General features: G+C 65.1%; 119 protein-coding genes, 1 tRNA gene and 1 pseudogene (1 of these 121 cut by a window edge). 78 read left to right on the forward strand and 43 right to left on the reverse strand.

Going from position 1 to position 110344, the window contains the following annotated elements; genetic code table 11:
* Positions 1 to 28: 28 nt before the first annotated feature.
* Positions 29 to 601, reverse strand: a complete 573-nt coding sequence (locus ACTUWL_RS23360) for a L,D-transpeptidase (RefSeq protein ID WP_021079788.1) — start codon at positions 599 to 601, stop codon at positions 29 to 31.
* 225 nt (positions 602 to 826) lie between these two features.
* On the opposite strand from ACTUWL_RS23360, the gene ACTUWL_RS23365 reads away from it, so the two are divergent.
* Together ACTUWL_RS23365 and ACTUWL_RS23370 are read left to right on the forward strand one after the other, a co-directional pair.
* Complete coding sequence (locus tag ACTUWL_RS23365) at positions 827 to 2374, forward strand: acetolactate synthase large subunit (RefSeq protein WP_021079789.1); 1548 nt, start codon at positions 827 to 829, stop codon at positions 2372 to 2374.
* 188 nt (positions 2375 to 2562) lie between these two features.
* Positions 2563 to 3111: a hypothetical protein gene (locus ACTUWL_RS23370; protein WP_021079790.1), complete on the forward strand. Its 549-nt coding sequence runs from the start codon at positions 2563 to 2565 to the stop codon at positions 3109 to 3111.
* A gap of 370 nt (positions 3112 to 3481) precedes the next feature.
* Here ACTUWL_RS23370 and ACTUWL_RS23375 read toward each other — a convergent pair whose 3' ends face one another.
* The gene (locus tag ACTUWL_RS23375; RefSeq protein ID WP_021079791.1) at positions 3482 to 3709 is read right to left on the reverse strand and encodes a hypothetical protein; all 228 of its coding nucleotides are present in this window, start codon (positions 3707 to 3709) and stop codon (positions 3482 to 3484) included.
* Positions 3710 to 3889: 180 nt separating this feature from the next.
* On the opposite strand from ACTUWL_RS23375, the gene ACTUWL_RS23380 reads away from it, so the two are divergent.
* A complete protein-coding gene (locus ACTUWL_RS23380) occupies positions 3890 to 4030 on the forward strand; it encodes a hypothetical protein (RefSeq protein WP_021079792.1) in 141 nt (46 codons plus the stop codon).
* A 68-nt stretch (positions 4031 to 4098) separates the two neighbouring features.
* Here the strand turns inward: ACTUWL_RS23380 and ACTUWL_RS23385 are convergent, their stop codons facing one another.
* From ACTUWL_RS23385 to ACTUWL_RS23415, 7 genes are all read right to left on the reverse strand, one after another.
* Positions 4099 to 4470 (reverse strand): DUF4118 domain-containing protein, encoded by a 372-nt coding sequence (locus ACTUWL_RS23385; RefSeq protein WP_021079793.1) that lies wholly within the window; start codon positions 4468 to 4470, stop codon positions 4099 to 4101.
* A gap of 255 nt (positions 4471 to 4725) precedes the next feature.
* Positions 4726 to 5025 (reverse strand): hypothetical protein, encoded by a 300-nt coding sequence (locus ACTUWL_RS23390; protein ID WP_448212128.1) that lies wholly within the window; start codon positions 5023 to 5025, stop codon positions 4726 to 4728.
* Entirely contained in the window at positions 5022 to 5204 is a 183-nt protein-coding gene (locus tag ACTUWL_RS23395; RefSeq protein WP_291730293.1) for a hypothetical protein, read from the reverse strand. The genes ACTUWL_RS23390 and ACTUWL_RS23395 overlap by 4 nt, the downstream gene beginning before the upstream one ends.
* Positions 5201 to 5485, reverse strand: coding sequence for a hypothetical protein (locus tag ACTUWL_RS23400; protein ID WP_291730291.1), 285 nt, complete (start codon positions 5483 to 5485; stop codon positions 5201 to 5203). The genes ACTUWL_RS23395 and ACTUWL_RS23400 overlap by 4 nt, the downstream gene beginning before the upstream one ends.
* Positions 5482 to 5667, reverse strand: coding sequence for a hypothetical protein (locus ACTUWL_RS23405; protein ID WP_291730289.1), 186 nt, complete (start codon positions 5665 to 5667; stop codon positions 5482 to 5484). The genes ACTUWL_RS23400 and ACTUWL_RS23405 overlap by 4 nt, the downstream gene beginning before the upstream one ends.
* Positions 5664 to 6632 carry a site-specific integrase gene (locus ACTUWL_RS23410; protein ID WP_448212130.1) on the reverse strand — a complete coding sequence of 323 codons (969 nt, stop codon included), beginning with the start codon at positions 6630 to 6632 and terminating at the stop codon, positions 5664 to 5666. The genes ACTUWL_RS23405 and ACTUWL_RS23410 overlap by 4 nt, the downstream gene beginning before the upstream one ends.
* Before the next feature lie 360 nt (positions 6633 to 6992).
* Positions 6993 to 7532, reverse strand: a complete 540-nt coding sequence (locus ACTUWL_RS23415; protein ID WP_448212132.1) for a hypothetical protein — start codon at positions 7530 to 7532, stop codon at positions 6993 to 6995.
* Between ACTUWL_RS23415 and ACTUWL_RS23420 the strand changes: the two genes are divergently transcribed.
* From ACTUWL_RS23420 to ACTUWL_RS23575, 32 genes are all read left to right on the forward strand, one after another.
* Entirely contained in the window at positions 7501 to 8046 is a 546-nt protein-coding gene (locus ACTUWL_RS23420; RefSeq protein WP_291730236.1) for a hypothetical protein, read from the forward strand. The two genes, ACTUWL_RS23415 and ACTUWL_RS23420, sit on opposite strands and share 32 nt — an antisense overlap.
* Positions 8046 to 10094 (forward strand): phage terminase large subunit family protein, encoded by a 2049-nt coding sequence (locus ACTUWL_RS23425; RefSeq protein WP_291730235.1) that lies wholly within the window; start codon positions 8046 to 8048, stop codon positions 10092 to 10094. Before ACTUWL_RS23420 ends, ACTUWL_RS23425 begins: the two co-directional genes overlap by 1 nt.
* Before the next feature lie 18 nt (positions 10095 to 10112).
* Entirely contained in the window at positions 10113 to 10745 is a 633-nt protein-coding gene (locus ACTUWL_RS23430) for a hypothetical protein (RefSeq protein WP_291730234.1), read from the forward strand.
* Between the two features lie 217 nt (positions 10746 to 10962).
* Positions 10963 to 11172, forward strand: coding sequence for a phage head-tail joining protein (locus ACTUWL_RS23435; RefSeq protein ID WP_291730232.1), 210 nt, complete (start codon positions 10963 to 10965; stop codon positions 11170 to 11172).
* A gap of 12 nt (positions 11173 to 11184) precedes the next feature.
* Positions 11185 to 12741: a phage portal protein gene (locus ACTUWL_RS23440; RefSeq protein ID WP_291730230.1), complete on the forward strand. Its 1557-nt coding sequence runs from the start codon at positions 11185 to 11187 to the stop codon at positions 12739 to 12741.
* A 16-nt stretch (positions 12742 to 12757) separates the two neighbouring features.
* Positions 12758 to 13351, forward strand: a complete 594-nt coding sequence (locus ACTUWL_RS23445) for an HK97 family phage prohead protease (RefSeq protein ID WP_448212136.1) — start codon at positions 12758 to 12760, stop codon at positions 13349 to 13351.
* A gap of 30 nt (positions 13352 to 13381) precedes the next feature.
* A complete protein-coding gene (locus ACTUWL_RS23450) occupies positions 13382 to 14884 on the forward strand; it encodes a prohead protease/major capsid protein fusion protein (RefSeq protein ID WP_291730227.1) in 1503 nt (500 codons plus the stop codon).
* Positions 14885 to 14973: 89 nt separating this feature from the next.
* Positions 14974 to 15312 (forward strand): DUF2190 family protein, encoded by a 339-nt coding sequence (locus ACTUWL_RS23455; protein ID WP_291730224.1) that lies wholly within the window; start codon positions 14974 to 14976, stop codon positions 15310 to 15312.
* 12 nt (positions 15313 to 15324) lie between these two features.
* Positions 15325 to 15741, forward strand: coding sequence for a hypothetical protein (locus ACTUWL_RS23460; RefSeq protein ID WP_291730223.1), 417 nt, complete (start codon positions 15325 to 15327; stop codon positions 15739 to 15741).
* A 1-nt stretch (position 15742) separates the two neighbouring features.
* On the forward strand, positions 15743 to 16492 hold the full coding sequence (locus tag ACTUWL_RS23465; protein ID WP_291730221.1) for a hypothetical protein: 750 nt from the start codon (positions 15743 to 15745) through the stop codon (positions 16490 to 16492).
* Positions 16493 to 16510: 18 nt separating this feature from the next.
* Positions 16511 to 16798, forward strand: coding sequence for a DUF2635 domain-containing protein (locus ACTUWL_RS23470; RefSeq protein ID WP_291730219.1), 288 nt, complete (start codon positions 16511 to 16513; stop codon positions 16796 to 16798).
* A gap of 73 nt (positions 16799 to 16871) precedes the next feature.
* Positions 16872 to 18377 (forward strand): phage tail sheath subtilisin-like domain-containing protein, encoded by a 1506-nt coding sequence (locus tag ACTUWL_RS23475; protein ID WP_291730217.1) that lies wholly within the window; start codon positions 16872 to 16874, stop codon positions 18375 to 18377.
* Positions 18378 to 18458: 81 nt separating this feature from the next.
* Positions 18459 to 18833 (forward strand): phage tail tube protein, encoded by a 375-nt coding sequence (locus ACTUWL_RS23480; RefSeq protein WP_291730215.1) that lies wholly within the window; start codon positions 18459 to 18461, stop codon positions 18831 to 18833.
* Between the two features lie 127 nt (positions 18834 to 18960).
* The gene (locus tag ACTUWL_RS23485) at positions 18961 to 19257 is read left to right on the forward strand and encodes a hypothetical protein (RefSeq protein WP_448212141.1); all 297 of its coding nucleotides are present in this window, start codon (positions 18961 to 18963) and stop codon (positions 19255 to 19257) included.
* A 109-nt stretch (positions 19258 to 19366) separates the two neighbouring features.
* Entirely contained in the window at positions 19367 to 21388 is a 2022-nt protein-coding gene (locus ACTUWL_RS23490) for a hypothetical protein (protein WP_291730212.1), read from the forward strand.
* 15 nt (positions 21389 to 21403) lie between these two features.
* Positions 21404 to 22633 carry a DNA circularization protein gene (locus ACTUWL_RS23495; RefSeq protein WP_291730211.1) on the forward strand — a complete coding sequence of 410 codons (1230 nt, stop codon included), beginning with the start codon at positions 21404 to 21406 and terminating at the stop codon, positions 22631 to 22633.
* A gap of 6 nt (positions 22634 to 22639) precedes the next feature.
* Positions 22640 to 23698 carry a phage baseplate assembly protein gene (locus ACTUWL_RS23500; protein ID WP_291730210.1) on the forward strand — a complete coding sequence of 353 codons (1059 nt, stop codon included), beginning with the start codon at positions 22640 to 22642 and terminating at the stop codon, positions 23696 to 23698.
* Positions 23699 to 23701: 3 nt separating this feature from the next.
* On the forward strand, positions 23702 to 24328 hold the full coding sequence (locus tag ACTUWL_RS23505) for a phage baseplate assembly protein domain-containing protein (protein WP_291730209.1): 627 nt from the start codon (positions 23702 to 23704) through the stop codon (positions 24326 to 24328).
* Positions 24329 to 24331: 3 nt separating this feature from the next.
* Positions 24332 to 24883, forward strand: a complete 552-nt coding sequence (locus ACTUWL_RS23510; protein ID WP_291730207.1) for a phage GP46 family protein — start codon at positions 24332 to 24334, stop codon at positions 24881 to 24883.
* Positions 24883 to 26010 (forward strand): baseplate J/gp47 family protein, encoded by a 1128-nt coding sequence (locus tag ACTUWL_RS23515; protein WP_291730206.1) that lies wholly within the window; start codon positions 24883 to 24885, stop codon positions 26008 to 26010. Before ACTUWL_RS23510 ends, ACTUWL_RS23515 begins: the two co-directional genes overlap by 1 nt.
* 73 nt (positions 26011 to 26083) lie before the next feature.
* Positions 26084 to 26752: a hypothetical protein gene (locus tag ACTUWL_RS23520; protein ID WP_291730205.1), complete on the forward strand. Its 669-nt coding sequence runs from the start codon at positions 26084 to 26086 to the stop codon at positions 26750 to 26752.
* Positions 26749 to 27768 carry a hypothetical protein gene (locus ACTUWL_RS23525; protein WP_291730203.1) on the forward strand — a complete coding sequence of 340 codons (1020 nt, stop codon included), beginning with the start codon at positions 26749 to 26751 and terminating at the stop codon, positions 27766 to 27768. Before ACTUWL_RS23520 ends, ACTUWL_RS23525 begins: the two co-directional genes overlap by 4 nt.
* 30 nt (positions 27769 to 27798) lie before the next feature.
* Complete coding sequence (locus ACTUWL_RS23530) at positions 27799 to 28317, forward strand: DUF4376 domain-containing protein (RefSeq protein WP_291730201.1); 519 nt, start codon at positions 27799 to 27801, stop codon at positions 28315 to 28317.
* Positions 28318 to 28337: 20 nt separating this feature from the next.
* Positions 28338 to 29747, forward strand: a complete 1410-nt coding sequence (locus ACTUWL_RS23535) for a hypothetical protein (protein ID WP_448212146.1) — start codon at positions 28338 to 28340, stop codon at positions 29745 to 29747.
* A 107-nt stretch (positions 29748 to 29854) separates the two neighbouring features.
* Positions 29855 to 31060 carry an N-acetylmuramidase domain-containing protein gene (locus ACTUWL_RS23540; protein ID WP_448212148.1) on the forward strand — a complete coding sequence of 402 codons (1206 nt, stop codon included), beginning with the start codon at positions 29855 to 29857 and terminating at the stop codon, positions 31058 to 31060.
* Positions 31061 to 31062: 2 nt separating this feature from the next.
* Complete coding sequence (locus ACTUWL_RS23545; RefSeq protein ID WP_448212150.1) at positions 31063 to 31509, forward strand: hypothetical protein; 447 nt, start codon at positions 31063 to 31065, stop codon at positions 31507 to 31509.
* Entirely contained in the window at positions 31433 to 31723 is a 291-nt protein-coding gene (locus ACTUWL_RS23550; RefSeq protein WP_291730193.1) for a hypothetical protein, read from the forward strand. The genes ACTUWL_RS23545 and ACTUWL_RS23550 overlap by 77 nt, the downstream gene beginning before the upstream one ends.
* An 83-nt stretch (positions 31724 to 31806) precedes the next feature.
* Complete coding sequence (locus tag ACTUWL_RS23555) at positions 31807 to 32148, forward strand: hypothetical protein (RefSeq protein ID WP_448212153.1); 342 nt, start codon at positions 31807 to 31809, stop codon at positions 32146 to 32148.
* Positions 32149 to 33384: a hypothetical protein gene (locus ACTUWL_RS23560; protein ID WP_448212155.1), complete on the forward strand. Its 1236-nt coding sequence runs from the start codon at positions 32149 to 32151 to the stop codon at positions 33382 to 33384.
* On the forward strand, positions 33384 to 33677 hold the full coding sequence (locus ACTUWL_RS23565) for a hypothetical protein (RefSeq protein WP_448212157.1): 294 nt from the start codon (positions 33384 to 33386) through the stop codon (positions 33675 to 33677). Before ACTUWL_RS23560 ends, ACTUWL_RS23565 begins: the two co-directional genes overlap by 1 nt.
* Before the next feature lie 24 nt (positions 33678 to 33701).
* The gene (locus tag ACTUWL_RS23570) at positions 33702 to 34262 is read left to right on the forward strand and encodes a dATP/dGTP diphosphohydrolase domain-containing protein (RefSeq protein WP_448212159.1); all 561 of its coding nucleotides are present in this window, start codon (positions 33702 to 33704) and stop codon (positions 34260 to 34262) included.
* A 2-nt stretch (positions 34263 to 34264) separates the two neighbouring features.
* Positions 34265 to 34483: a hypothetical protein gene (locus tag ACTUWL_RS23575; RefSeq protein ID WP_448212161.1), complete on the forward strand. Its 219-nt coding sequence runs from the start codon at positions 34265 to 34267 to the stop codon at positions 34481 to 34483.
* 106 nt (positions 34484 to 34589) lie between these two features.
* Here ACTUWL_RS23575 and ACTUWL_RS23580 read toward each other — a convergent pair whose 3' ends face one another.
* From ACTUWL_RS23580 to ACTUWL_RS23610, 7 genes are all read right to left on the reverse strand, one after another.
* On the reverse strand, positions 34590 to 34820 hold the full coding sequence (locus tag ACTUWL_RS23580; RefSeq protein ID WP_448212163.1) for a hypothetical protein: 231 nt from the start codon (positions 34818 to 34820) through the stop codon (positions 34590 to 34592).
* 14 nt (positions 34821 to 34834) lie between these two features.
* Complete coding sequence (locus tag ACTUWL_RS23585; protein WP_448212165.1) at positions 34835 to 35248, reverse strand: hypothetical protein; 414 nt, start codon at positions 35246 to 35248, stop codon at positions 34835 to 34837.
* A 21-nt stretch (positions 35249 to 35269) separates the two neighbouring features.
* The gene (locus ACTUWL_RS23590) at positions 35270 to 35944 is read right to left on the reverse strand and encodes a hypothetical protein (protein ID WP_448212167.1); all 675 of its coding nucleotides are present in this window, start codon (positions 35942 to 35944) and stop codon (positions 35270 to 35272) included.
* 110 nt (positions 35945 to 36054) lie between these two features.
* On the reverse strand, positions 36055 to 36462 hold the full coding sequence (locus tag ACTUWL_RS23595) for a hypothetical protein (protein ID WP_448212169.1): 408 nt from the start codon (positions 36460 to 36462) through the stop codon (positions 36055 to 36057).
* A gap of 260 nt (positions 36463 to 36722) precedes the next feature.
* A tRNA-Val gene (locus ACTUWL_RS23600) sits at positions 36723 to 36797 on the reverse strand.
* A gap of 113 nt (positions 36798 to 36910) precedes the next feature.
* The gene (locus ACTUWL_RS23605; protein ID WP_021079794.1) at positions 36911 to 38206 is read right to left on the reverse strand and encodes a hypothetical protein; all 1296 of its coding nucleotides are present in this window, start codon (positions 38204 to 38206) and stop codon (positions 36911 to 36913) included.
* 146 nt (positions 38207 to 38352) lie between these two features.
* Positions 38353 to 38958, reverse strand: a complete 606-nt coding sequence (locus tag ACTUWL_RS23610) for a DUF1134 domain-containing protein (protein WP_021079795.1) — start codon at positions 38956 to 38958, stop codon at positions 38353 to 38355.
* A 153-nt stretch (positions 38959 to 39111) separates the two neighbouring features.
* On the opposite strand from ACTUWL_RS23610, the gene ACTUWL_RS23615 reads away from it, so the two are divergent.
* The gene (locus tag ACTUWL_RS23615; protein WP_021079796.1) at positions 39112 to 39576 is read left to right on the forward strand and encodes a YHS domain-containing (seleno)protein; all 465 of its coding nucleotides are present in this window, start codon (positions 39112 to 39114) and stop codon (positions 39574 to 39576) included.
* Between the two features lie 63 nt (positions 39577 to 39639).
* On the opposite strand, the gene cysQ is transcribed toward ACTUWL_RS23615, so the two are convergent.
* Entirely contained in the window at positions 39640 to 40464 is an 825-nt protein-coding gene (gene cysQ, locus ACTUWL_RS23620) for a 3'(2'),5'-bisphosphate nucleotidase CysQ (RefSeq protein ID WP_021079797.1), read from the reverse strand.
* 151 nt (positions 40465 to 40615) lie between these two features.
* On the opposite strand from cysQ, the gene chpT reads away from it, so the two are divergent.
* From chpT to ACTUWL_RS23650, 6 genes are all read left to right on the forward strand, one after another.
* On the forward strand, positions 40616 to 41263 hold the full coding sequence (gene chpT, locus ACTUWL_RS23625) for a histidine phosphotransferase ChpT (RefSeq protein WP_021079798.1): 648 nt from the start codon (positions 40616 to 40618) through the stop codon (positions 41261 to 41263).
* A gap of 202 nt (positions 41264 to 41465) precedes the next feature.
* Positions 41466 to 44198, forward strand: a complete 2733-nt coding sequence (locus ACTUWL_RS23630) for a hybrid sensor histidine kinase/response regulator (RefSeq protein WP_203368940.1) — start codon at positions 41466 to 41468, stop codon at positions 44196 to 44198.
* 14 nt (positions 44199 to 44212) lie between these two features.
* On the forward strand, positions 44213 to 44677 hold the full coding sequence (locus ACTUWL_RS23635) for a chemotaxis protein CheW (RefSeq protein WP_021081913.1): 465 nt from the start codon (positions 44213 to 44215) through the stop codon (positions 44675 to 44677).
* 63 nt (positions 44678 to 44740) lie between these two features.
* Complete coding sequence (locus ACTUWL_RS23640; RefSeq protein WP_021081912.1) at positions 44741 to 45106, forward strand: response regulator; 366 nt, start codon at positions 44741 to 44743, stop codon at positions 45104 to 45106.
* Positions 45107 to 45182: 76 nt separating this feature from the next.
* Positions 45183 to 46349: a protein-glutamate methylesterase/protein-glutamine glutaminase gene (locus ACTUWL_RS23645; protein ID WP_035653321.1), complete on the forward strand. Its 1167-nt coding sequence runs from the start codon at positions 45183 to 45185 to the stop codon at positions 46347 to 46349.
* Complete coding sequence (locus tag ACTUWL_RS23650) at positions 46346 to 47218, forward strand: CheR family methyltransferase (protein ID WP_021081910.1); 873 nt, start codon at positions 46346 to 46348, stop codon at positions 47216 to 47218. Before ACTUWL_RS23645 ends, ACTUWL_RS23650 begins: the two co-directional genes overlap by 4 nt.
* A 181-nt stretch (positions 47219 to 47399) precedes the next feature.
* On the opposite strand, the gene ACTUWL_RS23655 is transcribed toward ACTUWL_RS23650, so the two are convergent.
* From ACTUWL_RS23655 to ACTUWL_RS23670, 4 genes are all read right to left on the reverse strand, one after another.
* Positions 47400 to 48557, reverse strand: coding sequence for a glutathionylspermidine synthase family protein (locus tag ACTUWL_RS23655; protein WP_021081909.1), 1158 nt, complete (start codon positions 48555 to 48557; stop codon positions 47400 to 47402).
* 31 nt (positions 48558 to 48588) lie between these two features.
* Positions 48589 to 48810: a hypothetical protein gene (locus ACTUWL_RS23660; protein WP_021081908.1), complete on the reverse strand. Its 222-nt coding sequence runs from the start codon at positions 48808 to 48810 to the stop codon at positions 48589 to 48591.
* Positions 48811 to 48918: 108 nt separating this feature from the next.
* Complete coding sequence (locus ACTUWL_RS23665; protein WP_021081907.1) at positions 48919 to 49338, reverse strand: hypothetical protein; 420 nt, start codon at positions 49336 to 49338, stop codon at positions 48919 to 48921.
* Between the two features lie 16 nt (positions 49339 to 49354).
* On the reverse strand, positions 49355 to 49759 hold the full coding sequence (locus tag ACTUWL_RS23670; RefSeq protein WP_021081906.1) for a DUF350 domain-containing protein: 405 nt from the start codon (positions 49757 to 49759) through the stop codon (positions 49355 to 49357).
* 221 nt (positions 49760 to 49980) lie between these two features.
* Between ACTUWL_RS23670 and ACTUWL_RS23675 the strand changes: the two genes are divergently transcribed.
* From ACTUWL_RS23675 to ACTUWL_RS23685, 3 genes are read left to right on the forward strand one after another with little or no spacing between them, the layout of a single operon-like run.
* Complete coding sequence (locus ACTUWL_RS23675) at positions 49981 to 50238, forward strand: hypothetical protein (protein ID WP_146160404.1); 258 nt, start codon at positions 49981 to 49983, stop codon at positions 50236 to 50238.
* 20 nt (positions 50239 to 50258) lie between these two features.
* Positions 50259 to 51446, forward strand: a complete 1188-nt coding sequence (locus tag ACTUWL_RS23680; protein WP_021081904.1) for a hypothetical protein — start codon at positions 50259 to 50261, stop codon at positions 51444 to 51446.
* A gap of 10 nt (positions 51447 to 51456) precedes the next feature.
* On the forward strand, positions 51457 to 53043 hold the full coding sequence (locus ACTUWL_RS23685; protein WP_021081903.1) for a S53 family peptidase: 1587 nt from the start codon (positions 51457 to 51459) through the stop codon (positions 53041 to 53043).
* Between the two features lie 62 nt (positions 53044 to 53105).
* Here the strand turns inward: ACTUWL_RS23685 and ctrA are convergent, their stop codons facing one another.
* Positions 53106 to 53807 carry a response regulator transcription factor CtrA gene (gene ctrA, locus ACTUWL_RS23690; RefSeq protein WP_016848562.1) on the reverse strand — a complete coding sequence of 234 codons (702 nt, stop codon included), beginning with the start codon at positions 53805 to 53807 and terminating at the stop codon, positions 53106 to 53108.
* A gap of 367 nt (positions 53808 to 54174) precedes the next feature.
* On the opposite strand from ctrA, the gene fliI reads away from it, so the two are divergent.
* The 4 genes from fliI (at position 54175) to ACTUWL_RS23710 (ending at position 57758) form a co-directional block, all read left to right on the forward strand.
* Complete coding sequence (gene fliI / locus ACTUWL_RS23695; protein ID WP_021081902.1) at positions 54175 to 55500, forward strand: flagellar protein export ATPase FliI; 1326 nt, start codon at positions 54175 to 54177, stop codon at positions 55498 to 55500.
* 108 nt (positions 55501 to 55608) lie between these two features.
* The gene (gene fliJ / locus ACTUWL_RS23700; protein WP_021081901.1) at positions 55609 to 56028 is read left to right on the forward strand and encodes a flagellar export protein FliJ; all 420 of its coding nucleotides are present in this window, start codon (positions 55609 to 55611) and stop codon (positions 56026 to 56028) included.
* 212 nt (positions 56029 to 56240) lie between these two features.
* On the forward strand, positions 56241 to 56786 hold the full coding sequence (locus ACTUWL_RS23705; protein ID WP_021081900.1) for a sigma-70 family RNA polymerase sigma factor: 546 nt from the start codon (positions 56241 to 56243) through the stop codon (positions 56784 to 56786).
* Between the two features lie 3 nt (positions 56787 to 56789).
* Positions 56790 to 57758 carry an anti-sigma factor gene (locus tag ACTUWL_RS23710; protein ID WP_021081899.1) on the forward strand — a complete coding sequence of 323 codons (969 nt, stop codon included), beginning with the start codon at positions 56790 to 56792 and terminating at the stop codon, positions 57756 to 57758.
* 191 nt (positions 57759 to 57949) lie between these two features.
* On the opposite strand, the gene ACTUWL_RS23715 is transcribed toward ACTUWL_RS23710, so the two are convergent.
* From ACTUWL_RS23715 to ACTUWL_RS23730, 4 genes are all read right to left on the reverse strand, one after another.
* A complete protein-coding gene (locus ACTUWL_RS23715; protein ID WP_021081898.1) occupies positions 57950 to 58150 on the reverse strand; it encodes a hypothetical protein in 201 nt (66 codons plus the stop codon).
* A 420-nt stretch (positions 58151 to 58570) separates the two neighbouring features.
* The gene (flhA, locus tag ACTUWL_RS23720) at positions 58571 to 60703 is read right to left on the reverse strand and encodes a flagellar biosynthesis protein FlhA (RefSeq protein WP_021081897.1); all 2133 of its coding nucleotides are present in this window, start codon (positions 60701 to 60703) and stop codon (positions 58571 to 58573) included.
* A 299-nt stretch (positions 60704 to 61002) separates the two neighbouring features.
* On the reverse strand, positions 61003 to 61299 hold the full coding sequence (locus ACTUWL_RS23725) for a hypothetical protein (RefSeq protein ID WP_021081896.1): 297 nt from the start codon (positions 61297 to 61299) through the stop codon (positions 61003 to 61005).
* A 66-nt stretch (positions 61300 to 61365) separates the two neighbouring features.
* A complete protein-coding gene (locus tag ACTUWL_RS23730; RefSeq protein WP_021081895.1) occupies positions 61366 to 61575 on the reverse strand; it encodes a hypothetical protein in 210 nt (69 codons plus the stop codon).
* 265 nt (positions 61576 to 61840) lie between these two features.
* On the opposite strand from ACTUWL_RS23730, the gene ACTUWL_RS23735 reads away from it, so the two are divergent.
* On the forward strand, positions 61841 to 62284 hold the full coding sequence (locus tag ACTUWL_RS23735; protein WP_021081894.1) for a hypothetical protein: 444 nt from the start codon (positions 61841 to 61843) through the stop codon (positions 62282 to 62284).
* Positions 62285 to 62393: 109 nt separating this feature from the next.
* Positions 62394 to 63629 carry an MFS transporter gene (locus ACTUWL_RS23740; RefSeq protein ID WP_106940538.1) on the forward strand — a complete coding sequence of 412 codons (1236 nt, stop codon included), beginning with the start codon at positions 62394 to 62396 and terminating at the stop codon, positions 63627 to 63629.
* A gap of 84 nt (positions 63630 to 63713) precedes the next feature.
* Here ACTUWL_RS23740 and ACTUWL_RS23745 read toward each other — a convergent pair whose 3' ends face one another.
* A complete protein-coding gene (locus ACTUWL_RS23745; RefSeq protein WP_021081892.1) occupies positions 63714 to 64205 on the reverse strand; it encodes a MarR family winged helix-turn-helix transcriptional regulator in 492 nt (163 codons plus the stop codon).
* Positions 64206 to 64511: 306 nt separating this feature from the next.
* On the opposite strand from ACTUWL_RS23745, the gene ACTUWL_RS23750 reads away from it, so the two are divergent.
* Both ACTUWL_RS23750 and ACTUWL_RS23755 read left to right on the forward strand, forming a co-directional pair.
* A complete protein-coding gene (locus ACTUWL_RS23750) occupies positions 64512 to 66071 on the forward strand; it encodes a porin (RefSeq protein WP_106940535.1) in 1560 nt (519 codons plus the stop codon).
* Positions 66072 to 66848: 777 nt separating this feature from the next.
* Complete coding sequence (locus ACTUWL_RS23755; RefSeq protein WP_021081868.1) at positions 66849 to 67991, forward strand: hypothetical protein; 1143 nt, start codon at positions 66849 to 66851, stop codon at positions 67989 to 67991.
* A gap of 26 nt (positions 67992 to 68017) precedes the next feature.
* Here the strand turns inward: ACTUWL_RS23755 and ACTUWL_RS23760 are convergent, their stop codons facing one another.
* The 3 genes from ACTUWL_RS23760 to ACTUWL_RS23770 form a co-directional block, all read right to left on the reverse strand.
* Positions 68018 to 68422, reverse strand: coding sequence for a DUF4864 domain-containing protein (locus ACTUWL_RS23760; protein ID WP_021081867.1), 405 nt, complete (start codon positions 68420 to 68422; stop codon positions 68018 to 68020).
* 272 nt (positions 68423 to 68694) lie between these two features.
* Positions 68695 to 70206: a lysozyme inhibitor LprI family protein gene (locus ACTUWL_RS23765; protein ID WP_106940534.1), complete on the reverse strand. Its 1512-nt coding sequence runs from the start codon at positions 70204 to 70206 to the stop codon at positions 68695 to 68697.
* Between the two features lie 67 nt (positions 70207 to 70273).
* Positions 70274 to 70822 (reverse strand): cupin domain-containing protein, encoded by a 549-nt coding sequence (locus ACTUWL_RS23770; protein WP_018273259.1) that lies wholly within the window; start codon positions 70820 to 70822, stop codon positions 70274 to 70276.
* Positions 70823 to 70981: 159 nt separating this feature from the next.
* On the opposite strand from ACTUWL_RS23770, the gene ACTUWL_RS23775 reads away from it, so the two are divergent.
* The 5 genes from ACTUWL_RS23775 (at position 70982) to ACTUWL_RS23795 (ending at position 75067) form a co-directional block, all read left to right on the forward strand.
* Entirely contained in the window at positions 70982 to 72310 is a 1329-nt protein-coding gene (locus ACTUWL_RS23775) for an aspartate aminotransferase family protein (RefSeq protein ID WP_021081864.1), read from the forward strand.
* A gap of 106 nt (positions 72311 to 72416) precedes the next feature.
* A complete protein-coding gene (locus ACTUWL_RS23780) occupies positions 72417 to 73682 on the forward strand; it encodes a D-amino acid dehydrogenase (protein WP_021081863.1) in 1266 nt (421 codons plus the stop codon).
* Between the two features lie 28 nt (positions 73683 to 73710).
* Positions 73711 to 74157: a GNAT family N-acetyltransferase gene (locus ACTUWL_RS23785; RefSeq protein WP_021081862.1), complete on the forward strand. Its 447-nt coding sequence runs from the start codon at positions 73711 to 73713 to the stop codon at positions 74155 to 74157.
* A 256-nt stretch (positions 74158 to 74413) separates the two neighbouring features.
* On the forward strand, positions 74414 to 74860 hold the full coding sequence (locus tag ACTUWL_RS23790; protein ID WP_035653303.1) for a hypothetical protein: 447 nt from the start codon (positions 74414 to 74416) through the stop codon (positions 74858 to 74860).
* A 21-nt stretch (positions 74861 to 74881) separates the two neighbouring features.
* Positions 74882 to 75067 carry a hypothetical protein gene (locus ACTUWL_RS23795; RefSeq protein WP_021081860.1) on the forward strand — a complete coding sequence of 62 codons (186 nt, stop codon included), beginning with the start codon at positions 74882 to 74884 and terminating at the stop codon, positions 75065 to 75067.
* A 39-nt stretch (positions 75068 to 75106) separates the two neighbouring features.
* On the opposite strand, the gene ACTUWL_RS23800 is transcribed toward ACTUWL_RS23795, so the two are convergent.
* Entirely contained in the window at positions 75107 to 75745 is a 639-nt protein-coding gene (locus ACTUWL_RS23800; RefSeq protein ID WP_021081859.1) for a TetR/AcrR family transcriptional regulator, read from the reverse strand.
* Between the two features lie 156 nt (positions 75746 to 75901).
* Here ACTUWL_RS23800 and ACTUWL_RS23805 point away from each other — a divergent pair, with 156 nt between their 5' ends.
* From ACTUWL_RS23805 to ACTUWL_RS23815, 3 genes are read left to right on the forward strand one after another with little or no spacing between them, the layout of a single operon-like run.
* Positions 75902 to 76399: a (2Fe-2S)-binding protein gene (locus ACTUWL_RS23805; RefSeq protein ID WP_021081858.1), complete on the forward strand. Its 498-nt coding sequence runs from the start codon at positions 75902 to 75904 to the stop codon at positions 76397 to 76399.
* Positions 76396 to 77442, forward strand: coding sequence for an FAD binding domain-containing protein (locus ACTUWL_RS23810; protein WP_021081857.1), 1047 nt, complete (start codon positions 76396 to 76398; stop codon positions 77440 to 77442). The genes ACTUWL_RS23805 and ACTUWL_RS23810 overlap by 4 nt, the downstream gene beginning before the upstream one ends.
* 3 nt (positions 77443 to 77445) lie before the next feature.
* Positions 77446 to 79716 carry a xanthine dehydrogenase family protein molybdopterin-binding subunit gene (locus tag ACTUWL_RS23815; protein ID WP_021081856.1) on the forward strand — a complete coding sequence of 757 codons (2271 nt, stop codon included), beginning with the start codon at positions 77446 to 77448 and terminating at the stop codon, positions 79714 to 79716.
* 277 nt (positions 79717 to 79993) lie between these two features.
* Here the strand turns inward: ACTUWL_RS23815 and ACTUWL_RS23820 are convergent, their stop codons facing one another.
* Entirely contained in the window at positions 79994 to 80695 is a 702-nt protein-coding gene (locus ACTUWL_RS23820) for a cupin domain-containing protein (RefSeq protein ID WP_035653300.1), read from the reverse strand.
* A gap of 176 nt (positions 80696 to 80871) precedes the next feature.
* Here ACTUWL_RS23820 and ACTUWL_RS23825 point away from each other — a divergent pair, with 176 nt between their 5' ends.
* The 4 genes from ACTUWL_RS23825 to ACTUWL_RS23840 all read left to right on the forward strand — a co-directional run bounded on the left by ACTUWL_RS23825 (position 80872) and on the right by ACTUWL_RS23840 (position 84804).
* The gene (locus ACTUWL_RS23825; RefSeq protein WP_021081854.1) at positions 80872 to 81639 is read left to right on the forward strand and encodes an ABC transporter substrate-binding protein; all 768 of its coding nucleotides are present in this window, start codon (positions 80872 to 80874) and stop codon (positions 81637 to 81639) included.
* A gap of 299 nt (positions 81640 to 81938) precedes the next feature.
* On the forward strand, positions 81939 to 82592 hold the full coding sequence (locus tag ACTUWL_RS23830; RefSeq protein ID WP_021081853.1) for an amino acid ABC transporter permease: 654 nt from the start codon (positions 81939 to 81941) through the stop codon (positions 82590 to 82592).
* Positions 82589 to 83320 carry an amino acid ABC transporter ATP-binding protein gene (locus ACTUWL_RS23835; RefSeq protein ID WP_021081852.1) on the forward strand — a complete coding sequence of 244 codons (732 nt, stop codon included), beginning with the start codon at positions 82589 to 82591 and terminating at the stop codon, positions 83318 to 83320. Before ACTUWL_RS23830 ends, ACTUWL_RS23835 begins: the two co-directional genes overlap by 4 nt.
* 191 nt (positions 83321 to 83511) lie before the next feature.
* Positions 83512 to 84804: an NAD(P)/FAD-dependent oxidoreductase gene (locus ACTUWL_RS23840; protein ID WP_021081851.1), complete on the forward strand. Its 1293-nt coding sequence runs from the start codon at positions 83512 to 83514 to the stop codon at positions 84802 to 84804.
* Positions 84805 to 84806: 2 nt separating this feature from the next.
* Here the strand turns inward: ACTUWL_RS23840 and ACTUWL_RS23845 are convergent, their stop codons facing one another.
* From ACTUWL_RS23845 to ACTUWL_RS23855, 3 genes are read right to left on the reverse strand one after another with little or no spacing between them, the layout of a single operon-like run.
* A complete protein-coding gene (locus ACTUWL_RS23845; RefSeq protein WP_307756436.1) occupies positions 84807 to 85763 on the reverse strand; it encodes an alpha/beta hydrolase family protein in 957 nt (318 codons plus the stop codon).
* A gap of 37 nt (positions 85764 to 85800) precedes the next feature.
* Entirely contained in the window at positions 85801 to 86208 is a 408-nt protein-coding gene (locus tag ACTUWL_RS23850; protein WP_021081849.1) for a PaaI family thioesterase, read from the reverse strand.
* Positions 86208 to 86522 carry an NIPSNAP family protein gene (locus ACTUWL_RS23855; RefSeq protein ID WP_021081848.1) on the reverse strand — a complete coding sequence of 105 codons (315 nt, stop codon included), beginning with the start codon at positions 86520 to 86522 and terminating at the stop codon, positions 86208 to 86210. Before ACTUWL_RS23855 ends, ACTUWL_RS23850 begins: the two co-directional genes overlap by 1 nt.
* 395 nt (positions 86523 to 86917) lie before the next feature.
* Here ACTUWL_RS23855 and ACTUWL_RS23860 point away from each other — a divergent pair.
* Positions 86918 to 87907 (forward strand): annotated as a pseudogene (locus ACTUWL_RS23860) (IS30 family transposase); the annotation flags it as partial.
* A 64-nt stretch (positions 87908 to 87971) separates the two neighbouring features.
* On the opposite strand, the gene ACTUWL_RS23865 reads toward ACTUWL_RS23860, so the two are convergent.
* Positions 87972 to 89561 carry a gamma-glutamyltransferase gene (locus ACTUWL_RS23865; protein WP_021078995.1) on the reverse strand — a complete coding sequence of 530 codons (1590 nt, stop codon included), beginning with the start codon at positions 89559 to 89561 and terminating at the stop codon, positions 87972 to 87974.
* Positions 89562 to 89665: 104 nt separating this feature from the next.
* Between ACTUWL_RS23865 and ACTUWL_RS23870 the strand changes: the two genes are divergently transcribed.
* The gene (locus ACTUWL_RS23870) at positions 89666 to 90439 is read left to right on the forward strand and encodes an enoyl-CoA hydratase-related protein (RefSeq protein WP_021078996.1); all 774 of its coding nucleotides are present in this window, start codon (positions 89666 to 89668) and stop codon (positions 90437 to 90439) included.
* A gap of 18 nt (positions 90440 to 90457) precedes the next feature.
* Here the strand turns inward: ACTUWL_RS23870 and ACTUWL_RS23875 are convergent, their stop codons facing one another.
* Positions 90458 to 91471: a zinc-dependent alcohol dehydrogenase family protein gene (locus tag ACTUWL_RS23875; RefSeq protein ID WP_021078997.1), complete on the reverse strand. Its 1014-nt coding sequence runs from the start codon at positions 91469 to 91471 to the stop codon at positions 90458 to 90460.
* A 215-nt stretch (positions 91472 to 91686) separates the two neighbouring features.
* Here ACTUWL_RS23875 and ACTUWL_RS23880 point away from each other — a divergent pair, with 215 nt between their 5' ends.
* Positions 91687 to 92556: a DUF2066 domain-containing protein gene (locus ACTUWL_RS23880; protein WP_021078998.1), complete on the forward strand. Its 870-nt coding sequence runs from the start codon at positions 91687 to 91689 to the stop codon at positions 92554 to 92556.
* Between the two features lie 112 nt (positions 92557 to 92668).
* Here the strand turns inward: ACTUWL_RS23880 and ACTUWL_RS23885 are convergent, their stop codons facing one another.
* The 3 genes from ACTUWL_RS23885 to ACTUWL_RS23895 all read right to left on the reverse strand — a co-directional run bounded on the left by ACTUWL_RS23885 (position 92669) and on the right by ACTUWL_RS23895 (position 95216).
* Positions 92669 to 93622 (reverse strand): helix-turn-helix domain-containing protein, encoded by a 954-nt coding sequence (locus tag ACTUWL_RS23885; protein WP_021078999.1) that lies wholly within the window; start codon positions 93620 to 93622, stop codon positions 92669 to 92671.
* A gap of 301 nt (positions 93623 to 93923) precedes the next feature.
* The gene (locus ACTUWL_RS23890; protein WP_021079000.1) at positions 93924 to 94205 is read right to left on the reverse strand and encodes a hypothetical protein; all 282 of its coding nucleotides are present in this window, start codon (positions 94203 to 94205) and stop codon (positions 93924 to 93926) included.
* Between the two features lie 114 nt (positions 94206 to 94319).
* Positions 94320 to 95216, reverse strand: coding sequence for a LysR family transcriptional regulator (locus ACTUWL_RS23895; protein WP_021079001.1), 897 nt, complete (start codon positions 95214 to 95216; stop codon positions 94320 to 94322).
* A 109-nt stretch (positions 95217 to 95325) separates the two neighbouring features.
* Here ACTUWL_RS23895 and ACTUWL_RS23900 point away from each other — a divergent pair, with 109 nt between their 5' ends.
* The 5 genes from ACTUWL_RS23900 (at position 95326) to ilvA (ending at position 102259) form a co-directional block, all read left to right on the forward strand.
* Positions 95326 to 96945 (forward strand): FAD-dependent monooxygenase, encoded by a 1620-nt coding sequence (locus ACTUWL_RS23900; RefSeq protein WP_021079002.1) that lies wholly within the window; start codon positions 95326 to 95328, stop codon positions 96943 to 96945.
* Positions 96946 to 96956: 11 nt separating this feature from the next.
* Positions 96957 to 97748 carry an alpha/beta fold hydrolase gene (locus ACTUWL_RS23905; protein WP_021079003.1) on the forward strand — a complete coding sequence of 264 codons (792 nt, stop codon included), beginning with the start codon at positions 96957 to 96959 and terminating at the stop codon, positions 97746 to 97748.
* Positions 97749 to 97769: 21 nt separating this feature from the next.
* The gene (locus tag ACTUWL_RS23910) at positions 97770 to 99173 is read left to right on the forward strand and encodes an MFS transporter (protein ID WP_021079004.1); all 1404 of its coding nucleotides are present in this window, start codon (positions 97770 to 97772) and stop codon (positions 99171 to 99173) included.
* A gap of 19 nt (positions 99174 to 99192) precedes the next feature.
* Positions 99193 to 100383, forward strand: coding sequence for a M24 family metallopeptidase (locus tag ACTUWL_RS23915; RefSeq protein ID WP_021079005.1), 1191 nt, complete (start codon positions 99193 to 99195; stop codon positions 100381 to 100383).
* Positions 100384 to 100717: 334 nt separating this feature from the next.
* The gene (ilvA, locus tag ACTUWL_RS23920; RefSeq protein WP_021079006.1) at positions 100718 to 102259 is read left to right on the forward strand and encodes a threonine ammonia-lyase, biosynthetic; all 1542 of its coding nucleotides are present in this window, start codon (positions 100718 to 100720) and stop codon (positions 102257 to 102259) included.
* Positions 102260 to 102295: 36 nt separating this feature from the next.
* Here the strand turns inward: ilvA and ACTUWL_RS23925 are convergent, their stop codons facing one another.
* Genes ACTUWL_RS23925 through ACTUWL_RS23935 form a run of 3 tightly spaced genes read right to left on the reverse strand, consistent with a single transcriptional unit; the run spans position 102296 to position 105479 of the window.
* The gene (locus tag ACTUWL_RS23925) at positions 102296 to 103324 is read right to left on the reverse strand and encodes a class II aldolase/adducin family protein (RefSeq protein WP_021079007.1); all 1029 of its coding nucleotides are present in this window, start codon (positions 103322 to 103324) and stop codon (positions 102296 to 102298) included.
* Positions 103325 to 103332: 8 nt separating this feature from the next.
* Positions 103333 to 104202, reverse strand: a complete 870-nt coding sequence (locus tag ACTUWL_RS23930) for a TIGR01459 family HAD-type hydrolase (RefSeq protein WP_021079008.1) — start codon at positions 104200 to 104202, stop codon at positions 103333 to 103335.
* Complete coding sequence (locus tag ACTUWL_RS23935) at positions 104199 to 105479, reverse strand: FGGY-family carbohydrate kinase (protein ID WP_021079009.1); 1281 nt, start codon at positions 105477 to 105479, stop codon at positions 104199 to 104201. Before ACTUWL_RS23935 ends, ACTUWL_RS23930 begins: the two co-directional genes overlap by 4 nt.
* Positions 105480 to 105613: 134 nt before the next feature.
* On the opposite strand from ACTUWL_RS23935, the gene ACTUWL_RS23940 reads away from it, so the two are divergent.
* The 5 genes from ACTUWL_RS23940 to ACTUWL_RS23960 form a co-directional block, all read left to right on the forward strand.
* Positions 105614 to 106630, forward strand: coding sequence for a sugar-binding transcriptional regulator (locus tag ACTUWL_RS23940; protein WP_021079010.1), 1017 nt, complete (start codon positions 105614 to 105616; stop codon positions 106628 to 106630).
* A gap of 28 nt (positions 106631 to 106658) precedes the next feature.
* On the forward strand, positions 106659 to 108098 hold the full coding sequence (locus tag ACTUWL_RS23945; RefSeq protein ID WP_021079011.1) for an extracellular solute-binding protein: 1440 nt from the start codon (positions 106659 to 106661) through the stop codon (positions 108096 to 108098).
* A 119-nt stretch (positions 108099 to 108217) separates the two neighbouring features.
* Positions 108218 to 109147: a carbohydrate ABC transporter permease gene (locus ACTUWL_RS23950; RefSeq protein ID WP_199196619.1), complete on the forward strand. Its 930-nt coding sequence runs from the start codon at positions 108218 to 108220 to the stop codon at positions 109145 to 109147.
* A gap of 14 nt (positions 109148 to 109161) precedes the next feature.
* On the forward strand, positions 109162 to 110019 hold the full coding sequence (locus tag ACTUWL_RS23955; RefSeq protein WP_021079013.1) for a carbohydrate ABC transporter permease: 858 nt from the start codon (positions 109162 to 109164) through the stop codon (positions 110017 to 110019).
* Between the two features lie 4 nt (positions 110020 to 110023).
* Positions 110024 to 110344 carry the 5' end (the start) of an ABC transporter ATP-binding protein gene (locus tag ACTUWL_RS23960; protein ID WP_021079014.1) on the forward strand. 777 nt of this gene lie beyond the right edge of the window, so 321 of the gene's 1098 nt are visible here — the first part of the coding sequence; its start codon is at positions 110024 to 110026; its stop codon lies off the right edge, out of view.

The following is a 110344-nucleotide window of genomic DNA, read 5'->3' on the forward strand; positions in this document are numbered from 1 at the left end:
ACGCCCGGTTCCGTTGAAATCGTCGCGATCAGTTCTTCACCACGACGGTGGCACCAACCGAGACGCGATCATAGAGGTCCTTGACGTCCTCATTGGTCATGCGGAAACAACCGGACGAGACCGCCTGGCCGATCGTCTCCGGCTCGTTGGAGCCGTGGATCCGGTACAGCGTCGAGCCGAGATACATCGCGCGAGCGCCGAGCGGGTTCTCGATGCCGCCGGCCATGTGACGCGGCAGATCGGGGCGGCGGCGCAGCATGTCCGAGGGCGGCGTCCAGGACGGCCATTCCTTCTTCGCGCTGATGCGGTGGACGCCGCTCCAGCGGAAGCCGTCGCGGCCGACGCCGATACCGTAGCGCAACGCCTGGCCGTTGCCCTGCACCAGATAGAGCCGGCGCTCGGCTGTGTTCACCACGATGGTGCCGGGGGCATAGTTGGTCGGGTAGTCGACGGTGGTGCGCGGGATCGGGCTTGCGCCGCCACCGCCAAAGAAACTCGGGGCTTCGGATTGGTAGCCCCGGGAGTCGAAGAACTGGGCTTGGGCCTGGCCGGCACCTGCCAGGATCGTGAGCGCGGCAAACATCAAGGCAAACGGGCGCATGGTCGTCGTCCTCGCGAACAATCAAATATATGCCCAGAGAGTCCACAATTGCCGGCGTTGCGCAAGCGACGAAGCGGTGACTTTAGGCACTTTCCGGCAACACGGTTTAAAAAAGCAACAGACCGCAGGCAATAGCTGCATTGTCCGGCCAAGCCTTTGACGAAGCGGATGAAGAATGGTTGATCTGGAGCGACCTCAAGAACATCTCGAAACGGGAGCGAGAGCATGAACGGTGCGGAAAGTCTGGTGCGGACATTGGTCGCGGGCGGCGTGGATGTCTGTTTTACCAACCCGGGCACCTCGGAGATGCATTTCGTGGCGGCGCTGGACAAGGTCCCGGGCATGCGCTGCGTGCTCGGCCTGTTCGAAGGCGTGGTGACGGGTGCTGCCGACGGCTATTTCCGCATGAAGGGAACACCGGCCTCGACCTTGCTGCATCTCGGGCCCGGCCTCGCCAACGGCCTTGCCAATCTGCACAACGCCAAGAAGGCGCATTCCGGCATCGTCAACATCGTCGGCCAGCACGCCACCTACCACATCGGCTACAACGCGCCGCTGACCTCCGATATCGAGGGCCTGGCGCGGCCGATGTCGTCCTGGGTGCGCACCTCGCCGGATGCCAAGTCGGTCGCCGCCGACGGTGCGGCTGCGATCGCCGCGGCAAAGAGCGCGCCGCCCCAGATCGCAACCCTGATCCTGCCGGCCGACACCGCCTGGAACGAGGCCGACGGCATCGCCGAGGTGCCGGTCGACACCCAGCGCCCGAGCTATTCGCCTCAGGCGGTCGACACCGCGGCGAAAATCCTGCACGGCGATGCCGCGCACACGCTGCTGCTGGTCACCGGCAGCGCGCTGACCGAGCACGGGCTGGCGCTCGCCGAGCGCATCGCCGGCAAGACCGGCTGCACGGTGATGGGCCAGACCTATCATCCGCGGATGGCGCGCGGCCGCGGCCGCTTCTCGATCAATCGCATTCCCTATGTGATCGAGCAGGCGCTGCCGATCCTGAAGAATTTTCGTCACATTGTCCTGGTCGAGGCCAACGATCCCGTCGCGTTCTTCGCCTATCCGAACAAGCCGAGTATGCTGAAGGCGGAAGGCTGCGAGGTGCATCGCATGACCGCCTGGGGCGAGAATTCGGTCGCAGCCCTCGAGGCGCTGGCCAATGCGCTGCATGCGACGGCGCAGGACGTCAAGCCGCAGCAGCATCCGGAACTGATCAAGCCGACCGGCGCCCTCAATCACGCATCGATCGCGCAGGCGATTGCGTGCGCGATCCCCGACAACGCCATCATGGTCGATGAATCCGTCACCACTGGCCGCGGCTTCTTTCCGCCGACGGCGGGCGCGGCGCCGCATGACTGGTTGCAGAACATGGGCGGCTCGATCGGCTTCTCGACGCCGGTGGCAACCGGTGCCGCGGTCGCCTGTCCGGACCGCAAGGTGATCTGCATGGTCGGCGACGGCAGCGCGATGTACACGATCCAGTCGCTGTGGACGCAGGCGCGCGAGGGGCTCAACGTCGTGACCATCGTGTTCGCCAACCGGATCTACCAGATCCTGCGCGGCGAGTTCGACGGCGTCGGCGCGGGCGAGCCGGGCAAGCGGGCGCAGGACATGCTGAAGATTGACCGGCCGACGCTCGATTTCGTCGCGCTGGCAAAGGGAATGGGCGTGCCGGCCGTGGCGGTCGCATCCGCGGATGAGTTCAACAAGGCGCTGGCGAATGCCGTTGCCGAACCGGGCCCGCGGCTGATCGAAGTGCAGATGTAGCGAGCATGATTTGAAATGGCCGCGGCGGCGGCCCCGAGCATGATCCCGACCGGAACGGCCGCGTTAGCGCAAAGTGCGACGCGGTTTTCCCTCGCGACAAACGCGAAGCGTTTGCGCGGAGATCATGCTCAAACAAGAAGCCAACGCGCGATGAAGCTCATCGCGCTTTTGTCCAGTCGGAGGCGCCCATGCAGACCGAGCTGAACAAGGTGATCGCCGCCGTGCAGGAGTTTTACGCGCAGGAGACGTTCCTGCTGGAGCGCGATCTCGGCGAGCGAACGCTTACTCACCGAATCGCGGTCTATGTCGAGCGGCAGTTCGCCGGCTGGCAGGTCGATTGCAACTACGATCGGCTCGGCGAGCGCACGCTGCGGCTGCCACGCGGCTCGGGTAGCTCGACCGATGACCATCTCGGCAAGTCGATCTATCCCGATATCGTCGTGCATCAGCGCGATATCCCGAACAATCTCCTGGCCATCGAGCTGCGCAAGGACAGCAATCACCAGCCGCTCGATCACGATCAGCGCAAGCTGGCCGCGCTGACCGATCCGAATGTCTGGTTTGCCTATGCGATGGGCGTGCTCGTGATCGTCGGACCGAACGGCGTGAGCTTTTCCGAAGTCTATGCCGGCGGCGCGATCGACCACGCCACGTCGCGCTGGTTTGCGGAGCGCGTGCAAGAGAGCGGGCTCGCGGGGCGCCACGACGATGGCCCTCAGCACCCAGCTGATCAATGAATCTTGTCACCGCATCGAGGTGATAGCCCGTTTGGATCATGCGTCGTCGCTGCACGCGCGGCACAACAAAAGGTGCGGGAGGTGGAGCAATTCCTGGAGCCGGTGGTCAATTTTCAGAACGATCCGATGGCGGTGCGGATTATCGGCTCTGCGCCTCTTTCGCTCCCTCTCCCGCACCTGAATTTCGTTGGTCCGGCGATCACCGGTCCAGCCGTTGCTGACATAGGATTCGAGGCCTCGCACGATCGGCGCAGTTGATCACGACGTGACGAGCCGAGGCAGCATCCGCACCGAGACAGCAAAAAGGCCGCCTTCGGGCGGCCTTTTCCGTTTCGTCTCTTCCGTGATCGCGGTGCGCGATTGTTTCTGATTATTGCTTGGTCGCATCGTCGCCGGTGGTGGCGGCGCCGCCGGACTTGGCCTTCGATTTCTTTGCCTTCTTGGCTTTCTTCTTCGGCGCCATCTTGGTCGCCTCGCCCTTGGCCGCTGTGTCGCCGCTTTGTGCTGCGGGGGCCGTGGTACCGCCTGCCTTGTCCTGCGCGAGTGCGGTGGACGAGACGAAGGCGAGGGCGGTGGCGGCGAGGATCAGTGTTCGCATCGGATGGTTCTCCCAAGTTGGTTTCCGGCGCCCCTCAACGGGACAGAATGTCGCAGGTTCCGCGTTGCCGATCAGCAGTCCGTGAGCTCAGCGTGAACGGCGCGGCCGCTGCGATCGAGGCGGAACCGGGAACCGCGAGCCGCGTTATGTCGCCGGGCAGGAGTTCCGAGGAGAGACGCCATGCGTTGGCGATCAGTGACGGAAACCACCAATACGGTGCTCGACACCGCCCCCGACGACACCTTCTACGCGGTGGGCTGGACCACCAGCGGACTGGCAACGCTGGCCACCATCGTCGCGGTCTGGATGTTCGGGATCTGAGGCGGTCGATCGGTGCAGGCGGCCGGCTTGCCGCCACAGTCGAGCAGGAGCGGTCCGCGCCGGGCGCGTTACTTGCGCAGGATGACCAGCGCTTCCCGATAGAGCTGCGAAAAGCTGACCAGGAGCCCGCTCGACAGCAGGAACATCGCGATGCTGTCGTAGTCGTCGGCCGTCGGCCAGGCGAATTCGAAATAGGGCGGCATGAACGCCCACCAGACGATCGGAACGGTGATGATCGTGGCGAAAGCGCCGGCCGGCGCGCCGCCCATCAGGCCGGCGACCAGGATCGCCGGCACGAAGCCAGCGAAATAGAGTTGCATGCCGAAGCTTGCGAACATCTCCTGGGTCGCGGTCGCCAGCACCACGACCAGCAGGGCGACGACGAAGGTCGACAGGGACCAAGGCCGCAGCTTCAGAATGTAGTCGTTGCCCTTGCGCATCGAGACTTCCCTGGCCCCCGCGAGTTCCGGGAAGGTAGCCGAGGAGGCCTGTAAACAAAACCCCGTAGGACTCCGTGGGAGGGGTGGTCGGCCGATCTTCCCCGGCGCGCTTGTTGCGCTGCGGTGGACCGGGTACGGGGACGGCATAACGCCCGGCCAAAGTCTGCGGTTGGGTGACAGGCGGGAAAGGAATGGTGGACGCACAAGGGATCGAACCTTGGACCTCTCCCGTGTGAAGGGCAAAAGTGAAGCGCGCTAAATATCTGACTTGTAAGTCTTATTTCCTTTGGCGAAATCGCACTTCACGGATTTTTCACTTTCCGACAATGGCGGGATCGCCGCCGCCGCGAATTGCGCCGGCGCGTCGTCTTTGCGCGGATCAACATAGTGCATCGGGCCGAGCGGCCCGAACGTGCGCCGCACCCATTCGTGGTACGGCATCGAAAGCACCGCGCGCATTTCCTCGACGAAAGCCGCGTGCAAGCGGTCGAGCGCCCGATATTCCTCGACCTGGCGCGCGGTGCGGATCACCGGGGGCACGTCGTCGCCGGTCATGGCTTTGCCCTCGGCATGCGCCCGGCCTCGATTGCGGCCTCTAGCGAGTTTTGTGAGTCGATCGCGTCGATTTCGTCGGCGCACTTGTGAAGTTTGGCCGCGACGCTACCGGGGATTTCGACCATGTTCGCGATCTCCCGCAAATCGCTGGCGATCTCGTCGAGGGTGCGCTCGTTCATGGCTCGGCCCTCTCGGCGATCATGGCGGCCTCGATCCGCTCCGCGAGGTCGAGGCATGCCTCGGGCGAGAGGTATGTCAGGTCGTGCGCGCGCTGCCATCCCGCGACGATCGCCCGCGCCTCGCCGAGCGTGGTGCCGTCGGCGGTTTCCTCTGGCATCGGCCTGATCACGGCGAGCACGCGCGCGCGCAAGTCGCGCGTCGAAAGCGACGCCGCGCACGCCGCCGGGTGCCTGAGATCGTCGCCGGAAAGGATCTCCGAAATTGGAGTCCGGTTCGTCATTTTCTTTCCCTCCTCTTGAGAATCACCGCGCGCAATTCGAGCGCGCCCAGGGCGACCAGTCCAGCGACCATGCCGGGCACGAATGGATCGACCTTGTCGGCATAGCCGAGGGCGAACGTGATCAACGTGCCGATCGCGACGGCGCCGGCGCTGACGGTGAGCTTTCCAAAATCCGAGATCATCGCGCCGCCGCCTCGCGCTCGGCCTCTGACGCGCCCGCGCTGGCCGTCCTGGGCGCCGCCGGCGGCGTGCCGCCGATCGTCGGCATAGCCGCGATCGAGGGCGCGCGGTGCTCGACGTTCACATGCGCATAGCGCAACACCATTGAGAGCGACGACCAGCCGCCGAGGTCTTTGAGCAAGTTGAGGTCGCGGTGCTGCTGATAGTGCCAGGTCGCCCAGGTGTGCCGGCAATCATGCGGTGAAAAATCGTCGATCTCGGCGCGCACGCATGCGGCCTTGAATCCTTTCTTGATCCGCGAGCCGGCCGACACGTCGCGATCGTCGTCGGGATCGAGCGGTGTGTAAGGATCGCCGAGCGCATACTCGCGCACGATCGGCTCGCCGCTGTTGCTGTTGCGCGGCATGAATCCGGTCGGCTTGATGAGGCGGCCTTGCTTGCGGAAAACGCAGCCGGTGCGATGCGGCAAGTTCGCCAGGATCGCGACCAGGGCGGGGTGCAACGGCACGCCGCGATCGGTGCCGTTCTTTGTGTCGAGAAATTGCACCTGGGCGCGCTTGAGGTCGACGAAACGCCAGTCGAGCCAAAGCGCCTCGCCGCACCTGGCGCCGGTGTAGAGCAGGAAGGCAACCAGGGGGTAGAGGTGCGGCGGCATCGCCGTCAACAGTCGGTCGGCCTCGACATGCGTGATCCAACGCACGCGGCCCTTTGGCATCTTGGGCCGCTCGAATTTCACCGGCGCGCAAAGCTTGCGCTTGGCGGCGGCGTTGATCATGGCGGTAAGCGGTGTGTAAACCTGGCGCACCAGTGTCGCCGGGCCGCAGTTCGGATAAAGCTTGCGGGCGCACGCGTCGGCCGCCGCCTGGTCGATCTTGGCGAGCGGCGTCGACTTGAAATGGTCGGTGATCGGTTTGGTGAAACGCGCCTCGCCGCCGTTTTCGAGGTAGACGAGCGCGGCGTCGATCAAGGTCGCGGTAGAGGCGGCGCCAAAAATACTACCTTGGAGGATTTCCCATTCTCTTTTCGCGCGGATGGTTTCCGCCGCTTCTGGGCTTGTAGTGCCGCAAGTCTCGTAAACTTTGACGCCTCGGAGCGTCCCTCTGAGGTAGAGGTTTGGACTTCCGGGGATACTAACGACTTTGATCGACATTCCATTTTCTCGGCTAGCGCGGCGATGTCCGCCTCGGTGAATAGTTTACGCTTGCCGATCTGTCGATAGAAAGGGTGCACCGCGACAAAATCCTCGAATGTCCGCCTTGACACGCGGAAAATCTCGGCGGTTTCGACGATAGTATAAAAGCGCGGCACACCCATTTCCGGCGGTCCTTTAGGCCTTGGCGGTTCCGGCCGGCGCCGAGGCGCCGCCGCCGATCAACTCGATTTCGCTGGTGATGTCGGCCTCGCGCCCGTCGAGCTTGACCCATTCCTTATCGGTCGAGCGAACGCCGATGCTCCGCCAGTAGTCGCGCTGGCGGCGCACCGCCCTGAGATCGTCGGCGAGCAACGCCAGGCGATCGGCGCGCGCCTGGCCGACGCGGTGCAAGGCCGTGATCGGAATCGAGATCGGCAGGCTCGGCAACTCGGCCTCAAGCTTGGCGGCCTCGCACAAAAGCCGCGTGATCTTGCGGTCGTCATTGTGGCGCGGCGCCAGGCCTGGCAGTTCGTTCGCGATGTGGCGGCGTCGGTGGTCAAAGAGGTTGTGAGGCCGATCGCCGATTTGACCGAGGAGGCGGCGAGCGAAGTTGTTCGCACCGTGCGCGATGTCGTCGACTGACACCGAGCCGACTCTCGATCTCGACGCCGGCCTATGGTTGCCGATCGCGGAAGTCGCCAGGATGAAAGGCAAGTCGCGCCAGGCGATCGCCAAGCGCGTCGCCAACCTGGTCGAGGCCGGCAAGCTGGAAACGCGCCCAGGTGAAGGCGGCACCAAACTCATTTGCCTCGCGCAGTTCGATCGCGCGGTCGGCGAGATCGGCGACGCTGCAAAGGAAGCGTCGGCCGAGCACGCCGCCGACGACGACGACGCCGAGGGCGGCGCGTCGCCGACATATCGCGATCACCAGGCGCGGGAAAAGCAATACGCCGCCGACCTCAAGTATCTTGAGCTTGAGGAAAGGCTCGGCAACCTGGTGCCGATCGGCGACCTGGCCGACGCGGCGAACAAATGCGCCGAGGCGTGCGTGCGGGCGATCGACCGCCTCACCAGCCATTCCGAGGCGATGGCGGCTGCAGTCGGCAAAGACGGCGCCGCCGGCGCCAGGGCGAAGTTTAAAGAGGTCGCGCGGGAATTGCGCAAGGCGATCGCCGCCGCGTTCGGCGAGCTAGCCGGATCGAGTGAACCGTTGCGGATCGCGACCGAGGAAAACGAATCGGATGCGTGATGCAATTCAAGCACACGGCGCTCGGCGTCATCGCTCGCGCTTGCAAGGCGCTGATCGAGCCGCCGGAAAAACTCACGCCGACACAGTGGGGAGCCTCTAACCTTATCGTGCCCGACGGGCCGCGATCCGGCGAGCTATGGGACCCGGATTTCACGCCGTACATTTGCGAACCGCTCGACAACATGGGGCCGGACTCGCCGGTCAACAAACAGTCGATCAAAAAGAGCGCGCAAACCGGGTTCACGGTTATGGCGATCGTTGGCGTCGGCCACTCGATCGACTGCGATCCGGCCGGCGGCATCATGCTTGTGCAGCCGACGCAAGACGCGCTCGACAAATTCATTCGCGACAAGTTCAACCCCGCGATCGAAAACACGAAGTCGCTCAAGCAAAAGGTCGCGCCGCAAGTCGCGCGATCGGGCGAAGGCTCGACGACTTACAATAAGCGCTATCCCGGCGGATCGCTGGCGATGGTGATCGCCAACTCGACCGCGAGTTTGCGCTCGATCACGAAAAAGCGCCGGATCAAAGACGAGGCGAGCGAGTACCCCGACGACCTCGACGGCCAGGGATCGCCGCACGCCATGATCGCGGCGCGCGGCATTTCCTTCCTCGCCGACGGCGACTGGAAGGAAACCAACATTTCAACGCCGACCGTCGTCGGCTCCTGCTACATCGACGCGCAGTTTAAGGCGGGCGATCAACGATATTGGCACGTCGACTGCCCAGGCTGTCGCGAGCCGTTCGTTTTCAAGTTCGGCGCGAATTTCAAGTTCAACGAGTCGTTTCCGTACCAGGCGCACTATGTGACGCCGTGTTGCGGCACGGTGATCGAGGGCCACGAAAAAAACGACCTGGTCCGCAAGGGAAGCAAGCACGCCGAGCCGCGTGCCGACGGTCGGCCGAATGGCTGGATTCCGACGGCGCCAGGCGCCGGCAAGGATCGGTCATATCACTTTGACGCGCTATCCTCGACGCTGGTGCCGTGGGATGAGATCGCGAAAGAGTGGATCGCGGCGCAAACGAATCCCTCGGCGCTCAAGGCGTTCTATAACCTCACGCTCGGCGAAGCGTATGAGGTGAAGGGCGACGCGCCCGATCATGTTCGCCTGATGGAGCGGCGCGAGGATTATCGCAAGGGGCACATCCCGCCGCGCGGCCTGATGCTGACGGCGGCGGCCGACGTGCAGATGCGCGGCATCTATGTCGAGGTCGTCGCCTGGGCGCCGAACCGCGAGTCGTGGGTTGTCTTTACCGATGTCTTGGAAGGCGACACGACCAACGCCAACGCCGGCGCATTCTTGAAGCTGGCCGAGCTTTACGACAAGCGCTGGCCGGATGCGTTCGGCGGCGCGCGCCAGGTCGACGCCTTCGCGGTCGACTCGGGGTTTCGCTCGCATATCGTCTATCAGTGGTGCCGCGATCGCATGCTCGCATTCGCGGTCGACGGTCGCGACGGTTGGAATAAGCCGCCGATCGGCACGCCGAGCCTGGTCGACATCGACCTCGACGGCAAAAAGATCGGCACCGGCAAAATCTGGCCGGTCGGCACCTGGTCGCTCAAAGGCCATTGGTATGAGGATTTGCGGCGCGAGGGCGCCGCCGCCGGGCATGAGGTCGATCCGCCTGGTTATTGCCATTTCGGCACCTGGCTCGACGAAATCTATTTCCGCCAGGTCACGGCGGAATACCTCGCCGAGAAAAACGTGCGCGGGCGCAAAACCAAAGCCTGGTTTCCGCGCGGCAAAGAGGAAAACCATTTCCTCGACTGTCGCGTTTACAACCTCGCCTTGGCCGAGCACCTGGGCGTTTCGTCGATGACCGAGGACGAATGGAAGATCCTCGCACGCGAGCGCGCGCCGACGATCACGCAAGGTGATTTCTTCGCTCCGAAGCCGCTGGCCGTGCAAGTCGCGCGTCCGGTCACGGCGGCGCCGGCGGTTGAGAACGAAGAACCTCAACCGCCGGCGGCACCGCCTCCGCGCCAGGAAGCGCAAGCCGAGTCGAATTGGCTCGGTCGCGACCTGGGCGGCTGGCTCAACCGCTAACAAAGGGAAATTTCGACCATGTCAAAGCCGATCGTCGTCATTATCGGCGGCAACAAAGGCGGCGTCGGCAAGACGACCGTCGCGCGCGCGTTTCTCGACTTTTTGATCGCGACCGGCGTCGATTTTCGCGCTTTCGACACCGAAAGCGCGGTCGAGGGCGGTGTGCTCAAGCGGTTTTTTCCGGACAAAACCGAGATCGTCGACCTCACCGACTCCGACGGCCAGATGCGTGTCTTCGATACGCTCGGCCAGGCGGTGACGGTGATCGACATTCGCGCCGGTTTGCTGTCGCCGACGCTCGATATGCTCGCGGCGATCGGTTTCCTCGATCCGGCGCGCTACTCGATCGCGGTGTTGCATGTCGTCGGCAACAATCAGGCCTCGATTGAGGAGATCAAGCCGGTTGCCGATCGCCTCGCCGGCATGCGTCACGTCGTCGTCGGCAATCGCGTCAACGCGACCAAGTTCGATTTCCCGCCTGGCGCGCTCGACGTGCCGATGCTGGTGCCGAAGGCCGCCGAGGCCGTCGACCAGGCCGCCGAGTCGTTCGGCGCTTTCCGCAAGGCGAACAAGTCGCCGGTGTTGAGCGGCATGGTTGGGCATTGGCTCGATCGCGTGCACGCGCAATTCGCCGGAATCAAGTTGCCGTAAAGGCGCTTGCGCAACGGGTGAGTTAAGCCGGCTTTCGTACCCGGTGGGGCGACTCCCAACTATCCCGTTAGCGCCGACCTGGGGCGACCAGGCGCAAGGCCGCTCGCTGTTTTCAGCCGGCCAAGTCGGCACCGCCTAAGAGGCGACGTTGCACGGCGACACAAGGCCGCTCGGTTTCATCCGAGCGGCCTTTTTCTTTTCGAGGAGGGCGATCGAGATGGCTTACACGCAAGACGACATCGACACGTTGCAAGCCGCGATCGCGACTGGCGCGCGCCGCGTCAAGTTCGGATCGGGACCCGACGCGCGCGAGGTCGAATATCGCTCGCTTGCCGATATGCAAGCGGTGCTCGCGCAAATGCTCGCCGTTGTGTCGCCGTCGGCGCGCAAGGTTTCAACGTCATTCGTCGCGCATTGCCGCGATTAAGGTCGACCGCAAATGAACATCCTCGATCGCGCGATCGCCTTTTTCGATCCGGCCGCCGGCGTGCGCCGTGCCTCGGCGCGCGTCACGCTCGACCAGGTGCGCCACTATGACGGCGCCAAGGTCGGCCGCCGCACCGCTGGCTGGCAAGCGACCAACGCCTCGGCAAACGTCACGATCAAGGGCGGCTTGCCGATGCTACGCGCCCGCTCGCGCGACATCACCCGAAACACATGGTGGGGCAATCGAATCCGCTCGGTGTTTGTGTCGCACTCGGTCGGCGCCGGCATCATGCCGAAGGTCAACACCGGCAACAAAAAACTCGACCGCAAGGCAAAAGCCGCCTGGAAAGCTTGGGGCAAGGTTTGCGACGGCGAGGGGCAACTCAACATCGACGGGTTGATCGCGCTCGCGACCGGATGCGTGATCGAGTCCGGCGAAGTGCTCGCGCACATGGTGCCGACCAAATTGAGCGCGCGGCCTGGCGTCGTGCCGCTCGAATTGCGGTTGCTTGAGCCGGATCACCTCGACGCCTCGCGCGATCGCGTGATGATGGTCACCCGGCCGCCGAATGCCGACATCAACGCCGAGGGCGTCGTCGTCGACCAGGGCGTCGAGTATTCGCTCGACGGCAAGCGCAAAGCATACTGGATTTATCCGGTGCACCCTGGCGCTCGCGGCCTGGTCATGCCCTCGGCATCCAAGCGCATTGACGCGCGCGACATGCTCCACGCCTACCGCAAGGATCGGATCGGCCAGGGTCGCGGCGTGCCGTGGGTCGCGCCGATCATGCTCAAAGGTCGCGACGTTGCCGATCTTGAGGAGGCCGTCGTCGTCAAGTCGCGGATCGAGGCGTGCCTCGCCGCATTCATCAAGACGAATGACACCTCGCGCACGCTTGCGCAGAAGGTGACCAACGAAAGGACACCGGACGGCGGCACCCGCCGGATCGAAACGCTTTCGCCTGGCATGATCCAGTATTTGGAGCAGGGCGAGGATTTGCAGACGGTTTCGCCGTCGTCGTCGATCCAGTTCGAGTCGGTCCTTATGTCGACCTGGCTCACGCTCGCCGCCGGCGCCGGCATCACTTACGACCAACTCACCGGCGACTTGCGGCGCGCGAATTTTTCGTCGCTGCGCGCCGGCAAGATCGAGTTTCGCCGCCTGGTCGAGCAATTCCAGTGGCACACGATCGTCGCCATGTTGCTCGATCCGCTGTGGACTCGCTGGTGCGAGGCCGCGATGGACGCCGGCATTCTGCCGCGTCGCGCCGGCGGCTATCCGGTTGAATGGATCATGCCGGCCAATGAGCCGATCGACCCGCTCAAAGACATGGAGGCCGACATTCTGGCCGTCCGATCGGGACGCATGACCTGGCCGCAATTCGTCGCCGCCTGGGGCATCGACCCCGACGTGCAACTCGACGAAATCGCCGAATGGTTTGCCGAGATCGACCGCCGAAAGATCGTTCTCGATACCGACCCGCGCCTCGCGCTCACGTCGACAAAGGGCGGCGCGAAAGACGAATCTAACACCGAGGTCAACAATGACACTTCCAAAAAGGGCAAATGATCCGCACGCGTTGCCGATGCAAACGCGTGCGGTGCCGGTCGGCTCGATCGACACCGAAAAGCGCACCGTTGAGGTGACGTTTACGACCGGCGCGACCGTGCGGCGCATGCGCTATTCGGGATGGGACACCGCCATTCCGTTCGATGAAACGCTTGAGGTGAGCGAGCGCGCGATCAACATGGATCGCCTCAATTCCGGCGCGCCGGCGTTGGACTCGCACTCCTCCTATTCGACATGGTCCCAGGTCGGCGCCGTCGAGCGCGCCTGGATCGAGGGCAAAGAGGGCCGCGCACTCATTCGCTTCCCGAGCAAGGGAGTCGACGAAAGCGCCGACCGCATGTTCGCCCTGGTCGCCGAGCGGATCATCACAAAGGTTTCGGTCGGTTACTCGATCGACGAGGTGCGCGTCGTCACGCCGGAAAAAGTCGGCGAGGTCGAGAAGCGCATTGTTACGCGCTGGACGCCTTACGAAATCTCTTTCGTGACCATTCCAGCCGACAACGGCGCGCAGACCCGCGCGACCGCTGATCAATACCCGGTCGTGATCGCGCGATCGGTCGACGGCTCGGCCGCCGCCGCACGCATGCGCATGCGGCAATCTTCAATCTGAATCGCCAAACGAAAGAAGGAAAGTTTTTCCATGACTCTTGAACAGTTGCGGGCGCACCTGGCCGCCCTGAAGCAGCGCGCGGCCGACAAGATCGCCGAAATGACCGACGGCCTGGCGCCCGAGGCCGTGCGCGCGATCGAGACCGATCACGCCGACCTGGTGCGCCAGGTCCGCGAGACCGAGGCCAAGATCGAGACCGCCGAGCGCGCCGCGCCGCCGGCTTCGCCGACCGCGATCGCCGTCGAGCGCGCCCGCGCCGCCGAGATCAACACGCTGGCGGTGCGCCATGCCATGCCGGCCGAGTTCGCCGCGCAGCATATCGCCGACGGCACCGCGATCGACCAGGTGCGCACTCTGGTGCTCGACGCCGTTGCCGAGCGTGCCGCCGGCAACGTCGCCAATCCGCGCGTGCAGATCATCAGCGATGAGGGCGACGTGATCCGCTCGGCGATCGAGAATGCGATCATGCACCGCGCTAATCCGGCCTCGGTCAAGCTGACCGATGAGGCGCGCGCCTGGCGCGGCATGTCGCTCATGGAAATGGGCCGCACGTTCGTCGAGGAAACCCAGGGCGTGAAGCTGCGCGGCCTCGGCCGCATGGAATTGGCCGGCGCGCTCCTCGGCCTGCCGAGCAACCTCCGCTCGGCCGGTGGTGCGATGACGACCTCGGATTTTCCGAACCTCCTCGCGAACGTGATTTCCAAGCGGCTGCGCTCGGCCTATGAGGTCGCGCCGCAGAATTGGAAAAAGCTGTCGCGCCAGAACAACGCGCCCGATTTCAAGGCGCGCGCGATCGTTCAGCTTTCCAACATGCCGAACCTCAAGCCGGTGAAGGAAGGCGGCGAGTTCACCCGCATGGCGCTGGCGGATAGCAAAGAGAGCTATTCGCTGTCGACGTTCGGCCGCGTGATCACGCTGTCGCGGCAGTCGCTGATCAATGACGACCTGTCGGCGTTCGATCGCATTCCGATGCTGTTCGGCCGCGCGGCTGCGGAAACCGAGGCCGCCCTGTTCTGGGCGATCATCACCTCGAATCCGAACATGGGCGACGGCGTCCAGTTGTTCCACGCCAATCACGGCAACCTGGCCGCCGCCGGCTCGGCGATCAACATCGCGTCGCTTTCCGCCGGCCGCAAGGCGATGCGAAAGCAGAAGGGCCTCGCCGCGAAGGCCTCCGACGCCGAACCGCTGAACCTGGCGCCGGCGTTTATCGTCGTGTCGCCCGACAAGGAAACCGAGGCGCAGCAGTTCCTCGCGACCACTCTCTATCCGCAGCAGAATGCCCAGGTGAACCCGTTCGCCGGCTCGATGTTGCAGATCACCGAGGCGCGCCTCACCGGCAACACCTGGTATCTGTTCGCCGACCCGGCGACCATTGACACGATCGAGTACGCCTATCTCGACGGCGAGGAAGGCCTCTACACCGAGAGCCGCCTCGGCTTCGATGTCGACGGCGTCGAGGTCAAGGGCCGGCTCGATTTCGCCGCGAAGGCGATCGACTGGCGCGGCATGTACCAGGACCCCGGCGCGTAAGGCGCGACGGGTTTCGTCGTTCTCCAGCGGCCGACGCAATCACGCGTCGGCCGTTTTCGTTTTCCTCTTAGTCTTGCAGGGCAAGCAACATGCGAAACTATTTGAATGAGGGTGCAAATCTCACCCTGGCGGCGACCGCCGCCGCGCTCACCGGCGGCCAGCCGCTCAAGGTCGGCTCGCTGTTCGGAATCGTTCTTTCCGATGCGGCGATCGGTGACGACTACGTGATCCGGCGCGAGGGCGTTTTCGAGGGCCAGCCGAAGGACACCGCCGCCGCCTGGGCGGCTGGCGACATTCTGTATTGGGATGATACCGCCAAGAAATTCACCAAGACCGCGACCAGCAATTTGCGCGTCGGCTATGCCGCCGTTGCCGCGTTGCAGGCCGACACCGTCGGCACCGTCGTTCTCGGCGTCGACACCGTCTAAGGCTCGATCGTCATGGCGTCGCCGTTCTCAAAAGCCTTTGCCGCTGCGGCGGCGACGCTCGACCAGCACGCGGCCGATCCTTTCGAGTATCGGCCGTGCAAGCTGGCGACGGATGTCAACGCGCCGACCGTCGCCGACCCGGATCGCGTCGTTAAGCGGATCGCCGGCACGTTCGGCGAATATGCCGCACGCGTCGGCGGCGGCCCGTTCAACCAGCCTGGCGTGCAACCCGAGCGACCTGGCGTCGCCAGTTCGCGGCCCTATCTCTCGATCCGCCTCGCGCAGTTGCCCTATCGGCCGCGCACCGGCGATCAAATCGCCGCGCTCGACGACAACGGCGCGCCGATCGCCGGCCAGCTATTCCGCGTCGCCGAAGTGCTGCCCTCGACGCCTGGTTACGCCAGGCTCGATCTCAACCGGATCAAATGACATGCTCGCGCGTGAGTTTTTGCGCCTTTGCGCGCTTGAAGCCTTGGCGCCGTCGGGCACGCCGGAATCCGGTCCCTGGCCGACCCTGGCCGGCAAGTATGTTTTCGACACGCGGCTCGATCCGATCGACGACCTGGCCGGGCCGTTGCCGGTGATCTCGGTCTATACCGAGAATGAGGAGCTAACCAAGATTAGCCAGGCCGGCCCGATCTTTCACAAGTCGCAAGTCGAGTTGTGTTTCGAGATCGCGGTGCTGGCGAAGCTTGCCGCCAGCGACTCCGACGACCTGGTCGTCGACTACGCCGACACCGACGCCGCGCTTGAGGCCGTGATCGGCTCAATCGACTGGCAGATTTACACCGCCTTGCACGGCGGCCCGACCGGCGACCTGTTTCGCAAGATCGCGAAAACGCCGGCGGTCCATTGGGAGTCGTCGACGAAGCGGTCGGGCGAGGAGGCCTATCGCCTCGCCAAGCGCACGATCACCGCCAAGGTGGATTTGCAGGAATTCGTCTACCAGGTGACGCCGACGCCGCCCTTGACCGGCCTCGGCCGCTTGCCGGTGCGACTGCAGCCGATCGCCGAGGCATTGAGCAATTCGACCTATCGCACCGCGCTGGTGCTCGGCATCGCCAAGGCCGCGCCGATCGGCCCGGATTTCGTGCCGCTGCAAACCGTCGGCGTGCAGGCGACTGCAGGCCAGGGCGGCGACAACCTGATCGCCGGCGAGGCGAACAACCTGAATCCGTAACACCTGGAAATCCGCAACATGGAAAACCGTTACCTCAAGCCGGCGCCTGGCGCGCTGGTGCGCGATCCTGTCACGTTGAAGCCGCTCGACGCCGAGGGCGAGTGGAAACCGATGCTGCCTTACTGGCATCGCCGCATTCGGCAACAGGATGTCACCGAGGCAACGCCGCCGGCCGCCCAGGCCGCGCCGGCGGCCCAGGAAGCGCCGGCCGCGTCGCCGTCGCCGATCTCCGCGCCCGAAGCGTCGGCCGACCAGGCGCCCGCGCCTGGCATCCTGGCGGCCTTGCAGCGCGACGCCGCCAGCTAACTCACCCGCACCCATTCCCGCAACACCCGCAACGCCGGCGGCGACCCGCTCGGCGAACAAGGAGTCATGACTTATGTCGGTCCCGTTCAACAATATTCCCGGCAACATCCTCACCCCGTTTTTCTTCGCCGAGATCAATTCTGGCGGCACGCCTTTCGAGGGCAACCCGCGCGTGCTGTTGCTCGGCCCGAAGCTGGCCGGCGGCACCGCGCCGGCGGCGGTGCCTTATGGCCCGATCCACTCGGCGGCCGAGGCCGACGCGCTGTTCGGCGTCGGTTCGGTGCTGTCGTTCATGTATCGGATCGCGCGCAATAATGCGCCGTTCCAGCCGATTTGGGCGCTGCCGCTCGCCGATCCTGCCGGCGCCGCTGCCGCCGGCTCCGTGACGTTCACCGCGCCTGGCGTGACCGGCGCCGGTATCTTCCACGTCCTGGGCCGCCGCGTCGTGTTCCAGATCAACTCGGCCGACACCGCCGCGACGATCTCGGCGAATTTCGTCGCCGCGCTCAACGGCATGGGCTTGCCGATCTCGGCCGCCGTCGACGGCACGACCGCCGCGAAATCGAATCTGACGTTCCGCCATGTCGGCGCGATCGGCAACGGCGTCGAGGTCGAGCTTGCGAAGGATGAGCCGAATGCGCTCGCCTCGGCCAATGCGACAATCGTCGGCCTCACCGGCGGCACCGGCGTTCCCGATGTCGCGGCGGCGCTGCCGAGCCTCGGCGACGACGAATTCGATTTCATCGCCGCGCCCTATGCCGACGCCAATTCGCTCAACGCTGTGCGCGATTTCATGAGCGACTCGGTTGGCCGCTGGTCGCCGACGCAACAGCTTTATGGTCACTACTTCACCGCCAATGTCGGCATTCTGTCCGCGCAGGTGACGCTTGGCACCAGCCGCAATGACCAGCACGTCTCGATCATGGCGGTGCCGGCCTCGCCGACTCCGGTGTGGGAGTGGGCGGCGGCGATCGCGGCGCTGGCCTCGGCGCACCTCGGCGACGCGCCGGAAGTCTCGCGCCCGCTGCAAACGCTGCAACTCAACGGCGTGTTGCCGCCGCGCGATCGCTCGACCTGGTGGGACATCGCCGACCGCCAGGCGCTCTATGCCGACGGCATGAGCGCATTCCGTGTCGGTACCGACGGCATTGTGCGGCTCGACCGCGTGACCACGACCTATCGGCAGACCGCCGCCGGCGTCACCGACCGCACGTTCCTGGACGTGGAAACCATGTTTCAGGCGATGTTTGTGAGCCGCTATTTCCGGACGGCGGTTTCCGACAAGCATTCGCGCCAGGCGCTCGCCGACGACAACCCGTTCAACCTGGGCGAAGTCGCGACGCCGTCCTCGGTGCGGGATACGTTCGTTCACGCCTATAACGACCTGGTCGCGCTCGGCGTCGCCGAGAAGGCCGACCTGTTCGCGAAATATGTCGTGGTCGAGCGCGATCCGAACAACGCGACGCGCCTCAACGTTTCCGCGCCGGTCGATGTCGTGAATCAACTGCGCATTGTCGCGACCAATATCACGATGTTCTTGCAGTATCAGACGCCGTCGGGCGCCTCGGCCGTCGTCTAATCGGCCTCACCGTCACCGCGCGCCAGGTCGTGAGCCTGGCGCGCTCAACCCGTTTCCATTTTCGCTAGAAGGTCAAAACCTATGGCTGACGATACCAATTTTGGCGGCATTATCTCGATCTCGATCGACGGTGTGCGCCTTCCGCCGACCGAGGCCGACATCACGATCGAGCCGACCAATATCGAGGTCGAGGCGAAGGCCAACCAAGACGGCTCGCCCTGCTATTCGAGCAAGCCGAAGCTTTACAAGATCGACGTGAAGTTTCGCGAAACGTCTAACATCGTGTGGCAGGAGGCTTTCCTTCGCTCCGCGATTGACGCGACGATCTCCGAGGAGACCAACGGGCGCACCCACATCATGACGAAGGGTCGTTTCACCGGAAAGCCGACCTCGAATCTGAGCGACGGCACGGTCGACGGCGTGACGATCGAGGGGCCGCGCTACCAGAAAATCTAACCGCCGGCGCCGGCGAGTGATCCGTCGCTCGCCGGCTTGAGGCATCCCAGGGAAAGCAGGGGAAATCAACGTGAGCAACACAATCGACGTGCCGCTTAAGAAGCCGTTTCCGGGCCACGACGGCCAGGTGACGAAGATCGTTCTTCGCGAGCCGACGGGAAGCGAATTCTTCATGCTCGGCGAGCCGCAAAGTTGGGTGCGCGCCGGCGGCGGCATGGCGCTTGTCGACGACGAAAAGGTGATCCGCGCCTATGTCGAGCGTTGCATTGTGCAGCCCGATCCGGTGCTCGCCTTTAGCCAGATGGGCGTGCTCGACGCCAAGGCTGTCAAAGAGGCGATGCTGAGTTTTTTTATCGACGCGGAGTCCTCGGCGCCCTCGCCGGCGACAAAGTCGAGCCAGTCGGAGACTTCGCAGACTACCTAGTTTTCGTCGAGCGCGTGATCGACGCGAAGGCGGTCGGCGATCTCCCGATTTCTGAATTGGCCTACTGGACATCGCGCGCGCTCGCGATGGCAAAACGACGGAAACGGAAATGAGCACGATTCTTGAAGCGTTGGCGGTCATTAAGGCCAAAGACGAAACCGGCAACGCGCTCGAATCTGTCACGCAAAAAGTAAACCGGATGTCGCGCGCCTGGTCGGCGCTGTCGCGCGATGTCGAAAAGCATATTTCCGCCGGCCAGCGCGCCGAAGCCCAGGCCTCGCGCCTGGCGCGCGCCGGCGAAAAAATTCACGCCGGCGTCAAGATGGCGAGCGCTGTCGGCGGCGCTTACGCCGGCTCGACCGCCGCGCGCGCGATCGCGACGCACCTGGCGAAGTCGGGTAGCGACCGCGCGCATGAGGAGGTGCGAATGCGCACCTCTGGCATGACCGAGCAAGAAATCAAAGAGGCCGAGGAGTTGGCGCGCGCGACCAGCGCGAAATATAAGTCGATTTCGACGACCGAGATCATGCACACCGCGCGCAACATTCGCGCCGTCGTCGGCACGTTTGAGGAAGCGACCAAGATCATTGACCCGTTGATGAAGTTGCGAGTCGTCGCCCAGGGCGCTCACCCGGACAAGGCCGAGGAGTTGGGCGAGGATTTCGACAAGCTGATCAAGGGTATGGAAATCAAGGGCGTCACCCAGGATCACGGCAAGTTCGAGCACTACATCGACGGCATGGCGAAGGCGCTCAACGTCTTTGGCGACACGCTGCGGCCGACCGACTACTATGAAATGTTCAAGTATGGACGCGCGGCGACCAACGCATTGAGCGACGACTTTATGCTCAAGACTGCGCCGACCCTGGCGCAAGAATTGGGCGGCTCCTCGGCCGGTAAGGCGCTGTCGAGCTTCCACACCCAATTCGTCGGCGGCAAGATGTCGAATAAAGCCGTCGAAATGCTCGACAAGTATGGAATGATCGACAAGTCGAAGGTCATCAAGACCAAGACCGGCAACGTTAAGGGCGTGCTGCCGGGCGGCGTCATTGGCGGCGAGTATTTGCGGCCAGGCCAAGAGGACCCTTATGCATGGGTCAACAAGGTTCTGTTGCCGCACCTCGCCGCGAAGGGCGTCACCGATCCGGCCGCGATTCAGGAAGCGATTGCCGCGATGGCATCGCAGACCACGACCGCGCAAATGATGGGAATTTTTGCCACTCAACAAAGGCGGATCGAGAAGGATTGGGACCTTAGCCACAAGGCGCACGGCATCACCGGCGCCGATGAAATCCAAAAGAGCGATCCGAAGGTCGCGCAACAGGCGATCCAAAAGCAACTCGACAACTATTTCGGCGACTCTGCAAAGCCGTTCATGCAAAGCGCGACGACGGGAATGAATTGGCTCGCGTCGGGCGCAAACTATATGTCGAACTATGCGCACGACAACCCCGAGCGCAACGCCGCCGGCCTTGGCTGGCTCGCGACGATCTCCTCGGCGATCTCTGCCGACCTGGCGTCGGGCGCTTACCAGAAATGGACCGGCGCCGGCGATTTTACGACGCAGTTTAAAACCGGCATGACGCGGTTGTCGCTGTTGCTAGCGCCGATCCTCGATATTGCGACGCGCAAGGATGTTTTGCCGGCGAATGCGACGGCGCACGGCGCGCGCTTGTCGCAAATGCTCGATCGCGACAAGCTTGATCGCTTGGCCGATCTCGACGCGGCCGACAAGGCCGCCGCGATCTATGGCGACAAGGATTTCGAGCGCGAGGCGATCGCCAGGAATCGACCCGAGCGCGATCGGATCGAGTCGGAGCTCGCCGACAAGGGATATGCGGCGCCCGGCACGCCTGGGCGCGGCATGATGGCGGGCAGTTACAACGTCGACGACTTGCAACGCGCGCTCGGTATCGGCGGCGCCGGAAATAACCAGCCGGTCAAGGCCGAGGTCGTCGGCGAGGCGACGCTCAAAACCGAAGTGTCGATTTCGCCGTCGCCCTCGTTCCTGGCGAGCGTTCGCCAGGAAGTGCAGAACGGAATTAACGCCTTCAAGAATTCGGGCGGCGGCGCGACCGGCACGACCGGATCGACCGGCCGAAGCATGCCGGAAGCGGGGCCGCCGCAGTAAAAAGGATCTCCGAAAATGTCCTCTGTTGCTGGCCGTGATTGGCTGTCGACGCTCTGGCCGGCATCCTTCAAGGGGGTGCCGTTTTTCTTTGAGCAAGACAAAGAGACCGGCGGGCGTGGGCTTGTGATCCACGAATTCCCGAATCGCGACGACCCTTTCGTCGAGGATTTGGGCGAGGCGCCGCGTTTCTTTTCCGGCTCGGCCTATGTGCACGGCGACAACGTCGACGCGCTTGCCAATGCGCTCAAAAGCGCGCTGGCATCGCGCGGCGCCGGCACGCTGGTCACGCCGTATTTCGGGCCGGTGACGGTGCATTGCCAGGAATTCGAGCGCTCTAACGAGCGCGAGAAACTTGGCTATATCGCTTTTGAGATCAAGCTTGTGCGCGCTGGCGCGCTCACAGCGTTGATCTCGGTACCGTTCCTGCAAAACGCCGGTTTCCTCGCGGCCGATAATGTCGCGGTGTTGCTCGGCTCGCTGTTCCCGCAGTCCGTCACGACATCAGGCCAGCCCGACTTTGTCGTCGCCGGCGTCACCGACACGCTCGCCGGCGCCGCCTCGGCGGTTGACGTGTTGCGGCAATCCTATCCGGTCGACCCGACGGCCTCGGCGCAAATCCGCGACCAGGTCGCGACGTTCATCGCCGACACGGTGCCGGCGATCGACGGCGAGGCCTCGGCGACGCTGGCCTCGGCCGCCGCGAGCCTGGTCGACCTGGTGCGCCAGGTCGCCGCCGCATTGCCGGCGGCCTCGGCGGTCCGCGCCTCGCTCGACCTAGCCGGTGCCTATAGCGCGACCGCGAGCGGCGTGCCGTATGTCTCGGACACGACCAGGCGCGCGGCCCAGAACGTCGACGCGACCGCGCGCCTGGTGCGGCTCGCGGCGCTCACCGCATACGCCGAGGCGACGATGAGGCGCACGTTTGCCGACCGGCCGGCAGGCATCACCGCGCGCGGCGAGGTCGCCGAGCGTTTCGAGGCCGAGCTTTACGACACGACCGGCGCCGCCCTGGCGCCGCTTTATGTCGCGATCGAGAATTTGCGCGGCGCCGTGATCGAATGGCTCACCGGAACGATCAACAATCTGGCGCCGGTGATCACGGTCGAGAGCGCGGTTATCAGGCCGTCGCTCGATCTCGCTTGGGTGCTCTATGCCGACCCGACGCGAGCCGTCGAGTTGGTCGCGCGCAACCAGGTGCGACACCCGTCATTCATGCCGCGCAAGATCGAGGCGCTGGCGAGGTAACCTGTCATGCAAGGCGAGTTCATCACCGTCGAGGCCGGCGGCGGTAGCTACACGGCATTTGAGCGCGTGATGGTGCGCGCGTCGTTTCAGGACGGCGCGCGTTCATTCGAGCTAAAGATCGCCGCCGAGAACGGCGGCACGGCGACGGCCTGGACGTTCAAGGCCGGCACGCCGATCAAGATCATGTCGAGTGGATCGCTACTGTGCGACGGGTTTGTCGACCGCTACCAGCCGAGGATTTCCGAGCACAAAGAGGCCTCGATCAATGTGTCGGGCCGCTCGCGCTCGCAAGACTACATCGACTCGGCGGCGGTGCACGATACCAACCAGTTCAAGGACAAGACGCCGGCCGAGATCGGCCAGGCGATCGACAAATTTGGCGTCGGCATTTCGACCGACCAGCAACTCGACAAGATCAAGGTTTATCGGATCACGCCCGGCGAAACCGCGTTTCGCTGCCTGGAAAAGCTTTGCCGCGAGCAAGGCGTTTTCCCGGTCGGCCAGGCCGACGGCTCGATCAAGATCACCAAGGCGGGCCAGCAACGGCACGCCGGCGTGATCAAAGAAGGCTGGAACATGAAGGCCGGCGACGCCGATCATAATTGGTCGGGCCGGCATAGCGACGTTGTCGTGCGCGGCCAGGCGCCCTACGGGCACGGTCCCGACGCACTTGAGATCGAGGGCCTGGCGCGCGACGCCGAGGTCGGCCGCTATCGGCCGGTGATCGTCATTCACGACGGCGATACCGACAAGACCCGCGCGAAGAAACGCGCCAAGTCGCGCCGCGATCGCGAGGCCGGCAATAGCCTAAAGGCCAATGTGACCGTCGTCGGACACCACGACGACGCCGGCACGGTTTGGACTCCTGGCTTCCTGGTCTTTGTCGATAGCGACTTTCTCAACGTCCACCAGGACATGGCGATTGAGACCGTCGAATTTTCGCAGGACCGAAAGGGCGGCACGGAGGCGATCCTGTCGCTGGTCGATCCGCGCGCGCTCGGCGGCAAGGGCGGCGGCGGCGGTGGCGCCGGCGATGGATGGGCGACCGACGCGGGCGAGGATTAGAGAATGTGGATTTGGTTTCCCGAGGGCAAAGAGGGCCTGATTGGATCGCTGCGGCGCGCGACGGTGACGAAAACCGACGACTCCGGAACGCAGCAAATCCTCAAGAAAATGACGGGCCTCAAGACCGAACAGTTTGAGGATGTCTATCGCCCGCAACCGCACGGCTTTTCATCGCATGCGCCGAGCGGCGCCGAGGGTCTTTATCTCGCGCTCGGCGGTCGCTCCGATCGCCTGGTCGCGCTCGGTTTCGAGCACAAGGATTATCGGCCGAAGAATACGCCGGAAGGCGGAACGATCATTTACGATCACACCGGCGACGCGATCCGCGTCGTCAAGGATAAGATCGACCTGGTGCACGCCGGCGAGATCAACCTCAAGATCGCCAAGGGCTACGACAAGGGCGACGCCGTCGATCAAACCGACGGCGCGGTGATCGCTGTCGTGATCAAAAAGGGCGATAGCCTCACGCTCACGTATGACGACACGTCGGTCAAGCTGCAGTCGGGCAAGGCGACCGTCACCTCGCCGCACGTCGTGGTGCAAAGCGATCATGTCGACCTCGGCGCCGAGGGCGGCCAGCCGGTCGCGCTGTGCGGCGGCGGATGCGCAACCAAAGTTTTCGCGGTGTAAGCAATGCCTGATGTCGTGATCCGCGTCGCCGAAGGATGCGACGGCGATAACAATGTGCTTTGGGATTCGGTGTGGAATCCCGTCGCCGGCTACGCCGATTGGGCGCTTGCCGGCAACGTGCCAGGCAACGCCGGCGGCCTCCGCGCCTCGGCGACGCTCGAAACATGCGTGACGCTGGCGCTGTTCACCGACAAGCGCGTCGACCCCGATCACCCGCTCGCCTTCCTGGCCGACGGCGAGGTGCGCGGTTATTTCGGCGACGGCGTCGACGTGCGCGACGATCTCGGCGAGGGGCCGCTCGGCTCGCACCTGTGGCTGTTGGAGCGCGCGCCGCTGACCATTCGCGGCCAGTCGGCCGCGCGTTGGGCCGAGCAATTCACGTATGAGGCGCTGGCGTGCCTCCTCGATCAAGGAATCGTCGTGCGGATCGAGGCCGAGGCGACCGCTAACGAAATCCAAAACCGGCTTGAGCTTGTCGTGCGCCTTTACGGGCGCGACGGCGCGAAAGTCTACGACCGCAAATTTGATGTTCTCTGGAATCAGGTAGCGCGCTGATGTTTGCAATCCCGTCACTTAAGGACCTGGTCGAGCGCGCGCGGCAGTCGTTCCGCGTCAATCTGCCTGGCTCCGACGCCTGGGCCTGGCCGAACAACGTCAACCCGACCGCCAAGGTGATCGGCGGCATGACGCATGAGATTTTTGGTTTCGCCGACTACATCCAGCGGCAGAAATTCGCGCTCACCGCCGATAGCGAAAACCTCGATTTGCACGGCGAGGAGCTTGGCCTTGCGCGCAAGCCGACGGCGCCGGCGCGCGGAAATGTCGTGGTGACGGCGCCGGCGGCGGCGATCGAGGTCGACACCGGCGCGTTGTTCGGTCGGGCCGACGGCGCGCAATATGTCGCGCTGGCCGGCGCGAGCATTCCTGGCGCCGGCACCGTCACCGTCGAATGCGTTTGCGTCACCGACGGCCAGTTGACGAATGCGATCGCTAACACGCCGCTCGAAATCATTTCCGGGGTCACCGGCGACGACCAGGCAACCGCCGCCGTCGATAGCCTCGGCCTCCTCGGCGGCGCCGATGTCGAGGACGACGAGTCGTTCCGCGCGCGCATTCTGTTCCGCAAGCGCAACCCGCCGCACGGCGGCGCGCCGGCCGACTATGTGCAATGGTGCGGCCAGATTGCCGGCGTGTCGTTTGACTCAGGTCGGCCGACCGTTTTCGTTGAGCGGCTTTGGCAGGGACCGGGCACGGTGCGCGTGTTCCCGCTGATGTTCGATCTTTACGCCGACGGCATTCCACAAGCCGCCGACCTGGTGCGCGTCGCCGACTTGCTGGCGACCGTGCAACCCGCCGGCGCAAAGGTGACGGTCGCGGCGCCGATCGCGGTGCCGGTCAATGTCACGATCGCGGGCCTCGTGCCGAACCGAACCGACGTGCAAGAGGCCGCACTCGCCGAATTGCGCGCGACGTTCCGGCGCCTCTCGCGCGTCGCCGGCGTCGACGCTCAACTCGGCGGAATGGATTATCTCGCCTATCCGACATCGTTCTCGCGATCCTGGTTGTGGCAGGCGGTTGCCAACGCGACCGGCGAGCAACGCCATGCGATCACCTCGCCGGCGGCCGACCAGGCGCTCAATCCCGGCGAAATGGCGACGCTCGGCGCCGTGTCATTCGTCTAACCACAAGGCCGCCATCATGAGTGAATGTGAAGTCGCGCGGCCGGCGCCGTTGCGCTGCCCGACGCTGGCCGAGGTGCTGGCGAGCGCGCTCAAGCTGTTGCCGAAAGGCCGCGCTTGGCAAACGCACGAAGGCGGCCCGGCGCCGCCGCTCGATCGCGGCTTTAACCCTGGCGCGTTCGATAATGATGCGTTCTCGACGCGTAGCAAGCCGGGCTCGACACTGTTCCGGTTTTGGAAGGCGGTCGCGGCGTGCTTCACGTTCGTCACGCAACGCCTTTGCGATTTGCGCCTCGAATTCTGGTGCGCGACGCACAAGGAAACCCATGACCTTTGGATGGCCGAATATGGCTTGCCTGACTTGTGCGATCCGTTCCCCGATCTCTGCACCAAGGTCGCAGCGATCGGCGGCACGCGCTGCGAATATTATGCGGCGATCGCGGCGCGCTCTGGCTGGTCGATCTCTTGCGTCGAGCAAATCGTAACGTGCGGCAGTCGCGCCGGTTTCTCGCGCGCCGGCCGCGCCAGGGCCGGCGGGACGCTCGGCCTGGCGACGCTTAAGATCATTGTCGACCTCAACCAAAGCCCGGCTTACGCGCCGACCGGCCGTTTCCTGGCCGCGCGCGCTGGCCGCATGCGCGCCGGCCGCCGGCAATCGTGCGGGCCTGATCTCTCGCCGCTGCAATGCATCCTCTCGCGGATCGTGCACGCGGAAATCCTGACAATCTACGAGGTGAGCGAATGAATATCGACCTTTTCGGCCCGGCATCCGCGCCGGGCGCCGTGACCGTGCGCCCGAGCGAAAGCCGTTCGTTTGGCGCGGCGGATACCTTCTTTAAGGATTGTTCGTCGCCCGATCTCGACGACGGCACCGAGTTTCAAGCGGCGACCTTCAACCAGTGGCTTGCCAACATGCGCGCGATCGTGCGCGCCAACGGCCAGACCGGCGCCGGCGCCGACGTTGTCACCTATGACAACGCCGACGATAACTTGTTGCTCAAGGCGATGCTGCAATTGATGCAGCGAAACCAGCCGAACTATGCGGCCGATACCGGCACCGCCGACGCGCTCGCCGTGGCGCCGTCGCCGGCGTTCGCCGAGTACAAAGCCGGCATGCGCTTGCTGGTGAAGAAATCGGCGGCCGACAACGCGACCACGGCGCCGGTGATCAACGTGAGCGGCCTCGGCAATATCCCGGTCGTCGATCGGCGCGGCAACGTGCTCGCGAAGGGCGATCTTCCCGCTAGCGCGATCCTCGATCTCGAATTTGACGGCACCTCGGCGCGCATGTTGGGCGTCGTGTCGGCCGACCTCGCGGCGCTGCGCTCGCTCACCAACGTCAAGCAATTCTCGACCTCGACGCGTGTTCACATGGCCGGCGCGGCGGGCAATGCATACACCGTCAACCCCTGGAATCCTGGCAACTACGTCAAGCAAAGCCCGACTAGCCTGCTGATGATTTGGGCGACGTTCCCGACGTTCACGGATAGCCCGACGGGATCGGCGCAAGGCACGCTGAATGTCGGCGGCACGCCGCTGGTGTTTATCCCGTCAAACAACAATTCCGCGTTGTCGTTCGGCCAGGGCGCAATCATTCAGACGCTGGCGGGCGTCGGCGCGGGATCGCTGGCGCTGTCTCTGACGTTCCAGCGCAACGACTCGACCGCTTGGACCGGCTCGTTTTGCTTCAATGGTAGCGACTCGGCGTCCTATCCGGCCGCGACGACCGCAACAATCATCATGGGCGAGCTTGGCGTTTAAAGCCGTCGCCGTCGAAAAGGAAAAGTCACAATGCAACTCAATAAGCTTGATCCGACGGGCAAGCCCTGGAATGAGGCCGTGTTGCACGCGCTCGGCGCTGGCAGCATTGCCTATCCGACCGACGCCGCCGGCGCCGTCTCCGCCGTCATTGTCTCGCCCGACATCGACTTGTCGGGGTATGCGGCGGCGATCGCGGCTGAGAGCAAGCGCGAGCTTGCGGCGTATGCCTCGGCCGTTCGGTACGACAAGGAAGTCGGCGGCATCACTTACAACGGCTCGCCGATCGCGACTGACGATCGGTCAAAGCAAATGATCCTCGGCGCCCGGATGGCCGCCCAGGCCGACGCGACGTTCACCACGAAATGGGCCGCGACCGACGGCACGATCGTCGCGCTCGACGCGCCGGGCCTGGTCGCGCTGTCGAATGCGGTGCTTGCGCATGTCCAAGCCTGTTTCTTGCGCTTCGCGTCGGTCAAGGCCGACATCGACGCCGGCAACATCACCACGACCGCGCAAGTCGACGCGGCGTTTGCCGCGATCACCGTCTAAGAGTTGAGGGGTTTGGCGCAATGCCGATTAAACATTCATTCCAGTCGGCGCGTGCCGACAATGACGACGCCGGCGATATTCAGCCGTCGCAATGGAATGCCGATCACGTCTTGACCGGATTGCTTGCGCTGATTGACCAGGTCGCGCCGACGCCGAATAGCTTTTTCACGCTCGACGCCGGCGGCAATCCGCAACTCAAGCCGCTCGCGGATTTCATCGCGTCGTTGCTCGCCTCGCCGGCCTTCACCGGCAACCCGACGGCGCCGACGCCGGCGGCCGGCGACAACGACACGAGTCTCGCGACCACGGCGTTTGTGCAGAACGCGATTGCGGCACTGGTCGCCTCGGCGCCCGGCACGCTCGACACGCTCAACGAATTGGCGACCGCGCTCGGCGACGATCCGAATTTCGCAACTACGATGACCAACGCGCTGGCGGCCAAGGCGCCGCTTGCGTCGCCTGGTTTCAGCGGCACGCCGACGGCGCCGACGCCGGGGGCGGCCGACAACAGCACCAAGCTGGCGACGACGGCGTTTATCGTCACCGCGCTTGCGGCCTATGCCAAGATCGCCTCGCCGACGTTCACCGGCACGCCGGCGGCGCCGACGCCGACGGCCGGCGACAATAGCACCAAACTCGCGACGACGGCGTTCGTGCAGACGGCTGTTTCTGCTATCTCGGGGGCGTTCGGACAATGCCGGCTTGCCAAGAGTGGCGCCAACATCCTGTTGTCGCCGTTCCGGGGCAATCTGCTCACGATCGCGGGCGTTGCGTGCACGGTGCCCGACGCCGGCGTTTCGCTGGCGCCGACCGGCCTCACCGCCGGCACGCTGTATTATATCTATGCGACGCAGTCGGGTGGCGCCGTCAATGCGTTGGAAGCCTCGACGACCGCTTACGTGGTCGACACGACGGCGGGCAATAAGGGCGTTGCGATCAAGACCGGCGATAACACGCGCACCCTGGTCGGCATGGTGCGGCCGATCGCTGGGCCGGCGTTCGCGGACACGCTCGCGCAGCGTTTCGTCCGTTCGTGGTTTAATCGCCTCAAGCCGAACATGGTCGCGTCGTTCTCGGCAAATCGCACGACGACATCGACGGCGTTCGTCGAGTTGAATACCGAAATCAGAACGGAATTTCTGGTTTGGGCCGACGAAACGATTTCGTATGGCTTTAGCGGTTTCGGATTCCATAGCGCCGCCAATGACTATCTCGTTGTCGGCATCACGTTTGACGGCGGCACCACTCCAAACGCCTACGCCGCCACGTTCGGCTCAAACGGCTCCGCGATTCCTTGCTCCACGATGCTGGCAAGCTTCACCGAGGGTTATCACTTCGCGTCAATGGTCGGTCGCGTCGTCACGGGCGGGACCGGGATCGTTCAATTTTCGCCGGCCGGTGCGGCGACGCTCGCCGGCGCGATCATTTAGCGCTGCAACTCTCACAAACTGAAAACGCGCTTGTCGCGGCGATGGCGCTTGCCTTCGCCGCGCCAAGCGATCGCGCGCGCCTGGTGCGCACATGAAGGGGTTAAAGGATGTTCTCGCAATCAATCGTTAACGCGATCGGCGAGGCCGCCGACAAGGCCGGCATCGAGCGGGCGGCGTTGCTCGCGCTGGTCGAGGTCGAAACGTCGGGCAAGCCTTTCGAGGAGGATGGCCGCACGCCGGCCTTGCTCTATGAGCGACATATCGCCTGGCGCATGGCGGCGGCTGTCTCGAAGGCGCTGCAGTCCGCCTTCGCGCTCGCCGGCCTTGCCATCCCGAAATGGTCGCGCTCGACGCAGTACAAAGACCAGGGCACCTCGGCGAAGCGCCTGGCGCTGATCGCCAAGGCGCGCGCCATCAATGAGGAGGTCGCCAACCGCTCGGCCTCCTGGGGCCTCGGCCAAACGATGGGCTTTCTTTACAAAGAGCTTGGTTTCGCCTCGGCGTGCGACATGGTCGAGCACATGACCGGCAACATTGCCGGCCAGGTCGACTGCCTGATCGGCGAGGTGACGCGCGCCAAGCTGATCGCGCCGCTCAATGCGCACAATTGGCCGGTCGTCGCGCGCGGCTACAACGGCGCCGGCTACGCCGCCAACCGTTACGACGTGCGGCTTGCCGACGCCTGGAAACGCTGGTCGCGCAAGCTGGCCGCCGGCACCGCCGCCGCGCCCGATATGCCGGTCGCCGAGGTGAAGGCGCTGCAAACCAAACTGCGCGCGCTCAACATCACCAGCGTCGGCAAGCCCGACGGCGTGTTCGGCGCCAAGACGGTTGGTGCGCTGTCGCAGTTTCAGGCACACGAAGGCTTGCCCGTTACCGGCCGATATGACGATGCGACGCGCGAGGCGCTGAAAAACGCCGAGCCGGCCGAGTCCATGCCGGAACGCAAGCGCACCAGCGCGGCCGATCTCAAGGCCGCCGGCTCGCGCACGATCGCGACCGCCGACAAGATCGGTTTGGTTGGCAAGGCGAAGATCCTCGCCGGCACCGTTTTCGGCACCGGCGCGGTCGCGGAAAAGGCCGGCTTGCTCGACCAGGCGCAAGACGCGGTCGACAAGGTCAACCAGGCTAAAGGCCTGTGGGACTCCGTGCACGACCTGGCCGGCTCGCTGTTCGCCTCGCCGACCGTGATCGCTTGCGCGATCGCGCTTGTCGTCGCCGGCGTCGCCGTTTGGCTCCTCGCCGAGCGGATCAAGGCGCACCGCGTCGAGGATCACCGCACCGGCCGCAACGCCGGCCCGATCGAGGCTTGATCATGTTTGCATCATTGCTCTGGTGGATCGCCGGCCTCGCCGGCGCCGGCGGCGCCGCGTGGATCGCGGCGCTGTTCGTTCCCTCGGTCGCCGTCACGCTCAAGGCCGCCGTCGATTTCGTGCGCTCGCCGGTCGGCACGGTCGCTGCGGCGATCGTTAGCGGCCTGGTGCTGTACGGCGCCGGCTATGTGTCGGGCGACATGGAAGGCACCGACAAGACGCGCGCCGCCTGGCGCGCGGCCAACGTTGAGGCCGATCTCGCCGCCAAGCGGCGCGACGCGCTGATCAAAGCCAAGGTCGCGGCCGACGCCGACGCTGCGAGCGCGCGACTCGAGTCCGACGACAAGATCACCGATCAAGGGGTTTCCGAAAATGAAAAGCCGAATCCTGGCCGGCCTGAGTGTCGCGCTACTGGCGACGACATTAGGCGGCTGCTTTCGATCCGCTGAGATCGCCGAGGGGCGGCCCGGCATCAAGGTCGACGTGCCGCGCGAGTGCGCGCGCCTGGCGCGCCAGGTGCCCGATCCTGGCGCGAAGGAAGGCGACGACGGTTTCGCGATCGCCGGGCGCTATCGCGGCGCCTGGCTCAAGGCAAACCGCCGGATCGGCGAGCTTGCCGCGTGCGAAGGCGGCCAGGCCAACTACTACGCAAAGGCCAGGTGATGGCGAGCAAACCGAAAGCCACGCGGCGCACCCGCCAGGCGCCTCGGCCGCCGCGCCAGGCCGCTCCGCCGTCGACCGTGCCCTTGCCGGCCGACATCGTGTCGTCGCTCACGATGTTGGTCGGCGAAATGCGCGGCCAGTTGGTCGCGCATATCGAGGCGGTGCACCAGGACCGCGCCGAGCGCGACAACGATCGCCGCGACTCCGCGCAGTACCGCAAAGAAATGCGCGAAACGCTCGCCGGCCTCAATGAGAAGATCGACTCTAGCGCGGATCACGGCACCAGGATCAAAGCGCTGGAAAAAACCGCGCTCGATTACAAGACGTTCCGCAATAAGGCCGCCGGCGTCGTGCTTGCGGTCGGCTTTTTTTGGACGTTTGCCGGCTCGGCGATCGTCGACAAGGTCAAAAAGGTTTTCTTCTAAATGTCTGTTGAGTTGACTGACGACCAGTTGCGCCGTGTCGCCGAGGCCAAGACCGCGCATGGCTCGGAGCGCGCCGCCGCGCGCGCCCTGGAAATGTCGCGCACGACTTACCGTTACCAAATCAAGCGGGCCGCCGAGCGCGGCTTGCTCGGTTTCAAGCCGGTGTTGCCGGGCTATGAGCTAAAGCGATCCTCGGCGCAATTCGACAAGGCCGGCAAGGTCGAAAAGGAATGGGTGACGCAGCACAAGGCGAGCGGCCCGGCGTTCAAAATGCCGGCCGGTCAAATCCTCAAGGGCGTGTCGGCATTCATCGACGGTGAGGGGCATATCCGTCACCAGTGGATCAAGACCAAAAACGACTCGGTGACGCCTGACCTGGTCGAAGCGCTCAAGACCGAATTCGCGGCGTATAAGGGCCGCGCGCGCCTGGTGCCGGTGCCGCGCCGGATCGAGCGCGACCTCTTGAACGTCTACCCGATCGCCGATCCGCATATCGGCATGCTCGCGTGGAGACCGCAAACCGGCGCCGACAACGATCTCAAGATCATGAGCGGTCGGCTGTTGGCGACGGCGACGCGACTGGTTTCCGAGGCTCCGCGTGCGCGGCAAGGCCTGATCGTCAACCTGGGCGACTGGTATCACGCCAACGATCAACGCAACGTCACGCCGCGATCGCAACATCAACTCGATGTCGATGGCCGTTGGTTCAAGGTGCTTCGCGCCGGCGTGCAATTGTTTATCCGGATCATCGACCTGGCGCTCGCCAAGCATGAGCGCGTCGAGGTCGTGAACATTCCCGGCAACCACGACCCCGAGGCGGCTTGCGCGCTCGCGCTGGCGCTGTCGTGCTTCTATGCCCGAAACAAGCGCGTCACGATCGCTTTTCCGGCCGACATTTATTATCGCCAGTTCGGCAACACGTTGCTCGGCGCGGCGCACGGCGACAAGTTGCCGCCGGCGCGCATGGCGATGGCGATGGCGACCGACCAGCGCAAGGCCTGGGGCGATACCGCCTATCACTGGTTCATGTACGGGCACATTCACAAGGACAAGGCCGACACGCATGGCGACGTGCGCGTCGAGTCGTTCTCGACTATCGCCGACAAGGATAACCATGCCTTTGCCGGCGGCTGGCGCAATGCCCAGGCGTTGCGGGTGATCACGCTGCACAAGCGCGAAGGTGAGAAAGACCGGCGCACGATCAACATTCCGCCGCCTGAGATGAGGGCCGCCTAATGCCGAAAGCGAAATCCTACGTTCCGCCGTATCCCTTTATCGAGGTGGTTTGGGATGACGCGGCAAGCAACTCCTCGACATGGGTCACCATTGCCGAGGTCACCGGGCCGGAACAGGTCATCACGCGCGGCTGGCTGGTGAAGGAAACCGACACGTTCCTTTCGATCGCCTCCTCGGTCTCAAACGTCGAGATCGAGGAGGACACGGTCGGCAACACCATGACGATTCCCAAGGGCATGATCGTGTCGCGGCGCGCGCTGCGGCTGTCGACGGCCAAGACGAAGGCGAAGTGAATGGCGAGACAAGATCACGACGACTTGCGCAACCTGGCGGCCGACGCGAATGATCGCGGCCGGCGCGATTTTGCGACTTACACCGATCGCGACGGCGCGACGACGACGCGGCCGGTGCGCCGGGGCGACGTGATCGCCGAAGGCGCTGCGGCTATTCGCGAGCTTAAAGAGCGTGCCGACGGCGTCGTGCCGGCACCGAGCCGCAAGCGATTGATCGACGCTGACTCCGCGACGCGCAAACGCTATCCGATGGCGTCCGGTCTCCTCGACTATTTCCCCGACGCGCTCGCCGAGGTCGCCGGCGTGTCCTGGGCCGGCAATGAGAAGCACAATCCCGGCGAGGCGATGCACCACGCGCGCGGCAAGTCGATGGATCACCCCGACTGCATCATGCGGCACCTCACCGAGCGCGGCGGTTTCGACGTGATCGAGATCGCCGGCGTGCCGCACCGCGTGCGCCATAGCGCCGCCCTGGCCTGGCGCGCGCTCGCGTTGTTGCAGGAGGAGATTGAGGCCGAATTCAATTTGCCGCTGCCTCGCGGCGCCAGGGCGGCCGACCAGGTCGTCGACGGGAAAGGGAAGTGAGAATGGCAATCGAGCGATATGTGCACCACGACCGCGAGGTCGCGGTCGACTCCGACCTCAAAGGGAAGCACCGGGCGCATTGCCTTTGCTACGTGTGCGACCGCTTCAAGCCTGGCGCGGCCGATCAATGCCCGATCGCGGCCCAGGTTTACGCCAATTGCGTCGCGCACGGCATCGTGACGCCGGTTTGGGAATGTCCCGATTTCGCGATCGCCGGCTAAAAAGAAAAAGGCGCCTCGGCGTGGTTGCCGGGGCGCCTGGTGAGCCTGGGGCGCCTGGCCGGTGTTCCGGGCCAGGCGATCGGATTGAACGCACCAGCGGGCCGCGCTAGCGGTTCTCGTTAGTCGGTTCCGCCGCCGCCTGGGCCTCCTCGGCCAAAAGCGCCCGCACCTTGGCCGGCGTGAGCAAGGCGAGGGCGATCTCGACCGCGCGCGGGATTTCGCTGTCGCCGGCCAGGAAGCGCCGCACGGTGCGCGGGTTGAGGTGGAACAGGCGGGCCGCGCCTGGTTGCGAGAGGCCGAGGCGCGCCAGGTGGATGCGCGCCTCCTCGGTCGTCATGCGGGCGGCTGGCATCAGGCCGCCGCCGCCTGGTCGCCGGCCTCGATCACGACCGCGTCGGCGCCGGCGACGCGCATGCCCAGGTTAACGGCGTCGCCGACCTGGTTGCGGAATTGCTCGGCCAGCGCGGGGTGCTTCATTTCCTCGGCCGTCCTGGCGTCCTCGGCGAACCGCTTGGCCGCGATTTCGAGCGCGAGGCTGATCATGTTCCGGTCGCTTTCCGAAATCGTGCCCGTCACCGCCGGCGCGGCCCTGCCGAGCGCGCGCGTGGCCGAGTCCGCGATCGAGCCGAGCCGTTCCAAGGTGCGATTGAGTTGCGCGACCGTCGGCCTGGCTTTGGGGCCGTCGCCGGCGTTGAGGCCGAGATCGTCGCGTGCGTTCTCGGCCAGTGTCAGGATGAATTCGAGGGCGTGCTGTTGGCGGAGCATGGGGTTTCCTTTCGAGGGGGGTTAGGCAGTTACGCGGGTGATTTCGTTGTCGGGTAGGAGTCGGTCCCATTGCTCGGCCATCGCCCTCGCAATGCCAGGGAAAAACCGGGATCGCTCATGGCCGGTTTTGCTCTGGTGGAAATAGTAGTTATAGCGCTGGCCGGCGCGCGGGCCGACCTTGCGAACGCAAAATTTCGGCGCGGGAAGCTTTACGATTGCGGTCGGTTCAAGCGGCGATAGTCCCTTGAGCCAAAGGCAAACCTTTTTTTGCATGGGGTCGCCGAATTGCCAGGGCGCGATGATTTGCGACGGCGGCTTGTAACCTGGAATCCGTTGCCTCGCGTGCCGGTGCATGATCGGATTCTCGATCGCAATGCGCTCGATCGGCGCGTGCCAGAAGGCGGAAAATAGCGCGGCGGCGTCGTCGAGTTCCTGCCACACTTGATCGAGGGTTTTGCCTTTTGGCGCGCGGGTGAGCCAGGCGATTCCGCTGTTGCAAAGCCTGGTGCACGGCGGGTGTGCGACTATGAGCAAATCCCAACCGTCGTCGAGGTAGTTCCTGGCGTCGCCGACCAGGTGCTTGTTAGAGCGATCCTCCGCCGGCAACAGGTCGCACGACCAGGCGTCATGACCGCGCGCCGCGAAAGCGCGGCGCACGGTTCCGGAGTATTCGCAGGCGACCAGGACTCGCGCCATCCGCTCGGCTCCCTAGTAGGCCAGGGAGAGCAGGAAGGCGCGCCCGACGATGAGGGCGAGGCCGGCCATGATCGCGAGCGATAGAAGCGCGTCGGTGCGGTTGGCGGGCATTAGCGGGCGCCTCGCTCGATCAAGTCGACGACCAGCAAAACGCTACGCTCCGACCAGTCGGTATTGTCTTTGAGGAGGTCGCGGCGCTGGCCGGCCGTCAGGCGGCCGAGGGCGCGCTCGGCGCTGGCGATCATGTCCTTTGCGACGGAAACCCGCGACAAGGCCAGGTCGGCCATGACATCGCGAGGCGTGTCGGCCGCCGCCTCGCTCGGCCGCGACTGGTCGGCCGACACGGCGCAACTCACGATCCGGAACACGGCTACGCCGCGCGCCTCGGTCTCTTTGAGCGCGGCGAGCCGCATGCCGATCGCGAAGCGCGCGCGATCCTTGGCGCGGGCCTCGGCCGTCTCGGCGTCTCTCGCGAAAAGCCGGATATGGAAATCGGCGCCGGTGGCGATGCGGCGCACCGTCACCTCGAATGCCTGGTTGCGGGTTGTCTGAATGGACATGCTCGTTTGCCTTGTGCTCGCCTGGGCATGATCGCCCTCGGCGACTCGTTAGTTAGGGCATTATGCCCTAGCTTACAAGACAAAACTAACCTGATCGGTTAGCGCGCTTCACCGATTTTTCACGCGTGAATGCGTGAAAAGGCGTGAAATCTCCCAAAATTTGCGAAGTTGGCGCCGGACCTGAAAAGCAAAAAGCCCTGCAAATGCAGGGCTTTGGATGGTGGACGCAGTAGGGATTGAACCTACGACCTCTCCCGTGTGAAGGGAACGCTCTCCCGCTGAGCTATGCGTCCGGGATGTGACGTGCCAAAGGCCGCTGGTCGGCGGCCGGTCGATGAAGGCGCTTCGTCAGAGCGTGCGATTTACGAAGTGCCGGGTAGGGGTGTCAAGCCAAACCCTGCGTAAATCAGGCTCCCTGCTGGCGGGCGCGGGAGGCGTGTGACTGCAGCGCCCGGATGCGTTCGGCGAGCGTGCCGCCGCCTTCGGGCATCCCGCTGCCCGGCGAGACGCCGTTTGCTGCACCGTTGGCGGGCTTGGCGGCGGCCTTGGCCGGCACGGTCGGCTCCGCCGCCAGCATGGCCTCGATCGCCGAATTGGGGCCCTCGAGCTGGATTGCCAGCTTGGCCACCTCGGCCGCGATGTCGTTGATGCGCTCGCGCAGCAGCGCGTTCTCCATCCGCTCGGTTGCCCAGGAGCTTTCGGCCTGCTGCTGGATCGCGTTGATGTCGCGCTGCAGCTTGCCGCGCTCGTCGCGGGCTGTGCGTAGCTGCTCCTCGAGCGCGGCCTTCTCCTGGCGCAGCTTCTCGAGCGCGGACGATTTGCCGCCGCCGGTTGCGGCGATCTCCTCGCGCAATTCCTGCAGGGTCCGCTCGGCGGCAGCATTGGCCTGCTTGAGCTGGCCGTTCTCGAATTCGCGCTCGGCGAGCAGCTTGCCCTGGGTCGCAAGCCGTGTCTCGAGGTCGCTGACGCGATTGCCGAGCATCTCGGCTTCCTTGACCTGGACGATCAGCTGGCGGTCGAGATCGGTGACCCGCTGGCTCAGATTCTCGACCCGGCCGCGCGCATCGGTGAGATCGCGCGTTGCGGTTTCCGACTGGCTGCGCTCTTGGGCGAGGCGGGCTTCGGTCGCCGCGAATTCCCTGGCGGCGTCGCCGACGCGGGTCTTCAGTTCCTCGACCTGGGTCCGCACCGCGACCAGTTCGACCTGGCGGCTGTCGGCGGTCATCGAGCGGTCGTTGAGCTCGGCGTTGATCCTGCCGAGCTCGCCCTGCTTGTCGGTCAGCGCCTGCTCGGCGGTGCGCAGCAGCTCGGTCTTGGCGGCGAACTCTTCCTCGGTGGCGCGAAGCTGCTCCTTCATTGCCTTCTCGCGCGCTTCCAGCGCGAAGATCGCGGCGTTCTTCTCGCCGAGCTCGATCTTCATGCGGTTGATCGCATCGGTCTTCTTGCCGAGCTCGGCGAGCTGGCTCGTGGTCTTGCTCTTGAGCTGGTCGACGCTCATCTCGAGCCGGCGGGCCGACATGGCGAATTCGGCGCGGAGCTGGTCCTTGTCGGCCTGGATCTCGGCCATCGACAGCGGGGTGGCCGCCTCCATCCGGCGCGTGGTCAGCCGCACCGCCCGGTTATGCACCAGCGGCACGATCATCAGGCCACACAGCATCGAGATCAGGAAACCGATCGCCGCGTACATGATCGGCTCGATCATGAAAGATCACTCCAGGAGAGGAAGAAAGAATTTGTTAATCACAATGCCACGGCGGGCCAGCCGAAGGCCAGCCCGTTGCCGCGTTAAGGTGAATCGCTAACGGCGCCGACGCGCCCCGGCGGATTCAACCGACCGGGGCTTGCGGCCTAGAACGGGTTCCAGGTCGCGCGCGGGGTGTATTTGAGATAGCCGACGCTGGCGCCGAGCCTGAGGCCGATGCCCGAGCGAATCGGGACCAGCACGATGTTGTTGGCGGTGAGTGCCGTCATGCCGAAGCCGCCGACGATATAGGCGGAGCCGTCGATGCCGACGAAGCGCTGATAGATCGCCTGCGTCGAGGGCAGATTGTAGACCAGCGTCATGGTCCGGGCGCCGTCGCCGCCCCAGTCGAAGCCGACCGAGGGACCCTGCCAGTAGACCCTGAGGTCGCCGGCGTTCTTGGTGTAGAGCGTGCCTTCGCCATAGCGCAGTCCGGCCACGAACGCGCCGGAGCCTTCCTCGCCGAGCACATAACCGTTGGGCAGACCCCATTGGCTGACCGCGCGCTCGATCACCGAGGCGAGTCCGCGCGAAACGTTGCCGAAGAACTTGTGTCCGGCGCCGACCAGTTCGTCGGGCCCGTAAGTATACGGGGTCGGTTGACGCTGCGGCGGCGGATATTGCGGTGGTGGGGGCTGCTGCGCGGACGCCCCTGCGCTCCAGCACATCAGCGCGGCAAACGCGACCGCGGCAAGGCGTGATGCGAAAGTCATTAAGAACCCCTGCTATCGAAATCCGGGCGTTGCCCTTTAACCTGATGCCAACAGGCACGGCTCTAGGTTGCGCCCGGTGTCCCCTCGACTCGGATGTTATCGGTATCAACTATGACGGCACAACGGCAGGAAAGATATGGATCGTGCCGGGGCATGGCGTTTTTCGGCCTGTTGGCGGGCATTTTGGCGGCCATCTGGCCCGCTTTGCCGGTTCGGGCCACCACGAGCGAGCGCGTGGTGACGAACCGCTACTCCGGCCTTGCGATCGAGGGATTCGATCCGGTCGCCTATTTCACCGACGCCGCCGCCACCCAGGGGCGGCCGGAATTCGAGGCCGCCGGAAGCGGCGTGGTCTGGCGTTTCCGTAACGAAGGCAACCGTGCCTCATTCGTGGCACATCCGGAAATCTATGGCCCACAGTTCGGCGGCTACGACCCGACCGATCTGGTGCGGGGCGTCACCTGCGCGGGCAATCCGCGATTCTGGGTCGTGATCGGGAACAGGCTCTATCTGTTCAATCGGGAACACAGCCGCGATGCCTTTGCCGCCGATCCCGCGCGCTTCCTGACGGAAGCCGCGGCGCGCTGGCCGGAGCTGGAAGAAGGTCTCGCACAGTAATCGGCTCTTTTGTTTGAGCATGATCTTTTCGGAAAACCGCTTCGCACTTTTCCGGATCATGCTTTAGGCCGCGGCTGGGTCGCCCCATGCGATGAATTCCGGCACCAGAAAGTTTTCGCGGCCGAGCCCGAAATGCAAGGGATGCCCGTGCGAATCGGTCACCTTGCCGCCGGCCGCAACGATCACCGCATGACCGGCCGCCACATCCCATTCGGACGTCGGCGAGAGGCGGGGATAGATATCCACCTCGCCTTCGGCGACGCGGCCGAACTTGACGGCTGATCCCAGCACGGCGCGGACCGCACCGCCACGTTCGTCGATGAAGGATTCGGTCCGTGCATCGCCGTGCGAGCGGCTGACCGCGACGGTCCAGGGCGCGCCACGCGGCGGGCAGGGACGGGTCTTGATCGGCACCGCCTGCGACACCGCGTGGCCTTGCAAAGTCAATCGCTCCGCGCCCTTGCCGACGATGCCGCGCCAGATCAGCCCGAGCGCCGGCGCACCGACGATGCCGAGCAGCGGCACGCCATGCGTGACCAGCGCCACATTGACGGTGAACTCGTTGCGGCCGGCGACGAACTCCTTGGTGCCGTCGAGCGGGTCGATCAGGAAGAAACTGTCCTTGTAGGGCGGCGTCGCCAGATGGACGCGCTCCTCCGACAGCAGCGACACATGCGGCGCCAGCCGCGTCAGCCCCTCGACGATGATGTGATCGGCGGCAAGATCGGCCTCGGTGACCGGCGAGCCGTCACTCTTGCCGGTCACATGCATGGCGGAACGGTTGACCGCGAGAATCGCCTCGCCGGCCCGGATCACCAGCTCGGTCAGTGATTCGAGTAGCGTTGCGGCCTTGTCGCAGTCGACGGTGGCCGATTGTGCCTTATTCATGGGCGGGTCTCATATCCTGTTCGCCTTCCCCTGAGATCATGATGTCAGTCCCGCCGCAAGCTGGCAGCATCCGTCTGCCCGGTGTATCAAGCCGACAGGCATGCGTGATTCGCACTCCTCGGTCGGCGTGCGGCTTTCCAGGAAACAATTGATGTCTGGCACTTCGTCTCCCGGTCCCGCTCCCGATGCACTCGAGCTCGCAGCACTGCTGTGCTCGAAAGTCTGTCACGATCTCATCAGTCCGGTCGGCGCGATCGTCAATGGGCTTGAGGTCCTCGACGACAATCCGAAGCCCGAAGATCGCGACTTCGCGCTCGATCTGATCCGCAAGAGCGCGAAGACCGCATCGGCCCGGCTGCAATTCTGCCGGCTTGCATTCGGCGCCGCCGGTTCCTCCGGCGCGCAGATCGATCTCGGCGACGCCCAGAACATGGCGAAGGGGCACATCGAGGACGGCAAGGTGACGCTGACCTGGAATTTGCCGCGGCTGCTGCTGCCCAAGAACCGCGTCAAGCTGCTGCTGAACATGCTGGTGGTCGCGCAGCAGACGATCCCGCGCGGCGGCACGCTCACCGTCGATCCGGTCGGCGAGGGTGACGCGACGCTCTTCCGGATCACATCCGCAGGGCTCAATGCCCGCGTGCCGCAGAACATCGTCGATATCCTCAACGGGACGTCGGCGAACACGGTCGATGCGCATGCGGTTCAGCCATATTACACGCGCCTGCTGGCGGAAGCCTGCGGGCTGAAGGTGACGCTCACGCTCGACGGCGACAAGGTCATTGTCGCCGCAGCCTGAAGGCAGCCGCGCGAAGATCATTAATCAAAGGTTACGATGGGCCGCGCGATTCAATCGCGCGGCCTTATCTCTTTGTTGATCCCGTTCTTTTCCATTTGCTCAACCAAACTTAAACGCTTTGCGGAGAAGCTGACCCAAGTTCCGTCAGGCGCGTCGATCTCGCGCGCCGCTGCGTTTTCGGCGTTTTTCGAAGGTTGGTTTCATGGACGATCTGTTGCGCGAGTTCCTGACGGAGAGCAGCGAGAGCCTGGATACGGTCGACAACCAGCTGGTGCAGTTCGAGCAGGATCCGAACAACGCGAAGATCCTGGACAACATTTTCCGCCTTGTGCACACGATCAAGGGGACCTGCGGCTTCCTCGGGCTGCCGCGGCTGGAAGCGCTGGCGCATGCCGGCGAGACCTTGATGGGCAAATTCCGCGACGGCATGCCGGTGAGAGCGGAAGCCGTGACGCTGATCCTGTCCTCGATCGACCGCATCAAGGAGATATTGGCCGGCCTCGAGGCGGCCGAGGCCGAGCCCGAAGGCAACGACCGCGATCTGATCGATCAGCTGGAAGCGATGGTCGAGCGCGGCATGGCGGCAATGGCCGCCGGTGATGCCGCTGCCGAAGAAGATGTGCCGGTCGTCGAAGCGCCGTCGGTACAGGCGGATATGGCCGAAGGCACGCTGGTGGTGCAGACGCTGGAGCGCCCCTTGCGTCCGGGCGAGGTCTCGCTCGACGAGCTCGAGCGTGCCTTCCGCGAGACCGAGATCGAAGTGGCTGCACCTGCGCCGGCGCCTGCCGCGAAGCTCGTTGCCGCAGCCCCCGCCGCCGAGCCGGCTGAAGCTGCGAAGAAGCCGGCCCGCAAGGCCGCCGCCGAAGACGTCCAGGAAGGCGACAAGATCGCCAACCAGTCGATCCGGGTCAATGTCGATACCCTCGAGCACCTGATGACCATGGTCTCCGAGCTGGTGCTGACCCGCAATCAGCTCTTGGAGATCTCGCGCCGCAACGAGGACACCGAGTTCAAGGTGCCGTTGCAGCGGCTCTCCAACGTCACCGCCGAGCTGCAGGAAGGCGTCATGAAGACGCGGATGCAGCCCATCGGCAATGCCTGGCAGAAGCTGCCGCGCATCGTCCGCGACCTCTCCGGCGAACTCGGCAAGCAGATCGAGCTCGAGATGCACGGCGCCGACACCGAGCTCGACCGCCAGGTGCTCGACCTGATCAAGGATCCGCTGACGCACATGGTGCGCAACTCCGCCGATCACGGGCTGGAGACCACCGCCGAACGCCTCGCCGCCGGCAAGCCGGAGCAGGGCACCATCCGCCTCAGTGCCTATCACGAAGGCGGCCACATCATCATCTGCATCGCCGACAATGGCCGCGGGCTCAACACCGAGCGGATCAAGGCCAAGGCACTCCAGAACGGTCTCGTCACCGAGGCTGAATTGGAGAAGATGACCGAGGCCCAGATCCACAAGTTCATCTTCGCGCCGGGCTTCTCGACCGCAGCGCAGGTGACCTCGGTGTCCGGCCGCGGCGTCGGCATGGACGTGGTGCGAACCAATATCGACCAGATCGGCGGCACCATCGACATCAAGAGCGTGGCCGGCGAGGGCGCCAGTGTCACCATCAAGATCCCGCTGACCTTGGCGATCGTCTCGGCGCTGATCGTGGAAGCCGGCGGCGACCGTTTTGCCATTCCGCAACTGTCCGTGGTCGAGCTGGTGCGGGCCCGCGCCAACTCCGAGCACCGCATCGAGCGGATCAAGGACACCGCGGTCTTGCGGCTGCGCAACAAGCTGCTGCCGCTGATTCATCTCAAGAAGCTGCTGAGGATCGACGACGGCGCCACCACCACCAGCGATGCCGAGAACGGCTTCATCGTGGTGACGCAGGTCGGCAGCCAGACCTTCGGCATCGTGGTCGACGGCGTGTTCCACACCGAGGAGATCGTGGTCAAGCCGATGTCCACAAAACTGCGGCACATCGACATGTTCTCCGGCAACACCATTTTGGGCGATGGCGCCGTGATCATGATCATCGACCCCAACGGCATCGCCAAGGCGCTCGGCGCCTCCGGCTCCTCGGCCCATGACATGGCCGACGAAAATGCCTCAGCCCATGCCGCGAGCGGCGAGCAGCTGACCTCGCTGTTGGTGTTCCGCGCCGGCTCCTCGCAGCCCAAGGCGGTGCCGCTCGGCCTCGTCACGCGGCTGGAGGAGATCGCAACCGACAAGATCGAGCTCTCGAACGGCCGCTACATGGTGCAGTACCGCGAGCAGCTGATGCCGCTGGTGCAGATGGCCGGCGTCGAGGTGCAGGCGCAGGGGTCGCAGCCGATCCTGGTGTTCGCCGACGACGGCCGCTCGATGGGGCTCGTGGTCGACGAGATCATCGACATCGTCGAGGAAAAGCTCAACATCGAGGTCGCGGGCAGCCAGGACGGCATTCTGGGCTCGGCCGTGATCAAGGGCCAGGCCACCGAGGTGATCGACGTCGGCCACTTCCTCCCGATGGCGTTCGCCGACTGGTTCTCGCGCAAGGAGATGCGTCCGTCGGCCAGCGCGCAGTCGGTGCTGCTGGTCGACGACAGCGCGTTCTTCCGCAACATGCTGGCGCCGGTGCTGAAAGCCGCCGGCTACAAGGTGCGGACCGCGGGCGGCGCGCAGGAGGGGCTCGCCGCGCTGCGCTCGGGGCAGGCCTTCGACGTCGTGCTGACCGACATCGAGATGCCCGAGATGAACGGCTTCGAGTTCGCCGAGAACATCCGGTCTGACCACAATCTGAACCAGCTGCCGATCATCGCGCTGTCGGCGATGGTGTCGCCGGCGGCGATCGAGCGCGGCCGGCAGGCCGGCTTCCACGACTATGTCGCCAAGTTCGACCGTCCCGGGCTGATCGCGGCGCTGAAAGAGCAGACCGCAGAGTTGCGGCGCGCCGCTTGAAGGAAACAGCATTGATGACCAAGACCGAGACCAGTGAAGGCGCGATGGCCGAGTACGTCACCGCTGTGATCGGCGGGCAGCTGTTCGGGCTGCCGATCTCGCGGGTGCAGGATGTGTTCATGCCGGAGCGGCTGACGCGGGTGCCGCTGGCCTCCAGCGAGATCGCCGGCGTGCTCAATTTGCGCGGCCGCATCGTCACCGTGGTCGACATGCGCGCCCGGCTCGGGCTGCCGAAGGCCGACGACGGCAAGCCGATGGCGGTCGGCGTCGACCAGCGCGGCGAATCCTATGGCCTCCTGATCGACCAGATCGGCGAGGTGCTGCGGCTGCCCGACGACAGCCGCGAGGACAACCCGGTCAATCTCGATCTCCGCATGGCCAAGCTCGCCGGCGGCGTCCACCGGCTCGACGGCCAGCTCATGGTCGTCCTCGATGTCGATCGCGTGCTTGAACTGGTGCCTGATGCCAAGGCGGCCTGAGACGGGCCGACAGAATTGAAGAACTGAAACGTCCCCCCGGGGATGAGGAAGGTGAGGTCGCAGATGAGAACCTGTCTTGTTGTCGATGACTCAAGCGTCATTCGCAAGGTCGCCCGCCGTATCCTGGAAGGGCTCGATTTCACGATCGTCGAGGCTGAGGACGGCGCGAAAGCGCTCGAGGCGTGCAAGCGCGCGATGCCCGAGGCCGTGCTGCTCGACTGGAACATGCCCGTGATGGACGGCTACGAGTTTCTCGGCAATCTCCGCCGCATGCCCGGCGGCGATCAGCCCAAGGTCGTGTTCTGCACCACCGAGAATGACGTCGCGCATATCGCCCGCGCGCTGCATGCCGGTGCCAACGAATACATCATGAAGCCGTTCGACCGGGACATCGTCACCGCGAAGTTCCAGGAAGTCGGGCTTATCTAGGTTCACTGTTCGATCCGGCGGCAGAAGCCTTCGGCTCAACGGTTGTTGTGCGTCGTGTTGCGTCGCTGGTGAAGTCATGAGTGTTGCGTTGACAAGTTCTGCGGTCCCGACATCGACCCGAACCGACAAGGTGCGGGTGATGGTGGTCGACGATTCCGTGGTGATCCGCGGGATGATCTCGCGCTGGATCGGTGCCGAGCCCGACATGGAGGTCGTGGCTTCGCTGCGCACCGGCCTCGATGCCGTCAACCAGCTCGATCGCATCAATCCCGACGTCGCGGTGCTCGACATCGAGATGCCCGACCTCGATGGCATCTCGGCGCTGCCGCAGCTGCTGGCGAAGAAGCGCGATCTCATCGTGATCATGGCCTCCACGCTGACCCGCCGCAATGCCGAGATCAGCCTGAAGGCGCTGTCGCTCGGTGCGTCCGACTACATTCCGAAGCCGGAGAGCACGCGCGAGGCCACCGCGGCCGAAACCTTCCGCCACGATCTGATCCAGAAGATCCGTCATCTCGGCGCCAAGGCGCGGCGCAGCACCGTGCACACGACGGTAAGTCCGCCGCTGGCGCCCGGTCACGACAAATCGCGTCCGGCGGCTCCGGCTGCAGCGCCCACGGCGTCGGCCCCAATCGCGCGCCGTTCGTTCGGCCTGCTGCAGCCGAAGGTGCTGCTGATCGGCTCCTCCACCGGCGGCCCGCAGGCGCTGATGTCGCTGGTCGCGGAGATCGGTGCGGTGATCGATCGCGTCCCGGTGCTGATCACCCAGCACATGCCGCCGACCTTCACCACGATTCTCGCCGAGCACCTGGCGCGCGCCAGCAAGCGGCCGGCGCATGAGGGGATCGACGGTGAGAGCATCAAGCCGGGCCGGATCTATCTGGCGCCCGGAGCGCGCCACATGCGCATCGTCCGCCACGGCATCGACGCCACCATCGCGCTCGACGACGGGCCGCCGGTCAACTTCTGCAAGCCCGCGGTGGACCCGATGTTCACCTCCGCCATTGATGTCTGGCAGGGCAGCATCATGTCGGTGATCCTGACCGGCATGGGCTCCGACGGCATGCGCGGCGGCAAGGACATCGTCGCCGCCGGCGGCAGCGTGATCGCCCAGGATGAAGCCACCAGCGTGGTGTGGGGCATGCCTGGTGCTGCGGTCAATGCCGGGATCTGCGCCGCGGTGTTGCCGCTCAATCAGATCGCGTCGAAGCTTGTTCGCGTGTTTGCCGGAGACCGTTCGTGACGCCGCTGGACTACGAGTATCTGCGTAAGCTTCTGAAGGAACGTTCTGGGCTCGATCTGTCGAGCGATAAGCAATATCTGGTCGAGAGCCGCCTGCTGCCGCTGGCGCGCAGGTCGAACCTTGCCGGCATTCCCGAGCTGGTCCAGAAGATGAAGGGCGGCGCCGAGGCGCTGACCTCGGAGGTGGTCGAAGCGATGACCACCAACGAGACCTTCTTCTTCCGCGACAAGATCCCGTTCGATCATCTGAAGGACGCAGTGCTGCCGGCGCTGGCACAGGCGCGCGCGGCGCGCCGCAGCCTGCGGATCTGGTGCGCGGCATCGTCGACCGGGCAGGAGCCGTATTCGATCGCGATGCTGCTGAAGGAGATGACCGCGCTGTTCGCGGGCTGGCGCATCGAGATCGTCGCGACCGACCTGTCGCAGGCGGTGCTGGAAAAGTCCAAGGCCGGCCTGTTCAGCCAGTTCGAGGTGCAGCGCGGCCTGCCGATCCAGCTGCTGCTGAAGTATTTCAAGCAGCAGGGCGAGCTCTGGCAGCTCAACGCCGATATCCGCGGCATGGTGCAGCATCGCCAGCTCAACCTGCTGCAGGACATCTCGCATCTCGGCACCTTCGACGTGATCTTCTGCCGCAACGTGCTGATCTATTTCGATCAGCAGACCAAGGCGGGCATCTTCGGCAAGATCTCTCGGATGCTCGAGCCTGACGGCGTGCTGGCGCTAGGCGCGGCGGAATCCGTGGTCGGCATCACCAATTTGTTCCGGCCGTATCCCGACCGCCGCGGGCTCTATCAGCCCAGCACCGCCCCGGTCGCGCGCGCCGGAGCCGCGTTGCATGTGCTGAAGGCGGTCGCGTCCGCTGCGCGGTGACTTGACTGGATCTCTCTAGACCGGGAAGCGCAACTCTGCGCGTTCCGTGACCCTGAGGAGCCGCGAAGCGGCGTCTCGAAGGGTCGACGGCCACCAGCCGGGCCGTGCATCCTTCGAGGCTCGCTCCGCTCGCACCTCAAGGATGACGGGAAAGGATCGCGCTTGCTTCAACTGCTTCCGGCTACAAAATCGCGTGCGGCAGGAAGCGCGAGGTGTTGCCGGTGATCGGATTTTCATCTTCGCGGATCGAGAGCCCGCAGGGCGTGTGGTCGACCAGCCAGCTTCCGAGCACCGGATACTGGCCGGAGAAATTAGGCAGCGGCGCCAGCGCCTGGCGGATGAAGCCTTCGGCGCCGTAGGGGCCTTGCTCGGCGACCAGCGTGACGCCGGCGCTGACCAGTTCGACATTGGCGCCCTCGCGCGAATAGATCGGCTTGCGCACGAAGGAGGTGCCTAGCTGCGCGGCCTGCGGGTCGTCGTCGAACCAGGCCGGCAGCAAGTTGGGATGGCCCGGAAACATCTCCCACAACAGTGGCAAGATGCCCTTGTTGGACAGGATCGCCTTCCAAGGCGGCTCGATCCATTGCGTCGGCGCCGAGCTGAGGTTCTTGCCGAATGCGTCGTGAAACATCCACTCCCATGGATAGAGCTTGAAGGCGAGTGCGATCAGGCTTTCGTCGAGGTCGACGAACTGGCCGTCATCGCGCAGCCCGATCTCCTCGATGTCGAGCAGCGTGGTCTTCAGCCCGGCCTGCGCCGCGGTGTCCTCGAGATAAGCAAGCGTGCCGGCGTCCTCGGCATTGCCGGTCAATCCGGTGAGATGCAGCGGATGGTTGGCGCCGATGGTCTTCCAGGCTTCGATCAACCGCTCGTGGATCGAGTTGAACTGGTCGGCGCGTTTCGGGATGATGTTGCGCGCGATCGCCTGCTCGAGCCAGGTCCACTGAAACACCGCCGCCTCGAAGATCGAGGTCGGCGTGTCGGCATTGTATTCGAGCAGCTTGGCCGGGCTGCTGCCGTCGAAGCTGAGGTCGAGCCGGCCGTAGAGGCTTGGATCCCTGCGGCGCCAGCTCGCCGCGATCAGGTCCCAGAACGCCTCCGGAATCTTGAGCCGGCGCAGATAGCGCTCATCCCTGACCGCGCGTCCGGCGAGCTCGAGGCACATCGCATCGATCTCGCCGGTCGGCGCCTCGATCGAACGCTCGATCTCGTCGAGCGTGAAAGCGTAGTAGGCGCGCTCGTCCCAGTAGCGTTCGCCTTCGATGGTATGGAAGGTGAAGCCGACGCTCTCGGCGGTGGCCTGCCAGTCGTCGCGCTCGGGACATGCGATGCGTTGCATGAAGGGGACCTGATCGCTACTCAGCCTCGTATCAGCCGCCACCATGCGACGGATGGCCGAAATGGGCGAGGCCGCGCGGCGCGCCGCCGAAGCCGCCGGAGGGCGACACCGACACTTGCTCCGGATCGCGCTTCGTTTTGTGTCCGGCATGGTGATGACGGCTGCGGGCGTGAGCCGGCGTCAGCCCGATCGAAGCTGCGCCGATCGCGACGCTCCCCATCAGTTTCAGCCAGACCCGGCGTGAGCGCTTCATCGACGCGATCCCTACCTTCCGCCCTGCCATTTGCGGAGCCGCGCCGAGTTTCCATCAGCTCTGATTGCCGGGCAAGCGAAAGCACGCGACGACACGCCAATGTGCTCATCAGCCGCCGCCGAAGCCGAATGCATGCGCGAACGAGCCGAAGCCGCCGCGGCTCACTGACGAGCTTGACGACGAGCTTGACGAGGATGAAGAGCCGCCCGACGACGAGCTTCCGCTGTAGAAGCTGCTGCGCGAGCCGCCACCGCTGCCACCGCCGCCCGATCCGGACGACGAGCTGCGCTGCGTGCAATCGGCGCCGGGTTGCGGGACGGCCGGCGTGGTGACGCCCGGCGGCGTCGGCGGGATCGGCTGGCAATTCTGCCGCGGCATCAGCGCGTAGGCGCCACTGCCGACCGCGAGCGTGCCCATCATCAGCAGCGCGACATGATTGGACCGCTTGGAGGGCGGATCGGGCCGCGGCGGTACCGCCGGCACCACCGGCCGCCGTTTGCCGAATTCCGGGTTTGGTTTGCGCGCCATGGTTCGGCTCAATGGCTCAGTAGATCATGCAGGCCGCGTTCAGCGCACCTGCGGCGAGCGAGGACAGCCCGAGCCAGATCGCCGCCGCCATTTCGCCGGAGGCGATCCGCGCCGACAGGTTCGGCACCGGGATCTTCACGATGTAATAGACGATGATCTGCACGATCAGCGCGATGATGCTCCAGATCAGACAGTCGATCACATTGGCGGAATGGGCGATAGCGCTGACCACCGGCAGCACGAAGCCGAGCAGGCTGAGGCCGAGCGCAATCGCTGCCGCCGGATCGTTGTCGCGGATCAGCTGGAATTCGTCATGCGGCGTGACGCGCGTGTAGACGAACAGATAGGCGACCACGGCGATCAGCGCCGTGCAGAAATAGACCAGGAACGCCGGCAGGCCGGCGAGGGATTGCAGGATCATGTGATGCGCCCGAATTGCCCCAGATGGTCATCCTATAGCTGATTGGTCGCAATTCGCGAAGTTTGGGTTCGAAGGGTCCCCCGGCTTGTGGGCATCGGCGTGCGCGGACCGGTGGAAAAATTGCTGCGCGGCGGTGTGAGCCGCTTCACAGCGGCCTGTGCGATGGTCGTTTATACGATATGCAACCAGAAGTGCATGTCGCGAAGGGTTCGGTGATCCCGATGACGACCAGCTTTGGCAACGACATCCTGCCGATGTTTCGACCGGGCGACATCGCCTGCATGACGCCGAAGGGGGTTCGGCTCAGCGACGCCGACTGGATCTGCGACCCGGCCGGCAATGGTGATTTTGCCGATCATGCCAATGCACGCCGCGTCTTCGCCGCGCTGTCGTCCGGCTTCATGCCGCCCGGTCACCGCTGGTTGCAGGACCCGCTCGATCTCTATGCGCGCTGGATGGGGGACGGATTCCAACCTTGAACCCGATTTGGAGAGCAAAGATGAGAAGGTCGATCGACGCGCTGCTCCTTTGTAGTCTGTTTGCGCTTCCCGCCGTTCCGGCCGCGGCGCAATCGCCGTCGAATCCGGCCATGACCGCGCCGGATCAGGTCGCCTGGCAGCTCTTCATCCAGGCCAATACCCGCGCCGGCGGCAGCAATTCGACCTTCGAGACCTGGGCGAGCGATACCGACCTGTTCCAGCCCAATCCGCAGTTTCCCGCGGCCGCGACGCCGCCGGCGTTGCGCCCGCCGATCCTGCCGCAGGTGGCGCAAGAAGGCGTGCAGCAGAGCGGCGGATTGCTGCCGGCGCTGCCGCCGGGCGCCGGGCAGGGGCAGATGGAGGAAGCGCGGCACAACAAGCCGACGTTCGACTTCATCGTGCAGAACAATCTCTACAAGCGGTCGGGCCTCAAGGCCGCGTTCGGCAAGACGCTGTCGTTTCCGGTCGACTCCGTCGAGGTGAAGGGCAATTGGGTGCCGGTCAGTGGCATTCCGCAATTCACCCACAACAAGGTGACGGTGGCGCAGGTGCCGCAGCTTTATCACGTCAACAGCGCGGACGGCGTGCAATACGCCCTGGTCTCGATGCATGTGATCAGCAAGCAGGTCCCGAACTGGACCTGGGCGACGTTCGAGCACCGGTTCAATCCGAGCCGCTGCGACATCATCGGCTGCCGCGACAATTTCGGTGCGCAGACCGCGTTCGTGCCGTCCAACCGCACCGCCGGCCAGGGTTATCCGGATTGCGCGAAGACGCCCGCATTGGCGGCGATGCTATCGAGCGCCGACATCGATCCCGTCTACAGCAATTACTGCCTGAAGGGATCCCAAACCGATTTTACCGACAATGTCGGGCTCGACATCAGGGTCGGCAATTCCGTCACCGAGGATGGCTTCGTCGCGACCTCGTCCTGCATCACCTGCCACGGCCGCGCGGTCTTCAAGGCCGACGGCACGCCGTCGTCGCAGGCCGGATTCCTCTCGTTCGGCCCGAACGGTCCGATCGGCCCGCTCGGGCCGTTGTTGCCGGAATGGTACTGGAAGTTCTCAAGCCAGCCGCCGATCTTCGAGGGCAAGCCAGGTCTCACGCGCTTCACGACCTCGGCGGATTTTGTCTGGTCGATCCCGTTCTGCGCCTACGACGATACGCAGAATCCGGTGCAGCCGACACCATGCGGCGGCAAGTGAGACCGCATTGATGGCGGGCACCTCCGAGCGCAGGATTCCGCTGCCCGGCAGCAACCGCGCCGTGCCCGAAGGCGCGACGCTGGTCGGCGATGTCGATCCCGACGAGCGGATCACCGTCGTGGTCTATGTCAAGCGGCGCACCCCCGACGAGTTTACGCCGGGAAGCGCCGGCGATCTGGCCCGGCTCGCCAGACCGGTCACGCGGCGCCAGCTCGCAACGCAGCGCCACCGCAGCCATGCCAGCGCCGCCGCGCGGATCACGCGTCTGGCGGCGGAGCGCGGATTCACCGTCGTTGCCACCGATCTCGTCGCGCGTACGGTGGCGCTTGAGGGCACGGCGAGGCAGATGGCCGAGACCTTCGGCGCGACGCTTCGCACCTATCGTGATGGCGAGCGCGTGTTTCGCGCGCGGGTCGGCGGGCTGACGGTGCCGGCCGAGATCGCGCCATGGACCCGCGCCATTCTCGGCTTCGATCAGCGGCCGCTCCGGACCACGAGGCCGCTGCTGCGGGCCCGCGGCAGCGCGGGGAGCGACAGCGGGCTGTGGCCGACCGACATTGCGGCCCGCTACGGCATTCCGCTCGATCGCGACGTGTCGTCGATCTGTGTCGGCATCGTAGCCCTCGGCGGCGGCTATCTCGAGAGCGACCTCGCCATGGCGCTGGCCGGCATGAACCGGCAGCCGCCGGTCGTGATCAATGTCCCGCCGACCGGCAATGACAACGGCCTCGGCACCAGCGATGTCGCCGATCAGGAAATCGCGCTCGACCTCCAGGTGCTCGCCGGGCTGCTGCCGAAGAGCAAGATCGTGGTCTACTTTGCCGAGAACTCTGCCGCCGGTCTCACGGATGCGATCCATCAGGCGGTGTTCGATGAAGCGCATGCGCCCCAGGTGATCTCGGTCAGCTGGGGCAGCGCGGAGAAATTCTGGACCGGGCCCGGGCGCGACGCGATGCAGGCGGTCCTCGCCGATGCCGTGCGGCTGCGCGTCAGTGTGCTGTTCGCCTCCGGCGACCAGCTCGCAACCAGCGGCCTGACCGACGGCAAGGTCCATGTCTGGTTTCCGGCCTCGAGCCCCTATGCGACGAGCTGCGGCGGCACGCAGCCCGGGCCTGCTGCGGGCAATGGGGCGGCCGCGGCGGAGGCGGTCTGGAACGCCGGCACCATCGGCACCGGCGGCGGCATCAGCGATGCGTTTCCCGTCCCCGACTATCAGTCGCATCTGACGCTGCCGCAATCGCAGAACGACGGCGCGATCCGGCGCGGCGTCCCTGATGTCGCCTGCGCGGCCGCGGCAAGCCCGGGCTACCGTATCATCGTCAACGGGCAACCGATGGCGATGAGCGGGACCAGCGCCGCGACGCCGCTATGGGCCGCCCTGGTCGCGATTGCGATCGCCGCGCGCGGCGAGCAGATCGGCTTGCTCAATGCGGCGCTCTACGGCAATCCCGGCGCCTTCCGCGTAGTCCAGCAGGGCAACAACCGCGTCGGCGGCAAAGGCTACGATGCCGGCCCCGGCTGGAGCGCCTGCACCGGGCTCGGCGTTCCCAGGGGCGCGGATGTGCTCGCCGCCCTTGCCGCGGTCCCGGTGGCGTAGCGTCCCAAAAACAAAAACCCCGCCATTTGCGGCGGGGTTGAGGAGGTTTGCTATAGAAAGCGTCAGGCGGGAATGCGTTCGTCGGCCTCATGCGGCTCGCGCAGTACGTAGCCGCGGCCCCACACGGTCTCGATGAAGTTGCGGCCCTCGGAGGCGTTCGCGAGCTTCTTGCGCAGCTTGCAGATGAAGACGTCGATGATCTTCAGCTCCGGCTCGTCCATGCCGCCGTAGAGATGGTTGAGGAACATTTCCTTGGTGAGCGTGGTGCCCTTGCGGAGCGAGAGCAGCTCCAGCATCTGGTATTCCTTGCCGGTCAGGTGCACGCGCTGACCGCCGACCTCGACGGTCTTGGTGTCGAGATTGACCACGAGATCGCCGGTCTGGATGACCGACTGGGCGTGACCCTTGGAGCGGCGGACGATCGCGTGGATGCGGGCGACCAGCTCGTCCTTGTGGAAGGGTTTGGTCATGTAGTCGTCGGCGCCGACGCCGAGACCCTTGACCTTGTCCTCGATGCCGGCGAGGCCGGAGAGGATCAGAATGGGAGTCTTGATCTTCGAAACCCGGAGCTGCTTGAGCACGTCGTAGCCGGACATGTCGGGCAGGTTGAGGTCGAGCAGGATGATGTCGTAGTCGTAAAGCTTGCCGAGATCGACGCCTTCTTCACCGAGATCCGTCGTATAGACGTTGAAACTCTCGGATTTGAGCATCAATTCGATCGACTGCGCGACGGCGCTATCATCTTCAATTAGCAAAACGCGCATGCCAGTCCCCTATAGTCGCCGCTCCGGGCGTCAGGTCGGCCGCACTTGCGGCACTCACAAAACGCCTTTGAACAACTGATTCGGATCCTGACGAGATATGGTTAACAAAAACTGATTCCTCGACGCAAGCTCTAACCGTGCAATTTTTGTCGAATCGCCCTAAGATATTGCGTAGAAGAAGCTTTTCCTAACCGCGCTCGTTCAGTTTCCACATTAAGAATCGGGCCTAACCGACTCTCGCGACTCGCCCTTCTTCTGATGGGCGAGCGACCTCAGTCACCAAAGACAGTGACGCAATGATTAATGATGCGGGTAAACACGAAGTTAAGCGGCCGGCGCAAAATTGCGGAAACTTAAGGTTTTCGCAATGAAGGCGCTCGCGGAGCAGATCGGCGACATCGACGGCGTCAATATTTATGGCCGTGTCGTCGGCGTCCGCGGACTGATGGTCGAGATCGCAGGCCCCATTCACGCGATGTCGGTCGGTGCCCGCATCGTGATCGATGTCGGCGCCGGCCGCTTCATCCCGGCCGAGGTGATCGGCTTCTCCGGCGAGAATGCGGTGGTGATGCCGTTCGGCGGGCTCGAGGGCGTCAGGCGCGGCTGCCGCGCTGTGATCGCCAACGCGGCAAGCCAGGTGCGGCCGTCGCCGGCCTGGCTCGGCCGCGTCGTCAACGCGATGGGCGAGCCGATCGACGGCAAGGGGCCCTTGGTGCAGGGCGCCTCGCCGATGTCCTACCGCAACTCGCCGCCGCCGGCGCATTCGCGCAAGCGGGTCGGGCCGCCGCTCGACCTCGGCGTCCGCGGCCTTAACACTTTCCTGACCTGCTGCCGCGGCCAGCGGCTCGGCATCTTCGCCGGCTCGGGCGTCGGCAAGTCGGTGCTGCTGTCGATGCTGGCGCGCAACGTCGATGCTGCGATCTCGGTGATCGGGCTGATCGGCGAACGCGGCCGCGAGGTGCAGGAATTCCTCCAGGAGGATCTCGGCGAGGAGGGATTGGCGCGCTCGGTCGTGGTGGTCGCCACCTCGGACGAGCCGGCGCTGATGCGGCGCCAGGCGGCGTACCTCACGCTCGCGATCGCGGAATATTTCCGCGACGAGGACCAGGACGTGCTGTGCCTGATGGACTCGGTGACGCGCTTTGCGATGGCGCAGCGCGAGATCGGGCTCTCGGCGGGCGAGCCGCCGACCGCCAAGGGCTACACGCCGACCGTGTTCACCGAACTGCCGAAGCTGCTGGAGCGGGCAGGGCCGGGCACTGGCGCCGGCACCATCACCGCGATATTTACCGTGCTGGTCGACGGCGACGATCACAATGAGCCGATCGCCGACGCGGTGCGCGGCATCCTCGACGGTCACATCGTGATGCAGCGGGCGATCGCCGAGCGCGGCCGCTATCCCGCCGTCAACATTCTGAAGTCGGTCTCGCGCACCATGCCGAAGTCGGCTGACCCCAATTTCCTGCCCTTCATCAACAAGGCGCGGCAGGTGATGGCGACCTATGCCGACATGGAGGAACTGATCCGGCTCGGCGCCTACCGGCCGGGTTCCAGCCCCGAGGTCGACGAGGCGATCCGGTTGCACGAGCCGCTGGAGAGCTTCCTGCGCCAGGCCAAGGACGAGGCGACCAGCCTCGGCGATGGCTACCGGCAACTGGCTCAAATCCTGTCGGGTTTGGAAACGGAACGCTAACTTTGTCAGGCCATCATCGCCGGCACACCATAGCTATGCCGGCGGGGCCCAGCGGGGAGCCGGCTCTGTCCCGCGTTCGGATTGGGGACTTCTGGGGAGTATGAGTCGATGAAGTCACGTGAAACGCTGATCCGCCTGAAGAAATTTCAGGTCGATGAAAAGCGCCGTCGGGTTACCCAGATCGAAGGCATGATCGCCGACTTCCAGCGCATGTCCGTCGAGCTCGAGCGCGAGATCCAGACCGAGCAGGAGCGCGCCGGGATCAACGATCCCTCGCACTTCGCCTACCCTACCTATGCCAAGGCCGCGATCCAGCGCCGCGAGAACCTGACCCGCTCGGCCGACGAATTGCGCGCCCAGCTCGACGACGCCAAGGCGCTGCTGTCGGAAGCCTTCGAGGAATTGAAGAAGGTCGAACTGCTCGACGAGCGCGACCAGGCGCGCGAACGCGCGGAGGAGAGCGCCCGCGAGCAAGCCGACATGGATTCGATCGGCCTGATGCGGGCCCGTCTGGGCGTCATCGCCTGACCCCTCGCTCCCTCCGCAGACCACATTGAGAGCCGGGGCCGACCGCCCGGGCTTTTTGTTGGGCGCTGTCCACAAGCCGGCCTCTGCTCGGCCACTTGTCAGCCACTTGGCGGATGGTGCTGTCCCAAAATATGCTACCACCGGTCCGGAGCGGATAATCGGCAGCGCGGTGGCAATGAGGCGATGGGGGATGCAGGCTTGGAGGGCGCTGAATGCTGACGCCGGCTGAGCTGGTCTGGCTGATCGCCGCCGTCGCCAAGGGGGATGAGGCCGCCTTCGAGCGGCTGTACGCCGCGACCCGCGCGAAACTCTTCGGCGTCGTGCTCCGTATCTTGCGGCGTCAGGATCTCGCCGAGGAGGTCATTCAGGAGGCTTACGTCAAGATCTGGAACAGTGCCGGGCAGTTCAACCCGGCCCTGTCTTCCCCGATCACGTGGATGACGTCGATCGCGCGTAATCGCGCCATCGATGTGGTGCGCAAGCGTGGCGAGTCCTCATTGGAGGACGAGCCGGCTGCTATGGAGGTTGCCGCCGACTCGCCCGATCCGCTGGCGCGGCGGGAGATGACGGAAGAGTTGAAGCGGTTGCTGGAGTGCGTCGGTCGTTTGGAGCCAGATCGTCAGAAGCTCGTGCTGCTCGCCTATTACAACGGCTGGAGCCGCGAGCAGCTCGCCGCAAAGTTCGAGACACCGGTGAACACGGTGAAGACCTGGCTGCGCCGCAGCCTGATGGATATCCGGGAGTGTCTTGGACTCTGATTGATGGCCTATAGCGAAGACCATATCGCGCTCGCCGCGGAATATGCGCTCGGTACCCTCGATGCCGATGAGCGCACGCAGGTTGAGACCATGATGGCCGTCGACAGCGGGTTCGGCGCGCTGGTGCAGGCCTGGGAGTTCAGGCTCGGGCCGCTCAACCAGATGGTCGGTCTGGTCGAGCCGCGCCCGGTGGTCTGGGAGAACATCAAGGCGGCGATCGGCCATGCCAGCGCGCCGCAGGCGCCGCTGGTGCTGCCCGAGACGCCGGCCGCCACGGTGGCGCCGCCGCCACCGACGCCGATCGCAGACGATGTCGAGTTCGGCTCGGCGTTCGATCCGGAGCCTTCGCAGCCGGAAGGGATACGGCAGCCGGCCGAGATCCGGCGGCCATCGGTGCGGCCACGCCTTGGCGACGACAGCAACGTGGTCGCGCTGACCGGCCGCATGAAGCGCTGGCGCGGCATCGCGTCCGCTGCGACGGCGATCGCGGCCGCGCTGCTGGTGACGCTCGGCCTGCAGATCTACCGGCCCGATGCCTTGCCGAATGCGATCCGGCCGAAGCCGCGCATCCAGACCGTGGAAGTGAAGACGCCGGCGCCGGCACTCACGCCGTCGGCGCAATATGTCGCGCTGTTGCAGGGACCGAATGGCGGGCCGGCCTTCATCATGACCATCGACGGCGCGACCAAGAATTTCACCGTGCGCAAGGTCGGTGCCGCGTCGGAGCCCGGCAAGAGCTTCGAGCTCTGGCTGATCTCCGACAAGCTGCCGCAGCCGCGCTCGCTCGGCGTGATCGGCGCCGATGATTTCACCGCCCGTCCGGTGCTGTCGGGCTACGATCCCGACGTGATCAATGGCGCCACCTACGCGGTGACCGTCGAACAGGCCGGCGGTTCGCCGAACGGCCAGCCGACCTCGGCGCCGATCTTCACCGGCAAGCTGATAGAGACCGTGCCGCCCGGGTCACGATAGCGGCCGCACCCTATCGTGAGAGACTGTCGGCAGTGACGTGGAGACAGCCACACCCGCCGCACAAAAAGAAAACGCCCGTGGGGAGCGGGCGTTTTCGATAGTCAACTTGGGGGTAGTTGGGGGTCTTAAATATCCACGCAGCGACTTTGGGGGGCTGTAAAGAGCTACGTGAATTCCGTGAAACTCTCCTGTTAGCGGACCAGCGAATTGCTTGTGCTGGTGATCGCGACCGGCTTGCCGGCCTTCATGACACGAGCGGTCTGAGTGTAACCCTCGTCCGACGAATTGTGCGCCGAGATGCCGAAGCCAGCGACCAGGATACCGGCGACCAAAGCGACCACCACAATCTTCAGGTGCGTCGTACGATCAGCGCTGTAGATCGAGTGGTTCATGGAAGTCTCCTGCCGCCTTCCTGCTCTCTGTCAATCTGTCGGTTCGGCTTGGTGCCCGGTTCAACGTCTCGTGCCTCGCTAACGTAGGATTTGCCGATTCCGTTCCCCAGATGGCATCACAAGAGCGTGATCATACGTGATCGGTCGCGATCAAAAATGACCCTTTGGTAATCTCAGATCGCATTAAACCTTCGTAATATCAGTGCCTTGAGCTGACGCTGGAATGCTGCATTCCAGATGGGGCCGTTTCGGCCGGTTCCACATAAATCAGTTGCCTGTGGCGGGAAAACACGGGCGAAAACGTAAGTGATTTGCGGCCACTACAGCATTTTTCCCGCGAACTGACGCCCCGCCCGGCGTGACGAAAACCGTCAAACTACAACCCAGAGCTTCGGTTCCGCCGCGGTCGGAGCCGAAGCGCTAGACGCTGCCGACCGTCTTCAGACGGGCCCGGGGATGGATCTCGGCCTGCGACAAAACGGTGGTCTGCGAACGGAACCGTTCCACCAGCGAGCGAACGAACGGCCGGATCGCGGCCGACGTCACCAGCACCGGCGCCTCGCCTTCGCGCGCCGCCTGCTCGAAGGCGTTGCGCACGGCGGTCATGAATTCCGAGAGCTTCGAGGGCTGCATCGCGAGGCTCCGGTCGTCGCCGGTGCCGACGATCGACTCGGCGAACGCCTGTTCCCAGCGCGCCGACAGTGCGATCAGCGGCAGGTAGCCGTTCGGCGAGGTGTTCTGGGCGCAGATCTGCCGGGCGAGCCGGGCGCGGACGTGCTCGACCATGGTCGCCGGATTGCGCGAGAACGCCAATGCGTCGGCGATGCCTTCGAGGATGGTCGAGAGATCGCGGATCGAAACGCGCTCGGCGAGCAGCAATTGCAGCACGCGCTGGATGCCCGACACCGTGACCTGGCTCGGCACGATGTCCTTGATCAGCTCGCCCTGCTCCTTCGGCAGGTCCTTCAACAGCTTCTGCACCTCGCCGTAGGACAGCAGGTCCGACATGTTGGTCTTGAGCAGTTCGGTCAGGTGGGTCGACAGCACCGTGGCGGCGTCGACCACGGTGTAGCCTTTCAGCGCGGCCTCTTCCTTCAGGCCGGCATCGACCCAGGTCGCCGGCAGGCCGAAGGTCGGCTCGATGGTGTGGATGCCGGGCAGCTGCACCTGGTTGCCGGCGGGATCCATGACCATGAACTGGGCCGGCCAGATCTTGCCGGTGCCGGCGTCGACTTCCTTGATCTTGATGGCGTAGCTGTTGGCCTCGAGCTGGACGTTGTCGAGGATGCGCACCGCCGGCATCACGAAACCCATCTCGATCGCGAGCGAGCGGCGCAGCGCCTTGATCTGCTCGGTGAGGCGGTCGGTGCCGTCAGGCCCGTTGACCAGCGGCAGCAGCGCGTAGCCGAGCTCGATCTTGAGGTCGTCGATCTTCAGCGCGGCGGCGATCGGCTCTTCCGCGGCGGCAGCGGCGGCGGCCGCGGCTGCGGCGGGAGCGGCGGCTGCCGCGGTTTCGGCCGCCTTCGCCGCCCGCTTCTGCTTGCGCGCGTTCCAGGCGAGCATCGCGGCGCCGGAGCCCAGCGCCAGGAAGGGCAGGGTCGGAATGCCCGGCAGCAGCCCGAGCACCAGCATGACGCCGGCCGACATGCCGAGCGCCTGCGGATAGCCGGAGAGCTGGCGCATCAGCGCCTTGTCGGCGGCGCCGGTGATGCCGGCCTTGGAGACCAGCAGGCCGGCCGCGGTCGAGACGATCAACGCCGGCACCTGGGTGACGAGGCCGTCGCCGACTGTCAGCACGGTGTAGGTGCGGGCGGCTTCGCTGAAGGAGAGGCCCTGCTGGGCGACGCCGATGATGATACCGCCGACGATGTTGATGCCGACGATCAGGAGGCCGGCGATGGCATCACCGCGGACGAATTTCGAGGCACCGTCCATCGCGCCGAAGAAGCCGCTCTCGTCTTCCAGTGCCTTGCGGCGTTCCTTGGCGGCCTTCTCGTCGATCAGACCGGCGGACAGGTCGGCGTCGATCGCCATCTGCTTGCCGGGCATCGAGTCCAACTGGAAGCGTGCCGCGACCTCGGCGATACGGCCCGAACCCTTGGTGATGACCACGAAGTTCACGATCACCAGGATCGCGAACACGATGATGCCGATCACGAAGTTGCCGCCCATCACGAAGTTGCCGAAGGCCTCGATGACGTGGCCGGCGGCTGCCGTGCCCTCGTGGCCGTGGCTCAGGATCAGCCGGGTCGAGGCCATGTTCAGCGACAGCCGCAGCATGGTCGAGATCAGCAGGATGGTCGGGAACGACGAGAATTCCAGCGGCGCCTGGATGAACAGCGAGGTCATCAGGATCAGGATCGAGACCGTGATCGAGACCGCCAGGAAGAGGTCGAGCACGATCGAGGGCAGCGGCAGGATCAGCACCACCAGGATGGTGAGGACGCCGACCGCCAGCGCGATATCGCCGCGCTTGAGGATATCCCCGATCTCGCCGAGGCTCGGCAATCCGCTCTTGCCCGCCGTGCCCTGACCCGCCGTGATGTCGACCATGGTTGCCGCTCTCCCCCGCGACTGGCGGCCGCGGCCGCCAAGCGTCTGCGCGACGGCCGCAGGGCCGCCGTTCCGAAAGTGAGGCACCGCGCTGGCGTTCACGGGGATCTCCGCCCGTTAGACGCGTTCGACGACACTCGACTTCACTCGGCAATTCTTGCCGGGTGTATGGTTAGCAAAGGGTTAATAAGTGCCGTCGGAGGGCTGCGCCTGACGTCGCAGGCTTTTGGGCAGGCGATTCCGGGGCCGGAAAGGGCGGGGCGGACCGTCTGGCCGTTCCGGGGACGGGGTCGTTGCCCCTATCTCAGCACACCGAGCACGGCGCCCGATGCGGCGATGAGGCCGAGCGTGATGACGCTGGCGCGCCACAGCGATTGCTGCCGGGCGGCGCGCCGGGCGTGGAACGCCAGCCAGTCGTGGACAAAGCCGGCAGGGATGTCGAACACCACCGCCGTCTCGCCGCGGTAATGCGTCTCATGCTCGCAATACATCGTCCGGACCGTCGGCACGCCCGGCCGCTCGAGCTCGCAATGCCACTCCGAGGCATGCTCGCCGTTCGTCCAACGATTCTCGAAAGGGATCACGTGTGATTCCATGACGAGCCTCCTGGCCCACCCTTGAACCTCACGTGGCAAATCTAGCGCAATATCCGGGCAGGCGCTTTAGTTGGCGGACGGCATCCAGTTGCGCCAATGCGTCGGCTGGATGTCGAGATGCCTGCTGCTGAGATGCTCGACCCACTCGGCACCGTCCCGGTGGCACGGGAACATCAGCGCATGGACCATGCCGTCATAGTCGAGGATGCAAACCTCGAGTTCCCGGTCCGGCGGTGCTGACGCAACGGGTAACCATTCTGCTGACGATGAATGCATGATGGGCCTCCGACAGTGTGCGCTTCGATCCTCATACCTGCGAGCTGCGCGCCATCCGGCGGGATGATAGGTCCGGACGGCGAGCCGTCAGTGTGAACCGGCTCGCATTGTATCAGTTTTCTTCGTCAACATGGATCACGGTGCGATCGCCAATATTCCCGGTCGATCGGGTGCGGCTGTGATCCCTGCGGTGCACGAAGCGGATTTGAACTTTCGCGGCCTGGCCCTCGACGAAACGCGAGACACCAATCACCCCCGAGGATCCATGTCGAACCGGACGGGTCGAACCTTGATGGCGGCGCTTGCTGCCGCAATTGCGCTGCTGTCGGCGCCGGCCTTCGCCGCGACGCTGCCGGACGACCGGACCTGGTTGATCCGCATGGTCGCCTGCAAGGGCAACGGCGTGTTGATGGAGGTCTTTTTGCCGCAATCGGTGGTGTTGGCGCCGCATGGCGGCATGGCCGCGGGCGCGACGGCGGACGGCTACTACACGCTCGACCTGACCGAGCTCAACAAGGGCAAGGTCCTCGAGCCGGTGCATGTGACGATGAGCGCGGACAAGAAATTCGTGACCGTGGATCAGTACACGCGCGGCCTGCCGCCGACCCGCATTCCCCTCGGCGGCGGCACCGTCGATTTCGATCACCGGTTCGGGCTCGACGCCAAGTGCGGTCCGTTCCAGGCGCAGGACCCGAACTACGGCAAATGAGGCGCTTCACGCGCCGGTGAAGTTCGGCGCGTCCCCTTGCTGCTGCATGCCTAATCTCTCGGCAATGCGGCTTGACCTTGAGGCAATTGCCGACGAAGTTCCGCGGGCCGTGGTAATTTCTTCTGAATATTCCCCCGAAGCCGCAACGTTCATTCCCGACTCGCGCCGGGCATGGCTGCGTCTTGCCGTTGCCGTGGTGATCGGCTCGCTCGGCAGCGTCGGCATGTGGTCGGTCGTGGTGGCGCTGCCGGTGGTGCAGACCGACTTCGGTGCGACCCGCGGAACCGCCTCGCTCGCCTTCACGATGGTGATGCTCGGTTTCGGTCTCGGCCAGGTCGTGACCGGCAAGATCAGCGACCGCTACGGCATCGTTGCGGCGATCGGCGCCGGGATCGGCATCCTCGGCCTCGGCTATGTCGGCGCCGGCTACGCGCCGTCGGTCTGGGCCTTCATCCTGCTCCATTTCGCGATCGGCCTGTCGTCGGCCGCGACCTTCGGCCCCCTGATGGCGGAGGCCTCACACTGGTTCGAGCGCTACCGCGGTCTCGGGGTCGCGATTGCCGCCAGCGGCAATTATGTCGGCGGCACGGTGTGGCCGCCGCTGGTCAATTTCGGCATCCAGAGCCTCGGCTGGCGCGCCACCCATATCGCGATCGGGGTCTTCACCGCGGTCGCGATGGCGCTGGCGCTCGTGGTGCTGCGGCTGTTGATGGGCGCGGCGACCCGGCGCAGCCATGTCAATGCTGCGCCGCCGCGCGTCGATCTCAGGCTTTCCACCAACGCGCTGACCGCGATCCTGTCGCTGGCGTCGATTTCCTGCTGCGTCGCGATGTCGATGCCGCAGGTCCACATCGTCGCCTATTGCGGCGATCTCGGCTACGGCGTGGCGCGCGGCGCCGAGATGCTGTCGCTGATGCTTGGCTTCGGCATAATCAGCCGGATCGGCTCGGGCTTTCTCGCCGACAGGATCGGCGGCATCCGCACGCTCCTGATCGGCTCGATCGCGCAGGGCTCCGCGCTGCTGTTCTATCTGTTCTTCGACAGCCTGACCTCGCTCTACGTCATCTCCGCGATGTTCGGCCTGTTCCAGGGCGGCATCGTGCCGAGCTACGCCATCATCGTGCGCGAAGCGATGCCGGCATCGGAAGCGGCAACGCGGATCGGCATCGTGATCTTCGCCTCGGTGTTCGGGATGTCGTTTGGCGGCTGGATCTCGGGCGTGATCTTCGACGCCACCGGTTCCTATGCTGCGGCCTTCACCAATGGCCTCGCCTGGAACCTGCTCAATGTCAGCATTATCCTGCTGCTCCTGATGCGCTCGCGGCAGCGGCTGGCACTGGCATGATCCGGAAAAGCGCGAAGCGGTTTTCCGACGAGATCATGCCAAACAAGAATCTGATCGGGACTGCGGCTGATATCAGCGATCTTCCTAGAGATCGACCGAGATTCTGGCGATCGCTTTTTCCAGGCGGGTCTTGATGGAATCCATCTTGCCGGTCAGTTGCTGCAGCTCGCGCAGATCGAGCTCGGCATAGACGAACTCGTTCAACTCCCGGCGCTGCGCGGACAGGTTCGCCATCTGCTTCTTGGCGTGCTCGGTCAGCGACAGGTTCACGACCCGGGCATCCTCGGTCGAGCTCTTGCGGCGCAGCAGGTTCTTCTTTTCGAGCAGCTTCGACTGCGTGACCACGAAGGACTGGTCGACCCGCAGCGCCCTTGAGACCGCGCCGACGGGCAGGCCGACATTGCGGTCCTCGGCATTCGCCAGCACCGTCATGATCATCCATTGCGGGCCGGTGATACCGATCATCTTGGCCCAGATGCTGCGCAATTCGTCGAGGCGGATGCTGGTCGACACGATTTCCCAAGCCAGTCGCTCAGTCGCCTCCTGCAGTTTGTCGGTCGCTTTGCGCTCGGTCATGCCCTACCTTAACAAAAATTCATCTTCGAGCAATTTTTTGAAGCAGGCGCCGGACGAAAATGTTCGTGCGGCCGTTGCCTGAATGACACATGGCTGCGCAAACATAGAATGACTAACTAATATAAGTTGAATATGTGACCTCTCAATTGCATTGTTCCGCATCGTAGATGGGGGGCATCCACCATCTCACGCCTGCAGTGGCCGAGTTGACCACGCGCATCTTGAAAATGGCTGCGCCGCAGCGGTTTTCGGGAGGGGAACGTTTGTCGCTTTGCCGGCAGAGCAAGGCATCACTTGGAGGATAGCATGAAGATAGTTAAGGGCCTTTTGTTGGGCTCGGCGGCAGTTCTCGCCGCGAGCAGCGGAGCCATGGCGGCCGACCTTCCGGTCAAGGCCAAGGCAGTCGAGTACGTCAAGGTCTGCTCGCTCTATGGTCCGGGCTTCTACTTTATTCCGGGCACCGACACCTGCATCAAGCTGGGCGGCTATTTGCGCGTCGACGTTCTGGCGAACACCAACTCGGATCACACCGGCAACTACGCCGGCGCCGGCGGTGCGCAGAACCGCTTCACCAACGGCTACACCTGGCGTTCGCGTGAAGACCTGAACGTCGACACCCGCACCGCGACCGAATACGGCGTGGTTCGCACCTTCTTCGATGCGACCTTCAGCTGGACCTCGGACAGCTATGGCGCGGGCGCCGCGGCAGGCTCGACGGTCTACTCGCCGATCGGAACGTCTGCTGCTCCGAACAACGCCAGCTCGGGCGGTGTCGCCGCCGGCACGGTCGGCGTCTATTACGCCTTCATCCAGTTCGCCGGCTTCACCATGGGTAAGGCGGTCTCGCAGTTCTCGGCGCCGTGGGCCAACTATCCGGGCAACAATTTCGACGGCCTCGTCGGCGGCGGTGGCACGATCACCGGCGTCAACCAGTTCACCTACACCGCGCAGTTCGGCAACGGCGTGTCGCTGGCCTTGTCGGCCCAGGATCAGTCGGCCTACTATCAGGCCGGCGTGCAGAATCTCGGTGTGCAGGGTACCGGCGCTCTCGGTCCCTACGGCGCGAGCGACTATGCCGGCACGATTGCTCCGGATCTGGTCGCGTCGCTCCGCGTCGACCAAGCCTGGGGCCTGTTCCAGGCGTCGTTCGCGGCGCATAACAATCACGCGGCCTACTACGGCGGCACTGAAGTCACCGGTCATCCCGACGACAAGTGGGGCTGGGCGGGTCAGTTGGCCCTGTCGATCAAGAACATCCCGACCGGACCTGGCGATACCATCAACGTGCAGGGCGTCTATACCAACGGCGCAACGCGCTACAACATCCAGGATCTCTCGGGTGCCGGTGCGTTCACCTCGTTCGGCAACACCAGCGTTCCCGGTGCCTATCAGAGCATCGGCTTCGGCATTGCGCCGGACAGCGTGTTCGTCTCCGGCGGATCGCAGCAGCTGATCACGACGTACGGCGTGCGCGGCGCGTATGTCCACAACTGGAATCCCTATTGGAACACCAGCGTCTACGGTGCGTGGGCCCAGGTCAACTATAATGGCACCGCCAAGAGCTACATCTGCGGCCCCGGCGGGACCGGCGTGGGCGGATCGTTCGGTGTCCTGATCGGCGCCACCTCGAACCTGACCTCGTGCAACCCCGACTACAGCGTTGCCCAGATCGGTACGCAGACCCAGTGGACTCCGGTGAAGAACCTGACATTCTCGGCCGACTTCACCTACACCCATCTGGATCAGAACTACGCGGGCACGATCAGCTACCCGGGTAGTGCGGCGATCGGCAAGCCGGCCGCCGTCTACTCGCTCAGCAACCAGGATACCTACATGCTGCTGCTCCGCGCGCAGCGCAACTGGTAAGGCCCGGTTGATCGGGACTTGATTACGACCCAAAGCCTCGACGGGAAACTGTCGAGGCTTTGATTTTGAACGAAGAGCACATTGTATGATTTACTAACATTAGTCTATCATGTACAAACTTGGTGTCGGTTGCTCTGCCGACCATGATGAGGAGATATCAGACTTCTTCATGAACTAGCCTCCAAAACCTCCGGCAATGCCCTGCCGGAGGTTCTTCATTTGAAGACGGTAGGCTCGCGCCGACTCGCGTGCGCGATGCAGCCGAACATCAATGACGGCTGGCTGGATTGCATGAACGACGCTGCGTTCTCGATCTCGTCGCGATGCACTACCCGGTTAGGGACAGAGCCACAGCGCACCCGATTAGCGGTGCGGGGATATGCCTCGTGTTTGCTGGGTGTGCGCGCAGTCACGACTGAGTGAGTGACGGCGTATCGGTTCTCGCGATCCTGTGAGCAGACTTGCGCCGGCGGCAGGTTCGCAAGCGGAACATTACCGAGCGTTTGCTCGGCGACGATTGCTGCAGCAACGTTCGGTCCGCAGGCATAAGCGCAACGCATTCCTGCGCCGCCATATCAACATTTGCCGCTGCCGAATTACTTCAATTATATGAAGCGAATTTGGAATATTCCTTGGGAGAGCTGGGTGATTGGCGTTTGCGATTTCGGCGCCAGCGTCGCGCGGCTACCGAAGCGGCGGTTCGTCGACAACAACAAGCGGGCTCGTACCGATAACGCATACCGGCAGCGCAGCCGGGTGCGAACGAGTTGACGAAACATGCATGACCACTGTGGGACGCGCGGAGCCTCGTCAAGCAGCGTCGAATTCGATGACAAAGGTTGGCCTGCCTGGCCGGATCGAGAGGATCTGTCGGCCGAGTTCGTCAAGCTGCTGGCCGCCGCGCAGGAAGGCGGTTCGACGGTCTCCGAATGCTGGTTGACCTTGAGCAAGATCAACCTCGCGTCGGAGAGCTCGTGGTCCGAGCAGTGGATCAAGACCGCGGAACTGAACGAGGCGCGCGCCGAGCATTCGTTGCTGAACAACAATCTGGTCACCGCCCGTCGCAATTGGCTGCGGGCCACGAGCTACTTTCACGCCGCCGCAAGGCCTCCCGGATACGCCAACGAGTTGCTGACACGTGCCGTCGACGGCATGCGGCGATGTGCAACCAGCTTTTTGAAGACCCGGGTTCCGGCCGGCCAGGTGCTCTCGATTCCGTGGACCGAAGACCTGTCGCTTCAGGCCTATTACCTGCCGTCGGCGTTTCGCGACGATGGGCCCGTCATCGTCTGCATCGGCGAGCCGGGTTCCTACAAGGAAGAGTTGATCACCAAATACGCCGGTCATGCGAACGAGCGCGGCTTCTCGCTGCTCGCCATGGACCTGCTCGGAACGCAGGCGGCGCTGTCGCCGGAACGGCTCGACGGCCACAAGTTCGAAGCCGCCATGAGTCGTGTCCTGGACTTTCTTTCGGAGAAGCCCGGTGTCGACAGCACGCGGATCGCCATCGTGGCTGATGCGTGCAATTCCTCCCTGGTGGCCCGCGCGGCAGCAAGTGATGCCCGGTTTGCCGCCGCCGTTTGCGATGCCGGAATATGGGACTCGCACGAAAGAAGCTTCTTCTATCGGCAAGCAGGCGACAATGCGCAGACCGGATGGCTCGAGGAGGCCAATGCGATCTCGCGCAGCATCGAATGTCCGCTGCTCGTCACCGCGGGCGAAGCCGGCTGGCTGCTTCCAGGTGCGTTGACTGAATTCGGCAATCAATTGGGCAACAGTCATCGCGACGCCAGCCTGATCCTGTTCCGTCGTGCCGAAACCGCTGCCATGCAAGGACATATCGATAATCCCACTCTGGCCAATGAAGTCATCTTCGACTGGCTCGAAGACCGGCTTCGGCTGAGAAAGGGCTTGTCCTGAAGCTACAGCGGCGAGGGCCGATGCGCTCATACCGCCTGACCCGCCTTCAGCAATGAGCAGCCGGTGATCTTCAAGCTGCCGTCGGCCTGCCGCTCCAGCGTGTAAAGCGCCTCCCACGCCTCGCCATCGGCGTCGACGATATGAACGCGCTGGGCAATCCGGTCGCCCGCGCTCTGCGCTTCGCCGAACTCGAAGCTTCGGTGGCGATAGACCGGCGCGTATTGGCGCTGCACCATCGACATGAAGATCTCGGCCTGCGGAAAGATCTGCCGGATCGCAGGCGCGGCATAGGAATAGGCGCCAGCTGCGTCGTCGCGGCCGAACGCCTGCTCCTGGGCGCGGATCACGTCCTGCGCTGCCCTGACATCGTCGGCCGCGGCCGGCGAGGTGAGGGTGAACAGGATGGCGGCAATGAGGGCGATCGCGCGCATTGGTCTGCTCCCTGATCAATGACTGAGCATACGCAAAAGACGCCGCCGCGGTTTCATGCCCAGACGTTTTCGATCAAAATTGATCTGCCGCAAGGCCCCTTCCAGCCGGCGCATTAGCGTTCGGTCGTCAAGCTTGGAGGAACGCCATGACCTTGGATACCATTCTCGTCGTCATCGCCGTGACCATGATGTTCGCGACGGTCGCTTTCGTGATCGCCTACGGCGACAGGCAAACGCGCAACCTGTGACGGCGCAGCCGGACGGTCGCGCCGCTATCGAATCGAGCCCTTGAAATTGTCGATGTCGCGTGAAGGGCGGGCAGGAAACAGCCGTGCGGTCGAGGAGTTGTCGAGCCGGCGCCTGCATTTTGCTTCATCGCTGTCCTGGTCGGTGCGCTTTTTGGCAAAGACGTCGTCCTGCCGGTTGACGATCAGCATCGCATGGTCGCGCTCGAGTGTGTCCGGATTCTTGCGCCGCTCGTCGGAGCGGAACGCGCCGCCGGTGATCTTGCCCGTCATCTCGTAGTCGCAGCCGGCTTTCCAGTCGCCCTGGTCCCATTTCCATCCCTTGGCCGTCACGGCGCCGTTGCCGTCGGCGGTGACCTTGATGACGGCGTTGTAGGCGAGCCAGACCCCGGCAAGCCCGCTGCGCTTGTCGTCGAAGCCTTCGAGAAGCGCCAGGCGCTCGCGCTGCAGGCCGTCGACGTGATCGCGCGCATCGACGGTGAAATGCACCTGCGAGCTCTGCTTGTTCCAGGCCGGATGCAGGAATTCCGGATATTGCTCGGTCTGGCTCTTCACCCAGTTGCGCTGATCGTCGATCAGCGCGCGCCGCGTCGCTTCGTCGAGCCGCGGCTGCAACGCCTTCCATGCTCGGTTCAACCGCTGGTCGTTGCCGGCGAGATCAGGATCGGCGCAGATTTCTTCGTCGGTCGCGGTCTCGGGTTTGGTGCAGTCGAAGGTCGGTGTGACGAAGGTGGTGTCCGCCTTGTCGGATGCCGCATCCTTGCCGGCGGCAAAATAGCTGCCCGTGACCTGCCACATCGACGAGCAGTCGTTGAACCCGTCCCAGCCCTCGTCATCGATGGTCCCGACGATCCGCAAGGTCTCGCCCTGGCGGCGGAGCTTTAACGACGGCGGCTTGGCGGGAGCGGCGGCTGCGTCGGTCTTCGCCTTATTGGACGATGTATCCGCTTCGGTCACTACGGGACCGGCGAGCCAGCCGCCGCCTGCGGGTTTCAGATCGGCGGTCAGCTGGCAGGTGCGCCGGCGGTCGCCGCCATAGTCGCCGCGCAGATCGGCGGCGAGGCGATAGGCGCCGCTATCGGCCGGCGTCAGCGTGATGCTGCCGAAGGCGTTGACCCAGGTGCCGGCGATGCCGGGCCGGCCGGATGCGATTGCCTCGAGCGCGGCCGCGCGGCGGCGCAAGGTCTCGGCAAAAGCCTGCTTCAACTCGTCCGCGTCGGCATCGGTGAGCACCCCGGCGGCGTCGATGATCATCTCGTTGAACCAGGCCTGGTCGCGCTTCAGCAGCGGCTTGACGTTGGCCGGCATTTTGCCGAGCGCCGCGTCGAACGCCTTGTCGATCTGCGCCACCAGCCTGTCGGTGCCGGCCTTCTTGCAGGCGGCAGTCTTGATCGTGGCGTCGCCATTGTCGCCGCACAGCGTGATCGTGGTCGGCGCGCTGCTCGATGCGCGTAGGAAATCGTCCATCGCAACGGACGGAGCGGACGCAAGGACCGAGATGGCCGCGACGGCGGCGGCAAGCCGTGGGGAGCAAGGCATCGACGTCACCCGCAACGCCGCGACACGCGGCCCTTGCGGCTTGGGTCGCGCACCGCCTGCGCCGGGTTCAAAACGTCGGCGGGGTGCAGGCCGAAATCACCTCGCACGGCTTGGCGCCGATGCAGCGGAAGCGGTGCGGGCGGCGGCTTTCGAAGTAATAGGCGTCGCCGGCGTTGAGCACCCGCCGCTCGTCGTCGACCGTGACCTCGAGCCGGCCCGAGACCACGATGCCGCCTTCCTCGCCCTCATGCACCAGCGGCACCCGGCCGGTGTCGCTGCCGGGCTCGTAGCGCTCCTTCAGGATCTGCAACGCGCGTCCGAACAGGCTGTCGCCGATCTGCAGGTAGGAGATCGGCTTCTTGCCGATCTCGGTCAGCTCGTCGGCGCGGTAGAACGCCTTGCGCGGCCGCTCCGGCTCGATCGCGAAGAATTCCGCAAGTCCCATCGGAATGCCGTCAAGGATGCGTTTGAGCGCGCCGACCGACGGGTTCATCTGGTTGGATTCGATCAGCGAAATCGTCGAATTGGTCACGCCGGAGCGCTTGGCGAGTTCGCGCTGCGACAGCTTGTGCCGCGCGCGAATGAATCGAAGCCGACCGCCGATGTCGACGCTCATGACAGTCCCCTTGGTAAATCCCTGTTGCAGGTGTTGCGGATCGAACAAATCTTCGCAGACCGCCTCAACAAGATCAATGGCTTGCGCTGCGACAGAAAAGGACTTGTTGAGTGCCGTGAAGAGTGGTCCGACTACGCTAACCAACAATGGAGCGCCGCCGTGACCGTTCATCAGATTCCGAACACCATCAAGACCGATTCGTTCTGGATGCCCTTCACGGCCAACCGGCAGTTCAAGAAGGCGCCGCGGCTGTTCTCCTCCGCCAAGGGTATGTACTACACCTCGGTCGACGGCCGGCAGGTGATCGACGGCTCCGCCGGCCTGTGGTGCGTCAACGCCGGCCATGGCCGCCCGCAGATCGCGGCCGCGGTCGAGCGTCAGCTGTCGACGCTGGACTTCGCGCCGTCCTTCAACATGGGCCACCCGCTGGCGTTCGATTTCGCCGAGCGTCTCGCCGAGATCGCCCCGAAGGGGCTGGACCGGATCTTCTTCACCAATTCGGGCTCTGAGTCGGTCGATACCGCGCTGAAGATCGCGCTGGCCTATCACCGCGCCGCCGGTCAGCCGACCCGCACCCGCCTGATCGGCCGCGAGCGCGGCTATCACGGCGTCGGCTTCGGCGGCATGTCGGTCGGCGGCATGGTCGCCAACCGCCGCCAGTTCGCGACCCATCTGCCTGGTGTCGATCACATCCGTCATACCCATGATCTCGCCCGCAACGCCTTCGCCAAGGACCAGCCGGACCACGGCGCCGAGCTCGCCGACGACGTCGAGCGGATGGTCGCGCTGCATGGTGCCGACACCATCGCCGCCGTGATCGTCGAGCCCGTGCCGGGCTCGACCGCGGTACTGCCGGCGCCGAAGGGCTATCTGCAGCGGCTGCGCGAGCTCTGCACCAAGCACGGCATCCTGTTGATCTTCGACGAGGTCATCACCGGCTTCGGCCGTCTCGGCACCCCGTTCGCCGCCAACTTCTACGGCGTGACGCCGGACATGATGACCACCGCCAAGGGCATCACCAACGGCACCGTGCCGTGCGGCGCGGTGTTCGCCAGCCGCCAGGTCCATGACGGGCTGATGGTCGGCCCCGACAACGCCATGGAGCTGTTCCACGGCTACACCTATTCGGCGCATCCGGTGGCCTGCGCGGCGGGTCTTGCCACGCTCGACATCTACAAGGACGAGGGCCTGCTGACCCGCGGCGCCGCGATCGCCGACTACTGGCGCGATGCGCTGCATTCGCTGAAGGGCCTGCCGCATGTCGTCGACATCCGCAACCAGGGCCTGATGGGCGCGGTCGAGCTCTCGCCGCGTGACGGCGTCGTCGGCGCGCGCGGTTACGACGTGATGGTCGATTGCTTCAACACCGGCCTCTACTTCCGCATGAGCGGCGACTCGCTCGCGCTGTCGCCGCCCTTGATCGTCGAGAAGTCGCATATCGACGACATCGTCTCGATCCTGGGCGACTCGATCAAGCGCGTGGCCTGATAATTGCTAGCTAGATTCTAGCTGGCTCTACAAATTGCTGTCGCCGTTGCGAAGCAGAGTGGTTTCGCAGCGGCGATTGCGTTTTCGCTGCAGGATGTGAGGAAAAGTGAAGGTCCTGGTTCTCGGCAGTGGCGTGATCGGCGTCACCTCGGCCTATTATCTCGCGCGCGCCGGCCATGAGGTGACGGTGATCGACCGTCAGCCGAAGCCCGCGCTCGAAACCTCCTTTGCCAATGCCGGCGAAGTGTCGCCCGGATACTCGTCGCCATGGGCCGGCCCGGGCGTGCCGGTGAAGGCGGTGAAGTGGCTGCTGATGAAGCACGGCCCGCTGGTGATCCGCCCCAAGCTCGATCCGGTGATGTGGCTGTGGCTGCTCAAGATGCTGCGCAACTGCACCACGGCGCGCTACGCGGCGAACAAGGCCCGGATGATCCCGATCGCGGAGTACAGCCGCGACTGCCTGCAGGCGCTGCGCAACGAAATCGGCATCAAATACGACGAGCGCGCGCAAGGCACCTTGCAGCTGTTTCGCGAGCAGGCCCAGCTCGATCACACCGGCGGCGACATCGACGTGCTGAAGCAGTATGGCGTGCCGTTCGAGGTGCTCGATCGCGAGGGCTGCATCAAAGCCGAGCCGGCGCTGGCCGGCGTCAAGCAGAAATTCGCCGGCGGGCTGCGGCTGCCGCATGACGAGACCGGCGACTGCCACATGTTCACGCAGGCCCTGGCGCTGGAAGCCGAGAAGATCGGCGTGCGCTTCAACTTCAATGTCGGCATCGACGGGTTGAATGCGGACGCAACCCGCATCACCGTCGTTGCGACCAGCGCCGGGATGATGACCGCGGACGCCTACGTCCTCGCGCTCGGCAGCTATTCGCCGCATCTGGTGCGGCCGCTCGGCATCTCGCTGCCGGTCTATCCGGTGAAGGGTTATTCGATCACGGTGCCGATCAAGGACGCGTCCGGCGCGCCGGAATCGACCGTGATGGACGAGAGCTACAAGGTCGCGATCACTCGGCTCGGCGACCGCATCCGGGTCGGCGGCACCGCCGAGATCTCGGGCTATTCGACCAAGCTCTACGACGCGCGGCGCGCGACGCTGGACCATTCGCTGACCGATCTGTTTCCGCGCGGCGGCGCCCTTTCCAAGGCCACGTTCTGGTGCGGCCTGCGCCCGATGACGCCGGACGGCCCGCCGGTGATCGGCGCGACGCGCTATTCGAACCTGCACCTCAACACCGGCCACGGCACGCTCGGCTGGACCATGGCCTGCGGCTCCGGCCGGGTGCTGGCCGACATGCTCTCCGGCAAGACGCCCGAGATCGACACCAAGGAGCTGTCGATCAATCGCTACGATCACAGGTTCGGCTGAGGGCCGCTTCATCGCAGGAGGCGCGTGCATGCAGACGCAAGAGACCGTTGCCGGATACGAGATATCGACCGATGCACGCCGCCTGAACCTGGACGTGATTCACGCCTTCCTGGCGCAAGAAAGCTACTGGTCGCAGGGTGTCCCGAGATCGGTCGTGGAGCGGGCGATCGCCAATTCGCTGTGCTTCGGTGTGTATCACGGCGACGTACAAGTCGGCTTTGCGCGTGTCGTCACCGACAGGTCGACCTTCGCCCTGCTTGCCGATGTCTTCGTTCTCAAAGGACATCGCGGCAAGGGGCTATCCAAATGGCTGGTGCGCTGCGTCGTCGAGCACGAGGATCTGCAAGGCCTGAGGCGCTTCCTGCTCGCGACCTCGGATGCGCATGGGCTGTATCGCCAATTCGGATTCGACGCGCTCGGCAATCCATCGCGCTTCATGGAAGTCTTTCGCCCGGATATCTATCGCTCGCGTTGACGGGCTCTCCGGTTGTCTTCATTTGTGCGATCGGGACCGTCTGTGCAGTTTCGCACAACTGGCGTGACTGTGTTTCCTGATCGCCACGGGCACGATGACCCGTCCAGGCGAGCCTATGCCGCGCCTATGCGGCATGTCGCTCAGCGCTCTCGAATTCATATCCCGTCCTGAAGATATTGACCCCGAACGCTCCCGCATCGTGCAGGCCGGCCGACACGCGGCCGGTTGCGCGCGAGGGCGAACGCGAACAGGTGACATGATGTCTTCGATTGAATTGGCCGCCGGCGACCGGATTCTCGAGCCGATGATCGCGCTGGCAGGCTGCTCGACGCAGCAGCGCATCGTCGTGGCCGGCACGAGGAGCATCGAACTGATGCTCGAATTGCAGCGGCGCGGCTTCCTGCGAACCGCTTCGACTGCCAATTGCGGCCGTGCGGCCGCGCAATATGACGCCGCGCTGGTCGATTGGCGGCGGCGCACGCTTCACGCGCTCGAGCCGACGCTTGACTGGCTGACGAATTTCCTCACTGCACGCGCAGTGCTGGTGGTGTGGCTCGACGCGCAGAAGCCGGCGGCCAACCAGAGCCTGCGGACCGCGCTGGAGCGGCGCGGCTTTGTCGTCGAGCAAGGCATCGTGCACCAATGCGGTTGCGCGCTGTCGGCACGCAGGTCGCAGGCTGATCCGCTGCGCCTCGCGGCCTGATGCGAACGGGAGGAAATCCGGATGTCCAAGGTACGACGCACGGTCATTCGCGAGTGGATGACCCTCACGCGCGAGAAGCGGCAGTCCAGCGCGCAGGCATCGGCCTTCGCGACATCCGCGCTGCAGCGGCATCGCCTGCCGCGCAGCCGACGAACGCCACATGCGGTCATCATGACCTGGCTCTCGCCACGCACCGGCCGCCCTTGAAGCGCGCCTCGTTGGCTCATGCGGGCCATTTGGGACCGGTTAACGCGATGGCCTTCGAGTGGTCTTCTTCGCAGGCCTTGTCGTCAGCACCGGGTTCGCCGGCAGCACGCGCAAGCCGTCCACGAACACGTCCAGCAGCCTGAGCGCGGTGGTCTGCCAGCCCGGCTGGTCGTGCATGTAGCACATGCCGATCAGCGCGCGCAGCACGTCCTCGGCGCTGATGTCGTCGCGGATCGCGCCGGCCGCGACCGCGCGCGATAGGAGTGTGCCGATCGCCTTGGTCAGGCGATCGAACGAGTAGGCCTGCAGTTCGCTCGAGCCGGCCGCGACCAGCGCCAGCGCGGCCACCATGCCCTTCTTGGTCGCGACGAATTGGACATTGGCGCGCAGCCAGCGCCGCAACGCCTCGACGGGTTCGGGGGCGTTCTGCAGCTGTTCGGCCAGGTCGCCGAGCTGTTCGACCTCGCGGCGATAGACCGCCTCATACAGTGCTTCGCGGGTCGGGAAGTGGCGATACAGCGTGCCGATGCCGACGCCGGCCTGCCGCGCCACCGCCTCCAGGCTCGCTTCGCTGCCGCCGGCGGAGAACACGGCCTTGGCCGCTTCCAGCACGCGCTCGCGGTTGCGCACCGCATCGGCGCGCGGCTTGCGGACAATTTCTGGTGATGAGCCGGCCATTGCTTTTTCTTTTCACCCTCCCTTGTAAACGGAGGATGCCTCCGTATATGGCGACCAGCACCGGGCCTGACAAGGCGCGCCGACCCCCTGGATCGGCGGCCACGGGTCTGCGTTGCCTCGATTCAACCCGACCATACACGGATCGGAGCGCCTTGCATGAATCTCCCACTCAGTCTCACCATTAACGGGGTCCGCCGAGACATTGTCCTCGACGATCCCCGCGTCACGCTGCTCGACCTGCTGCGCGAGCGGCTCGACCTCACCGGAACCAAGAAGGGATGCGACCGCGGCCAGTGCGGCGCATGCACCATTTTGGTCGACGGCCGCCGCATCAATTCCTGCCTCGCGCTCGCCGTCAGCCATGACGGCGCCGAGATCACAACCATCGAAGGCGTCGGGCGCGGCGGCGAGCTGCACCCGGTGCAGGCCGCCTTCATCGCCCATGACGGCTTCCAGTGCGGCTTCTGCACGCCGGGCCAGATCATGAGCGGCATCGGCCTGATCCAGGAGGGCCAGGCCGGCGATGATCCGGAGCGCGTGCGCGAATGCATGAGCGGCAATCTGTGCCGATGCGGCGCCTATGCCGGGATCACCGAGGCCGTGCTCGAGGCACAATCCAACATGACCGCCACCAAGCAGAGGCGCTCCGCATGATGAATTTCGATTATGTCAGGCCGGCCAATGTCGCGGATGCGATCGCGGCAGCTTCCGAAAAGGGCGCGAGCTATCTGGCGTCCGGCACCAATCTGCTCGACCTGATGAAGGGCGGCGTCAGCCGGCCGAGCGTTCTCGTCGACGTCACGCGGCTGCCGGGGCTCGATCGTATCGAACGTCTCGCCGACGGTTCGCTCCGCATCGGCGCGCTGGTGCGCAATGCCGATCTCGCGCATGACGCTGACTTCGCGCGCAACTATCCCGCGGTCGCCGAGGCGCTGCTGTCGGGCGCATCGGCCCAGCTGCGCAACGCCGCGACCGTCGGCGGCAACCTGATGCAGCGGACCCGCTGTGCCTATTTCTACGACGCCGGCAGCGCCTGCAACCGGCGCTGGCCGGGCGCCGGCTGCGACGCGCTCAAAGGTGAGAACCGCCTGCACGCGGTGCTCGGCTGGAGCGAGGGTTGCATCGCGACCCATCCGTCGGACTTCTGCGTGCCGCTGGTCGCGCTCGATGCCGTCGTCGAGATCGAGGGCAAGGACGGCCGCCGTGAACTGCCGCTCGATGCGCTGCATCGTTTGCCCGGCGAGACGCCGGAGCGGGAGACCGCGCTGGAGCGCGGCGATCTGATCGTCGCGCTGCGGCTGCCTGGCGAGGCGAAAGACTTCGCCGGCCATGCCCGCTACATCAAGGTCCGCGAGCGCACGTCCTATGCGTTCGCGGTGGTCTCGTCCGTCGCTGCCTTGCGCATCGAGGACGGGAAAATCCGCGAAGCCCGGCTTGCGCTCGGCGGCGTCGCCGCAAAGCCGTGGCGGGCGCGCGAGGCCGAGCAGGTGCTGGCCGGTGCCACGCCCGATGCGGCCCGCTATCGCGAGGCGGCGCGGGCCGCACTCGCCGGTGCAAAGCCGTCCGGCGACAACGCCTTCAAGATCGAGCTTGCGCAGCGCATCATCGTGCGCGCGCTCACCCTTGCTGCCAGAGGCACGCCGGATCGTATTCCGGCGCTGCCGGGCTCTCCCTTCTCGTCCGTTGCAGGAGCGTGACGCATGACGCTTGAGATCAGTCTGACCCGCGACCCCGCCCATATCCGCCATGGCTCGAACATCGGCCAGCCGATGACCCGCACCGACGGCGTGCTCAAAGTCACCGGCAAGGCCCGCTATGCCGCCGACAATCATCCGCCCGGCATGCTCTATGCCGTGATCGCGAGCAGCTGCATCGCGCGCGGCCGCGTCAAATCGCTCGACGTCGCCGCTGCCAAGCGCCATCCCGGCGTGCTCGACGTGATGACGCCGGCGCACAAGCCGGAGCTTGCGGAAGACCCCGACGCCAAGGGCAATCCGTTCGCCTTCCGGATGGAGCTGTTGCAGAGCGACGAGGTGCGCTACGCCAATCAGGCGATCGCGGTCGTGATCGCCGAGACGCTGGAAGCAGCGACCGAAGGCGCCGCGCTGTTGTCGCCGCGTTACCAGGTCGAGATCGCGCGCGTCGGCCTCGACGCCACTGAGGCCTATGCGCCGCCGGTGGTCGGCATCGGCAATCCGGCCGAAGTCCGCCACGGCGATATCGATGCCGGAATGGCTGCCGCCTCGAAGCTGACCGACTCCACCTACGAGACCCCGGCGCAGTATCACAACGCGATGGAGCCGCACGCGATCGTCGCGGTGTGGGATGGCGACCGGCTGTTCATCGATACGCCGAGCCAGGGCATGGGGTTCGCGCAGATGCGCATCGCCGGGCTGTTCGGCATTTCGCCGGCGAATATCCATATCAACAGCCCGTTCCTGGGCGGCGGCTTCGGCTCCAAGGGGCTGATCTCCGGCCCGCAGGTGCTCGGCATCATGGCCGCGAAGCTGATTGGGCGTCCGGTCAAGCTGGTGCTGCGACGCAGTCAGATGTATGGCCCGGTCGGCCACCGTCCGCCGACCCGCCAGCGCATCCGGATCGGCACCGACGATGCCGGCGCGCTGACCGCGATCAACCATGAAGCGCGCGTCACGACGTCGAGCTTCGACGACTTCTACGAGCCCGCGGCCGACGCCTCGCACACGCTCTATGCCAGCCCGGCGATCCGCACCGCGCATGAGGCGGTCCGCGTCGACACCGGCACGCCGCTGTTCATGCGCGCGCCGGGCGAGGCCACCGGATCGATCGTGCTGGAAAGCGCGATCGACGAGGCGGCGTTCGCCTGCGGCATCGATCCGCTGGAGTTCCGGCTGAAGAACTATGCCGAGGTCGAGCCGACCACCGGCAAGCCGTTCTCCTCCAAGGCGCTGCGCCAGTGCTACGCCAGGGCGGCCGAGCGTTTCGGCTGGGCGGGACGTCCGCTGCAGCCGCGCCAGATGCGCGACGAGAACGGCTTCCTGGTCGGCTGGGGAGTCGGCACCGCGACGTTCCCGGCCATCATGTTCCAAGGCAATGCGCGCGCGGTGATCCGTGCCGACGGCAAGGGCGTGATGGAGACCGGTGCGCACGACATGGGGCAGGGCGCCTGGACCGCGCTGGCGCAGATCTCGGCCGACTCGCTCGGTCTCGATTTCGACCAGCTGACGTTCCGCTCCGGCAGCTCCGATCTGCCGGACGCCGGCATTGCCGGTGGTTCGGGGCATACCGCAACTGTCGGCGCAGCGATCCATAACGCAGGTGCTGCGGTGATCGCAAAACTCGCCGAGCTTGCGACCTCGGATGAGCGCTCGCCGCTGTTCGGCGCCGGCAATGCCGGCGTGGTGGCGCGCGGTGGACGCCTGCATCGCCGCGACGACGACGCACGCAGCGAAAGCTATGCCGAGATCCTGGCGCGCGCCGGCGTCGCCGAGGTTGAGGGCAGCGGCACTGGTGCGGCCGACGCAACGGCGCAATCGCAATATGCGATGCACGCGCATGGCGCCGTGTTCGCCGAGGTCAAGGTCGATCCGGAGCTCGGCCAGATCCGCGCCACGCGGATGGTTGGCGCCTTCGCCGCAGGCCGCATCATCAATCCGCTGATGGTGCGGAGCCAGCTCTACGGCGGCATGATCTGGGGCCTCTCATTCGCGCTGCACGAGGAGGCCGTGATGGACCATCGTTCGGGGCGCATCCTGAATGCGAACCTCGCCGAGTATCATGTGCCTGTTAATGCCGACGTGCCGCCGATGGAGGTCATCACGGTCGACGAGCACGATCCGCACGTCAATCCGCTCGGCATCAAGGGTGTCGGCGAGATCGGCATCACCGGTAGCGCCGGCGCCGTCGCCAACGCGGTCTTCCACGCCACCGGCATCCGGGTGCGCAATTTCCCGATCAAGATCGAGGACGTGGTGATGGGGCTGAGCGGCTAACGCTCTTCGTCATTGCGAGCGCAGCGAAGCAATCCATTCCTACGCGCATGCGGAGCCATGGATTGCGTCGTCGCTTCGCTCCTCGCAATTACGAATCGCGAACCCGCCATCGTCGTCGTCCCGGCGAAGGCCGGGACCATAACCACCAACGTGAGTTGTTGCGCGAAGCTGGGGCCGCAGCCTTCTTCAACAACACAGCCCTGTGGTAATGGGTCCCGGCCTTCGCCGGGACGACGCAGGATTGCCTTCGCCGGGACGACGGTGAGGGAGCGCAGGCTTACCCAGCCGCCGTCACGCAATTCACCCACAGCACCACGGCCTTCGCATCAGTGGCGGGATTGGAAAACCGGTGCGGGCGGCGGCTGGCAAAGCGAAAACTGTCACCCTGCTTCAGCGTCCAGGTCTCGGTGTCGACAGTCAGCGTCATCTCGCCTGATAGCACGAGGCCGGCCTCTTCACCGTCATGGGTGTAGAACTCGTCGCCGGTGTTGCCGCCGGGATCGAGATGCACCAGGAACAGGTTGAGCCGGCTCTCGCTGCCGGCAGGGCTCAGCAGCTGCTTTGAGATTCCGGTGCGCCACAGTTTCAGCTCGGCGCGCTGTACCTCGCGGGTCACGACGCCGCCGGTGCTGCCATCCTTCGGTGTTGCGCCGAACAGTGCAGCGATGCCGACGCCGAGCACGTCGGCCAGCGTCGCCAGCACGCGCAGCGAGGGCGACGACAGGCCGCGCTCGATCTGGCTGATGAAGCCGATCGACAGCTCGGTGCGCGCGGCCACCGTCTCCAGCGACATCGCCTTGACCCGGCGCAGGTCGCGGATCCGGCGTCCGACCGCGAGATCCATCGCGGGCTCGGCCGGCTTCTTTTCGAGTTTCTTTTCGAGTTTCTTCCCAGCTTTCTTGGCTGGCTTTCCGGCGGCGCGGCGTGCCGTTGCAGGCCTCATTGCCGCGCCTTTGCGCATTCTCTTGCCGCCGCTCACGTCAGTCCGCTTCCTTCATGTGCATGAAAACCGCTTGCATTGGCGGCGGTTTCGTGACCACAATTTCATATTGGTGAAAATAGGCCGGAACGGCGTCGCCCGCAACCAAAAGCGCTGACACAGCGGGCGCAGCGGCACCGGGGCCGGTTTTGGCGTCAGTCTCGGGAGGTGGTGCGATGTCCTTTCAGCGTTTCGTCCAGGCCGCGGTCGCGGCACTTGCCCTTGCCGTGAGCGCGCCGTCAGGGGCGCAGCAGGTGCTCAAGGTCGGCTCGACGCCGACCGGCATCCCCTTCACCTTCCTCGACACCAAGACCAATTCGATCCAGGGCATCATGGTCGATCTTGCCACCGAGATCGGCAAGGACGCCGGCTTTACCGTGCAGATCGAGCCGATGCAGTTCTCGGCACTGATCCCCTCGCTGACCGCAAACAAGATCGACATCATCGCCGCCGCGATGTTCGCCACCGCGGCGCGCAAGGAGGTGATCGACTTCTCCGAGCCGGTCTACACCTATGGTGAAGGCTTGGTGGTGCCGAAATCCGACACCAAGGCCTACGCCTCGCAGGAGGATCTGAAGGGCACGGTGGTCGGCGCCCAGGTCGGCACCGCGTTCGTCGATGCGTTGAAGAAGACCGGGCTGTTCAGCGAGGTCAAGGTCTACGACACCATTCCCGATATCCTGCGCGACGTGAATGCCGGCCGCCTCAAGGCCGGCTTCGCCGACTATCCGATCCTCGCCTACAATCTGCAGCAGGGCAATTTCGCCGACGTCCGCCTGGTCGACGGCTACAAGCCCGTCACCGTGGGCACCGTCGCGATCGGCGTCCGCAAGAGCGACACCGAACTGCTCGGCAAGATCAACGCCTCGCTGGCGAAGTTGAAGGCGAACGGCACGATCGCGAAGATCCTGGAGAAATGGGGCCAGAAGGCCAGCGGGTCGTGAGGGCCAGTGCTTCGACGGGATTTCAGGTGACCCGTCATCCTGAGGAGCGGCGTCTTCGCCGAGTCTCGAAGGATGCACGGCCCGGCCGGTGGGCCCCACGGCGTCGTCCTGGCGTAAGCCAGGACCCATAACCACCGAGTTCGATGCAGAGTGCGATCGTGGCCCCAGCGTCGCACAGCAGCAAGCGGTTGGGGTAATGGGTCCTGGCTTTCGCCAGGACGACGCTGAATACATTCACACTCTCTCAGGGTGACGGTAAAAGCACTCGAGCATGTGACGGGATTGGATACGGCTAGCCGATGCAAAAATTCTTCCACGACGCCGTCGAGTTCGTGCCGATCCTGTTGCAGGGTGTCTGGCTGACCATCGTCGTCACAATCGGCTCGCTCGCGCTGTCGACCGTGCTCGGGCTGGTGTGGGCATTGATGCGGGTGTCCGGCATCCGCATCCTCGTTTGGCTCAGCGCCGCGCTCATCAATCTGATCCGCGGCATCCCGATCATCGTGTTGCTGTTCTACATCTATTTCGTGATGCCCGATTTCGGCATCGCGCTGTCGGCGTTGCAGGCCGCGATCATCGGGCTCGGCATCGCCTATTCGGCCTATCAGGCGGAAAATTTCCGCGCCGGCATCGAGGCGATCGACAAGGGGCAGATCGAGGCGGCGCAGACCATCGGCATGGGCTGGTGGCTCACCATGCGCCGCGTGGTGCTGCCGCAGGCGGTCAGGATCATCCTGCCGCCCTACGGTAACGTCATGATCATGATGCTGAAGGATTCATCGCAGGCCTCCACCATCACGGTCGCCGAGCTGGCGCTGCAGGGCAAGCTGATCGCGTCCTCGACCTTCAAGAACACCAGCGTGTTCACGCTGGTGGCGCTGATGTACCTCACCATGAGCATTCCGCTCATCCTGCTGGTTCGGCACTTCGAGAACAAGGCGAACCGCAAATGATCGAGCTCCGCGACGTCCACAAGAGCTTCGGCAAGGTCGAGGTGCTGAAGGGCATCACCGCCTCGGTCGCCAAGAGCGAGGTGGTCTGCATCATCGGCCCCTCAGGCTCCGGCAAGTCGACCATCCTGCGCTGCATCAACGGGCTCGAGAGCTACGATCGCGGCGAGATCAGCGTCGAGGGCGCGCGTGTCGACAGCAATGACCGCTCGATCGTCGCGATCCGCACCCAGGTCTCGATGGTGTTCCAGCGCTTCAATCTGTTTCCGCATCGCACCGCGCTCGAGAACGTCATCGAGGGCCCGCTCTATGTGAAGAAAGAGCCGCGCGAGCAGGCGATCGCCCGCGGCCGCGCGCTGCTCGCCCAGGTCGGCCTCGCCGACAAGGCCGAGGTGCATCCGCCAAAGCTCTCCGGCGGCCAGCAGCAGCGCGTCGCGATCGCCCGCGCGCTGGCGATGCAGCCGAAGGCGATCCTGTTCGACGAGCCGACCTCGGCGCTCGATCCGGAGTTGGTCGGCGACGTCCTGTCGGTGATGCGCAAGCTCGCCGATGACGGCATGACCATGGTGGTCGTCACCCACGAGATGGGCTTTGCCCGCGACGTCGCCGACCGCGTGCTGTTCATCGACGGCGGCGTCATCGTCGAGCAGGGCGCCGCCAAATCCGTCCTCAACCAACCGCAGCACCCGCGCACCCAGGATTTCCTGCGCCGCGTGCTGCATCCGCTGTGATCGCTGATGGTTGACTTGAATAGAGACGTTGCCATGCCAACGGTCCACCTCTCCCCTTGTGGGAGAGGTCGGATCGCATCGTTAGATGCGATCCGGGTGAGGGGTGACGCTCTCTCGTGGGACCTGAACCCCTCACCCGGCGCTTCGCGCCGACCTCTCCCGATGGGAGAGGTGAAGCACGAGCTCCAATCATGACCACATCGGCTCGTCTGCCGCTGCCACCAAGCCTTTATGCCGACACCGCCGTCGAGGCGACGCCAACGCCGCCGCTGACGTCGGACAAGACCGTGCCGGTTGCGATCATCGGCGGCGGCTTCACCGGCCTGTCGACCGCGCTGTACCTCGCCGAGCAGGGCGTGCTCGCGACCGTGTTGGAGGCGCAGGAGCCGGGCTGGGGCGCGTCCGGCAACAATGGCGGGCAGACCAATCCCGGTTTGAAGCACGACCCCGATCAGATCGAGCAGGATTTCGGCGCCGATCTCGGCCGCCGCATGGTCGAATTCTCCTACGGCACCACCAACTTCACCCATGATCTGATCCGCCGCTACCAGATCCCCTGCGAGGCGCGGCAGAATGGTACGCTGCGCGCGGCCTACAACGAGGCCAGTGCCGCAGCGATTGAGACAACGGCCAAACAGTGCATCCAGCGCGGCATGCCGGTGAAGCTGCTCAACGCCGCCGAACTGCGCGCGATGACCGGCAGCGACCGTTACCTCTGCGCGTTGCTCGATGCGCGCGGCGGTGACCTGCATCCGCTGAGCTACGCCCGCGGCCTGGCGCGCGCCGCGATCGGGACCGGCGTTGCCGTCCATGGCGAGACGCCGGCGCTGCGGCTCCGCCGTGACGGCAGCCGCTGGCGGATCGAAACTCCGCGCGCCATCGTGCATGCCGACAAGGTGCTGCTCGCGACCAACGGCTTTACCGACGATCTCTGGCCCGCTCTTCGCCGCACCATCGTGCCGGTGTTCTCGTCGATCGCGGCGACCGCGCCGCTGCCCGACGAGGTCGCGCGTTCAATCATGCCGACGCGTCCGGTGCTCTACGAGAGCGGCCATATCACCGTCTACTACCGCATCGACCAGCACAACCGCCTGTTGATGGGCGGCCGTGGCCCGATGCGCTGGATCAGCAAGCCGACCGACGTCGCCTATCTGATCCGCTACGCCGAGCGGCTGTGGCCGCAGCTCAAGGGCACGAGCTGGACCCATGGCTGGAACAGCCGTCTTGCCATCACCGCCGACCACTACCCGCATGTCCATGAGCCCGCGGAGAATTTGCTGATCTCGCTCGGCTGCAACGGCCGCGGTGTCGCGCTCTCGACCGCGATGGGCGCGCAGCTCGCCCGCCGCCTGATCGGCGGTGCCAAGGCCGAGATCGACATGCCCGTGACCGGCATCAAGCCGATGCCGATGCACGCGTTCTGGCGGGTCGGCGTCACCGCCGCGGTGCTGACCGGGCGGGTGCGGGACAAGCTCGGGGTGTAACGCTATCGCGTCCCGGTCTCGGCAAGGTGCGTCCTGAAGAACGCGATGGCCGCGGCGTGAAAGCGCCGATGGAAGGCGACGCGATCGAAGCCCGGCGCGTCGGTACAAATGGCAGCCATCTTCGCTGTCTCCTCCGCCGTGCAAGTCGCGAGGAAAGAGAAGTGCTTCGCATCTTTCACCAGGTGAAAGTCCGGTTTGGACGGAAGCCGCTCGTTGATGGCGGCAGCACAGCATCCGGAGAGACCGTCGCCGTTCTGCGCGGGGTCCGAGCTCCACAATTGAACCGGAATCGCCACGGCTTTCAGATCCTCGGGCGCAAAGAACAGCACGGGAAAGGGATCGACGATGATGGCAGCCTTGATCCGCGGATCATGGATGATCGGTCCGCGCGGCTTCTCTCCGCTTTCGAGTTCCTTGCAGGCCCGCAAGCTCGACGTCTGGCAGTTCGGCAGGTCCTTGCGGAGATCGGGCTCACCACCAATCGCCGCGAGGGCAGTATAGCCGCCCCACGAGAAACCGTAGAGACCGATGCGTCCGGCGTCGATGCGAGCAGCATCAGGCCATCCTTGAAGTGCGTAGTCAATTGCGCGCTTGATGTCGGCGGGCCGTTCGACCGTCACGGCAAGACTGTCGGTGCCGCTGGTATCGCGTTCGGTGTCGGTCGGATGATTGAATGTCAGAACCATGAAGCCGGCATCCGCCAGCGCAGCGGCAGTGTCGTGATGACCGCCGAGCCATCCGCGTCGTCCATGCGAGATCACGATCAGCGGCAGCTTGTTTCCAATGATCGGGCAGTCGTTCACGCCGAAGAACGTTCGGCCGCCACGGGCATCGATCTCGTGCGGAGCTTCCGCGCAGGGATGCCAGATCACCCCTCGGATCGCGGGCCCGTCACTGCTCGCGGGCACGTTGAAAGCCCGCAGTCCAGCCGCCTGTGCAGCCGAGAGGCTGAGCGACACCAGAGCGGAGAACAGCAAGGGAGACCAACGCATAGGGCTATCGCTTGTCGAGAATTCGCAACTCGGCGGTGGCGGTGGCGACCGTCACGTTCTCCGCATCGATCAGGTCGGCCTCAACGATCATATCGCGCCCGGTCTGCGAGACGACCTTCGCCTTGGCCGTGATCGGACCCGCGCGCGCCGGTTTGAGAAGTCGCGTGGCGAGGGTTTTGGTGACCACCGTCTGTGTTGCGGGAAGTGCTGCAAGTGCGCCGAGGCCCGTGGCCGAATCCAGCATTGCGGCGAGGAAGCCGCCCTGGATCGTGCCGTGCCGGTTGGTGAACACGGGCTTCGCTTCGAAGCGGATCGAGGTGACCACGCCGTCGAAGCCCAGCCACTCGCGTCCGAGAAGTTGCGCGCCGGGCGGCAGGTCTGCACTTGCTTTGTCCGGGCCGGTCACTGTCATCAAGCCGCTTTCGGAAACAACGGCCGGAAGAACGACCGATCGTAGCGTGTGAAGCACCCCGTCTGCTTTGCGAAAGCGATCGCTTTCTGCACGTCCGGATCCGCGGCGGAATCCTTCCGATACTGCTCATAGGCCGCGAGGCTCGGAAAGCTGAACATCGCCAGCGCGACGTCGCTCGCGCCTTCGGACGGCAGGAAGTAGCCGTGATGGACACCGCCGAACCGCGGCAGCAGCTCAAGCCACATCGCAGCATAGGTTTCGAAGTCGGCGAGCTTGCCCAGCCTGATCTCATAACGCAGGTAGCAGGTAATCATTCTGCGGTGCTCCGAATGGTTGTTGAACAGGCGTCCGGACTATATCTCAGCGATCGAGTCGCGCCATATGTCGCAAGAACGCGAAGCTGCGTCTCCACCCACACGTCATCGCCCGGCTCGATGACCGGGCGATCCAGTACGCCGCGGCCCATCGATCCAACAACGCCTGTCTCTGGAATACTGGATCACCCGTTTTCGCGGGTGATGACACTGAACAAGCCTCGCAGGCGCGCCACATATTCGCAGTCGTCCCGGCGAAGGCCGGGACCCATAACCACCGATGCCTATTGTTGCGCGATGTTGCAACGACGAGTTCCGCCGACAACATCTGCCGCGGAGTATGGGTCCCCTGAGTTCACAAACGAAGTGCAACACTTCCAACTGGAGGTGTTGCCATGGGGCGGACTTACAAGCAGCTCTCCCTGGAGGAGCGATGCGAGATTGCCAGGCTTTCGGCCGGTGGCAGCTCGATCCGGCAAATCGCGGCAGCTTTGGATCGCCCGCCATCAACGATCTCTCGGGAGCTGAACCGTAATTCTGGCGTTCAGGTCGGCTACAAGCCCAGCTATGCCCAGCAACAGATGCGAGCGCGGCGCTGGACGGGCTCTCGCCTCGAACGGGAGCCCGGCCTGCGCCGTGCGGTGTTGGAACGTCTTGGCCGGGGCTGGTCGCCCGAGCAGGTCGCCGGCCGGCTGGCTCGCGAGCACGGCCGCAAGGTGATCTCCTATGAGAGCATCTACCGCTTCATTTATGCCCAGCTCACCCGCACCTCGGACTTCAGCTGGCGGCGCTACCTGCCGCGCGGCAAGAGCAAGCGCGGTCGCCGCGGCAAGCGGGGCGGCAGTCCCGCAAGCTTCATCGAAGGCCGTGTTTCGCTGGATCTGCGCCCCGTCGAGGTCGCCGATCGCAAGACCCCGGGCCATTGGGAGGCCGACCTCATGATGTTCTCCAAATACGGTCAGCAGATCCTGGCCGTGCATGAGCGCACCTCCCGCCTGTTGCTCGGCGTCCCCCTCGCAAGCAAGCTCGCCTCCGGCGTCGCTCACCATCTCGTACGCCTGTTCGAGGTCCTGCCACAGCCGATCCGCCAGACCGTCACCTTCGACAACGGCACCGAGTTCGCATCTCACCTTGCCTTGCAAAGCCTCTTGATCAAGACGTACTTCTGCGATCCCCACGCCCCCTGGCAAAAAGGGGGCATCGAGAACGCCATCGGCCGCATGCGCCGCTTCATCCCGCGCAACACCGACCTCGAAAAGCTGCCAACCCGCCGCCTGCGCAAGTCCATCGCCGCCTACAACAACACCCCGCGCAAATGCCTTGACTTCAGGACCCCGGCAGAGGTCTTTGCTGCTCAAGTGTTGCACTTCGAGTGTGAATCCACCTCCCGGCTTTCGCCGGGACGACGGCTTTCCCGAGATGCTTGTTGTTGTGCGTGCCGCGTTCTTCTCACGCTTCCGCGATGGCATCGCTCCACGGATGGAACGGCTCGGTGGCGCCGCTGTTCGTCGTGCCGTCGCGCAGCACGATGCTGGGGCAGGCGAACTTCTTCGGCTGGGTCTGGATCCGCGCCTCCTCATAGTCGAAGCGGCCGCGCAGCGCCTCGCGCACGGCTTGCGGCAGGCGGACATCGCCGATCACGATGGCGCCTTCGCTGGCGTCGATGCGTGGCGCGTGGATCGCGGTGTCGAGATTCATTCCGAAGTCCATTACGAAGGAGACGAGCTGCGACACCGCGGGCAGGATGCGGCGGCCGCCGGACGCGCCGGCGGCGAAGCGGCGGCCGTCGGCCGCTTCCGCCACCACGGGCGTGTAGTTGGTCAGGCAGCGCTTGCCCGGCGCGAGCGAGTTCGGATTGCCCTGCACCGGATCGAACCACATGATGCCGTTGTTCATGGTCAGCCCGGTGTTCGGCGTCACGAATTTGGAGCCGAAGGTCGAGAGCAGCGTCTGCGTCACTGCGGCCATGTTGCCGTCGCGGTCGACTGCGGAGAAATGCGTGGTGCAGGATGGCGCCACCGCCTCGGCACCGAGCGCGCGGCGGCCATCGACGTCGCCCATGTCCTTCAACCGCTCGCGATAGGCGGCTTGCAGCGCTTCGGCATAGGCTGCATAGGCCACAGCATCCGGGCCGCCTTGCGCCGGTGCTAACGCCTTCTGCAACAGACCGAGCGTGCGTGCCATCGTGGGGCCCGCGGTCAGTTCCGGCGTCGCGTAGACCGTGCCGCCGCGATAGGGAATCCTGAGCGGCTCGCGCAGATGGGCGCGGAAGGCGGCGAGATCGCGCACCGACAGCGCGCCGCCGGCGGCCTGGATATCGTCGGCGATGCTGCGCGCCAGATCGCCCTCATAGAAATCGCGCGGGCCCGCCGCGGCGAGCTGCGCCATCGTCGCCTTCAGCGCGTCCTGCGGCATCCGGACCACCGAGCGGATGCCCCACTGCGCATTCGGCGGCAGGCCATCCAGCAGATAAGCCGCCGCGCTGGCGGGATAGCGCCGCAGATCGGCGGCGGAGCTTGCGATCATGTCGGTGGTCCACCAATCGACCAACAGGCCTTCGCCGGCGAGCTTGACGCTCGGCGCCAGCAGGTCCTTCCACGGCATCCTGGCGTGGCGGCGATGTGCCTCCTCCATGCCGGCGACGACGCCGGGCACGGCGATCGAGCCGGGGCCATGCAGGTTGCGATCGTCCTTCACGCGAGCCCAGGGGAACAGGTCGGAGGCCGCACCGCCGGTCAGCGGATAATCCTCCAGGCGCAGGCCGTCGGGTGCGCGCATGCCGTAGTCGATCACCTCGACGCGGTTCTCCTTGGCGCGATACAGCACCATCGCGCCGCCGCCGCCGGCGCCGCTCATCCACGGCTCCAGCACGCCAAGGGTAAAGGTGGTTGCAATCACGGCGTCGACGCAATCGCCGCCCGCCGCCAGGACCTCGGCGCCGACTTCGGCCGCCCGGCGCGACTGCGCCGCGACGATGCCGCCCTTGGTGCTGACGGCCGGCTTACGGATCACTTGCGAGTTGGAGAACTGATCGGACATGGCGTTGCTTTCGCTGTTCTTGTTGCGGGCGGGGCACGTTGGCGTAGCATGTCAGGCATGGCACTGTCAGTGCAACAACAAGAACCAGTTTCAGGGAGCGGAAAATGAGCAGCGTGAAGCGCGAACGGGACGGCAAGGTCGGCATCCTCACGCTGAATGATCCAGCCAGCCTGAACGCGATGACACCGGAACTGCTCGGCGATCTCGCGCGTGCGATCGGCGAGATGGGGGTCGAGCGGGGTATTCGCGCCCTGATCCTGACCGGGGAGGGGCGCGGCTTCTGCTCCGGGCAGAATCTCAAGGCGTTCAACTCGCTCGGCGACAACATCTATACCGGCGTGATGAAGCATTATTGGCCGGCGATGCAGGCCTTGCGCGAATGCCAGATGCCGGTGGTGGTCGCGGTCAACGGCGTCGCGGCCGGCGGCGGCTTCAGCCTTGCGATGTCCGGCGACATCATCCTGGCCGCGCGCTCGGCGAGCTTCATCCAAGTGTTTAGCCGAATCGGCCTGGTGCCCGATCTCGGCTCGACCTGGCTCTTGCCGCGCCTGATCGGGCGGCAGCGCGCGCTCGACCTGATGCTGCTGAACGAGCCGCTGTCGGCGGAGCGGGCCAAGGAGTGGGGATTGGTGCGCGAGGTCGTCGATGACGCAAAGTTGCTCGACGAGGCAAAAGTGCTCGCCGGCCGCCTCGCCGATGGCCCGACGCGGGCGCTGGTCGCGACACGGCAGCTCCTCGAGGAGAGCGAGCACGCGAGCTACGCCGAGCAGTTCCGCCGCGAGATCGAGCTGCAGTCAATCATCCGCGAAAGCGCCGACGCGCAGGAAGGCCGCAAGGCCTTCGTCGAGAAGCGCAAGGCCCAGTTCACGGGACGCTAGGCCTTGGCGCTCCAGGTGCTACCCGATAGCGATCGCGATCTTGCCGAAATGGGCACCGCTCGCCATGTGGGCGAACGCGTCCTTGACCTCGTCGAATGCGAACACCTTGTCGATAACAGGCTTGACGCCGTGCATGCTGATGCCGTCGCAGAGCGCCTGCAGATCCTCGATCGAGCCGACAGTGACGCCCTGCAGGCGCTGCTGCTGCATCACCATCAGCGGCAGCCGCGAGTCGGACGAGGCGGGACCTGCGAGCACGCCGATGAAGGCGATGGTGCCGCCGATCCTGGTGGCGCGGATCGACTCGTTCAGCGTGCCGACGCCGCCGACCTCGACCACCAGATCGACGCCGCGCCCGGTCAGCTCGCGCACCTTCTTGCCCCAGTCGGGCGTGGTCTTGTAGTTCAGCGTGACATCGGCACCGAGCTGTTTCAGCCGCGCGATCTTGGCGTCGCTGGAAGAGGTGGCGATGACGCGGGCGCCGCACATTTTGGCGAATTGCAACGCGAACAGCGAGACGCCGCCGGTGCCCTGGGTCAGCACCGTCTGTCCCGGCTTGATGTCGCCGAGCTTGACCACCGCGCTCCACGCCGTGAGGCCGGCGCATGGCAATGCCGCAGCCTCGATGTCGCTGAGATAGCCCGGCGTGCGCACCAGCGCCTGCGCCGGGAAGACCCGGTATTCGGTCAGCACGCCGTCGACGCTGCCGCCGAGCGCCGCACGCATCCGCGCCTCGCTCGGCTCGCCGCCGAGCCAGCTTTCGAAGAAGCTGCCGATCACGCGATCGCCGGCCGCGAAATGTTTGACGCCGGCGCCGACCGCCTCGACCACACCGGCGCCGTCGGAGGCCGGGACCAGCGGAAATTTCTGCCGCGAGCCGTAGCCGCCCTTGACCGTGAGCAGGTCGCGATAGTTCAGCGTCGCCGCCTTCAGCCGCACCAGCACTTCGCCGGTGCCTGCCTGCGGAACCGGCTTGTCGACCAGCGCAAGCGCGTCGACGCCGCCGGGGCCTTGCAACTCGTAGCATTTCACGGGACGCCTCCTGCTAGGTGTTCTCGTCGATATTCTCGTTTTGGGCCGCGCACCCGGCACCGCCGCGTATCCAGCGAGCATATGTCAGGCTTGCCGCGCATGGCCAGTGCGCGAGGTGCGGCCGATGGAATGGCGCCTATGCTGGAACAATTTGGTGCCGGCGGCACATGCCGCCAACCCATGCCGAACGATGAAATGATCTGGCGGAGGTGACCGTGGCTGCCGTGCTTGCGACGAGACGCGATCCAATCGTCACCTTCGCGCGCAGCGTGGTCCGCATGCTGCTTGCCGCTGCATTGATTTGCTGTGGTGTCGCGATCGCGGCGGCAGACGACAGCCTCTACCGCGCGCAGACCGTCGTCACCGGACAGGGCGAGCCGAACCGCATCATCGGCTTCGGCGCCTGTCTGGAGGACGTCCTGATCAAGGTCTCCGGCCAGCCGATGCTGGCAAGCGACCGCCGGCTCGCGGGCTATAAATCCAGGGCCAAGGAGTTCGTCAGCAGTTTCGACTATCACGACCAGTATGCCGGCAAGCCGCATCACGACGAGCAGGGCACCCGCGATCGGCCTTACGACCTCACCGTGGCCTTCGACCAGAGTAAGATCGACGGCATTCTCGCCGGACTTGGCCTCAAGCCGTGGCGATCGCAGCGGCCAGTGCTCGGCGTCTTCGTCGAGATGCTGCACGGCCCGAAGGACTATATCGTCACATCAGACGGCACGCAGTCGGATTTGCAGCGCGACGCGCTCGCGGCAGCGGCCGGCAAGCGCGGGATGCGTTTCGTGCTGCCGGATGCGTCCGCGCTGACCAATGCCGGCATCACCGCGGCCGAGCTCTTGAAGACGCAGCCGGCGAAGCTTGCCCCGATCGTGGCACCGCAGGGCGGCGGGGCCATCCTGGTCGGGCAACTGGTCTGGGACGACAAGGATCTGGGTTGGGCCACGCAATGGCGGATGGCCTGGCATGGCCGGGACTACAAATGGCAATTCCGCGGTGTCACCTTCGACGAAGCCTTTCGCCGCGGTATCGGCGGCGCCGCGCAGGTGCTGTCCGGCAATGGCGATCCGGGGCGATCGAAATGAGCCTGCGGGCTCTAAAGCATGATCCGGAAAAGTGCGAAGCGGTTTTCCGAAAAGATCATGCTCAAACAAAGAGCTAAAGCGCGATGACGATTCAACCAAATATCATCGCGCTTTAGCCGGCGTAGCCAAGCGTCTGCGACGGGTACTCCCCGAACATCGCGCGGTAGTATTGCGAGAAGCGTCCGAGCTCGATGAAGCCCTGTTCGATCGCGACCTTGGACACGGTGGTCTGCTCCGGCGTGCTTTCGCGCAGGATCGAACGGATCATGCAGAGCCGCTTGTAGCGCAGGAACGTCACCGGGCCGACGCCGAACACCTCGTGGAAGGCGCGGTGCAGGCTGCGCCGCGACAGCCGAAGCTCGGTGCAGATTTCCGAGACATGGACCGGGCGGGTGCCCGCGGTGCGCAGATAGTCCTCGACGTCGCGCACCAGCCTCATCGCCGAGGGCAGATATCTGGTGCCGTCCGGCGGCAGCGACGTGACGACCGTCGCGCTCACGCAGTCGACGATCGCGCGTTTCCAGAATTCGGCCGACGCCTCCGACAGCGCGTCCGGATACCGTGCAAGATGCGAGACGATCTGCGGCAGCCGGTCCGCGGCGCTCATGCCGATGGCGGGGTCGGCACGGAAGTGGTTCTTCGCTTGCCAGGTTTCGGCATCGGCGAGCCGCGGCTCGCCGCCGAACAGCTCGGGAAGATCGGTCATGTCGAAGCGAATCGCCGCATAGGACGAGGCCCGGTGGAACACGCCGTCATGCTCGACCGACGGAGGAATCACCAGCACGTCGGCCGGTTGCATGTCGAATGCCCAATGCGTGACGCGGTCCGTCGCATTGAGCAGCATGCCGATGATCAGCTTGTCGTCGGCGGAGGTGCGCTGGGTGCGGACCCCGACATTGAACGCGCCGATACTGAGCGAAAAGTCGCCGATCCCGACGTGGGACAACGTGCCGCGCAGCTTGCCGCGCTCGAGCTGCATGACTTCGACATGCGAACCTTTGACGGCGTCGTGGAGCCCCTCGAAGCCGTCAAGCTCGCCGGTGTGAATCGACAGGTCCTTGCCCATATCCACGCCCACAAGTGTAGCGCGACCAATCTGCCGATACCAAATGACGTGAAATCAGTACAAAATACAACCCGACACAACCCGCCCCGATGGGTTCGATTCGCACGACGAGACGGCGCGGATTCTTGCCGGTTTTGCCCGGGAAGGCAACGCGGGCGACGGCACGGGATTGGCGGTTTCGTTTCCAGACGGCACGGCCTGGGCGGGATTGGCACAAAGTGCACATCAGGCCCGCCGCCTGGGCGGCAATCGTTTGATCTCAAAGCGAAATGCGCAGCCGTCAGCTGCGCGTTGGCGATGGCTAGGCCGCCATCAGTTGCTCAAGCGCAACAGCCTGCTCGCGGGTCTGGAATGCGATGGCGGTGTGGGTAAAGCCCGACGAGGCCTGGGTCTGTGCGATGTGATTGAGGACTTCGTTGCCCTTGACCACGTGAAGGTCCATGCCGGGGCCTGCCGGGAAAATGCCGAGCACGACGTCGTAGGCGTCGACGATGGCCTTCAAGGCACCACCCTTGTCTTCCGATGCGTCGATGAAGATACGAACGTCCGCGGCGATACTACGAAGTTCGTCAAAGTCGATCACTGGAAGTCTCCCATACGCAAACGCAACGCACTGCTTGATCCTAGCTACAACTTGCTTACTGAAACATAAATCACGCCGGGTTCCGTAGCAGGCCGTTGCGGTGGCAAGAGCTGCTCAGGTCTTGCGCGCCGGCGCCGTCAGGATGATTCCTGCATCGATCAGGCCGCTGCAGATCGTCTTCAGCGCGGCGATTGCTTCACGCGTGGCGCGGCTGACCGGCCGGCCGCGCGGCAGCGCCAGCACGCGTTCGGCGCGCATCCACGGCAACAGCGCCGCCGACAGCGCGCCGGCCGCCACTTCCTGGTGAATTCCCGAGAACGGCAGCAAGGCATAGCCGAGGCCCAACGCCACCATGCGCTTCATCGGCGTGCTGTTGTCGACCCGTACCGCGGAGTGCGTCGTCGACGGGAACGGGTTGCGGCTCAGCGGAGCCACGGCGGACGGCAGGGCGTCGAACTCCTTGCGGCTCAGCCTGCCGCGCTTGAACAGCGGATCGCGCGGCGGTCCGATCAGGAACACCTGCTCGAACATCAACACCTCATAGTCGAGATGATCATTGGGAGGCGGCGTCGTCACGATCGCCAGGTCGAGCTCACCGCGCAGCAGGCGTTCGGACAGATTCTCGGTCAGCCCCTCGTTCAACTCGAGCCGCACACGCGGAAACTGCTTCACGAATGTCTGGGCCAGCGGCGCGTAGAGGACATCGCCGAGGCTCGGTGGCGCGCCGATCCGCACCGTGCCGCTCGGCTCGCGGTTCTCCGTGCGCACCTCGGCCTTGATGTCGTCGATTGTCCCAAGCAGCCAGCGCCCGCGCGCGAGCAGCACCTTGCCGGACTCCGTGACGGAGACGCCGCGCGCGCCGCGTTCGAGCAGGGCGCCGCCCAGTTCGTCTTCGAGTTCCTTGACGTGGCGGCTGAGCGCCGACTGGGCGATGTTGAGCGTGCTGGCTGCGGCGGCAAAGCCGCCACGCTCGGCGACGGAGACGAAATAGCGGATCTGCCGCAGGTCCATGACAGGCACTCCATCTCATATCGAGATGGATACCATATCAAACATATTCTTGTGAGATACCAAAAAGAGCGCAGTCTCTCCGCAACGATCAAACGGAGGAGAGACGAGGATGGGCATCGCGACCGATGAGGCACGCCGGACATCCGTATTCATCGCCGGCGGCGGGCCGGTGGGCCTGGCGATGTCGCTGCTGCTCGACCGCTTCGGCATCGACTGCGTGGTGGTCGAAAAGAGCACGACGACGACGGATCATCCGAAGTCGCGCGGCTGCTGGGTCCGCACCATGGAGATCTTCCGGCAGTGGGGCATCGAGCAGGCGATCCGCGAGCGCGGATTGCAAGACAACTCCGACATGTTCGTGTTCCTCGACAGCATCGCGGGTCACGAGTTCGGCCGCACCCGTCCCGAACCGAATGTCGGTCATACGCCTGCCTGGAAAAGCCTGGTCGCCCAGGATGCCGTTGAGGAAGAGATCCTGCGCGTGGTCGAGAAGTCAAAGCACGCGACGGTGCTGTTCAGCACGGAATGTGAATCGTTCGAGGAGACCAACAGCGGCGTCAACGTCACGACGCGCTGCCAGAAGACCGGCGAGGTCACACGTTGGACGGCGACCTATCTGATCGCCGCCGATGGCGCGGGCAGCCAGACGCGGCGCAGCGCCGGGATCGACATGGTCGGACCATCCACGCTGGCCGTGATGTCCAACGAATACTGGCGCGCCGACCTGTCGCGGCTGCCGATCGCGCGCGAGGCCGCCGGCTTCATCATCGTCCCGGACACGCCCGATCTGCCGCGCGCCGCCATCCTGAACACCAATGGCCGGGATCGCTGGCTGACCGTGACGCAGATCGGCCTGACCAAGGACGATCGTGAGAGGCCGTGGACCGACCAGGAGTTCATCGAGATCGCGCGCGGCCATGTCGGCATTCCCGATCTCGACGTCACGCTTCTGAATCGTTCGATCTGGCGCGTCAGCATGCAGGTCGCCGAGACCTTCCGAAAGGGCCGGGTGCTTCTCGTCGGCGACTGCGCCCACCGCTTTCCGCCGACCGGCGGGTTCGGCCTGAACTCTGGCGTTCAGGACGCGCATAATCTCGCCTGGAAGCTCGCATTCGTGCTGAAGGGCCTCGCGGACGAAAAGCTGCTCGACAGCTATTCCAGCGAGCGCCGTCCGATCGCGCAGTCCAACGCCAATTTCAGCTACGGCAATCGGCTGCGCTTTGGGCTGACTGATGACGCCGTTCGCTCGCGCAATCCGGACCGGATCAAATTCTGGATCAACGACATGGACAATCACCTGCACAGCATCGGGCAGAACCTCGGACACAATTACGAGGAGGGGGCGGTGATCCCCGATGGCACCGTCGCGAAGGCGATGAACTCCCGCTACTACACGCCGACCGACCGTCCCGGTGCGCGCTTTCCGCATATGTGGCTCGAGCCGTCGCGCAAGAAGTCGACACTCGACTGGTTCGACAAGGAATTCACCGTCGTCACCGGTCCGCTCGGCAGCGAGTGGCTGGAGGCGGGCAAGCAGGTATCGGAGAAGACCGGCATGCCGCTGTCGCTGAAGCAGTTGCCGTCGGCCGACCCGGCGGACGGCTTCCAGCTCGGCATGCGCGGCGCGGTGCTGGTGCGCCCGGATGGGCACGTGGCGTGGCGGATGCCGTGGCTGCCGTCGGATCCGGCGAAAGAGCTCGCCGGCGCGCTCTCGACCTTGCTGCATTAGGGAGGTCTCCGATGCAGTCGCTCGAAGCCAACGGCATCGTTACGGCATATGAGAAGACGGGACGCGGCGAACCGATCGTGTTGCTGCATGGCGGCGAGGCCGATCACTCGATGTTCGACGGCCTTGCGCCGGTGTTGGCGACGCGGTTCACCGTGATCGCCTACGACCAGCGCGATTCCGGCGCCACCAGGAATCCCCCGTCGTCCTATTCATTGGCCGATCTGGCCGACGATGCCGCGGCCTTGATCCGAGGGCTCGGCTACGATCGTGCCCATGTTTTCGGAACCTCGCTGGGTGGGCAGATCGCGCAAGTGCTGGCGGCGCGCCATCCCGGCAGCATCGACCGCCTGGTCCTGAGCAGCACCTGGAAGGTCAACAAAAGCCCGCTGGACGTCAACGCGGATGCCTTCCGTGCGCTCGCGTCGTACCGCAGTGACACCGCAGGCAACGCACCAAAAATCGCGGAATTCTTCTTCCCGCCGGACTACCTGCGCACGCGGCCCGAGCTGATTGAGATCTTCCGCGGCTCCAGCCGCGACGACGGCCAGAAAGCGCGACGCGGCGCCTTGCTCGCGCAGCCCGTCGCCGCCGATCTCGCCGGCTTCGATCGCCCGACGCTGCTGCTGGTCGGTGGCGACGACCGGCTGATCCCGAATGCGGAGACATTCGCGCTCGCCCGCGATCTTGCCCAGGTCGAAACCAGCACGATCGCAAACGCGGGCCACGTTGCCTCGATCCAGGTGCCCGAACGCGTGGCGGAAGCGGTGACGGCATTTCTGAGTTCAAAGAAGAAGGCGGCTTGACAACAACGACAGGGGGAGACCATGGAGCAGGCGAACGCAGTGCCGTTCGACGAAGCGCCGGTGACGACGCGCTATTGGCTATCGATCATCCTTTTCGCTATTTCCGGCGTGGTCGATTTCTTTGATTTCTTCGTGGTCGGGTTTCTGGTCTCGGTGCTGGCGCCGACATGGCACCTGACGTTCGGGCAGACCTCGATCATGCTGATGAGCGCCGGGATCGGGGCGATGCTCGGGGCGTTCGCCGCCGGGATCCTTGCCGATCGTTTCGGGCGCAAGCCGCTGGCGGTGGCGGGCGTCATGCTGTGCGGCCTGACCTCGGGCGCAATCGCGTTCATTCCGGAAGACGGCTGGATTGCGTTCGCGGTCCTGCGCTTCTTCGTGGGCTTCGGCCTCGCCGCGGGCGCGGCCGCGGCGGTTCCGGCCATCGTCGAATTCGCCCCGACCCGTCATCGCACGCTGGTCACGAGCCTCGTGGTCGTGCCGGTCGCCTTCGGCGTGCTGTCGGCGTCGGTGACGGCGAGCTTCCTGCTGCCGCTGGTCGGCTGGCGCGGATTGGCGGCGGTCGGCTTCCTGCCGATCATCCTCGGAATTCTCACCATGATCATCATGCCGGAATCGCCGCGCTGGCTGATCAGCAAGGGCCGCGTGCGCGAGGCGCAGGCGAGTATCCGGAAACTCTACCGGGTCGGTGGCGACACGTTCGCGTTGCCCACGCTGCAACAGGCGAGCTCCGCAACATTTGCCGATCTCTTCGCCGAGCAGCGGCGGTTCTGGCTGACCGTTCTGGTCTGGTTCGGCGCCAGCACGGCGAACTACGGCGTCTTCCTGTGGGGACCGACCATCGTGGCGCTGCTGCTCGGCGTTGCGCCGCAGGAGGCGGCCAAGATGTTCATCTATGTCAGCCTCGCCGGCGTCCTCGGTCGGACCGGCTTTGCCTTCCTGGCGCATCGGATCGGCCGCAAACCGTGCGGTCAGTTGATGGGCTACGGCACTGCGGTCACGCTGGCGCTCGCCGCCTATTTCCACAATGACTTTGCCGGTTCGGTGCCGCTGTTTCTGGTGTTCCTGATCATCGGCGCCGTGTTCTTCGACGGCGGGTTCTCGAACATCGGGCCCTATCCCGCGGAAATCTTCCCGGTCCAGCTTTCGGGGCGCGCGGTCGGCCTCGCCCAGCTCTCGAACGGGGTCGGCAAGATCGTCGGGCCGCTGTGTCTTGCGTTGATCGCGGGGGCCGACAATCTCGTGCATCCGAGCGCAACCGCCGCGGCGGTGATGCCGGCGTTCTGCTTTCTCGCCGGCGCAGGCCTTCTGATTGGGCTCGCCTTCACGTTCCTCGGCGTCGAGCCGCACGGTCGCCCGGTGGCTCTGTTCGGTGAGAATGCGGGCGCCGCACCGAAATCGCTGGCCGCGAAAACGGCAAGTTGAGAAGACGAAGGGTCATATCATGGACAATGCGCACGACACGATCGCAACCGCGGCGCCGTTCGACACCGCGAAGCTCGACCGGCTGATGGACGAGGCGGGGCTCGACATCCTGATCGCAACCTCGCGTCACAATGTGCAGTACCTGCTCGGCGGCTATCGCTTCTTCTTCTTCGAAGTCATGGAGGCGATCGGCACCAGCCGCTATCTGCCGGTGTTCGTCTATCAGAAGCGGCATCCGGAAAATGCGATCTACATCGGCAACCGCATGGAAAAGTTCGAGCACGATCTCGGACGGATATGGACACCGCTGGTCAAGACAGGCAGCTGGGGAACGATCGATGCGATGGGCCTCGCGATCGATCATGTGCGCAAGCTTGGGGCTCCGGCAAAGCGCGTCGGCATCGAGGCGAGCTTCCTGCCGGCCGATGCCAGGGATCATCTGCGGGCCGGGCTCGACGATGTCGAACTGCGCGAAGCTCATTTCACCCTCGAACGGCTTCGCGCCGTGAAATCTCCCGCCGAACTCGATCTCATCAGGGAAGCCTCTGAACGCGTCGTCGATGCGATGCTGGCGACGTTCAGGAACTGTGTGCCAGGCATGACCAAGAACGAGGTCGTCGCCCGCTTGCGGCATGAGGAACAGGCGCGCGATCTGGTGTTCGAATATTGCCTGATTGCCGCAGGCAACAGCCATAACCGCGCGCCCTCGAACCAGCGCCTCGCGGAAGGCGACGTGATCTCGATCGATTCCGGCGGAAACTACCGGGGCTATATCGGCGACCTCAGCCGCATGGGCATCCTGGGAGAGCCCGACAGCGAGCTTCGCGAATTGCTGCACGAAGTCGAGGACATTCAGCAGGCCGCCCGGCGCGTGATCCGGCCGGGCGCGATGGGCGGCGACATCATCGCGGCAGGTGAGGCTATGGTCAAATCGTCGCCGAACCGCGCCGTGCTCGACTTCACCGCCCACGGCATCGGGCTGGTCAGCCACGAGGCGCCGCGGCTGACCGCGACCGGTCCGGTCCCTTACACGCCATATGACGCCGACCGGCCGCTTGAGCCGGGAATGGTGATCTCGATCGAAACCGCGCTGCTGCATCCTGCGCGCGGTTACATCAAGCTCGAGGACACGCTGATCGTCACCGAAACGGGCTGGGAAGCCCCCGGTGACCATGGCCGGGAATGGAATTCGTCGCGTCTCATGGCGTGAGCCGATCAACGCCGGGGCGGCATGTTTGGATGGGGCACCGATTGAGCTGCGGTGCCGGAGGCGTTCGCCCGCATATTTCGGAATATTAGAAATATATCCCTGAGTTGCCCGACGTGTCAAGTTGCTGGCCGCCGCCGGCTCCTTTGCATGGGGTTGTTTTCGATATTTTGGCAGCGTCCGCCCGCCGGCGGTCTTTGCTTCACTCGCGCCTCCGGTCATGCGATGCTTCGGGCGGGATGCAGCGGCGGTCCCGTGCCGTCTGCTCGCCAGGTCGGCGCCGACGATGGGCAGGTGCAACCGATAAGGATTGCCTCCCATCGACAGAAGCGACCCGATGACCGCCAACGCACTCCGCGACTACGCCCAAAGCATCCTGACCGCACGGGTCTATGACGTGGCGGTCGAGACGCCGCTCGATCCGATGCCGCGGCTGTCAGAGCGCTTGTCGCGATCCGTGTTGCTGAAGCGGGAGGATTTTCAGCCGATCTTCTCGTTCAAGATCCGCGGCGCCTACAACAAGATCGTCAGGCTGCCGGACGCGCAGCGACGGATGGGCGTGATCTGCGCATCGGCGGGCAATCACGCCCAGGGCGTCGCGCTGTCGGCGCGCAAGCTCGGTATTCCCGCAACCATCGTGATGCCGCGGACGACGCCGGCCATCAAGGTCGAAGCCGTGCGGCGTCTGGGCGGCGATGTCGTCCTGCATGGCGACGCGTTCGACGACGCGCAAGCCAAGGCCAGGGAGATCGAGGTCGCGCGCGGCCTGACCTTCGTGCATCCGTTCGACGACCCCGATGTGATCGCCGGCCAGGGCACCGTCGGGATGGAGATCCTGCGCCAGCATCCCGATCCGATCGAGGCGATCTTCGTGCCGATCGGCGGGGGTGGGCTGGCGGCCGGCGTCGCCGCCTTCGTCAAGTTCCTCAACCCTTCGATCAAGGTCGTCGGCGTCGAGCCGGCGGATGCCGCGTCGATGGCGGCCGCGCTCGCCAAGGGCAACGTCGTCGCGCTTGATCAGGTCGGACTGTTCGCCGACGGTGTCGCGGTCCGCAAGGTCGGCACCGAGACGTTCCGGCTCTGCCGCGACCTGCTCGACGAGGTCGTCACCGTGGATACCGACGCGATGTGCGCGGCGATCAAGGACATCTTCGACGACGTGCGATCGGTTGCCGAGCCCTCCGGAGCATTGGCGCTCGCCGGGCTGAAAGCCTATGCCGAGCGCGGTGCGCTGAGCGACGGCAGCCTGATCGCCGTCAACAGCGGGGCCAATCTGAATTTCGACCGGCTCCGCACCATCGCCGATCGCGCCGAGGTCGGCGAGCATCGCGAGGCATTGCTTGCGGTCACCGTGCCGGAGAAGCCGGGCAGCTACCGGCACTTCATCCGCATTCTCGGCTCCCGCGCCATCACCGAGTTCAACTACCGCTTTGCCGAGACCACCGCGCCGGCGCAGCTTTTCGTCGGCATCGCGCTGAGCCGCGGTGAGGCCGAGAAGCGGGAGGTGATGGAGCTGCTTCGCCGCGAGGGCTATCCGATCCTGGACCTGAGCGAGAACGAAATGGCCAAGGACCATGTGCGCTACATGGTCGGCGGCCGCGCGCCGCTGCTCAGGGACGAGGTGATCTACCGCTTCGAGTTTCCCGAGCGTCCTGGTGCGCTACTGAAATTCCTCGAGAGCCTGGCGCCGGACTGGAACATCTCGCTGTTCCACTACCGCAATCACGGCGCCGACTATGGACGCATCCTGGCGGGGATCGAAGTCAAGCCGCAGGAGCGCGCCCGGTTCGTCCAAGCGCTGGATGCGCTCGGCTATCCCTACTGGAACGAGAGCGAGAATCCGGCCTATCGCCTGTTTCTCTCCGCCGAGCAGGGATGACGCGGCGGGGCGCCACCGAGATCGCGATCTGGCGGATCAGCGATCGGCGGTCAGTTGCCGGCGATATCGCTCGGCGTCCCAGTTGAGCAGCGCATGCTCATTCTCTGCCGTCAGATAGTTGACCCGTGCAGTCAGGGGCAGCCGGCTGGTAACCAGCGCGAGACAGCTCAACATGGCTTCGGCGCCGTCGCTGGCATCCTCGCGGATGAGGCTGCCGACATCGGGGACGAGAAGCGCAACCGGCGGCGGCAGGCCGATCGCGATGGTCTCTGCGGTCCTGACGTTCAGGCTCTCGTGAGGCTCCAGGACCGGCAGGCCCGGGCCAAGGAAGACGACGTGATCGGGATAGAGCGAGCCGGCGGTCGCGATCGCGCGGCTGTAGCGGTCGGTGGCAATGTCGTGGCCGCGCGGATCGCGCGGCAGGCGATAGATCGTGCCGGCGCAGATCCTCCGGAGCGCGTCATGATCCGCGGCCGGCGCGCGACGCTGCTCCAGCGCCAGGCGCTTTTCGACCTCGGCCACCAAGGCTTCCGCCGCGTCGCAGGTCGTGGCGCCAACCACCAGGCCGTGATTGCCGAGGATCAGCACGTCGATCGCATCCCGTGCGATCACCTCACCGACCGCGCGGGCCAGCGGCAGTCCCGGGTGGTGATAGTCGAGGTACCGCCAGGCCAGTCCGTCCAGACGCCGGGCAAACTCGTCACGGGCATCGCTGCGCACCGCCCACGCGATGGTGTTGACGGAATGAACATGCAGCACGATCCTGTGCGGCATCAGCGCATGCAGCGAGGTCTCGATCGAGGCGCGCAGCGTCGTTCCGGCGTCCGGCGCGAGCGGCACGCGTTCGTCGCCTTGCGCCAGGGCCGCGCGCGCGGCCGACAGGGCGACCGGCACGAAGATGTCCTTGTCCTCGGCGTCGGCGAGCCAGGTGCCTGACGCCTTGACCCACAGCACGTCGTCCTCCTTGACTGATGAATTGCCGCCGGCGCCTTGCACCAGCAGGATATTCCGGCCGACGCGTGCCGACATGCGGCACAGTTCGTTCAGCATTTGAGGCGGTCGCATCTCGGCTCTCACCAGGTCAGATGGTCCATGGTCCAGTGCGGCATCCGCGCCGCTGCGCCGGCCGCGGCCTTGATCGCCTGCGGCAGGTCGTGCGCCTGCGCAAGCGTCGCGCGATGGGCGCCGGAGCCGATCAGCAGGGTCAGCATGCCGGCCGTGCGGCCTCCGGCGATATCGTGATCGAGGGAGTCGCCGATGACGAGGATTCGCTCCGGCGCGGGACGTCCCAATTGATCGCGCGCGGCGGTAAACATCGGTGGATGCGGCTTGCCGACGAACAGCACGGTGCCGCCGAGCGATTGATAGAAGGCGGCGAGTGCGCCCGGTGCAGGGATCAGTCCCGCGACGCCGAACATCACGAGGTCGGGGTTGGCGCACAGCATCGTCAATTGCCGGGCAGCGGCCGCCGTCAGCAGCGAGCGCCAGCGTTCCGGCTCGGCCATATCATCGTCAAGGCCGCCGAGCAGGATGAAATCAGCCTCGTGTACGGTCGAAGCGACCGTGAGGCCGGTGTCGTCGACGATCGAGCGATCGCCGTCGCGCGAGATCAGAAAGCAGCTACGTCCGATTTCGGCAAAGGGCGCCTGGTCGCACGTGTGCAGGCCGCGCCAGGTGACCTCGCCCGACGACAGCACGCCGTCATAGGCCTCCGGCGGCAGGCCGAGTGCGGCAAGGCGCCGCTGGTTGCCGACGGCGCGCTTGCCGGAATTGGAGAGGATCAGGATGTGCTTGCCGGCCGTGCGCAGCCGCGCCACGCAATCCAGCGCTGCGGGGAACACCGCCAACCCCTCGTGCAGCGTGCCCCACTGGTCGAGCAGCACGTGATCGAAGCGGTCGGCGATGACATGAAGGCCGGCGATCGCGGTCGCATCGGCCTTCATGGCGGACCTCCGTTCAGCGCGAGCAGCGCGGCGCCGTAGCTTGCTTCGGTCTGTTCGGCGAGCGAGACCGGGACGCCGAGCACGCGGTGCCGGATCCTGGTCCATGCATCGTTCTTCGCGCCGCCGCCGATTCCGATGACGCGGCGCAGATGCGGTGCGCCGAGTCGCGCCAGCTGCCGGTAGGCGAGGGCTTCCACCGAGGCGATGCCCTCGAGCAGGCCCTGGAAAAAACGACAATCTTCGGCCGGTCGCGGCGTGATCCGCGCGGCCAGCGCCGGATCGGCGATCGGGAAGCGTTCGCCGGGTTTTGGCAGCGGGTAGTAGTCGAGCCCGGTCGGCTGGTCCGGCATCACCTGCGGCGTCAGCCGATCCATCTCGTCGGCGCTGAAATGCAGCAGCAGCGCGGCGCCGCCGGAGTTCGATGCGCCGCCGGCGAGCCAGCGCTCGCCGAGCCGGTGCGAATAGACACCCTGGTCGGCCGCGAAGATCGGCTGGGTCGTAAGCTGTTTCACCACCAGCGTGGTGCCGAGCGAGGTGACGGCATCGCCCGGCTGATCGGCACCGGTCGCGATGAAGGCCGCGACGCCGTCGGTGGTGCCGGCCGCGACGTGAGCTGTGGCGGGCAGCCCGAGTGAGCGCGCGACCTGCGGATCCATCTCGGAAAATGCCGTTCCCGGCACCAGCACCTCGGGAAGCAGATCGTCGCGCACGCCGAGCTGGTCGAGCCAGGACGGCCAGGCGCGCGCGACCGGGTCGTAGCCGAGTTTCAACGCGTTGTTCTCGTCGCTGATGGCATGGTGGTTTGCAAGCCGGCCAGCGATCCAGTCCGCTTGATGCACCGCGTGGCGCGCATCGCCGATGTAGCCGTCGTTCTGGAGATAAAGCAGCTTGGCGAGCGCGCTGCTCGCACCATGCGCGCCGCTCTCGCGCGGTGCGACTGCCGCCACGCGTGCGGCCTCGTGCGTGGCGCGCGCATCATTGTACATCAGCCCCGGCGAGCAGGGGCGGCCGGCCGCATCGACCAGCAGCAGCGTGCCCGATGTGCCGTCGACGACGATACGCGTGACGTCGCCAAGACCGACGGTCTCGCCGAGCTTGCGGATGGCTGCGGCCGCAGCCTGCCACCACAGCTCCGGGTTCTGGTCGATGGCGTTGCCGTCGACGCGCGGCGCAGGCAGCGCGATCGAAGCGAAGCCGCGGATGCCGCCCTGCGGATCGATCGCACAGGCGCGGACGCCGCCGGTTCCGACATCGATGCCGAGATACAAGCCTCCCATCCGACCTCACCGCTCTCTCGTGCCCGCGCTTCGACGTTGGTTGCGCTGCAGCACGTTTGGGGGATTGACGCCCCGTTCGGCCTCTGCAATTTTTTGCAGGACGTGAAGAAATTTGCAAGCGGACTTTTCCGGACATGGCCACACCGCCCGACAGGCTGCCGACGATCGACGGCGAGGCGTCGCTTGCGACGCGCGCGGCGTGGTTGTATTTCGCGGCCGGGCTGACCCAGTCGGAGGTCGCCGACCGCCTCAACATCCAGAGCACCAAGGCGCACCGCCTGATCGCGCGCGCCAGCCGCGAGGGCATGATCCGGGTCTTCGTCGAGGGGCCGGTCGCCGAATGCGTGGCGTTGGAGAACGATCTGACGCAGCGCTTCGGCCTATCGTTCTGCCGCGTCGCGCCCGATCTCGGCGAGAGCGATCTGCCGCTCAAGGCGCTGGCGCTGGAAGGCGCGAGCTTCCTGCGCCAGATCCTGGAGCGAGGCGACGACAAGGTGATCGGCGTCGGCCATGGCCGCACGCTCGCCGCCGTGGTCGAGCAGATGCCGCAGACCCCGGCGCGCGACGCGCAATTCGTGTCGTTGCTCGGCGGACTGACGCGGAAATTTGCCGCCAATCCGTTCGACGTGATTCATCGCCTCGCCGAACGTACCGGCGCGGAAGCATATCTGCTGCCGGTGCCGGTGTTCGCCAATTCGGTCGCCGATCGCGCCGTGCTGATGCAGCAATTCGGCATCGCCGACGTGTTCGCGCTGGCCCGCAAGGCCTCGCTGCTGTTCGTCGGCATCGGCCAGGTCAGCCATGACGGCTTTCTGGTGGCGAGCGGAATGATCAAGCCCGACGAGGTCGCCGAGCTGAAGCGCGTCGGCGCCTGCGCGGATCTGCTCGGCCATTTCTTCAGCGCCGACGGAGCGGTGCTGGACACCGATCTCTCGGCCCGCGCCACCTCCATGAGCATGGCCGATCTCAGAAAGCACCGCATCGTCGCCATCGCCGGCGGGCCGGCCAAGGTGACCGCGCTGCGCGGGGTGCTGCGCAGCGGCGTGCTGCACGGCCTCATCATCGACGAGGTGACTGCAAAGGCGCTCACAACAGACAAGCCGGAGACCACATCCGGCAAGACAAGAAGCAAGACCCGGAAGGACAAATAAAACAAGCGTCAACAAGGAGAGGAAATACATGTTCGATCGCGAGAAGAATCTGTTCGACTCCTACGCTGCCAAACGCATCAGCCGCCGCGATCTCCTCGACGGCGCCGCCAAGCTCGGCATCACCGGCCTTGCCGCCAACGCCGCCTTCGCCTCCTCGATGTCGAAGGCGATGGCCGCGGACTTCAACTGGAAGGCCCAAAGCGGCAAGAGCGTCAAGCTGTTGCTCAACAAGCACCCCTATGTCGATGCGATGATCGGCGACATCGAGGCGTTCAAGACGCTGACCGGCATGAACGTCACCTACGACATCTTTCCGGAGGACGTCTATTTCGACAAGGTGACGGCGGCGCTGTCGTCGAAATCCGACCAGTACGACGCCTTCATGACCGGCGCCTACATGACCTGGACCTACGGTCCGGCGGGCTGGATCGAGGACCTCAACACCTACATCAAGGATCCTACCAAGACCAACCCGGCCTTCGCCTGGGACGACGTGCTGCCGGGCCTGCGTGCTTCCACCGCATGGGACGGCGTCGCCGGCTCCGAGCTCGGCTCGGGCAAGGCCAAGCAATGGTGCATCCCGTGGGGCTATGAGCTCAACAACATCACCTACAACCGCAACGTCTTCGACAAGGTCGGCGTCAAGCCGCCGAAGAACCTCGACGAGATGCTGGAGGTCGCCGCCAAGATCACAAAGGACGCCGGCGGGCCCTACGGTGTCGGCGTGCGCGGCTCGCGCTCCTGGGCGACCATCCATCCGGGTTTCCTGTCGGCCTATTCGAATTTCGGCCAGAAGGACTTCGTGATGGAGGGCGGCAAGCTGAAGGCCGCGATGAACACCAAGGCCTCCAAGGAATTCCACGACAAATGGGTCAAGATGATCCAGACCTCGGGCCCGAAGAACTGGTCGACCTACACATGGTACCAGGTCGGCACCGATCTCGGCGCCGGCGCCTCCGGTATGATCTTCGACGCCGACATCCTCGGCTACTTCATGAATGGTGGCGACAACAAGGAAAAGGGGCATCTCGGTTACGCGCCGTTTGCCGCCAATCCGGCCGCCAAGGCGCCGACCCCGAACGTCTGGATCTGGTCGCTCGCGATGTCGACCTTCTCCAAGCAGAAGGACGCCGCATGGCTGTTCATGCAGTGGGCGGCTTCCGTCGAGCACGACCTGTTCGGCGCACGCAAGATGGACTTCGTCAATCCGGTGCGCGCCTCGGTGTGGAAGGACAGCGAGTTCCGCGACCGTATCGCGAAGTCCTATCCCGGCTATCTCGACCAGCACGACATGTCGTCGCCCGGCGCCAAGATCTACTTCACGGCGCAGCCGCTGTTCTTCGATCTCACGACGGAATGGGCGGCCTCGCTGCAGAAGATGGTGGCGAAGGAGGTCAGTGTCGACGAGGGGCTCGACAAGCTCGCCGACAGCATCAACCGCCAGCTCAAGCAGGCCGGTCTCGGCTGACGGGCCAACTGTGCGGTGCTTGATCCCCCGCACCGCACCCATCCGCCGGCTCGGAGCCTTGTCCCATTCCGAGCCGGCGGCGTTTTGCCAGCCAAACGCGATCTCATATCATCATGAGCATGGTCCAACTCCTCCAGACGAACGCGCAGGCAGCGCCGGCCAAACCAAGGCCGCGCGTGCGCCTCTTGCCCTATCTGCTGAGCCTGCCGGCGCTGCTCGTCTGCGTGGCGATCCTGGTTCCGTTCGTGACCGCGGCGGTCTATTCGCTGCAGCGTTACCGGCTGAACCTGCCTTATCTGCGCGGCTTCATCGGTGCCGGCAACTACATCGACTTCCTGTCCGATCCGGCGTTCTGGAATACGTTCCGGATATCGATCACCTACACCGCTGTGACGGTCGTGCTCGAGCTTTTGCTCGGCCTCGGCATCGCGCTGCTGCTGCGCCGGCCGACCCGCTTCCACAATGCGGTGTCGATCATGCTGCTGCTGCCGCTGATGACGGCGCCGGCGATCGCCGCGCTGATGTGGAAGCTGATGACCAATCCGAGCTTCGGCATCCTGTCCTACCTGGTCGGCCTGTTCGGCGTCACCGACTTCAAATGGGCCTCCGATCCGTCGAGCGCGCTGTTCACGGTCGTGCTGGTCGATGTCTGGGTCTACACGCCCTTCATCATGATCCTGCTGCTTGCGGGCCTGCGCTCGCTGCCGCGGCAGCCGTTCGAGGCCGCGGCGCTCGACGGTGTGCCGGCGAGCTTCGTCTTCTTCCGGATCACGCTGCCGATGCTCGCGCCTTACATCATCACGGCATCGCTGTTCCGCCTGCTCGATTCGATCCAGCAGTTCGACATCATCTATGCGATGACGCAGGGCGGACCGGGTGACCGGCTGATGGTGTTCCAGGTGCAGGCCTATCTGGAATTCTTCCAGTACACCAATGTCGGCAGGTCGGCGGCGCTGTTGATGATCCTCTGGCTCATCACCAACATCCTGTCCAACATCTTCATCAAGAACTGGCTGCGGTTGCGCGCGCGTGCGCACGGCCACGCGTGACGGGGAGAGGCGCGATGGAACATTCCAGCCTTGCCGGCCGCATCTTCCGCGGCGTGGCGCTCACGCTGATCCTGATCTTCTTCATGTTTCCGATCGTCTGGATCTTCCTGATGTCGTTCCAGAACAACGATCAGATCCTGAGAATTCCGCCTCGGATCCTGTTCGAGCCGACGCTTGCGAATTACGAGGCGCTGATCTCCGGCCAGCTGCGCACCGCGGCCGGCAATCTGCAGATCTCCTTCATGCGCAACCTGTTCAACAGCGTCGTGCTCTCGAGCGCGGCGGTGCTGCTGGCGCTGCTGCTCGGCGTGCCGGCGGCCTACGCCTTTGCGCGCTTCAAGTTCCGCCTCGGCGAGAGCATCGCCTTCACGCTGCTGTCGTTCCGCTTCGCGCCGCCGTTGCTCGTGCTGCTGCCGCTGTCGCTGTACTATCAGGAGCTCGGGCTCAACGACACTTACTTCGGCATCGTCTGGGTCTATCAGCTGATCGCGCTGCCGCTGATCCTGTGGATCGTGCGCGGCTATTTCGAGGATATCAGCCCCGATATCGAGCACGCCTACCGGCTCGCGGGGCATTCCTGGCGCGAGGCCTTCACCCGGATCGCGGTGCCGCTGGCAGGGCCGGGAATCGCCGCGGCGGGGCTGCTGTCGTTCATCTTCTGCTGGAACAATTTCGTGTTCGCCCTGATCCTGGCTTCCGCCGACAAGCAGCCGGTGACCGTCGGCGCGCTCGCCTTCGTCACCGCGTCCGGAATCCAGTACGGTCAGATCGCGGCGGCGATCGTGCTCTCGGTGACGCCGACCCTGTTGCTGGCGCTCTATGCGCAGCGCTATCTGGTCGAGGGGCTCTCGCTCGGCGCGGTGAAAGGCTGATCCGATGGCACGTCTCGAGATCAATGCGGTGAGCAAGGCGTTCGGTGTGGCGCGGCCCGCCGACGGATTGTCGCTCGCCGTCGAGCCTGGCGAAATCGTCGCGGTGTTCGGACCGTCCGGCAGCGGCAAGACCGTGCTGCTGCGGATGATCGCGGGCATGTTCGAGCCCGACGACGGTGACATCCTGATCGGCGGCCGCTCGGTGGTCGGCGCGCCGCCCGAGCGGCGTGGCATCGGCATGGCGTTCCAGAATTTTGCCCTGTTCCCGCACATGACCGCCCGCGACAATATCGCAAGCGGCTTGCGTGCCGGCGGCAACGAAGTT

The sequence above is a fragment of the Bradyrhizobium sp. WCU1 genome (assembly GCF_053474805.1).

Bases quoted from the DNA above. Each gene is read 5' to 3' on its own strand.
- ACTUWL_RS23670 (WP_021081906.1), bottom strand. From the start codon at position 49,759: ATGATCCTGCAATCCCTCGCCGGCCTGCCGGCGTTCCTGGTCTATTTC.
- ACTUWL_RS23685 (WP_021081903.1), top strand. From the start codon at position 51,457: ATGGCGGGCACCTCCGAGCGCAGGATTCCGCTGCCCGGCAGCAACCGC.
- ACTUWL_RS23660 (WP_021081908.1), bottom strand. From the start codon at position 48,810: ATGAAGCGCTCACGCCGGGTCTGGCTGAAACTGATGGGGAGCGTCGCG.
- ACTUWL_RS23385 (WP_021079793.1), bottom strand. From the start codon at position 4,470: ATGCGCAAGGGCAACGACTACATTCTGAAGCTGCGGCCTTGGTCCCTG.
- ACTUWL_RS23835 (WP_021081852.1), top strand. From the start codon at position 82,589: ATGATCGAGCTCCGCGACGTCCACAAGAGCTTCGGCAAGGTCGAGGTG.
- flhA (WP_021081897.1), bottom strand. From the start codon at position 60,703: ATGGTCGACATCACGGCGGGTCAGGGCACGGCGGGCAAGAGCGGATTG.
- ACTUWL_RS23605 (WP_021079794.1), bottom strand. From the start codon at position 38,206: ATGATCGAGCCGATCATGTACGCGGCGATCGGTTTCCTGATCTCGATG.
- ACTUWL_RS23895 (WP_021079001.1), bottom strand. From the start codon at position 95,216: ATGGACCTGCGGCAGATCCGCTATTTCGTCTCCGTCGCCGAGCGTGGC.
- ACTUWL_RS23455 (WP_291730224.1), top strand. From the start codon at position 14,974: ATGCGAAACTATTTGAATGAGGGTGCAAATCTCACCCTGGCGGCGACC.
- ACTUWL_RS23475 (WP_291730217.1), top strand. From the start codon at position 16,872: ATGTCGGTCCCGTTCAACAATATTCCCGGCAACATCCTCACCCCGTTT.
- ctrA (WP_016848562.1), bottom strand. From the start codon at position 53,807: ATGCGCGTTTTGCTAATTGAAGATGATAGCGCCGTCGCGCAGTCGATC.
- ACTUWL_RS23565 (WP_448212157.1), top strand. From the start codon at position 33,384: ATGCCGAAAGCGAAATCCTACGTTCCGCCGTATCCCTTTATCGAGGTG.
- ACTUWL_RS23365 (WP_021079789.1), top strand. From the start codon at position 827: ATGAACGGTGCGGAAAGTCTGGTGCGGACATTGGTCGCGGGCGGCGTG.
- ACTUWL_RS23665 (WP_021081907.1), bottom strand. From the start codon at position 49,338: ATGGCGCGCAAACCAAACCCGGAATTCGGCAAACGGCGGCCGGTGGTG.
- ACTUWL_RS23800 (WP_021081859.1), bottom strand. From the start codon at position 75,745: ATGGCCGGCTCATCACCAGAAATTGTCCGCAAGCCGCGCGCCGATGCG.
- ACTUWL_RS23905 (WP_021079003.1), top strand. From the start codon at position 96,957: ATGCAGTCGCTCGAAGCCAACGGCATCGTTACGGCATATGAGAAGACG.
- ACTUWL_RS23500 (WP_291730210.1), top strand. From the start codon at position 22,640: ATGCAAGGCGAGTTCATCACCGTCGAGGCCGGCGGCGGTAGCTACACG.
- ACTUWL_RS23675 (WP_146160404.1), top strand. From the start codon at position 49,981: ATGACGACCAGCTTTGGCAACGACATCCTGCCGATGTTTCGACCGGGC.
- ACTUWL_RS23510 (WP_291730207.1), top strand. From the start codon at position 24,332: ATGCCTGATGTCGTGATCCGCGTCGCCGAAGGATGCGACGGCGATAAC.
- ACTUWL_RS23830 (WP_021081853.1), top strand. From the start codon at position 81,939: ATGCAAAAATTCTTCCACGACGCCGTCGAGTTCGTGCCGATCCTGTTG.
- ACTUWL_RS23545 (WP_448212150.1), top strand. From the start codon at position 31,063: ATGTTTGCATCATTGCTCTGGTGGATCGCCGGCCTCGCCGGCGCCGGC.
- cysQ (WP_021079797.1), bottom strand. From the start codon at position 40,464: ATGAATAAGGCACAATCGGCCACCGTCGACTGCGACAAGGCCGCAACG.
- ACTUWL_RS23540 (WP_448212148.1), top strand. From the start codon at position 29,855: ATGTTCTCGCAATCAATCGTTAACGCGATCGGCGAGGCCGCCGACAAG.
- ACTUWL_RS23765 (WP_106940534.1), bottom strand. From the start codon at position 70,206: ATGCCTTGCTCCCCACGGCTTGCCGCCGCCGTCGCGGCCATCTCGGTC.
- ACTUWL_RS23915 (WP_021079005.1), top strand. From the start codon at position 99,193: ATGGACAATGCGCACGACACGATCGCAACCGCGGCGCCGTTCGACACC.
- ACTUWL_RS23435 (WP_291730232.1), top strand. From the start codon at position 10,963: ATGGCTTACACGCAAGACGACATCGACACGTTGCAAGCCGCGATCGCG.
- ACTUWL_RS23560 (WP_448212155.1), top strand. From the start codon at position 32,149: ATGTCTGTTGAGTTGACTGACGACCAGTTGCGCCGTGTCGCCGAGGCC.
- ACTUWL_RS23420 (WP_291730236.1), top strand. From the start codon at position 7,501: ATGAAAGGCAAGTCGCGCCAGGCGATCGCCAAGCGCGTCGCCAACCTG.
- ACTUWL_RS23930 (WP_021079008.1), bottom strand. From the start codon at position 104,202: ATGAAGGCCGATGCGACCGCGATCGCCGGCCTTCATGTCATCGCCGAC.
- ACTUWL_RS23380 (WP_021079792.1), top strand. From the start codon at position 3,890: ATGCGTTGGCGATCAGTGACGGAAACCACCAATACGGTGCTCGACACC.
- ACTUWL_RS23575 (WP_448212161.1), top strand. From the start codon at position 34,265: ATGGCAATCGAGCGATATGTGCACCACGACCGCGAGGTCGCGGTCGAC.
- ACTUWL_RS23850 (WP_021081849.1), bottom strand. From the start codon at position 86,208: ATGACAGTGACCGGCCCGGACAAAGCAAGTGCAGACCTGCCGCCCGGC.
- ACTUWL_RS23405 (WP_291730289.1), bottom strand. From the start codon at position 5,667: ATGATCTCGGATTTTGGAAAGCTCACCGTCAGCGCCGGCGCCGTCGCG.
- ACTUWL_RS23815 (WP_021081856.1), top strand. From the start codon at position 77,446: ATGACGCTTGAGATCAGTCTGACCCGCGACCCCGCCCATATCCGCCAT.
- ACTUWL_RS23760 (WP_021081867.1), bottom strand. From the start codon at position 68,422: ATGCGCGCGATCGCCCTCATTGCCGCCATCCTGTTCACCCTCACCTCG.
- ACTUWL_RS23640 (WP_021081912.1), top strand. From the start codon at position 44,741: ATGAGAACCTGTCTTGTTGTCGATGACTCAAGCGTCATTCGCAAGGTC.
- ACTUWL_RS23505 (WP_291730209.1), top strand. From the start codon at position 23,702: ATGTGGATTTGGTTTCCCGAGGGCAAAGAGGGCCTGATTGGATCGCTG.
- ACTUWL_RS23785 (WP_021081862.1), top strand. From the start codon at position 73,711: ATGCAGACGCAAGAGACCGTTGCCGGATACGAGATATCGACCGATGCA.
- ACTUWL_RS23580 (WP_448212163.1), bottom strand. From the start codon at position 34,820: ATGACGACCGAGGAGGCGCGCATCCACCTGGCGCGCCTCGGCCTCTCG.
- ilvA (WP_021079006.1), top strand. From the start codon at position 100,718: ATGACCGCCAACGCACTCCGCGACTACGCCCAAAGCATCCTGACCGCA.
- ACTUWL_RS23805 (WP_021081858.1), top strand. From the start codon at position 75,902: ATGAATCTCCCACTCAGTCTCACCATTAACGGGGTCCGCCGAGACATT.
- ACTUWL_RS23635 (WP_021081913.1), top strand. From the start codon at position 44,213: ATGACCAAGACCGAGACCAGTGAAGGCGCGATGGCCGAGTACGTCACC.
- chpT (WP_021079798.1), top strand. From the start codon at position 40,616: ATGTCTGGCACTTCGTCTCCCGGTCCCGCTCCCGATGCACTCGAGCTC.
- ACTUWL_RS23910 (WP_021079004.1), top strand. From the start codon at position 97,770: ATGGAGCAGGCGAACGCAGTGCCGTTCGACGAAGCGCCGGTGACGACG.
- ACTUWL_RS23425 (WP_291730235.1), top strand. From the start codon at position 8,046: ATGCAATTCAAGCACACGGCGCTCGGCGTCATCGCTCGCGCTTGCAAG.
- ACTUWL_RS23885 (WP_021078999.1), bottom strand. From the start codon at position 93,622: ATGGGCAAGGACCTGTCGATTCACACCGGCGAGCTTGACGGCTTCGAG.
- ACTUWL_RS23925 (WP_021079007.1), bottom strand. From the start codon at position 103,324: ATGCGACCGCCTCAAATGCTGAACGAACTGTGCCGCATGTCGGCACGC.
- fliJ (WP_021081901.1), top strand. From the start codon at position 55,609: ATGAAGTCACGTGAAACGCTGATCCGCCTGAAGAAATTTCAGGTCGAT.
- ACTUWL_RS23615 (WP_021079796.1), top strand. From the start codon at position 39,112: ATGGCGTTTTTCGGCCTGTTGGCGGGCATTTTGGCGGCCATCTGGCCC.
- ACTUWL_RS23530 (WP_291730201.1), top strand. From the start codon at position 27,799: ATGCAACTCAATAAGCTTGATCCGACGGGCAAGCCCTGGAATGAGGCC.
- ACTUWL_RS23590 (WP_448212167.1), bottom strand. From the start codon at position 35,944: ATGGCGCGAGTCCTGGTCGCCTGCGAATACTCCGGAACCGTGCGCCGC.
- ACTUWL_RS23900 (WP_021079002.1), top strand. From the start codon at position 95,326: ATGGGCATCGCGACCGATGAGGCACGCCGGACATCCGTATTCATCGCC.
- ACTUWL_RS23715 (WP_021081898.1), bottom strand. From the start codon at position 58,150: ATGAACCACTCGATCTACAGCGCTGATCGTACGACGCACCTGAAGATT.
- ACTUWL_RS23490 (WP_291730212.1), top strand. From the start codon at position 19,367: ATGAGCACGATTCTTGAAGCGTTGGCGGTCATTAAGGCCAAAGACGAA.
- ACTUWL_RS23515 (WP_291730206.1), top strand. From the start codon at position 24,883: ATGTTTGCAATCCCGTCACTTAAGGACCTGGTCGAGCGCGCGCGGCAG.
- ACTUWL_RS23585 (WP_448212165.1), bottom strand. From the start codon at position 35,248: ATGCTCCGCCAACAGCACGCCCTCGAATTCATCCTGACACTGGCCGAG.
- ACTUWL_RS23735 (WP_021081894.1), top strand. From the start codon at position 61,841: ATGTCGAACCGGACGGGTCGAACCTTGATGGCGGCGCTTGCTGCCGCA.
- ACTUWL_RS23795 (WP_021081860.1), top strand. From the start codon at position 74,882: ATGTCCAAGGTACGACGCACGGTCATTCGCGAGTGGATGACCCTCACG.
- ACTUWL_RS23870 (WP_021078996.1), top strand. From the start codon at position 89,666: ATGAGCAGCGTGAAGCGCGAACGGGACGGCAAGGTCGGCATCCTCACG.
- ACTUWL_RS23430 (WP_291730234.1), top strand. From the start codon at position 10,113: ATGTCAAAGCCGATCGTCGTCATTATCGGCGGCAACAAAGGCGGCGTC.
- ACTUWL_RS23855 (WP_021081848.1), bottom strand. From the start codon at position 86,522: ATGATTACCTGCTACCTGCGTTATGAGATCAGGCTGGGCAAGCTCGCC.
- ACTUWL_RS23440 (WP_291730230.1), top strand. From the start codon at position 11,185: ATGAACATCCTCGATCGCGCGATCGCCTTTTTCGATCCGGCCGCCGGC.
- ACTUWL_RS23395 (WP_291730293.1), bottom strand. From the start codon at position 5,204: ATGAACGAGCGCACCCTCGACGAGATCGCCAGCGATTTGCGGGAGATC.
- ACTUWL_RS23725 (WP_021081896.1), bottom strand. From the start codon at position 61,299: ATGGAATCACACGTGATCCCTTTCGAGAATCGTTGGACGAACGGCGAG.
- ACTUWL_RS23680 (WP_021081904.1), top strand. From the start codon at position 50,259: ATGAGAAGGTCGATCGACGCGCTGCTCCTTTGTAGTCTGTTTGCGCTT.
- ACTUWL_RS23745 (WP_021081892.1), bottom strand. From the start codon at position 64,205: ATGACCGAGCGCAAAGCGACCGACAAACTGCAGGAGGCGACTGAGCGA.
- ACTUWL_RS23525 (WP_291730203.1), top strand. From the start codon at position 26,749: ATGAATATCGACCTTTTCGGCCCGGCATCCGCGCCGGGCGCCGTGACC.
- ACTUWL_RS23770 (WP_018273259.1), bottom strand. From the start codon at position 70,822: ATGAGCGTCGACATCGGCGGTCGGCTTCGATTCATTCGCGCGCGGCAC.
- ACTUWL_RS23730 (WP_021081895.1), bottom strand. From the start codon at position 61,575: ATGCATTCATCGTCAGCAGAATGGTTACCCGTTGCGTCAGCACCGCCG.
- ACTUWL_RS23825 (WP_021081854.1), top strand. From the start codon at position 80,872: ATGTCCTTTCAGCGTTTCGTCCAGGCCGCGGTCGCGGCACTTGCCCTT.
- ACTUWL_RS23445 (WP_448212136.1), top strand. From the start codon at position 12,758: ATGCAAACGCGTGCGGTGCCGGTCGGCTCGATCGACACCGAAAAGCGC.
- ACTUWL_RS23535 (WP_448212146.1), top strand. From the start codon at position 28,338: ATGCCGATTAAACATTCATTCCAGTCGGCGCGTGCCGACAATGACGAC.
- ACTUWL_RS23865 (WP_021078995.1), bottom strand. From the start codon at position 89,561: ATGTCCGATCAGTTCTCCAACTCGCAAGTGATCCGTAAGCCGGCCGTC.
- ACTUWL_RS23705 (WP_021081900.1), top strand. From the start codon at position 56,241: ATGCTGACGCCGGCTGAGCTGGTCTGGCTGATCGCCGCCGTCGCCAAG.
- ACTUWL_RS23645 (WP_035653321.1), top strand. From the start codon at position 45,183: ATGAGTGTTGCGTTGACAAGTTCTGCGGTCCCGACATCGACCCGAACC.
- ACTUWL_RS23450 (WP_291730227.1), top strand. From the start codon at position 13,382: ATGACTCTTGAACAGTTGCGGGCGCACCTGGCCGCCCTGAAGCAGCGC.
- ACTUWL_RS23470 (WP_291730219.1), top strand. From the start codon at position 16,511: ATGGAAAACCGTTACCTCAAGCCGGCGCCTGGCGCGCTGGTGCGCGAT.
- ACTUWL_RS23550 (WP_291730193.1), top strand. From the start codon at position 31,433: ATGAAAAGCCGAATCCTGGCCGGCCTGAGTGTCGCGCTACTGGCGACG.
- ACTUWL_RS23460 (WP_291730223.1), top strand. From the start codon at position 15,325: ATGGCGTCGCCGTTCTCAAAAGCCTTTGCCGCTGCGGCGGCGACGCTC.
- ACTUWL_RS23465 (WP_291730221.1), top strand. From the start codon at position 15,743: ATGCTCGCGCGTGAGTTTTTGCGCCTTTGCGCGCTTGAAGCCTTGGCG.
- ACTUWL_RS23840 (WP_021081851.1), top strand. From the start codon at position 83,512: ATGACCACATCGGCTCGTCTGCCGCTGCCACCAAGCCTTTATGCCGAC.
- ACTUWL_RS23790 (WP_035653303.1), top strand. From the start codon at position 74,414: ATGATGTCTTCGATTGAATTGGCCGCCGGCGACCGGATTCTCGAGCCG.
- ACTUWL_RS23945 (WP_021079011.1), top strand. From the start codon at position 106,659: ATGTTCGATCGCGAGAAGAATCTGTTCGACTCCTACGCTGCCAAACGC.
- ACTUWL_RS23655 (WP_021081909.1), bottom strand. From the start codon at position 48,557: ATGCAACGCATCGCATGTCCCGAGCGCGACGACTGGCAGGCCACCGCC.
- ACTUWL_RS23950 (WP_199196619.1), top strand. From the start codon at position 108,218: ATGGTCCAACTCCTCCAGACGAACGCGCAGGCAGCGCCGGCCAAACCA.
- ACTUWL_RS23810 (WP_021081857.1), top strand. From the start codon at position 76,396: ATGATGAATTTCGATTATGTCAGGCCGGCCAATGTCGCGGATGCGATC.
- ACTUWL_RS23370 (WP_021079790.1), top strand. From the start codon at position 2,563: ATGCAGACCGAGCTGAACAAGGTGATCGCCGCCGTGCAGGAGTTTTAC.
- ACTUWL_RS23710 (WP_021081899.1), top strand. From the start codon at position 56,790: ATGGCCTATAGCGAAGACCATATCGCGCTCGCCGCGGAATATGCGCTC.
- ACTUWL_RS23940 (WP_021079010.1), top strand. From the start codon at position 105,614: ATGGCCACACCGCCCGACAGGCTGCCGACGATCGACGGCGAGGCGTCG.
- ACTUWL_RS23630 (WP_203368940.1), top strand. From the start codon at position 41,466: ATGGACGATCTGTTGCGCGAGTTCCTGACGGAGAGCAGCGAGAGCCTG.
- ACTUWL_RS23955 (WP_021079013.1), top strand. From the start codon at position 109,162: ATGGAACATTCCAGCCTTGCCGGCCGCATCTTCCGCGGCGTGGCGCTC.
- ACTUWL_RS23375 (WP_021079791.1), bottom strand. From the start codon at position 3,709: ATGCGAACACTGATCCTCGCCGCCACCGCCCTCGCCTTCGTCTCGTCC.
- ACTUWL_RS23390 (WP_448212128.1), bottom strand. From the start codon at position 5,025: ATGACCGGCGACGACGTGCCCCCGGTGATCCGCACCGCGCGCCAGGTC.
- ACTUWL_RS23400 (WP_291730291.1), bottom strand. From the start codon at position 5,485: ATGACGAACCGGACTCCAATTTCGGAGATCCTTTCCGGCGACGATCTC.
- ACTUWL_RS23755 (WP_021081868.1), top strand. From the start codon at position 66,849: ATGCATGACCACTGTGGGACGCGCGGAGCCTCGTCAAGCAGCGTCGAA.
- ACTUWL_RS23480 (WP_291730215.1), top strand. From the start codon at position 18,459: ATGGCTGACGATACCAATTTTGGCGGCATTATCTCGATCTCGATCGAC.
- ACTUWL_RS23360 (WP_021079788.1), bottom strand. From the start codon at position 601: ATGCGCCCGTTTGCCTTGATGTTTGCCGCGCTCACGATCCTGGCAGGT.
- ACTUWL_RS23610 (WP_021079795.1), bottom strand. From the start codon at position 38,958: ATGACTTTCGCATCACGCCTTGCCGCGGTCGCGTTTGCCGCGCTGATG.
- ACTUWL_RS23495 (WP_291730211.1), top strand. From the start codon at position 21,404: ATGTCCTCTGTTGCTGGCCGTGATTGGCTGTCGACGCTCTGGCCGGCA.
- fliI (WP_021081902.1), top strand. From the start codon at position 54,175: ATGAAGGCGCTCGCGGAGCAGATCGGCGACATCGACGGCGTCAATATT.
- ACTUWL_RS23935 (WP_021079009.1), bottom strand. From the start codon at position 105,479: ATGGGAGGCTTGTATCTCGGCATCGATGTCGGAACCGGCGGCGTCCGC.
- ACTUWL_RS23750 (WP_106940535.1), top strand. From the start codon at position 64,512: ATGAAGATAGTTAAGGGCCTTTTGTTGGGCTCGGCGGCAGTTCTCGCC.